Source organism: Eubacterium callanderi (genome assembly GCF_900142645.1).
Lineage (GTDB): Bacteria > Bacillota > Clostridia > Eubacteriales > Eubacteriaceae > Eubacterium > Eubacterium callanderi.
In genome coordinates this window covers 1-115,343 of sequence record NZ_FRBP01000005.1, presented here as the reverse complement: position 1 = coordinate 115,343, position 115,343 = coordinate 1, and the positions used below count along the sequence as shown (strand labels likewise).

General features: G+C 50.7%; 110 protein-coding genes and 1 tRNA gene (1 of these 111 running past the window's edge). 28 read left to right on the top strand and 83 right to left on the bottom strand.

The genetic code is table 11. The features are described 5' to 3' along the window. Together BUC22_RS07650 and BUC22_RS07645 are read right to left on the bottom strand one after the other, a co-directional pair. On the bottom strand, positions 1-344 hold the 5' portion of the coding sequence (locus BUC22_RS07650) for an enoyl-CoA hydratase-related protein (RefSeq protein ID WP_013378876.1). It extends 433 nt beyond the left edge of the window; the window shows 344 of its 777 coding nt (coding positions 1-344); it begins with the start codon at positions 342-344; its stop codon lies off the left edge, out of view. Positions 345-371: 27 nt separating this feature from the next. After that, positions 372-1,553 (bottom strand): acetyl-CoA C-acetyltransferase, encoded by a 1,182-nt coding sequence (locus tag BUC22_RS07645; protein WP_013378875.1) that lies wholly within the window; start codon positions 1,551-1,553, stop codon positions 372-374. A gap of 377 nt (positions 1,554-1,930) precedes the next feature. Between BUC22_RS07645 and BUC22_RS07640 the strand changes: the two genes are divergently transcribed. Next, positions 1,931-3,829 carry an ABC-F family ATP-binding cassette domain-containing protein gene (locus BUC22_RS07640; RefSeq protein WP_013378874.1) on the top strand — a complete coding sequence of 633 codons (1,899 nt, stop codon included), beginning with the start codon at positions 1,931-1,933 and terminating at the stop codon, positions 3,827-3,829. Between the two features lie 100 nt (positions 3,830-3,929). Here BUC22_RS07640 and BUC22_RS07635 read toward each other — a convergent pair whose 3' ends face one another. Then, positions 3,930-5,120, bottom strand: a complete 1,191-nt coding sequence (locus tag BUC22_RS07635) for an MSCRAMM family protein (RefSeq protein ID WP_013378873.1) — start codon at positions 5,118-5,120, stop codon at positions 3,930-3,932. Positions 5,121-5,380: 260 nt separating this feature from the next. Between BUC22_RS07635 and BUC22_RS07630 the strand changes: the two genes are divergently transcribed. Then, positions 5,381-6,070, top strand: coding sequence for a CatB-related O-acetyltransferase (locus BUC22_RS07630; RefSeq protein WP_013378872.1), 690 nt, complete (start codon positions 5,381-5,383; stop codon positions 6,068-6,070). 101 nt (positions 6,071-6,171) lie between these two features. Here the strand turns inward: BUC22_RS07630 and BUC22_RS07625 are convergent, their stop codons facing one another. The 8 genes from BUC22_RS07625 to BUC22_RS07590 form a co-directional block, all read right to left on the bottom strand. Then, positions 6,172-10,155 (bottom strand): collagen binding domain-containing protein, encoded by a 3,984-nt coding sequence (locus BUC22_RS07625; RefSeq protein ID WP_041689808.1) that lies wholly within the window; start codon positions 10,153-10,155, stop codon positions 6,172-6,174. Positions 10,156-10,288: 133 nt separating this feature from the next. Beyond that, positions 10,289-10,951 carry a class II aldolase/adducin family protein gene (locus tag BUC22_RS07620; protein ID WP_013378870.1) on the bottom strand — a complete coding sequence of 221 codons (663 nt, stop codon included), beginning with the start codon at positions 10,949-10,951 and terminating at the stop codon, positions 10,289-10,291. 172 nt (positions 10,952-11,123) lie between these two features. Beyond that, positions 11,124-11,777, bottom strand: a complete 654-nt coding sequence (locus BUC22_RS07615) for a class II aldolase/adducin family protein (RefSeq protein WP_013378869.1) — start codon at positions 11,775-11,777, stop codon at positions 11,124-11,126. 113 nt (positions 11,778-11,890) lie between these two features. Continuing rightward, positions 11,891-12,553, bottom strand: coding sequence for an L-fuculose-phosphate aldolase (locus BUC22_RS07610; RefSeq protein WP_013378868.1), 663 nt, complete (start codon positions 12,551-12,553; stop codon positions 11,891-11,893). A gap of 54 nt (positions 12,554-12,607) precedes the next feature. After that, positions 12,608-13,642, bottom strand: a complete 1,035-nt coding sequence (locus tag BUC22_RS07605; RefSeq protein ID WP_013378867.1) for a 2-hydroxyacid dehydrogenase — start codon at positions 13,640-13,642, stop codon at positions 12,608-12,610. 22 nt (positions 13,643-13,664) lie between these two features. Further along, on the bottom strand, positions 13,665-15,197 hold the full coding sequence (locus tag BUC22_RS07600; protein ID WP_013378866.1) for an FGGY-family carbohydrate kinase: 1,533 nt from the start codon (positions 15,195-15,197) through the stop codon (positions 13,665-13,667). 107 nt (positions 15,198-15,304) lie between these two features. Then, on the bottom strand, positions 15,305-16,246 hold the full coding sequence (locus BUC22_RS07595) for a sugar-binding transcriptional regulator (RefSeq protein ID WP_013378865.1): 942 nt from the start codon (positions 16,244-16,246) through the stop codon (positions 15,305-15,307). A gap of 290 nt (positions 16,247-16,536) precedes the next feature. Then, on the bottom strand, positions 16,537-18,036 hold the full coding sequence (locus tag BUC22_RS07590) for an FGGY-family carbohydrate kinase (protein ID WP_073382658.1): 1,500 nt from the start codon (positions 18,034-18,036) through the stop codon (positions 16,537-16,539). Between the two features lie 105 nt (positions 18,037-18,141). On the opposite strand from BUC22_RS07590, the gene BUC22_RS07585 reads away from it, so the two are divergent. Continuing rightward, the gene (locus BUC22_RS07585; protein ID WP_013378863.1) at positions 18,142-18,906 is read left to right on the top strand and encodes an exodeoxyribonuclease III; all 765 of its coding nucleotides are present in this window, start codon (positions 18,142-18,144) and stop codon (positions 18,904-18,906) included. Between the two features lie 228 nt (positions 18,907-19,134). Here the strand turns inward: BUC22_RS07585 and BUC22_RS07580 are convergent, their stop codons facing one another. Together BUC22_RS07580 and BUC22_RS07575 are read right to left on the bottom strand one after the other, a co-directional pair. Further along, complete coding sequence (locus tag BUC22_RS07580; RefSeq protein WP_013378861.1) at positions 19,135-21,624, bottom strand: FAD-dependent oxidoreductase; 2,490 nt, start codon at positions 21,622-21,624, stop codon at positions 19,135-19,137. Next, positions 21,621-21,914, bottom strand: coding sequence for an ArsR/SmtB family transcription factor (locus BUC22_RS07575; protein ID WP_013378860.1), 294 nt, complete (start codon positions 21,912-21,914; stop codon positions 21,621-21,623). The genes BUC22_RS07580 and BUC22_RS07575 overlap by 4 nt, the downstream gene beginning before the upstream one ends. A 251-nt stretch (positions 21,915-22,165) precedes the next feature. Here BUC22_RS07575 and BUC22_RS07570 point away from each other — a divergent pair, with 251 nt between their 5' ends. Then, positions 22,166-23,428 (top strand): MFS transporter, encoded by a 1,263-nt coding sequence (locus tag BUC22_RS07570; protein ID WP_073382656.1) that lies wholly within the window; start codon positions 22,166-22,168, stop codon positions 23,426-23,428. A 106-nt stretch (positions 23,429-23,534) separates the two neighbouring features. On the opposite strand, the gene BUC22_RS07565 is transcribed toward BUC22_RS07570, so the two are convergent. The 6 genes from BUC22_RS07565 to BUC22_RS07545 all read right to left on the bottom strand — a co-directional run bounded on the left by BUC22_RS07565 (position 23,535) and on the right by BUC22_RS07545 (position 30,572). Beyond that, the gene (locus BUC22_RS07565) at positions 23,535-24,923 is read right to left on the bottom strand and encodes an RsmF rRNA methyltransferase first C-terminal domain-containing protein (protein WP_013378858.1); all 1,389 of its coding nucleotides are present in this window, start codon (positions 24,921-24,923) and stop codon (positions 23,535-23,537) included. Beyond that, positions 24,878-25,018: a hypothetical protein gene (locus BUC22_RS21765; RefSeq protein ID WP_159435620.1), complete on the bottom strand. Its 141-nt coding sequence runs from the start codon at positions 25,016-25,018 to the stop codon at positions 24,878-24,880. Before BUC22_RS21765 ends, BUC22_RS07565 begins: the two co-directional genes overlap by 46 nt. A gap of 72 nt (positions 25,019-25,090) precedes the next feature. Beyond that, the gene (locus tag BUC22_RS07560; RefSeq protein WP_013378857.1) at positions 25,091-26,197 is read right to left on the bottom strand and encodes a PIN/TRAM domain-containing protein; all 1,107 of its coding nucleotides are present in this window, start codon (positions 26,195-26,197) and stop codon (positions 25,091-25,093) included. Between the two features lie 147 nt (positions 26,198-26,344). Next, positions 26,345-26,818, bottom strand: a complete 474-nt coding sequence (locus BUC22_RS07555; RefSeq protein WP_013378856.1) for a CarD family transcriptional regulator — start codon at positions 26,816-26,818, stop codon at positions 26,345-26,347. Positions 26,819-26,904: 86 nt separating this feature from the next. Further along, positions 26,905-28,245, bottom strand: coding sequence for an MATE family efflux transporter (locus BUC22_RS07550; RefSeq protein WP_013378855.1), 1,341 nt, complete (start codon positions 28,243-28,245; stop codon positions 26,905-26,907). Between the two features lie 176 nt (positions 28,246-28,421). Next, positions 28,422-30,572 carry a Tex family protein gene (locus BUC22_RS07545; RefSeq protein ID WP_013378854.1) on the bottom strand — a complete coding sequence of 717 codons (2,151 nt, stop codon included), beginning with the start codon at positions 30,570-30,572 and terminating at the stop codon, positions 28,422-28,424. 173 nt (positions 30,573-30,745) lie between these two features. Between BUC22_RS07545 and BUC22_RS07540 the strand changes: the two genes are divergently transcribed. Further along, positions 30,746-31,636, top strand: coding sequence for a DegV family protein (locus tag BUC22_RS07540; protein ID WP_013378844.1), 891 nt, complete (start codon positions 30,746-30,748; stop codon positions 31,634-31,636). A gap of 74 nt (positions 31,637-31,710) precedes the next feature. Next, positions 31,711-31,983: a TfoX/Sxy family protein gene (locus BUC22_RS07535; RefSeq protein WP_013378843.1), complete on the top strand. Its 273-nt coding sequence runs from the start codon at positions 31,711-31,713 to the stop codon at positions 31,981-31,983. Positions 31,984-32,061: 78 nt separating this feature from the next. Here BUC22_RS07535 and BUC22_RS07530 read toward each other — a convergent pair whose 3' ends face one another. Next, complete coding sequence (locus BUC22_RS07530; protein ID WP_013378842.1) at positions 32,062-33,447, bottom strand: ABC transporter permease family protein; 1,386 nt, start codon at positions 33,445-33,447, stop codon at positions 32,062-32,064. Beyond that, on the bottom strand, positions 33,434-34,186 hold the full coding sequence (locus tag BUC22_RS07525) for an ABC transporter ATP-binding protein (protein ID WP_041689807.1): 753 nt from the start codon (positions 34,184-34,186) through the stop codon (positions 33,434-33,436). The genes BUC22_RS07530 and BUC22_RS07525 overlap by 14 nt, the downstream gene beginning before the upstream one ends. 133 nt (positions 34,187-34,319) lie before the next feature. On the opposite strand from BUC22_RS07525, the gene BUC22_RS07520 reads away from it, so the two are divergent. Both BUC22_RS07520 and BUC22_RS07515 read left to right on the top strand, forming a co-directional pair. Next, complete coding sequence (locus BUC22_RS07520; RefSeq protein WP_013378840.1) at positions 34,320-34,526, top strand: helix-turn-helix transcriptional regulator; 207 nt, start codon at positions 34,320-34,322, stop codon at positions 34,524-34,526. A gap of 6 nt (positions 34,527-34,532) precedes the next feature. Continuing rightward, the gene (locus BUC22_RS07515) at positions 34,533-34,973 is read left to right on the top strand and encodes a DUF2178 domain-containing protein (protein ID WP_013378839.1); all 441 of its coding nucleotides are present in this window, start codon (positions 34,533-34,535) and stop codon (positions 34,971-34,973) included. Between the two features lie 99 nt (positions 34,974-35,072). Here BUC22_RS07515 and BUC22_RS07510 read toward each other — a convergent pair whose 3' ends face one another. The 3 genes from BUC22_RS07510 to BUC22_RS07500 all read right to left on the bottom strand — a co-directional run bounded on the left by BUC22_RS07510 (position 35,073) and on the right by BUC22_RS07500 (position 39,603). Then, complete coding sequence (locus tag BUC22_RS07510) at positions 35,073-35,657, bottom strand: GrpB family protein (protein WP_041689806.1); 585 nt, start codon at positions 35,655-35,657, stop codon at positions 35,073-35,075. Between the two features lie 100 nt (positions 35,658-35,757). After that, positions 35,758-36,204, bottom strand: coding sequence for a GNAT family N-acetyltransferase (locus tag BUC22_RS07505; protein WP_013378836.1), 447 nt, complete (start codon positions 36,202-36,204; stop codon positions 35,758-35,760). 78 nt (positions 36,205-36,282) lie between these two features. Further along, a complete protein-coding gene (locus BUC22_RS07500; RefSeq protein WP_070081133.1) occupies positions 36,283-39,603 on the bottom strand; it encodes an ABC transporter permease in 3,321 nt (1,106 codons plus the stop codon). Positions 39,604-39,751: 148 nt separating this feature from the next. On the opposite strand from BUC22_RS07500, the gene BUC22_RS07495 reads away from it, so the two are divergent. The 3 genes from BUC22_RS07495 (at position 39,752) to BUC22_RS07485 (ending at position 44,722) form a co-directional block, all read left to right on the top strand. Next, entirely contained in the window at positions 39,752-40,198 is a 447-nt protein-coding gene (locus BUC22_RS07495) for an RrF2 family transcriptional regulator (protein WP_013378833.1), read from the top strand. A gap of 340 nt (positions 40,199-40,538) precedes the next feature. Further along, the gene (locus BUC22_RS07490) at positions 40,539-42,968 is read left to right on the top strand and encodes an HAD-IC family P-type ATPase (RefSeq protein ID WP_073382653.1); all 2,430 of its coding nucleotides are present in this window, start codon (positions 40,539-40,541) and stop codon (positions 42,966-42,968) included. Positions 42,969-43,069: 101 nt separating this feature from the next. Continuing rightward, the gene (locus BUC22_RS07485) at positions 43,070-44,722 is read left to right on the top strand and encodes a GGDEF domain-containing protein (RefSeq protein WP_013378830.1); all 1,653 of its coding nucleotides are present in this window, start codon (positions 43,070-43,072) and stop codon (positions 44,720-44,722) included. A gap of 32 nt (positions 44,723-44,754) precedes the next feature. Here BUC22_RS07485 and BUC22_RS07480 read toward each other — a convergent pair whose 3' ends face one another. Next, entirely contained in the window at positions 44,755-45,558 is an 804-nt protein-coding gene (locus BUC22_RS07480) for a hypothetical protein (RefSeq protein ID WP_013378829.1), read from the bottom strand. Between the two features lie 100 nt (positions 45,559-45,658). Next, on the bottom strand, positions 45,659-47,140 hold the full coding sequence (locus BUC22_RS07475) for a UDP-N-acetylmuramoyl-L-alanyl-D-glutamate--2,6-diaminopimelate ligase (RefSeq protein ID WP_041690009.1): 1,482 nt from the start codon (positions 47,138-47,140) through the stop codon (positions 45,659-45,661). A gap of 206 nt (positions 47,141-47,346) precedes the next feature. On the opposite strand from BUC22_RS07475, the gene BUC22_RS07470 reads away from it, so the two are divergent. After that, positions 47,347-48,009 (top strand): histidine phosphatase family protein, encoded by a 663-nt coding sequence (locus tag BUC22_RS07470; RefSeq protein WP_013378827.1) that lies wholly within the window; start codon positions 47,347-47,349, stop codon positions 48,007-48,009. A 27-nt stretch (positions 48,010-48,036) separates the two neighbouring features. Here the strand turns inward: BUC22_RS07470 and BUC22_RS07465 are convergent, their stop codons facing one another. The 12 genes from BUC22_RS07465 to BUC22_RS07410 all read right to left on the bottom strand — a co-directional run bounded on the left by BUC22_RS07465 (position 48,037) and on the right by BUC22_RS07410 (position 60,953). Further along, positions 48,037-48,693: an HAD family hydrolase gene (locus BUC22_RS07465; protein ID WP_041689805.1), complete on the bottom strand. Its 657-nt coding sequence runs from the start codon at positions 48,691-48,693 to the stop codon at positions 48,037-48,039. 262 nt (positions 48,694-48,955) lie between these two features. Further along, positions 48,956-49,750: a dihydropteroate synthase gene (locus tag BUC22_RS07460; protein WP_013378825.1), complete on the bottom strand. Its 795-nt coding sequence runs from the start codon at positions 49,748-49,750 to the stop codon at positions 48,956-48,958. A gap of 5 nt (positions 49,751-49,755) precedes the next feature. Beyond that, positions 49,756-51,177: a trimethylamine methyltransferase family protein gene (locus BUC22_RS07455; protein ID WP_013378824.1), complete on the bottom strand. Its 1,422-nt coding sequence runs from the start codon at positions 51,175-51,177 to the stop codon at positions 49,756-49,758. 3 nt (positions 51,178-51,180) lie between these two features. After that, positions 51,181-52,413, bottom strand: a complete 1,233-nt coding sequence (locus BUC22_RS07450; protein WP_123876023.1) for an MFS transporter — start codon at positions 52,411-52,413, stop codon at positions 51,181-51,183. Positions 52,414-52,427: 14 nt separating this feature from the next. Next, positions 52,428-53,051, bottom strand: coding sequence for a corrinoid protein (locus BUC22_RS07445; protein WP_013378822.1), 624 nt, complete (start codon positions 53,049-53,051; stop codon positions 52,428-52,430). 12 nt (positions 53,052-53,063) lie between these two features. Next, entirely contained in the window at positions 53,064-54,500 is a 1,437-nt protein-coding gene (locus BUC22_RS07440; RefSeq protein WP_013378821.1) for a trimethylamine methyltransferase family protein, read from the bottom strand. Further along, positions 54,497-55,774 carry an MFS transporter gene (locus BUC22_RS07435; RefSeq protein WP_013378820.1) on the bottom strand — a complete coding sequence of 426 codons (1,278 nt, stop codon included), beginning with the start codon at positions 55,772-55,774 and terminating at the stop codon, positions 54,497-54,499. The genes BUC22_RS07440 and BUC22_RS07435 overlap by 4 nt, the downstream gene beginning before the upstream one ends. 226 nt (positions 55,775-56,000) lie before the next feature. Next, positions 56,001-56,708, bottom strand: a complete 708-nt coding sequence (locus tag BUC22_RS07430) for a GntR family transcriptional regulator (RefSeq protein WP_013378819.1) — start codon at positions 56,706-56,708, stop codon at positions 56,001-56,003. Next, the gene (locus BUC22_RS07425) at positions 56,702-57,412 is read right to left on the bottom strand and encodes a GntR family transcriptional regulator (protein WP_013378818.1); all 711 of its coding nucleotides are present in this window, start codon (positions 57,410-57,412) and stop codon (positions 56,702-56,704) included. The genes BUC22_RS07430 and BUC22_RS07425 overlap by 7 nt, the downstream gene beginning before the upstream one ends. After that, complete coding sequence (locus tag BUC22_RS07420; protein WP_013378817.1) at positions 57,396-58,046, bottom strand: cobalamin B12-binding domain-containing protein; 651 nt, start codon at positions 58,044-58,046, stop codon at positions 57,396-57,398. Before BUC22_RS07420 ends, BUC22_RS07425 begins: the two co-directional genes overlap by 17 nt. A 171-nt stretch (positions 58,047-58,217) precedes the next feature. After that, positions 58,218-60,044 carry a glutamine--fructose-6-phosphate transaminase (isomerizing) gene (glmS, locus tag BUC22_RS07415; RefSeq protein ID WP_013378816.1) on the bottom strand — a complete coding sequence of 609 codons (1,827 nt, stop codon included), beginning with the start codon at positions 60,042-60,044 and terminating at the stop codon, positions 58,218-58,220. 369 nt (positions 60,045-60,413) lie between these two features. Beyond that, a complete protein-coding gene (locus BUC22_RS07410) occupies positions 60,414-60,953 on the bottom strand; it encodes a DUF2284 domain-containing protein (RefSeq protein WP_013378815.1) in 540 nt (179 codons plus the stop codon). A gap of 232 nt (positions 60,954-61,185) precedes the next feature. On the opposite strand from BUC22_RS07410, the gene BUC22_RS07405 reads away from it, so the two are divergent. Continuing rightward, on the top strand, positions 61,186-62,595 hold the full coding sequence (locus tag BUC22_RS07405) for an MATE family efflux transporter (protein WP_050814034.1): 1,410 nt from the start codon (positions 61,186-61,188) through the stop codon (positions 62,593-62,595). Between the two features lie 102 nt (positions 62,596-62,697). Here the strand turns inward: BUC22_RS07405 and BUC22_RS22610 are convergent, their stop codons facing one another. Together BUC22_RS22610 and BUC22_RS21760 are read right to left on the bottom strand one after the other, a co-directional pair. Then, on the bottom strand, positions 62,698-62,940 hold the full coding sequence (locus BUC22_RS22610; protein ID WP_256263675.1) for an IS3 family transposase: 243 nt from the start codon (positions 62,938-62,940) through the stop codon (positions 62,698-62,700). A 16-nt stretch (positions 62,941-62,956) separates the two neighbouring features. Further along, complete coding sequence (locus tag BUC22_RS21760) at positions 62,957-63,121, bottom strand: hypothetical protein (protein ID WP_158308576.1); 165 nt, start codon at positions 63,119-63,121, stop codon at positions 62,957-62,959. A 243-nt stretch (positions 63,122-63,364) separates the two neighbouring features. Here BUC22_RS21760 and BUC22_RS07395 point away from each other — a divergent pair, with 243 nt between their 5' ends. Beyond that, complete coding sequence (locus tag BUC22_RS07395) at positions 63,365-64,960, top strand: carboxylesterase/lipase family protein (RefSeq protein ID WP_013378811.1); 1,596 nt, start codon at positions 63,365-63,367, stop codon at positions 64,958-64,960. Positions 64,961-65,029: 69 nt separating this feature from the next. Here BUC22_RS07395 and BUC22_RS07390 read toward each other — a convergent pair whose 3' ends face one another. From BUC22_RS07390 to BUC22_RS07370, 5 genes are all read right to left on the bottom strand, one after another. Continuing rightward, positions 65,030-65,836 carry a hypothetical protein gene (locus BUC22_RS07390; protein ID WP_013378810.1) on the bottom strand — a complete coding sequence of 269 codons (807 nt, stop codon included), beginning with the start codon at positions 65,834-65,836 and terminating at the stop codon, positions 65,030-65,032. Next, positions 65,830-66,528 carry an ABC transporter ATP-binding protein gene (locus BUC22_RS07385; RefSeq protein ID WP_013378809.1) on the bottom strand — a complete coding sequence of 233 codons (699 nt, stop codon included), beginning with the start codon at positions 66,526-66,528 and terminating at the stop codon, positions 65,830-65,832. Before BUC22_RS07385 ends, BUC22_RS07390 begins: the two co-directional genes overlap by 7 nt. After that, positions 66,528-66,896 carry a GntR family transcriptional regulator gene (locus BUC22_RS07380; protein WP_013378808.1) on the bottom strand — a complete coding sequence of 123 codons (369 nt, stop codon included), beginning with the start codon at positions 66,894-66,896 and terminating at the stop codon, positions 66,528-66,530. Before BUC22_RS07380 ends, BUC22_RS07385 begins: the two co-directional genes overlap by 1 nt. 199 nt (positions 66,897-67,095) lie before the next feature. Continuing rightward, positions 67,096-67,308 (bottom strand): hypothetical protein, encoded by a 213-nt coding sequence (locus tag BUC22_RS07375; RefSeq protein ID WP_073382651.1) that lies wholly within the window; start codon positions 67,306-67,308, stop codon positions 67,096-67,098. 114 nt (positions 67,309-67,422) lie between these two features. Beyond that, positions 67,423-68,007 carry a sugar O-acetyltransferase gene (locus BUC22_RS07370; protein ID WP_013378806.1) on the bottom strand — a complete coding sequence of 195 codons (585 nt, stop codon included), beginning with the start codon at positions 68,005-68,007 and terminating at the stop codon, positions 67,423-67,425. A 210-nt stretch (positions 68,008-68,217) separates the two neighbouring features. On the opposite strand from BUC22_RS07370, the gene BUC22_RS07365 reads away from it, so the two are divergent. Beyond that, entirely contained in the window at positions 68,218-68,700 is a 483-nt protein-coding gene (locus tag BUC22_RS07365) for a TspO/MBR family protein (protein WP_013378805.1), read from the top strand. A 148-nt stretch (positions 68,701-68,848) separates the two neighbouring features. On the opposite strand, the gene BUC22_RS07360 is transcribed toward BUC22_RS07365, so the two are convergent. The 3 genes from BUC22_RS07360 to BUC22_RS07350 are packed head-to-tail and all read right to left on the bottom strand — an operon-like array spanning position 68,849 to position 71,535. Further along, positions 68,849-69,859: a DUF3089 domain-containing protein gene (locus BUC22_RS07360; RefSeq protein ID WP_073382648.1), complete on the bottom strand. Its 1,011-nt coding sequence runs from the start codon at positions 69,857-69,859 to the stop codon at positions 68,849-68,851. Positions 69,860-69,915: 56 nt separating this feature from the next. Then, on the bottom strand, positions 69,916-71,340 hold the full coding sequence (locus BUC22_RS07355; RefSeq protein ID WP_013378803.1) for a carbon starvation CstA family protein: 1,425 nt from the start codon (positions 71,338-71,340) through the stop codon (positions 69,916-69,918). Continuing rightward, the gene (locus tag BUC22_RS07350) at positions 71,341-71,535 is read right to left on the bottom strand and encodes a DUF6485 family protein (protein ID WP_013378802.1); all 195 of its coding nucleotides are present in this window, start codon (positions 71,533-71,535) and stop codon (positions 71,341-71,343) included. A gap of 223 nt (positions 71,536-71,758) precedes the next feature. On the opposite strand from BUC22_RS07350, the gene BUC22_RS07345 reads away from it, so the two are divergent. Both BUC22_RS07345 and BUC22_RS07340 read left to right on the top strand, forming a co-directional pair. Further along, a complete protein-coding gene (locus BUC22_RS07345; RefSeq protein WP_013378801.1) occupies positions 71,759-72,343 on the top strand; it encodes an HdeD family acid-resistance protein in 585 nt (194 codons plus the stop codon). Between the two features lie 123 nt (positions 72,344-72,466). Then, positions 72,467-73,768: a hypothetical protein gene (locus BUC22_RS07340; RefSeq protein ID WP_013378799.1), complete on the top strand. Its 1,302-nt coding sequence runs from the start codon at positions 72,467-72,469 to the stop codon at positions 73,766-73,768. Positions 73,769-73,781: 13 nt separating this feature from the next. Here the strand turns inward: BUC22_RS07340 and BUC22_RS07335 are convergent, their stop codons facing one another. Both BUC22_RS07335 and BUC22_RS07330 read right to left on the bottom strand, forming a co-directional pair. Then, the gene (locus tag BUC22_RS07335; RefSeq protein ID WP_013378798.1) at positions 73,782-75,095 is read right to left on the bottom strand and encodes a sensor histidine kinase; all 1,314 of its coding nucleotides are present in this window, start codon (positions 75,093-75,095) and stop codon (positions 73,782-73,784) included. After that, positions 75,092-75,775, bottom strand: a complete 684-nt coding sequence (locus BUC22_RS07330) for a response regulator transcription factor (RefSeq protein WP_013378797.1) — start codon at positions 75,773-75,775, stop codon at positions 75,092-75,094. The genes BUC22_RS07335 and BUC22_RS07330 overlap by 4 nt, the downstream gene beginning before the upstream one ends. A 161-nt stretch (positions 75,776-75,936) precedes the next feature. Between BUC22_RS07330 and BUC22_RS07325 the strand changes: the two genes are divergently transcribed. The 4 genes from BUC22_RS07325 to BUC22_RS07310 are packed head-to-tail and all read left to right on the top strand — an operon-like array spanning position 75,937 to position 78,886. Further along, a complete protein-coding gene (locus tag BUC22_RS07325) occupies positions 75,937-76,122 on the top strand; it encodes a hypothetical protein (RefSeq protein WP_013378796.1) in 186 nt (61 codons plus the stop codon). Positions 76,123-76,143: 21 nt separating this feature from the next. Further along, on the top strand, positions 76,144-77,037 hold the full coding sequence (locus BUC22_RS07320) for an efflux RND transporter periplasmic adaptor subunit (protein ID WP_013378795.1): 894 nt from the start codon (positions 76,144-76,146) through the stop codon (positions 77,035-77,037). After that, complete coding sequence (locus BUC22_RS07315) at positions 77,037-77,738, top strand: ABC transporter ATP-binding protein (protein WP_013378794.1); 702 nt, start codon at positions 77,037-77,039, stop codon at positions 77,736-77,738. The genes BUC22_RS07320 and BUC22_RS07315 overlap by 1 nt, the downstream gene beginning before the upstream one ends. After that, a complete protein-coding gene (locus BUC22_RS07310) occupies positions 77,717-78,886 on the top strand; it encodes an ABC transporter permease (protein ID WP_013378793.1) in 1,170 nt (389 codons plus the stop codon). Before BUC22_RS07315 ends, BUC22_RS07310 begins: the two co-directional genes overlap by 22 nt. Before the next feature lie 35 nt (positions 78,887-78,921). On the opposite strand, the gene BUC22_RS07305 is transcribed toward BUC22_RS07310, so the two are convergent. The 15 genes from BUC22_RS07305 to BUC22_RS07235 all read right to left on the bottom strand — a co-directional run bounded on the left by BUC22_RS07305 (position 78,922) and on the right by BUC22_RS07235 (position 91,197). Beyond that, the gene (locus BUC22_RS07305) at positions 78,922-80,583 is read right to left on the bottom strand and encodes an ABC1 kinase family protein (RefSeq protein ID WP_013378792.1); all 1,662 of its coding nucleotides are present in this window, start codon (positions 80,581-80,583) and stop codon (positions 78,922-78,924) included. After that, the gene (locus tag BUC22_RS07300; protein WP_013378791.1) at positions 80,549-80,896 is read right to left on the bottom strand and encodes a phasin family protein; all 348 of its coding nucleotides are present in this window, start codon (positions 80,894-80,896) and stop codon (positions 80,549-80,551) included. Before BUC22_RS07300 ends, BUC22_RS07305 begins: the two co-directional genes overlap by 35 nt. Before the next feature lie 145 nt (positions 80,897-81,041). Further along, a complete protein-coding gene (gene larC, locus BUC22_RS07295) occupies positions 81,042-82,196 on the bottom strand; it encodes a nickel pincer cofactor biosynthesis protein LarC (RefSeq protein ID WP_013378790.1) in 1,155 nt (384 codons plus the stop codon). Positions 82,197-82,204: 8 nt separating this feature from the next. Next, positions 82,205-82,957 (bottom strand): nickel pincer cofactor biosynthesis protein LarB, encoded by a 753-nt coding sequence (gene larB / locus BUC22_RS07290; protein ID WP_013378789.1) that lies wholly within the window; start codon positions 82,955-82,957, stop codon positions 82,205-82,207. Next, positions 82,954-83,769, bottom strand: coding sequence for an ATP-dependent sacrificial sulfur transferase LarE (gene larE / locus BUC22_RS07285; protein ID WP_013378788.1), 816 nt, complete (start codon positions 83,767-83,769; stop codon positions 82,954-82,956). Before larE ends, larB begins: the two co-directional genes overlap by 4 nt. A 289-nt stretch (positions 83,770-84,058) precedes the next feature. After that, positions 84,059-84,133, bottom strand: a tRNA-Gln gene (locus tag BUC22_RS07280). 177 nt (positions 84,134-84,310) lie between these two features. Continuing rightward, positions 84,311-84,673 carry an ArsR/SmtB family transcription factor gene (locus BUC22_RS07275; protein WP_013378785.1) on the bottom strand — a complete coding sequence of 121 codons (363 nt, stop codon included), beginning with the start codon at positions 84,671-84,673 and terminating at the stop codon, positions 84,311-84,313. Positions 84,674-84,743: 70 nt separating this feature from the next. Beyond that, positions 84,744-85,811 (bottom strand): type IV pilus twitching motility protein PilT, encoded by a 1,068-nt coding sequence (locus tag BUC22_RS07270; RefSeq protein ID WP_013378784.1) that lies wholly within the window; start codon positions 85,809-85,811, stop codon positions 84,744-84,746. After that, positions 85,812-86,255 (bottom strand): hypothetical protein, encoded by a 444-nt coding sequence (locus BUC22_RS07265; RefSeq protein WP_013378783.1) that lies wholly within the window; start codon positions 86,253-86,255, stop codon positions 85,812-85,814. Then, positions 86,255-86,692 (bottom strand): hypothetical protein, encoded by a 438-nt coding sequence (locus BUC22_RS07260; protein WP_013378782.1) that lies wholly within the window; start codon positions 86,690-86,692, stop codon positions 86,255-86,257. Before BUC22_RS07260 ends, BUC22_RS07265 begins: the two co-directional genes overlap by 1 nt. Beyond that, complete coding sequence (locus tag BUC22_RS07255; protein ID WP_013378781.1) at positions 86,689-87,204, bottom strand: DUF4860 domain-containing protein; 516 nt, start codon at positions 87,202-87,204, stop codon at positions 86,689-86,691. Before BUC22_RS07255 ends, BUC22_RS07260 begins: the two co-directional genes overlap by 4 nt. A gap of 14 nt (positions 87,205-87,218) precedes the next feature. Next, a complete protein-coding gene (locus BUC22_RS07250; protein ID WP_013378780.1) occupies positions 87,219-87,524 on the bottom strand; it encodes a hypothetical protein in 306 nt (101 codons plus the stop codon). Between the two features lie 30 nt (positions 87,525-87,554). Beyond that, positions 87,555-88,607 carry a type II secretion system F family protein gene (locus BUC22_RS07245; RefSeq protein ID WP_013378779.1) on the bottom strand — a complete coding sequence of 351 codons (1,053 nt, stop codon included), beginning with the start codon at positions 88,605-88,607 and terminating at the stop codon, positions 87,555-87,557. Positions 88,608-88,618: 11 nt separating this feature from the next. Then, complete coding sequence (locus tag BUC22_RS07240) at positions 88,619-89,545, bottom strand: transglutaminase-like domain-containing protein (RefSeq protein ID WP_159435619.1); 927 nt, start codon at positions 89,543-89,545, stop codon at positions 88,619-88,621. Between the two features lie 866 nt (positions 89,546-90,411). After that, positions 90,412-91,197 carry an HAD-IIB family hydrolase gene (locus BUC22_RS07235; RefSeq protein WP_013378775.1) on the bottom strand — a complete coding sequence of 262 codons (786 nt, stop codon included), beginning with the start codon at positions 91,195-91,197 and terminating at the stop codon, positions 90,412-90,414. A 159-nt stretch (positions 91,198-91,356) separates the two neighbouring features. On the opposite strand from BUC22_RS07235, the gene BUC22_RS07230 reads away from it, so the two are divergent. The 4 genes from BUC22_RS07230 (at position 91,357) to BUC22_RS07215 (ending at position 95,984) form a co-directional block, all read left to right on the top strand. Continuing rightward, the gene (locus tag BUC22_RS07230; RefSeq protein WP_013378774.1) at positions 91,357-92,307 is read left to right on the top strand and encodes a sugar-binding transcriptional regulator; all 951 of its coding nucleotides are present in this window, start codon (positions 91,357-91,359) and stop codon (positions 92,305-92,307) included. A gap of 154 nt (positions 92,308-92,461) precedes the next feature. Then, complete coding sequence (locus BUC22_RS07225) at positions 92,462-93,502, top strand: 2-hydroxyacid dehydrogenase (protein WP_013378773.1); 1,041 nt, start codon at positions 92,462-92,464, stop codon at positions 93,500-93,502. A 41-nt stretch (positions 93,503-93,543) separates the two neighbouring features. Then, the gene (locus tag BUC22_RS07220) at positions 93,544-94,434 is read left to right on the top strand and encodes a class II fructose-bisphosphate aldolase (RefSeq protein WP_013378772.1); all 891 of its coding nucleotides are present in this window, start codon (positions 93,544-93,546) and stop codon (positions 94,432-94,434) included. 38 nt (positions 94,435-94,472) lie between these two features. Beyond that, entirely contained in the window at positions 94,473-95,984 is a 1,512-nt protein-coding gene (locus BUC22_RS07215; RefSeq protein WP_013378771.1) for an FGGY-family carbohydrate kinase, read from the top strand. Between the two features lie 78 nt (positions 95,985-96,062). Here the strand turns inward: BUC22_RS07215 and BUC22_RS07210 are convergent, their stop codons facing one another. Beyond that, a complete protein-coding gene (locus tag BUC22_RS07210) occupies positions 96,063-96,425 on the bottom strand; it encodes a hypothetical protein (protein ID WP_013378769.1) in 363 nt (120 codons plus the stop codon). 65 nt (positions 96,426-96,490) lie between these two features. Then, a complete protein-coding gene (locus BUC22_RS07205; protein ID WP_013378768.1) occupies positions 96,491-97,258 on the bottom strand; it encodes a DeoR/GlpR family DNA-binding transcription regulator in 768 nt (255 codons plus the stop codon). 187 nt (positions 97,259-97,445) lie between these two features. Here BUC22_RS07205 and BUC22_RS07200 point away from each other — a divergent pair, with 187 nt between their 5' ends. From BUC22_RS07200 to BUC22_RS07190, 3 genes are all read left to right on the top strand, one after another. Continuing rightward, entirely contained in the window at positions 97,446-98,717 is a 1,272-nt protein-coding gene (locus BUC22_RS07200) for a zinc-binding dehydrogenase (protein ID WP_013378767.1), read from the top strand. 74 nt (positions 98,718-98,791) lie between these two features. Further along, positions 98,792-100,663 (top strand): PTS mannitol transporter subunit IICBA, encoded by a 1,872-nt coding sequence (locus tag BUC22_RS07195; protein WP_013378766.1) that lies wholly within the window; start codon positions 98,792-98,794, stop codon positions 100,661-100,663. 168 nt (positions 100,664-100,831) lie between these two features. Further along, the gene (locus tag BUC22_RS07190) at positions 100,832-101,308 is read left to right on the top strand and encodes a flavodoxin (RefSeq protein WP_013378765.1); all 477 of its coding nucleotides are present in this window, start codon (positions 100,832-100,834) and stop codon (positions 101,306-101,308) included. Positions 101,309-101,444: 136 nt separating this feature from the next. Here the strand turns inward: BUC22_RS07190 and BUC22_RS07185 are convergent, their stop codons facing one another. The 16 genes from BUC22_RS07185 to BUC22_RS07110 all read right to left on the bottom strand — a co-directional run. Next, entirely contained in the window at positions 101,445-101,801 is a 357-nt protein-coding gene (locus tag BUC22_RS07185) for a hypothetical protein (protein ID WP_123876022.1), read from the bottom strand. Positions 101,802-101,931: 130 nt separating this feature from the next. Beyond that, entirely contained in the window at positions 101,932-102,432 is a 501-nt protein-coding gene (locus BUC22_RS07180; RefSeq protein WP_013378763.1) for a carboxypeptidase-like regulatory domain-containing protein, read from the bottom strand. Positions 102,433-102,441: 9 nt separating this feature from the next. Continuing rightward, positions 102,442-102,984: a hypothetical protein gene (locus BUC22_RS07175; RefSeq protein WP_013378762.1), complete on the bottom strand. Its 543-nt coding sequence runs from the start codon at positions 102,982-102,984 to the stop codon at positions 102,442-102,444. 46 nt (positions 102,985-103,030) lie between these two features. Then, complete coding sequence (locus BUC22_RS07170; RefSeq protein ID WP_013378761.1) at positions 103,031-103,666, bottom strand: hypothetical protein; 636 nt, start codon at positions 103,664-103,666, stop codon at positions 103,031-103,033. 40 nt (positions 103,667-103,706) lie between these two features. After that, complete coding sequence (locus BUC22_RS07165; RefSeq protein WP_013378760.1) at positions 103,707-104,240, bottom strand: hypothetical protein; 534 nt, start codon at positions 104,238-104,240, stop codon at positions 103,707-103,709. 91 nt (positions 104,241-104,331) lie between these two features. Next, entirely contained in the window at positions 104,332-104,823 is a 492-nt protein-coding gene (locus BUC22_RS07160) for a hypothetical protein (RefSeq protein WP_013378759.1), read from the bottom strand. Then, positions 104,820-109,991 carry an SdrD B-like domain-containing protein gene (locus BUC22_RS07155; protein WP_073382645.1) on the bottom strand — a complete coding sequence of 1,724 codons (5,172 nt, stop codon included), beginning with the start codon at positions 109,989-109,991 and terminating at the stop codon, positions 104,820-104,822. Before BUC22_RS07155 ends, BUC22_RS07160 begins: the two co-directional genes overlap by 4 nt. Positions 109,992-110,300: 309 nt before the next feature. Beyond that, complete coding sequence (locus BUC22_RS07150) at positions 110,301-111,104, bottom strand: recombinase family protein (RefSeq protein ID WP_013378755.1); 804 nt, start codon at positions 111,102-111,104, stop codon at positions 110,301-110,303. Between the two features lie 463 nt (positions 111,105-111,567). Continuing rightward, complete coding sequence (locus BUC22_RS07145) at positions 111,568-112,128, bottom strand: YcbK family protein (protein WP_013378753.1); 561 nt, start codon at positions 112,126-112,128, stop codon at positions 111,568-111,570. A gap of 50 nt (positions 112,129-112,178) precedes the next feature. After that, entirely contained in the window at positions 112,179-112,409 is a 231-nt protein-coding gene (locus BUC22_RS07140; RefSeq protein ID WP_013378752.1) for a DUF2922 domain-containing protein, read from the bottom strand. A gap of 32 nt (positions 112,410-112,441) precedes the next feature. Beyond that, the gene (locus BUC22_RS07135; protein ID WP_013378751.1) at positions 112,442-112,666 is read right to left on the bottom strand and encodes a DUF1659 domain-containing protein; all 225 of its coding nucleotides are present in this window, start codon (positions 112,664-112,666) and stop codon (positions 112,442-112,444) included. A 72-nt stretch (positions 112,667-112,738) separates the two neighbouring features. Continuing rightward, a complete protein-coding gene (locus tag BUC22_RS07130) occupies positions 112,739-113,374 on the bottom strand; it encodes a sigma-70 family RNA polymerase sigma factor (RefSeq protein ID WP_013378750.1) in 636 nt (211 codons plus the stop codon). Positions 113,375-113,383: 9 nt separating this feature from the next. Continuing rightward, positions 113,384-113,584: a hypothetical protein gene (locus BUC22_RS07125; RefSeq protein ID WP_013378749.1), complete on the bottom strand. Its 201-nt coding sequence runs from the start codon at positions 113,582-113,584 to the stop codon at positions 113,384-113,386. After that, positions 113,581-114,207, bottom strand: coding sequence for a hypothetical protein (locus BUC22_RS07120; RefSeq protein ID WP_013378748.1), 627 nt, complete (start codon positions 114,205-114,207; stop codon positions 113,581-113,583). The genes BUC22_RS07125 and BUC22_RS07120 overlap by 4 nt, the downstream gene beginning before the upstream one ends. 76 nt (positions 114,208-114,283) lie before the next feature. Beyond that, the gene (locus tag BUC22_RS07115) at positions 114,284-114,814 is read right to left on the bottom strand and encodes a toxin-antitoxin system (RefSeq protein WP_013378747.1); all 531 of its coding nucleotides are present in this window, start codon (positions 114,812-114,814) and stop codon (positions 114,284-114,286) included. 123 nt (positions 114,815-114,937) lie between these two features. Beyond that, the coding region (locus BUC22_RS07110) for a hypothetical protein (RefSeq protein ID WP_073382643.1) at positions 114,938-115,343 on the bottom strand (406 nt) is incomplete at its 5' end.

The following is a 115,343-nucleotide window of genomic DNA, read 5'->3' as shown; positions in this document are numbered from 1 at the left end:
GACATGGATAATTCGCAGCCGCCGCCAAGTGCAAAGCCGTTAACCGCAGCGATAACCGGAATTGGTAAAGTCTCGATCTTTCTGAAAACAGCGTTTCCTTTTTTACCAAAAGCTTCGCCTTCAGCCTGAGTCAGGCTGCTCATTTCACCGATGTCCGCACCGGCAACAAAAGATTTCTGACCGGCACCTGTAATAATCAGGCAGCGAATGGTCTCTAAATCAACACCGTCAATAACCTTGTCCAGATCTTCAAGCACTTCACTATTTAAAGCATTTAAAGCCTTTTCACGGTCGATGGTGATAACAGCCACTGCACCCTGTGGTTCATATTTAACAAAACCCATTGTAATTACCTTCTCTCCTTAGAAAAATTAGTCCATTTCTACGATGGTAGATACACCCATACCGCCGCCTACGCATAAGGTTGCAAGACCTTTTTTAGCACCGCGTTTCTGCATTTCGTGCAGTAAGGTTACCATGATACGGCAGCCAGAAGCACCAACCGGGTGACCCAGAGCGATCGCGCCGCCGTTTACATTTAATTTATCTTCAGGAATATTTAAAGTTTTGCCTACAGCACAGGACTGTGCTGCGAAAGCTTCGTTTGCTTCAACTAAATCCATATCGTCAATGGTTAAACCAGCTTTTTCTAAAGCTTTACGGCTTGAGAAGATTGGTCCAACACCCATGATGGATGGATCAACACCAGCGGAAGCGCCGACAACAAATTTAGCCATTGGCTTAACACCTAATTCTTTTGCTTTTTCAGCAGACATCACAACGATGGCAGCAGCGCCGTCATTGATACCAGAAGCATTTGCAGCGGTTACGGTACCGTCTTTTTTGAAAGCCGGACGCATTTTGCTGATGCCTTCAGCGGTTACGCCTTTTCTTGGGAATTCATCAACTTTGAATTCAACAATTTCTTTTTTAACTTTAACCGGAACCGGTACGATTTCATCATCAAAACGGCCAGCTGCCTGAGCGGCTTCACATTTCTGCTGGCTCTTAGCGGCGAAATCATCCTGATCTTCGCGGGTTACATCATACTGTTCTGCTACATTTTCAGCGGTGATACCCATGTGATAGTGATTGAAGGCATCGGTTAAACCGTCTTTGATCATGGTGTCGATGAACTGGCCATCGCCCATTCTGTAGCCATAGCGTCCCTTAGGAACAGCGTAAGCAGCGCCGGACATGCTTTCCATACCACCAGCAACAATAATATCTGCTTCTCCAGCCTGGATCATAGCAGCTGCAAGATTGATACATTTGAGACCAGAACCACATAAATTGTTAAGGGTTAAAGCAGGAACCTCAACAGGAATACCAGCATTTACAGCAGACTGACGGGCAACACTCTGTCCCTGAGCCGCCTGTAATACACACCCCATTAACACTTCATCAACGTCTTCCGGTTTAACGCCAGCACGGTTTAAAGCTTCTTTAATAACGATTGTTCCAAGATCGACTACCGGAACGTTTGCTAAAGAACCGCCAAAACTACCAATCGCTGTACGTACAGCACCAGCTAATACTACTTCTTTTGCCACTTAAATTTCCTCCATTAATTCTCACATTTCCATGTGAATATTTGAATCATTTATCTTATACTCCAACTGTCCATTTATAGAACAAAAGGAGTATCTGTTAAATATATAACAATATTACCACATATTTGGCGAATTTGCAATAGATTACAGGAAAATTCTGTTATTAAACGGTCTTTTTTTGTGAAATATGTATATACAGGTATATTGACCACCTACAATCACTTTAATCATCCATAAGTGGTGTTTTATTATATATTTATACTACTCAATAAAGCTTTAAATTAGCCTTATTTTTAGATTTCTTTTTTCTTGGCACAATCTGTGTTAAAATAACCCTTAAGCAAACCGCTAAAAGCTAAAAGAAAGAAAATAAAATCATGAACCTATTATCCGTCATCAACCTTAAAAAAACCTACGGTGTCAAAACCCTTTTTGAAAAAATCAACTTCAGTATTGAGGACAGCGACAAAATCGGCGTCATCGGTGTTAACGGCACCGGGAAATCCTCACTGCTGCGCATTGTGGCCGGGCAGGATACCCCCGACGCGGGAGAAGTCCGCGTCTACGGCAGCAAACGCATCGAGTACCTGGCCCAGACCCCCGAGCTCGACCCAAACATCACCGTCCTGGCCCAGGTCTTTCGGGCCGATACCCCGGAGATGAACACCCTGCGCGACTATGAACACACACTGGATCTTCTGATGCGTTATCCCGAGGACGAAAAGCTCCAGAGACACCTGCTGGCCCTGACCGATACCATTGACGCAGGCGGTCTGTGGAACCTGAAATCCCAGGTTGAAACCATCCTAACCCAGCTGGGCATCCGAGATTTCGACAAAACCATCGGCACCCTGTCCGGCGGTCAGCGCAAGCGTGTGGCCATGGCCTCTGTGCTTCTGACTCCCTGCGACCTCCTGATCCTAGACGAGCCCACCAACCACCTGGACAATGAGACCATTACCTGGCTCGAAAAATATTTGGAAAACCGCAAGGGCGCTCTCCTGATGGTCACCCACGACCGCTATTTCCTGGATCGGGTCGTGAACAAAACCATCGAGCTGGACGGCGGGGCTCTATACGAGTACACAGGCAATTACTCCGAGTTCGTCGAGAAAAAGGCCGCCCGCAGGGCGTTCGAGAGCGTCATGGAGCAGAAGCGCCAGAATCTGTACCGGCGTGAGCTGGCGTGGATAAGACGGGGCGCCCGTGCCCGGACAACCAAGCAAAAGGCCCGGATCCAGCGTTTTGAGGACATTAAGAACAGTGCCTCTGACCTGAGCGAGGACATTCTTGAGATCAACGTAGGATTTACCCGTCTGGGCAAAAAAGTGGTGGATCTGGACCATGTGTCCAAATCCTTTAAAAACCAGTGCGTAGTCAAAGACTTCATCTATATTTTGGGGCCCGATGAGCGCATTGGCATCATCGGAAAAAACGGCCGGGGAAAATCCACGCTGCTGAATCTGATTGCTGGGAAAATCCGTCCAGACAATGGGGCCATCGTCATCGGCGATACAGTCAAAATCGGCTATTTTTCTCAGGAATCCGAAGATATGGATTTAAACCTGCGGGCGATTGAATACATCCGCGAGGGTGCCGAAACCGTTGAGAACGCCCGGGGTGAGGTCATCACCGCGGCTCAGATGATGGAGCTGTTCCTCTTTGACCGGTACGCGCAGTGGGTGCGGATCTCCGAGTTGTCCGGCGGTGAGCGCAGACGTCTTTACCTGCTCCGTATCCTCATGTCTGCGCCCAATGTGCTGCTGCTTGACGAGCCCACCAACGACCTGGATATCGATACCCTCAAAATCCTGGAAAACTACCTTGACGATTTTCAGGGCAGTGTGCTCACCGTCTCCCATGACCGCTACTTCCTGGACCGGGTGTGCGATACTATCTTCTCCTTTACCGGCGGCGGTGAGATTCTGGTTCAGACCGGTAATTTCACCGACTACATGCAAAAGCACGCAGGCCGGGATCAGGACGCTGCTACCAATAAACCCAGTGAACAAAAAAGCGAGAAGCCACGGCAAAAGGCCGTGAAGCTGAGCTACCGCGAACAGCAGGAGTACGACCGCATCGACGCGGACATGGCGCAGATGGAGGCCCGCCTTGAGGCCATCGATACCGAGATGGCCGGCATCGCCACCGACTACACCCGCCTTCAGGCACTGACCGAGGAAAAAGACGCACTTGAAGATACATTGCTCGAAAAGATGGAGCGCAAAGAATACCTCGAAGACATTGTCCGTCAGTCAAAGAAAAACCAAATCTGATTAAAGGTTAAATTAGCCCTTAATATAAATAGGAAGAAAACGTGAATTTCACTCATAAAAAACCCGCCGGCACCATCCCATGCCGGCGGGTTTTTTCGATTTATTTGCGCTTGGTTTTCTGGTAAACCATCACCCCCGCACCAATGACCGCCGCAACAACAACAAACCCAAGGCCAAGGAAGTCCATACTGTCCACCCCTGTATCTGCGTTGGGAGACGCCGTGCCCGCGGAATACCTGAGCTTAGAGGAACGCCGGACATTGATGGCTTTGACCTCCATGGCTGCGGGCTCACCCTCTGCCTCAGAGGCCACCTCAAAGCTCACCGGGGTGGCGTCCAGATGATAGCCCGAGGGCGCTTCTGTCTCCATAACCTGATAGCGCCCGGGCGCCAGATTGCTGACCCAGATCCGGCCGTCCGAATCAGTGACGAGATCCTTCTGGAGAGTATAGCCGTTGGCGTCCAGAATTTTAAAGCGGGCTCCGGGAAGTGGGGTCCGCTCTTCGTCCATTTTCAGGATGGAGAGACGCCCCTGATAGCTTGTATGGATACCCGCATCCACCACGACGTGCTGGGTCTGGGCTGAATCCGAGACCGTGAAGTCCAGAATCTCAAGGTTTCGCAGAAAACCGTTTGGAGCCTGTGTCTCAACCACCCGGTAGGTTCCAGGTGCGAGGCCGTCACAGCGCACACTGCCGTCTGCGCCGGAAGTAACCGCAGCTACGATCCGGTTGTTTTCATCGGTTTTTAACAGCTCGAACCGCGCGCCCTCCAGGCCATTGCTGTTTTCATCCTGTTTTCGGAAAACAACACTGCCCTGGGGGCCTGTCTGGGTTCCAAGGGTCTGGACAACAGCCGGCTCAGCGCCCGCTGCCTCCAGCCGGTCCGCCACGGCGGCATCGCCGGCAGCTTCCTCGGTCAGAGAGATAATCACCACGCCGTCGGTACCCACATAAGCGGTGCCATAAAGCTTGCCATCCTTATCTGTCAGGGGCAGGGCCAGTTCCTCGGTGACGACAACGCTTTCCGGCAGCTTAAAAGTATAGTAATTTCCGGATTTCAGAACCGCAGCCTTTTCCGCGGATGCCGCACTGTCTGTTTCCGCTTTGTCTGCGGCTTCGCCGCTGTCTTTATCGGCAGGGTGCGGTTTGTCCACCTGCGCGGTGGTATCGGTCTTCGCAGGCGCAGTAGGCGCTGGTTTTGTATCTGCCCCCTGGGCCGCCCAAACGGGTGAAAATGAGAATAATAAAACCATGAGAAGGACTGTCAAAGTGCCCGTTATTTTTTTCATGCTGTTTCCTTTCTATCCTACAATGCGTAAAGCTTCTAAATTTATGTAATACATTAAAATATCCTATGTATTACTTACCCATAAAAAGGCTTTTCCCACATCTTAAGAGCACCATGCTTTTTCTTTTTTCCTGCGATTTAGGAAAAGGGCGTTGTCATTTCTTGCTCTCTGTCAGGAAAAATCGGGCAGATCCTGTCCAAAGCTTTGAGTTTTTGATATAATGGTATCGTAATATATTTTGAATTTACAGGAGCAAAAAAATGCGTAAGGACAATGATCAACGAATTTATTTAACCGATGATAACACTTCTGTGGTCTATCTGAAAAATGTCATCGACGATCCGGATATCCAGGTTGGGGAACACACCTACTACCACGATGAGCGAAACGACCCCCGGGATTTTGTCAAGAACAACATTCTGTACCATTATCCACAGTTTCACAGAGATACCATCATCATTGGAAAATACTGTTCGCTGGCCATGGGGACCACCTTCCTCTGTCCCATCGCCAACCACAATTTTGCCTCCATGGCCAATTATCCCTTTCCCATCGCAAACGACCACTGGGATCTGCCTGAAAGCTTTGGCGGCAAGGTTTCTACCCTCAAGGGCCCGACCATTGTCGGCAATGACGTGTGGTTTGGATATGAGAGTGTGATCATGCCCGGCGTACACATCGGCGACGGCGCCATCATTGGCACCCGCAGCGTGGTGACAAAAGACGTTCCGCCCTACACGGTGGTCGGCGGGGACCCGGCACGCTTTATCCGCAAGCGTTTTGACGATGACACCATCGCGAAGCTTATGGCCTTAAAATGGTGGGATCTCCCCGACGCGGAGATCCGCGATTTCCTGCCCGAGCTCATCAATGGACATATCGACGCTGCTCTTGAAGCAAAATGGCTGGGCGATACAGCCCGCAAGGTCATTGAACGCCTCGGGAAATAAGACTGAACGTAAAAAGGACTGCCCGCAGTGATCTTTTCATCACTGAGGCAGTCCTTAATGCTTTTTTGTAACCTTATCGGTCTCTCTGACCAAAAATGCCGCTAACGTTTTTCTTTTGGTTTGGTCCTCCTCCAAAGGATAATACCGGCAGCGACCAACAGCAGCAGGGATGTGCCGATGCCTCCGGGTCCTTGCAGGCCAGTTCCCGGACTTTTTTCCACTGCCTTACCAGGCGTCTGTCCAGGACTTTGCGCATCTGGCGGCACTTTCACAGTGACTTCCGTCGGTTTTTCCTTTTGGTTGACCAAGTATATCGCTACTGGTGCAGGCGCTCCTGCCGCACGCGCTTCAATCTCGAAACGCACTGGGGTGCTGTCAAGAGTGTACCCTTCTGGAGCGGAGGTTTCCACCAGTTCATAAACGCCGGGGGCCAGCCCATTGGCTTTGGCGGTACCGTCTTTTTCAGTAGTCAGCCCTTCTATCACCGTCACGTTGTCTTTTGTCAGCTTAAAAACTGCGCCTGCAAGTGGACGACCGTTCGCATCGGTTTTTGTGATTTCGAGGCCTCCCTGATAATTGACCACCGGATCCAGTGTCAATGCTGGGATCACGCCGTCTGCATTTTTGACCAGAGTGAATTCTATGGGCTGAGTGTTCAGAACATAGCCGTCCGGAGCCTGGATTTCCGTAAAGCGGTAAGTGCCTTCCTCCAATGCTTCCACGGTCAGATGCCCATCCTCGCCGGTTTTCAGCTCAGTTTCTTCCCGTATGGGTTTCCAGTTCTCGCCCTGTTTTATCTCAAGGGTGAAAACTGCACCCGCAAGAGGATCTCCGTTTTCGTCCTCCTTGGCCAGGGTAACTTGGACCGGATCATTCTGCAAATGCTGTATCTTTCCTGTCTGGCTGCTCTCTGCATTGACAGTAATGGTGATACCCTGTTTCAGAGCGCTGTCCAGGTTATAGCCATCCGGGGCTTTCAGCTCCTTCAAAATATAATTGCCATAAACCAGTTCTTTAAAAAGCACCTGACCGTCGCTCCCGGTGGTCACCGGGGCACCCAGGCTCACGCCGTTGCTGTCATAAAGCTGGAACACGGCTCCGGCCAGGGGATTATGCGTGGTGGCGCTGTCCTTTTCCAGCAGAATACTGCCTCTTTTACCCACAACGGTTCCGCCACCATCATTGACGATGACGCCCAGTTCCTGGTTGTCGCCGCCTTCGACTTCTTCCTCATTATTGCCCTTTATAATCACTTCATTGCTCACCTTCTGCTCACTGCCTTCCTCCAGCAGCACCTTAGTACGGTAAGTGATAAAGAAGGCTCGGTCAATTTCCTTCAGAAAGTTCACAGTCAACTCCTGCTGGCCTGTTTCCGGGTTTGTGACGTAGTCCACGGTATAATCGGTACCCAGAGCCAGAACAATATTCTCATCCAGGGTCAAGCCGCCCCCTTCATCTACCTGAGCGCCGTATACCCTCAGGGAGCTGAGGTCAATGATCTGGTTGTCCGAGGGGCGGTCAATGACCTGAACATCGGTGAGCGCAGACTGGCTGGGGTTCACGGTGATCTGCCATTTCACATAGCCGTCATCGTCCTGAATACCGGATTTGGCGGCCAGCTTACCGCCGTTAGTGATAGACACCTCGCCTTCCAGCAGATGGACCTCACGTCCATTGGTAAAGGTTGCGGTGTTTTTATAGGTCGCGCTGTCATGGATAACCTGACCATCCAGGGTGGTCTGAAACTCAATGAGATAACGGCCCTCCGCACTTTCTGGAAACAGTATCTTCAGGATGTTTTCCTGGCCATTCGGCTCCTGAATCCGAAACTGATCATACTCTTCAGGGGCAATTTCATCTCCCTTTACCGGCTCACCCTTGCTGCTCAGGGTATAGTGATAGATTTTAACGGAACCTGAGACATATACCTGATTGCCAGTGATGGGGTCCTCGATAGCCGTGGGCCGCCCAAGCAGGAGATCGTTGTAATTGACGCCTACCGTCCAGGTGATGGTTTTATTGACCGCGTTGTAGCTGCCATTTTTAAAACCATTGTAGGATGCGTCGTCATTTGGCCGGTAGTCCGCCTCATCCTTACTGCTGTGTTTTCCGCCCTGGGTATCTGTCCAGCTGGAGACAGCGTCGTTCTTAAAATAGACGTTGCCGTCCGGGAAAATCGTTGCGCCAGTATCATAGTCTGTGGTGTAGGTAATCTTAAAGCTGTCACTTGTGGGATTATAATCCCCTATCAGCACAATATCAAAATTGTTGCTGCTCTGCTCATAGTTCAAGGTATAATCCTTGTTTCGTTCCAGGGTTTTTCCATCCTGATTTTTAATCACCAGAGACGATTCGTCCAGAAAAAGGCCTGGGCTCAGGGTGTCTGTGAGGGACCAGTCTTTCATGGTATAGTTGTTCTTATTAACGCTAATAGACCAGTTAATCCGCCTGTTTTCCTGATCGGCGGATACAAATTTTTTGATGACGCCCTGTTGTTTAGCGCTGCCACTTGCGCTGTCCGTCTGTCCAGTACCAATCTCTACCTCATTTTTATATTTCTGATTTTCATCTAATATTCCGGAAACCTTGGTTTGATAAGTCATCTGGACCGCGTAGTCCACATCCCCTAAGAATTGAATTTTAAAGCCATCAGCAGTTTTATCGAGCTGGTAATCCACGCCTTCTTCAAGGGTGCGGACAATCTTTACACTGCCATCAGTATTAAAATACACTTCTTTAAGCACAAGACTGCCATCTACATAGTCCATGCCGCTGCCGATTTTATCAGTCACCACAGCCTGTTTTTGCGGGATTTTGCCCTCGCTGTAGTTGTACTTAATCTCCCAGCTAAAGGTCTGAGTCTGGGCGTCGTAGTTTTCCCGGCTTTTTTCCAGAATTTTGCCGTACTCGGCATCCACCGTGGCGCTCGCAGTAATCTCTGAAATGTTGTCCCCGCTCAGAGCTGCCTCATTCTTAAAGATAATGGTACCGCCGTCCGCAGGCTTCTTTTCCGGATCGATGCGGGTTGTGTACTCAATACGGTAGGCAGCGTGGATAGTGTTTTTAAAAGTGACTGTGCCGTCAGCCGCAACGGTATACTCGGACGGATCCACAGGTTTCTGGCTTCCCTCAACAACATTGCCGTCAAAGTCAACCTCAATCTGATAAACCGTTACGCTTTCCAGGGTGAGTCCAGCAGGCAGGGTATCGGTGACGGCCGCACCCGCAACTGTGTCCAGACTTTTGTTGATGTCTACATTCCAGATGACTTTTTCGGGATTCATATTCCGGTCAAAATAGCCGTTTTTTTCAATGGCGCTTCCTGCACTTGGCCTGACCACCACCTCTGCAGGCGGCAGCTTTTCCTCATTGGGGATCTTGATAACCGTATTGCCTGGGCCGGTCATGCCGTCTTTGTCAAATCCACCCGAGAAATTGAGGTTTCCGCTGATGTCACTGTTTTTTGTCACTTCATCGGTAAAGGTGATTGTGACCGTGCCGTCTTTGCCCACCAGTGCGGTAGCATACTGGTTTCCCGCCGCGTCGATGAGGGGAATACTGGTATTATTGGCGATTTTGATATTGTCCGGCAGTTCAAACTGGTAGTAATCACCGGCCTGCATCTGGGCCCGAACATCCTCTGGAAGCGCAAAGGTGATATCAAACCGAACTGTGTCGTCAATGGTAGGCTCTGCTACGGGTTTTCCAGCCACATCCTGATAGGTCACGGTCATTCCTGTCAAAATGGTGCTGTCTGCCTCGCTATATCCCAGCGACTGAAAAATTTCTTTAATGTCCCGGCCACCAGCTTTGGGCTGGTTTTCTGCCGCGGGTTGAACTAAAACCTTCTCTGAAGCTTCGGGCAGTATGGCAGCGGGTTCTGTGACCTTCTTGAGCTGCCCCTCGGTGGCTGCTGCCTGTTCAGGCTGCTCTGGCTCAGCGTTCTTCTCCACTGTCTGATCCACCGCAGCCGGTGCTACTGTCTCGTTTACCACACTGCCATTTTCCTGAGCAAATGCTGCCTGCGGCAGTGAAAACTGTAAAATCATCAACAGTGATATGACTGCACTCACGATTTTCTTCATTGTTTTTTCCTTTCTTAATTCAGATACTTTTGCTTTTTTATACCCAACGGGCAAGATAATAATTAAATGACAGCGAAAACTTTTAAACTTTCCTGATTGAAAACACAAAAAAAAGCCCCGAAGGGCTTTAATCCTATTCCTCACATCCCTCATGCCCGTACCGGTTCAGGTAGCGTTCGCGCTCAGCATCGACCATTTCGTCGGGGATGACGGCCACATCGACGCCACCTTTGAGGGCCAGGTAGGATTTTGCGGCTTTCTCGGTTACCTTACAGCAGGTGAGGGCCTCAGTCATGTCGCGGCCAAAGCACATGGGGGCGTGGTTCCGAATCAGGATAGCGTTCTTCTGGCCTATGGTTTGGATGACAGCCTCTGCCAGTCTTCGGTGCTGTCCGGCGTTAATGTATTCAGGCGTTACCGGAATTCCGCCGCCGATGAGCTGACTCATTTCTTCAAAAATCGGCGGAATTCCCTGCTGAGAGGCGCACATGGCAGAGGCGTAAGTGGGATAGCACTGGATAATGGCATTGACATCCCCGCGTCTGGCGTAGATCAGACGATGAATATGAACCTCAGAGCTCGGATACCACACGCCCTCAACCTTACAGCCCTCGGTGTCCACAACCACCAGATCTTCAGGGTAAATATCCGTAAAAGCCACCCGGCTCGGCGTCACCAGCAGCTTTCCCCCATCCAGGCGCGCGCTCACATTGCCCCAAGTGCCAATGACCATCTCGTTGGCCTCCAGCCACCGGCAGGCTTCCACAATGGCTTTTCTCTCTTTTGCGTATTCCATCAAATTCTCCTTTCACACATTAAAAGTAAGATAACCTTTTCATTCCGGATTCAGGAAAACCCGGAGACAGGACTGCATCTCCGGGGAAGGTTTGTTTAAATACTATTATACTCTTTTAGGGAGAATCTATCAACTGAGCTTTTTAGATTCTTAAGGCCGACGGTACCGTCGCTTACTGCTCATGACCATAGCTGTAAAGGAACCTATGGCGCTCGGCCTTGACCATAGCCTCCGGGATGGTGGTGATCTCCACACCGCCTCTGAGCGCCAGATAGCACTTGGCAGCTTTCTCGGTCACCTGTGAACAAGTCAGGGCTTCCTTAAGATCACGGCCCACGCAGACCGGGGCGTGATTGCGGATCAGGACGGCATTTTTATCGCCCAGTGCCTCGGCGGTTACCTCTCCCAGACGTACATGCTGTCCAGCATTCACATACTCGGCCGTGATGGGGATCTCCCCCCCGATCATCTGGCTCATTTCCTCAAAGATAACCGGAATGCCGTGTTCGGCCGCACACATGGCTGAGGCGTAAACCGGGTGGCAGTGAACCACTGCTCCCACATCGGGTCGGGCCGCGTAAATGAGCCGGTGCACATGCATCTCGGAGGTAGGTTTGTGTTCGCCCTCTACCTTGTTCCCCGCCATATCCACGATCACCATATCTGCAGGCGTCAAGTCCGCATATTCTATCCGGCTCGGAGTTACCATAATCGTTTCTTCGTCCAGGCGCACGCTCACATTTCCCCAGGTACCAATGACCATACCCGTGTCCTGAAGCCACAGGCAGGCGTCGATGATGGCTTGCCTTTCTTCCGTATACTTCATGTCATTCTTCCTTTCTTTCTCAGCTTCCAAAATGGGAAAACCCGGAGGCCGAATCACTGCCTCCGGGTTTTGATGGGGTTTACTCATTTAAGAAAATAGTCACAGGGTAATTCTTATAAGTCCTTTTTTGCTTTACGCTGACCGTAAGAGTTGTTGAAACTGTCAATCATGCGGGTCATTTCGTCGTGGTCTAAAAGTACGGGTGTGCCGATGGCTCTGGCTTTAACATAAACTTCTGCACATTGTTCGATCTGTTCCACAATGTTAAAGGCATTGAGAATATCACTGCCCCCGGCGATAAGGCCATGGTTTGCCATAAAAGCGGCGTTGCGTTCTTTCATCGCTTCAAAGGTGTTTTTAGCCAATTCCATTGATCCGTAAGAGGCGTATTCGGCGCAGCGGACATCGTAACCAGAAAATGCGACCAGATAGCTGGAAGCCGGCAGGCCTTCTCTCAGAGTTGCCAGAACGGTGCTGTAAACAGAGTGTGTGTGTACGACAGCGGCGATGTCGTCGCGGTCGGTATAGAAAATGCGGTGAAGTTCATGTTCGCTGGAGGGTTTACGATCCCCATCCACAATCTCACCTTTCAGATTCATGACAACAATATCCTCTGGCTCGGTTTCAAAATAGTCGATACCACTTGGGCTGATGGCAAACAAGCCCTCTTCCCGGTTTAAAATGCTGATGTTTCCGCCGGTTCCCTTGGTTAAACCGTGGGTGATCAGCATCTGGCAGTATTTTACAACGTCTTCTCTTTCTTTTTGCAGTAACATCTTTAATCTCCTCTTTATTCTATATATTTTTTATTCAGGTTTATCTACTTGGCTTTAACGGTATTCGTACAGCATTCTGCGGCCTTCTGCGAAGCGTTTTACGTCAGCGACGATCTGTTTGGTATGGTTCACAAGGACATCGTCAGTGGCTCCGGCAATATGCGGTGTGATGACGACATTGTCAAGTTCAGTGATATATGGATGGTTGCTGGCAATGGGCTCTTTAGCGTAGACGTCAAAGGCAGCGCCAGCGATCCGTTTTTCGCGGAGCGCGTCGATCAGGGCTTCCTCGTCAAGGATCGCACCTCTCGAGCTGTTGATAAAATAGGCGGTTGGTTTCATAAGAGCAATCATTTCACGGCTGATAATGCCCGTAGTTTCCGGGGTGATCTTCATATGACAGGTGATGAAATCCGCGTTTTTCATCAGGTCTTCCAGTTTTTCTGCTTTTTTAACGCCAACTTCCTCTAAGTCGATGGGACATAGGAACGGGTCATAAATCAACAGTTCCATGCCAAAGGCACGGGCAATTTTGCCCACGCGGCGGCCAATGCTGCCATAACCTACGATCCCCAGCGTCTTACCATGAAGCTGAGTCCCCTTAAACACCATATAAGGTGAGCCGGGTTCCATATCCCAGACCATATCGACCTTCAGACCTTCCTTGGTTACCTTCTGTGCGTTAGGATCAGCGGTAAATTTTCCTTCCTTTAAAGCCTTGTAGGCCATCGGGATCTTTCTGGCGATGGAGAGCATGAGTCCTACGGTCATCTCAGCAGTAGTGTCGGAATTACGTCCCGGTGTATAGATAACAGGAATACCACGTTCTTTTGCTGCGGCCATATCAACGTTAACCGGAGTGGCGCGGGTACAGGCGATGAGCTTGAGGTTTGGGGCATTTTCAATGACTGCCCGGGTAATATCGTCGTAGCTTGTAATGATGATGTCCGCGTCTGCGGATTTTTCCATGAGCTCCTCCTCCTGCATTTTGGGCAGGCCAATGGCCCAGCCATCTTTTACCACTTCACCCATTTCGTATAATGGCTTTAACTGTTCTTCATCATATTCTGCAGTAAAAAAAATTTTCATTGTGTTATCCTTCTTTCTGTCTCTAGTTTTCTCGGGTACGTTTACTGATAGTTTTCATCACATCTGCACGGGCTGTCCATAGGCTCTCGCAGGCGATACGGATGCCTTTATACAGTGTGTAGATGTCTTCGTAAATCGCGTTCTGATCTGGTCTCGGACGGTAAATGCGTTCAGATTTGCAGGTTCTGCGGGCCGCGTCGGTATAGCTCTCATATTCGCCCACCGCAAGACCCACCATCATGGCAACTCCTTTGGCACCGAATTCATTTCCGGCAGACACAACAACCTCCATACCGGTAACGTCTGAGATCATCTGCGCCCAGATCGAGCTCTTGGCTCCGCCGCCGGCAATAAAAATTTTGCTGTTTCTATCCGCGCCCTGCAGGCAGTCTTTAATGGAAAGGGTAATGCCTTCGTAAACCGCATGAACTAAGTCTGCACGCTTGGTGTTCGCACTGATACCAAAGAAATTCGCCTTGGCATGCGGATGGTAAAATGGAGCGCGTTCCCCCGCTGCACTGATGTAAGGATGGTAAATCACGCCGCCACTGCCGGCCGGAACATCCTTGATCATGATATCGACCTTAGAAAAATCCTTAGTCAGGGCAATTTCGTTGAGTACCCAGTCGATGTTCGGTGTTCCGTTCATGGTTGGCATCAGATTGACAAACAGATCCCCCACCGCATGCTTTTCAAGACGTGTTCCCTCCTTGCCAAATTCGCAGTCTTCCTTTTTCATGAAGATTTCATTGGCGCAGGTAGTGCCTAAAATAACGCAGATATCCTTGTCTTCTACGGCTCCGATACCCACCGCAGCGGCGACAACGTCAATGGCGCCTGCCACGACAGGTGTTCCCGGGTTAAGGCCGAGATCCTTTGCAACTCGGTCAAGTACATTCCCGACAATTTTGTTGGAGATAACCACCGGAGCGATAAGGTCCACATATTCGCCTAAATCCAGTGCTTTTAACAGATCCACTGCTACTTCGCCCTTTTCTGCGTCCATTAAAGAAGTTCCTGTGTCACTCATATCGCCATTGATGGTACCGGTCAGTTTATAGCGCACCCAGTCCTTACAGAAGAACATGGTTTTCGCTTTGTCCAGTACTTCCTTGCGGTTGTTTTTCATCCACTTCAGCAGCATCAACTGTGTTCCTGTGAGCGGCGGCGTCCCGGTTGTTTTGAAAATCATTTCACCGAGCTTTGGATCATCCTCTGTCACCTTGGCGACTTCATCGGCGGCGCGACCGTCACACCACAGAATCGCATCCTGTACAGGTTCGCCGTTTTCATCCATAAGCCAGATGCCCTCGCCCTGGCCAGTGACGCCAATGCCCAGAATATCGTCTGCCTTTGCCGGTCCGTTTTCCATGATCATCTTGATACAAAGGGCAACCTTTTCCCACAAAATGTTCATGTTCTGCTCCACGTCTGTATCGCCGATATAAATGGGCTCATTTTCTAAAACTTCGACTAAAATTTCATTGCCATCCACATCAAACAAAACTGCCTTTACATTTGATGTCCCCGCATCAATGCCGATAATATACTTCATGTTTTCCCTCCGAGAATCATAGTTTTTTCAGACAACGGCGTCCCCCTTGCTGTCACAATGCAGCCGCTGCCCTATCTATTTAAACCACAAGGTGGTTCAAACCAGTCCTATAAACCAAGAGTTCTCACAATGCGTTCTGCTGTCATATCAGTGGTGATAAGCGTATCGATGACCCCGGAGGCCAGACAGCCGATAATGGCTTCCGTTTTATCCTCCCCGCCGGCAATAGCCACAACATTCGGAATGTTTTTCAGAATCTCCATGTTCGCGCTGATAACGCGGTCACGGATAAAACAATCCTGCCAGCGGCCATCAATGGTTACGGGGTTCACACAGACATCCCCGATAAAGCCGTCCTGCCTCAGCCGGTCAATATCCTCGACCTTCAGCAGACCACGCTTACACATGGTAGATTCACGGCTCACCTGCCCGATCCCAAAAAGCGCCACATCACAGCGCCTCATGAGCTCATAGGACTTTTGAATGGTCCGCTCTTCCATCAGCATTCTCTTTGTCTCCGCGTGATCGACAACAACTGGCGCGTAGAGTATATAACACACACTGTCCAGCTTATCTGCCAGCGACCGGGCGATTTCATCCGACTTTAACATATCCATGTCAATGTTCTGCGCTCCGACCATCTGCACCACCGTACACTCACTCCGCCTTTTAAAAGAAAGATTCGAAATGGTAGCTGCAAGTGTTTCCCCCCAGGATACCCCGATGCTCATACCAGGCTGAAGGTAATCCTCCAGATACTGGGAGGCCGTGTTTGCAAGCGACGGCATGTAGTTGCTCTCACCATCATACGATTCCGCAATGATTACTCTTTTTAAACCAAAATGCTCCTCGATCGCCCCTTCATATGCCACATTTCCCTGGGCGTAGCCGTTAACCTTTATGGTAACAATACCCATATCCCTCAGAGAGCTGATGATCCGGTTCACACGCTGTCTTGTAAAAGACAGCCGCTTCGCGATCTCATCCTGCGTCATACCCAAGGTATAGTACCAGTGCGCGATCTTGATATACAGATTTTTATCTTCCATGGCAACCTCCAAATAAGTGTCCATATTTTTTTCATTATTACATATGTCTACCTATTTTTCAATTGCGTTACATTTGTATTTTTATTTTACAAATGTATTTCTTGACTATAATTTACACCGTTTTCTTACATTTGTCAAGTAATATTACATTTTCTCATTAAATTATTTAAGATAATAGTTCCGATTTTATCTTTTTAGCCCCAAATAGCGCAAAATAAAAAGTCCAATGCACAAAAACGCACATCAGACTTTTTATTCATAAAAATTGCTTTTCTTTATTGAATTTACTTTTATTTCTCAAAAATCTCTGCCCGACGCTCCCACAACGGCCCGAAAGCAGCTCTGAGCTCACGGTAGAAGGTATAGCACTTTTCGTACATCGCGTTTTGGCGTGGCTTGTAAATCTTTTTAAGACGGCAGCATTTAACGGCGGCGTTTCCTATGCTGTCAAAGAGGCCAACGGCCACTCCGGCGGTCATAGCAGCCCCCAGGGCGCCAAACTCCGCGCCCCTGGACACCACTACGGACTGCCCAGTCACGTCGGCGATCATCTGTGACAAGGTCTCGCTTCCTGCGCCGCCGCCGGAAAGCAGCAGGCGTCCCCGGTAACCGCCGCCTTCCAGGCAGTCACGGACTGAGAAGGCCAGCCCCTCATACACCGCGCGCATAAGGTCGCCCTTGGTCGTTCCTGAGTTCACCCCAAAAAAACTGGCGCTGGCATCCCGGTGCTGGAAAGGAGCCCGCTCACCGGCCGCCGACAGATAAGGGTGGTAAACAACCCCGCCGCTGCCCGGACGGGTATCCTCGATAAGTCCCTCCACCACCCGATAATTGCCGCTCCTGGCAATCTCACGCATCATCCACTCCACGTTTTCCATACCGTTGATGGTGGAGGACAAATCAATGGCCAGATCCGCCTGCACATGGTGCAGGTAGTGCCTGCGGCAGCGTGTCACATCGCAATCGCGGAGACGCAGTACCTGCTCCACGGCGCAGGTGGTGCCCAGCACCACCGCGGCGTCACCCACGCCCACCGCGCCAGTTCCCACCGCTGAAGCCACCACGTCCATGGCCCCGGTAACCACCGGGATTCCAGCCCGCAGGCCCATTTTTTCCGCAGCTGCCGCTGTCAATTGGCCGGCAATGGTGTCGGAGGGCAGTACCTCGGGAATGCCGCTTTCCGCCTCAGAAAGACTGAGCACGGTCAGGGCCTGTACCGCTGGCGCGCCATCGATGAGCCGCAGATAGGCGGCGCCTCCGTCGGTGGGGTCTGTGGCGATTTTATCCGTCATACAGTAGCGCAGCCAGTCCTTTGCGAAGAACACTGTCTGAATCTGGCGGTACACATCCGGACGGTTATCCTTGGTCCACCGCAGCAAAAGAAGGGCGCTCCCGGCCCCGGCCGGCGTGCCCAGGTTCCGGTGTACCAGCTTGCCAATCCCAGGAGTCTTCTCATTGACGGCCCAGTTTTCCTCGTGGGCGCGTCCGTCATTCCACAAAATGGCGCGGCTCACCGGCCGGTTGTTTTTATCCAGAGCCCACAAGCCCTCGCCCTGTCCTGTCACGCCGACAGCCAGGATCTCCTCAGGCGTCGCAGGCCCCTTCTCCATCAGCAGGCGCACGCAGGCCGCTGTCTTTTCCCAGAAAAAATCCATGTCCAGTTCTTTGCGCACACCGTCTTCCAGAATATCGCTGGGGGCCGCCACTGTTTCGATCTCGTGGCCTGTAGTGTCGAAAAGGACTGCCTTTATTTTGGTGGTTCCGCCGTCAATCCCGATGATATAGTTCATTTTTTCATCTCCCGTACATTTCTTGGCTCAGTGCTCATGATTCTGTGTTATAATAAATCATATTATACCAAAAAAACAATAAAAAATCGATAAAGGAGCATTGATATGAAATTATATTCCTGGAACGTCAACGGCATCCGCGCGGTGGCACAAAAGGGCTTTACCGAATGGGTTGAAGCCGCCCAGCCCGATATCTTATGCCTTCAGGAGGTCAAAGCCGCAGAGGATCAGATCAGCGAGGACATCCGTTGTATTCCCGGTTACCACAGCTTTTTCCACGCTGCCGAGCGCAAGGGCTACAGCGGTACTGCTGTCTACTATAAAGAAGAACCCATCTCGATCACCACCGGTCTGTCTGAGGACCGCTTCAACCACGAGGGCCGCACCATTATCATGGAATACCCGGAATTCACCCTCTTTAATATTTACTTCCCCAACGGTCAGAAGGACGATGAACGCCTCCAGTTCAAAATGGATTTTTATGACTGCTTTTTAAAGGATGTCAACGCCCTGGTGGCCCAGGGTAAAAAGGTCATTATCTGCGGTGACGTCAATACCGCGCACACCGAGATGGACCTGAAAAATCCCAAATCCAACGCTAAACGCTCTGGCTTCCTGCCCATGGAGCGTGAGTGGCTCGACCATTTCTTTGAAAACGGCTATGTGGATACTTACCGCCATCTGCATCCGGATACCGTCGAGTACTCCTGGTGGTCCTACCGTTTTAACGCCCGGGCCAACAACGCCGGTTGGCGCATTGACTACTTCTTCGTGTCTGACAACGCCATCGACATGGTCAAAGACGCGGCCATTCACACAGAGGTCACCGGTTCTGATCACTGTCCGGTTTCCATTGAGATTAAGATTTAAAAGAAAGACCTGGCACACGTACTGTGCCGGGTCTTTACATATTTTTTAAAAATAATTTATTTTGAGTTTCCCTTCTCTCTTTCCAGCATGTAAGCTTTCCAGGAAGAGGGGTGTATCCATATACCGAAAAATCAGCTTTTTTATTTTGCTCTTAACCACCTTCTCCTGGTTTCGTCAACGTCAAAAAGCCACTGCAAAATCCGCAGTGGCTTTTTGTACGTGGCGATGTTAAATAAATAAAGTCGTTCCGACATTTTCATTGCTGGCGATGTAGGTGCCGACGCCCGCATATTCGATACCGTCAATGAGTTCTTCCTTCTTAATCCCCATGAGCTCCATGCTCATGGTACAGGCAATAAAGCGTACCCCGGCATCCTGAGCCTTGTGGATCATGGTTTCGATGTCGTCCACATTTTTCTTTTTCATAATGCTCTTGATCATGGCAGGCCCAATGCCAAACATATTCATCTTTGATAGGGGCAGCCGTCTGGCACCCTTTGGCATCATCAGGCCGAACATTTTTTCAATCCGGTTTTTCTTCACCTTCGGCGCTTTCGGTTTACGCAGTACGTTCAGGCCCCAGAAGGTAAAAAACAGGGTGACATCCTTGCCCTGGGCCGCTGCGCCCTGGGCGATGATCATGGCTGCGATGGCCTTGTCCAGTTCACCGTCAAACACGACCATGGTGGCGTTTTTCTGAACTGCCGGATCTGCCGCAGCCAGCCCGCAGGCAGAGGCGCCGCCGCCCTTTCGGATGGTGGCAATGTATTTATTTCCTCTGGTTTCCTGTGAAATCAGGGTATGGCCGTTAGTTTTACACCAGCACTCCACATCCTGCACAAAACCAAAATCGGTGGCAATGGTCTGTACCAGCTCGCCCTCCTTTACCTCACTCACAGCCTTGTAGGTTGCCATCAGCGGGCCAGGACACTGGAGCCCGGTCACGTCCACTGTCTTAACAGGGTTTACGTCTGCTTTCGCCCCCTCGGGGGCTTCTGGCTCCCCCAGCTTTGAACCCTCCACGTCAAAGTTCGGTTCTGCCAGCTTGTAATGGCCGGCTTTATAGGTATTATAGCCGCCAGCCAGGTTGTAAAGGTTGGTGAAGCCGTGATCCTCCAGGATCCGGATAGCCAGGTACCCTCTCAGACCCACCTGACAGGTAATATACAGAGGTTCGTCCTTGCCCACTGGAATTTCGTCGATATGGTCTCTCAGGGTGTCCAGCTCCAGATTGTGGGAACCTTCCACATGGCCTGCGCCAAATTCGACCGGTGTGCGGACATCCAGCAGGTAACCGCCGCCTGCGATAATGTCGTCAATTTCATCCCACTCGACGGTTTTATAGACGCCTTCATCAATATTCTGGGCAATGTAGCCTAAAATATTGACCGGGTCCTTGGCAGCTGAAAACGGCGGCGCGTAGGACAGTTCCATGTCCTGTAAATCATAGATGGTGCCGCCCATTTTCATCACAGAGGCAATGACGTCAATGCGCTTTTCAGTCCCCTCCTGTCCTACTGCCTGGGCACCCAGAACCTTCAGGGTCTTAGGGTCATAGATGAGCTTCAGCGCAATATTCGTGGAGTCTGGATAGTACCCCGCGTGATTGCCGCGGTGGGCGTGAATCTGCTGGAAGGGAAGTCCCTTTGCCCGCAGCTGGCCCACGTTGTTGCCAGTGGTGGCAAAAACCTTGTTAAAGACTTTGGCCACAGATGTTCCCTGAATGCCGTGGTTTTTAAAGGGAATACCGTTGATGTGGTCCGCCACGGTACGTCCCTGGCGGTTTGCCGGCCACGCAAGCGGTACAGCAGTCTGGGACCCATCCACAAAATCACGGACCTCAATGGCGTCTCCGATGGCGTAAATATTTTTAATGACCTCGCCGTTCGCGCCGTCCATGACTTCATAGGTTTCAGTGGTGACAATGTGCCCTCTTGTCCCCAGCTTTAATCCTGCGTCCTTTGCCAGCTTGTTTTCCGGCGCCACACCAATGGCCAGGATGACCATGTCAGCGTCCAGCTTCATGCCACTTTCCAGCACGACTTTTTTGCCAGCGTCCTCAAAATGATCGACGCCGTCACCCAGGATCACATTGACACCGTGGGCGTTCAGCTCCTGATGAATGATCTGTGCCATTTCGTAGTCAAGGGGTTTTAATACCTGGTTCAGCTTTTCGACCAGTGTCACGTTGATGCCCAGTTCCCGCAGGTTTTCGACCATTTCGATGCCGATAAAACCGCCGCCGACCACCACAGCGCGTTTGGGGCTGCGCTCGGTCACCTCAGCCTTGATCTTATCCGTATCAGCCACATTGCGCAGTGTAAAGATGCTGTCCGCCTCGGCCAGACCCGGAATCGGCGGAGCGATGGGTTTGGCACCCGGTGACAGGATCAGGTGATCAAAGGTTTCGGTGTAGGTCTCACCGGTTTTGGTGTTTTTAACCTCCACAGTGCTGCCCGCACGGTCAATGGAAACCACTTCACTGAAATTGCGGATATCCAAGTTAAAACGCTTGGACATTCCGGCCACGGTCTGCACCAGCAGCTTGCTGCGGTCCTTGATTACATCCCCAATATAGTAGGGCAGACCACAGTTTGCAAAAGAAATATACTCGTCGCGTTCAAAGAGAATGATTTCGTCCTCTTCACTCAAACGTCTCAAACGTGCCGCAGCGGTTGCGCCGCCGGCTACACCACCGACAATCAGAATTTTTTTCATTGTTGTTCCTCCTTGAATAGAACTTCTACAATTTCTTTAACCTGTTCATTACAGAGCTCGTAGTAAATTTCATTTCCCTCACGGGTTCCCCGCACGATCCCGGCTGCCTTGAGCTTGGACAAATGCTGAGAGATCCCGGACTGGGACACATCCAGACAGGACTCCATGTAGGAGACGTTGTTCCGCCCTCTCTCCATGAGCCCCCGCACCATACACAGCCGCACCGGGTGGGCCAGCGCCTTTAAAATTCCGGCGGCCTGCTCATTTTCCTGCTGCCTTTTCCTATCCATTGATCGACTTCCTTTATCCTTATATTCAAATTTTATAATATTATTATATTATGTTTTTCTAATATTGTCAATAAAGTTTTTTCAAATAAATAAAGCTTAAAAGACACGGCCTTTTACCCAGAAATGAGAAGGCTCCGCCGCGGACGTTTAGGTTTTGTTGGTAAATCAAACATACTTTTAACTTAATAAAGATAGCTTTTTTTAATATTATTCTTTATAATAAAATAAAGAACACTAAAAAGGGGATTCTTATGAAATTTTCTAAAATCGAAAAGTCCTGGATTCTGTACGACGTTGGAAACTCAGCTTTTGTTATGTTGGTCTCGACCATCATTCCCATTTACTTTAAAAATATTGCCTCGAGTGCCGGAGTGTCGATGGCGGACTCCACCGCCTACTTTGGGTACGCCACCTCCATTTCTACCCTGATTGTTGCAATACTGGGGCCCATTCTCGGCACCATCGGGGACACCAGCGGCTACCGGAAGCGCCTGTTCCTTCTCTCACTGGGCGTGGGGGCTGTGGGCTGTGTGGCCCTGGGGATTCCCATGGGCTGGTTACTCTTTCTCGTCATGTTTGTGGTCGCTAAAATCGGCTATAATGGCAGTCTTATTTTCTGTGACTCCATGCTCACGGATGTCACCACCGATGACCGCATGGACGAGGTCTCCAGCGTGGGCTACGCCTTTGGCTACATCGGCAGCTGTATTCCCTTCGCGGCCTGTATGCTCCTGGTGCTCTTTTCCGGAAGCATCGGCATCAGCACCCAGCTGGCAACGTCCATTTCTTTTGTCATCACCGCAGTGTGGTGGGTGCTCATGACTGTGCCACTGCTCAGAGGCTACCGGCAGAAATTTTCTGTGGGGCATGTATCTAACCCGGTTAAGGAAGGCTTTGTACGCCTGGGCCACACCATTAAAAATATCCGTCAGAATAAAAACATTGTGCTGTTCCTGGTAGCGTTTTTCTTCTATATCGACGGTGTTTACACCATCATCGAGATGGCGACCTCTTACGGCAAGGACGTGGGCGTAGGCGATAATGACCTGTTGATGGCGCTGTTACTCACCCAGATCGTCGCTTTCCCTTTCGCACTCCTGTTTGGCTGGCTGTCCAAAAGAGTGAAAACCGAAAAGCTGATTTACGTTGGAATCATCGGCTATTTTTTCATCGCCCTCTTTGCCATTCAACTGGATAGGGCCTGGGAATTCTGGTTTCTGGCGGTCTGTGTCGCCATCTTCCAGGGCGGCATTCAGGCTCTGTCCCGGTCTTACTTTGCCAAGATCATCCCCAAGGAGAAATCCGCCGAGTACTTTGGCTTTTACGACATTTTCGGCAAAGGCGCGGCCTTTACCGGCACACTGCTGGTCAGCGTGGTCACCCAGCTCACCGGCCACTCCCGCTATGGCATTATCTCCATCTCCTTTTTGTTTGTCATCGGCTTTGTGCTGTTTGTGATTGCAGTGAGAAGGATCAATCATGAAAAAAGCAGTGGGACACATGCGGGGCTTTAAGCTGCGTCCAAATTTTATTTTCCTTTGTCTCCCATACTCAAAAGGCTCAAAACCACCAACAAATGGCGTTTTGAGCCTTTTGAGCATGTCTTTCTAAGGGCTTTTTCTATTTTTTCCGAATACGCAGCCCCTTGGGGAAGTGGTTTTTAATCATACCTTGGCTGGCTTTTCCAAAACCCAAGGGCCATTTTTCAAAGCAGACCAGCACCCAGCCTTTAAGGTCTGCCCCGGTAATGGGTTCGCCTTTGAGATAGGTGTACGCCTCCTCGTCATCCTTCACGGTATAGACGGTTTTAAAGTCCTCAGGCTTCAGCACCATGGCGAGTGTATGAGACGGTTCAAAGCGGTTTTTCTTGAGTGTGCCCAAGTGTATGCCGGGGCGCAGTACCTTCAGTCCCTCAATGTCCTTCAGGGTGATGCCTTCGGGCAGGCTGTAGAGCTGATCTCCCTGCAGATGCAGGTTGTTGAACCTCCGGTTCAGATATTCTTCGGCAAAGACCTCATAATCACCAAGCTCTCTGCGCCCGGCAGGCTTTAGCCGGGACTTTCTCTTGAGCCTGAGGGCCTCTTCCTCAGGAGGACACTCCGCTGTTTTTCGGAGTTTGGCGATAAAATGACCCTCACCCCGGACATGGAAGGGCATGACATGAAGGGTCTTTGTAAGCGCTGGTGTCCCCTTTTCAGACCATTCGGGCCGGCCGCGGTCATTAAGCCCCCCGAGATCAATGTCCATCAGCTCATAGCGGTCATTTCCCAGGAAATCTTCAATGACCTGTTCGTTTTCTTCGGGCGAGAAGGTACAGGTCGAATAAACCATAACGCCCCCGGGCTTCAGCAGCTTGTCCACGCTCTCCAGAATCTTGATCTGACGTTTCGCACAGTGCAGCACCCGTTCCGGGTTCCACTCCTCAGCAGCACCGTTGTCCTTTCGGAACATGCCCTCTCCCGAGCAGGGAGCGTCCACCAGGATTTTATCAAAGCGCTCGCGAAACCGTGCGGCCAGACGTTCCGGGAACTCGTTAAACAGCAGCGCATTGGGTACTCCCATACGCTCCACGTTGCTGGCAAGAATCTCAGCCCGGTTGTTGACCAGTTCATTGGCAACCAGCAGCCCTTGTCCCCCAAGCATACAGGCCAGCTGGGTCGATTTTCCGCCTGGCGCGGCACAGAGGTCCAACACCCAGTCCCCCGGCTCTGGTGCAAGGGCCTCGGCGGAGGTCATGGCTGTGGGCTCCTGTACATAATACAGTCCCGCGTAGTAGGCAGGATTTTTCCCTGGACGGATATCACTGTCAATATAGTATCCTGTCGGACACCAGTCCACTGGCTCCAGCTCAAAGGGCGTCTTCCGGGCCATTTCCTCCGGGGTACACTTCAGAGTATTGGTCCGGATGCCCTTGTTCACGGTCCCATCGTAAGAAGACATGAGCTTTTCATAATCCTCATCGTTTAAAAGTCCCCGCATTTTTTCTTTAAAGGCCTCTGGTATCTGCATGATTCATCTCCATTGTAATAAATTGAAAATGGAAAATTCAGGAACAAATCCGCAGAGCGGATTTGTTCCTTCATTCTCCATTCTTCATCTTCCATTCGTAACTTCTGTTATGTCGGTATATCCGACGCTTTCGTTTTCCGAAAATACAAGGCAAAGCCGCCATTATCTCACTTTCTTGGCTTCGCAAAGATCATCCGTCCCGCGGCGGTCTGCAGGATACTGGTGACGATCACGGTAATGTTATCGCCGATGTACTTCCTGCCGTTTTCCACAACAATCATGGTGCCGTCGTCCAGGTAGGCAACGGCCTGACCGGATTCCTTTCCGGCTTTGACCAGCAGCACCTTCATCTCTTCACCGGGCAGCACCACGGGCTTCACGGCGTTGGCCAGCTCGTTGATGTTTAAAACCTCAGCACCCTGGACCGTTGCCACCTTGTTCAGGTTGTAGTCATTGGTCAGAATCTTACACTTGGTTTCCTTGGCCATCCGCACCAGTTTGGCGTCAACCTCCTGAATATCGTCATAGTCCTCCTCAGATATCTGTACCGGGACGTCCAGATCATTCTGCATCTTATTGATGATATCCAGGCCCCGCCGTCCGCGGTTGCGCTTGAGATCATCCGAGGAATCCGCGATGAGCTGAAGCTCATTCAGGACAAAGACCGGGACGATAAGCGGCCCCTCCATAAACCCGACCTTGCAGATATCGTAAATACGGCCGTCGATAACCACGCTGGTATCCAGCACCTTGGCCGCGGCATTGTTCTTTTTCTTTGAGATCTTCCGGGTGGAGGCGCTGCCGTCGCGTTCCTTTTTGCCTGCCTGAATGGCAGCCACAATGTCATCTCTTTTCTTAACCGGCAGCGTAAAGCCCAGGTACCCCAGGACGATATAGATCACTGCGGTCAGAAGGCTGCTGACCCATGGAAACGGGATCTGATAAAAGGCAAAGCTGATCAGCATCGCGATGATCAGGCCGATTACCAGGCCGCCAACCCCCAGAGCAATGTCGACGAGCCGGACATCTTCCATACTGGCTTCCACCATTTTGGTAAGATTTTTGACCCCCTTTAATATCAGAGGGAAGAAAATAAAAAAGATAAGTCCACATAAAACCATAATAACAATATAAGTTCCCAGCTCGATTTCTGGTGTAAATTGGATGTGCAGGGTCGCCTGAATCCACTCATTAATGATCACCATCTGTGCCAGAGCGCTCCCCAGCAGAATGCCCAAAATCGAAAAACATACTCTTAAAAATTTTTGCAGCATTTCATGTTCACCTCCTTTCCATTCATAATATTTTTATTATATCACGATTAGCCTTAAAAATCTGTTAAACCAAAAGCATCATATAAAGAAAGAGCTGTCATAAATGACAACTCTTTTTTAATCATCGCCTTACACGCCCAAATCGCGTTAAATTTTTTCTTCAATCACCTGAAGCGATTCCTCTTTGCTTCTGCCCTGTACCAGCACCATCTCACTGATGAGAAAGTTTCTGGCGGAGGTAAGCATCTTTTTCTCTCCGGTTGAAAGTCCCTTTTTCCGGTCCAGCAGCGTCAGGTTTTTCACGACCTTGGCAACGTCAAAAATATCGCCGCTTTTCAGGATATCCATATTATCCTGGTACCGCTTGCTCCAATTGCCGTTCATCTGGTCACTCGGCTCCTCAAGGCTGTCGAGCATTTTTTCAATGACATCGGATGTTACTATATCACGTACACCAACCTCGTCCGCTTTGTCTACAGGAATCAGGATTTCCATTCCCTCAGATACAATTTCCATTAAATAGTACATCTGGGTGGTGTCAAAAATTTCTTTTTCCTCGATGTCTTTGACCACACCTGCACCATGCATTGGATATACAATTTTATCGCCGATTTCGTACATTATATACACCTCAATCATAATTGCTGGTTTCATTATACCATAAAAAAAACACAAATGTAATATTTTATAAGAAATTTAATGCTTTGTCAATGAATTTTTTCACTTTTCAGCCCTTTTGCGCGATATAAAAGGATACCTGAAACGAAAAGCGTGGTCAGCTCCGCGGCCGGAATGGTCAGCCACACACCATCCATGCCCAGAGCAGGCGGCAGAATAAGCAGAAAGATGACCACAGCGGCCAGTCCCCGCAGAATAGACACTGCAAAGGACGGCCCCGGGCGGTTGATGGAGGCAAAGAGTGAGGTGGTCACAATATTGGCGCCCATAAACAGAAACGCCAGGAAATATAAGTGGATACCTGACGAGGCAATCCGGTCCATCTCCACATTTCCTTCCCAGTTAAATATGCCCACGATACCGTCTGCCTCCAGAAGCCCCAGCGCCAGAAACAACAGCCCCAGAACTGCGCCCAGCAGAAGCGCCGCCGCGTAGGTCCGCCACACACGTCCTGTCCTCCCTGCGCCGTAGTTAACGCTGACAATGGGCTGTATGCCCTGGGCGATCCCGGTAAAGACCGCCACAGCGATCAGGGCAATGTTGGAGATTACCCCGTAGGCGGCCACCCCGGTGGTGCCGGTCAACCGCAGGATGGTAAAGTTAAACAGCAGGATAATCACCCCAGATGAAAACTCCGTGACAAAGGAGGGCAGCCCTGTTGTCAGGATCTCCCGCACAATCCTTCTCTGCGGTGTGCAGGCTGCTGGTCGGAAGTGGTTCCTCCGCCGTAGAAAATGCAGAGACAGCACCAGTATGCTGAATACAGGCGCCAGCCCTGTAGCCAGCGCCGCCCCAAACATTCCCAGTCCCATTGGAAAAATGAAGCTGTAATCCAGCACGATATTACTGAAGCTTCCTGCCAGCATGGCGGCCATGGACAGCTGAGGGCTTCCATCATTACGGATAAAGCAGACCAGAATGTTATTGACGATAAAGGCGCAGGAAAAGAGCAGGATCGTCCTCAGGTATTGGACTGAGAGCGAAAGGGTCTCTCCCTCTGCCCCCAGCAGTCCGGCCAGGGCTGGCGTAAAGAAAATGCCAATCAATGTCAGCAGGCAGCCCAGGGCTGCCCCCATCGCCAGGGTCATGGTAAAGACGCCATCCGCCGCCGTATCCCGCCCCTCACCTCTCAGAACCGCATACCGGGTCGCCCCGCCCATTCCAAGCATGAGGCCCGCACCGTTAATAAAGCTGTAGGCCGGCAGCACCAGATTCAGGGCCGCCAGACCGCTGTTGCCCACACCTCCTGCCACAAACACCGTATCTGCCAAAATATAGCAGGACAGCCCAATCATACTGAGGACATTGAGCGACACATAGTGTACAAATATTTTTGACAGGCTGCCCGTAATCATTTCTGTTTTTTCCATGTTTTCCTCCTGAAAAATAAAAGCGCTGATTCCTCACACCCCATGGCCTACGGCGTGAGAAATCAGCGCTTTACATCGGGCCCCTGTCCGGCGACAGGGGCACCAAGCGTTTAATCTTTAATTCAGTATAATTTACCACATTCCCGCGAATGTGGCAAGTCTTTCTTAAAGCTTTGTTAAACGAGCATGGAGAGCCCGATACGTTTGCGTTCCACATCCACAGACAGCACCTTGACGGTGACCACGTCGCCGACGGATAGAACATCGGTGGGATGGGAGATATAGCGGTCACTGATCTGTGAGATGTGGACCAATCCGTCCTGGTGCACCCCAATATCCACGAAAGCGCCGAAATCGATGACGTTGCGCACTGTGCCTACCAGCTCCATGTCTGGCTTCAAGTCCTCAATGCTCAGAACATCGGACTTAAGGTGCGGCTTTGGTGCAGAGTCACGGGGGTCACGTCCCGGCTTTTTCAGCTCCTTGATAATATCCCGCAGCGTCGGCTCGCCGATTTCCAGCATGGCCGCTGTGGCTTTTACGTCCAGAGCGTTGAGCCGGGTGACCGTTTCAGCCAGCTTATCGGCCTCCAGGTCCGCAGTAGTCAGACCCATGCTTTTCAGCAGGTTCTGGACTGCCTTGTAGGATTCGGGATGGACGCCGGTGTTGTCCAGGATATTGTCCCCGTCATCGATCCGCAGAAAGCCCGCGCATTGTTCAAAGGCCTTTGCTCCCAAGCCCTTAACCTTTTTAATCTCCTTACGGCTTCCGAATTTACCATTCTGTTCACGGTAGTCAATGATGTTTTTGGCAATGGTTTTGTTGACGCCTGCCACATGCTTTAAGAGGGACACAGACGCGCGGTTGATGTTGACGCCGACGTTGTTGACCGCGTCCTCCACGGTATCGTCCAGAACCTTTTCAAGCTCCTTCTGATTGACATCATGCTGGTACTGGCCAACTCCGATGTGCTTGGGGTCGATTTTCACCAGATCGGACAGAGGGTCCTGCAGGCGGCCCGCAATGGAGATAGCCCCTCTCAGGGAAACGTTGATGTCCGGGTACTCCTCAGCGCCCAGCTCAGAGGCCGAGTACACTGAGGCTCCCGCCTCATTGACCACAATGTACTGCACCGGTCGGTCGGTTTTCTTGAGCATCTCGGCCACAAACTGCTCAGATTCCCGGGAGGCGGTGCCGTTGCCGATGGAGATGATGTCCACCTTGTATTTTTCAATCAAACCCAGCAAAATCTTTTCGGATTTTGCCACCTCATTTTTCGGCTCCGTTGGGTAAACTGTGGCGGTATCCAAAAGCTTGCCCATGGGGTCCAGAACTGCGATCTTACACCCGGTACGGAAGGCCGGGTCAAAGCCCATGGTCGTCTTATCCTTAAAGGGCGGCTGAAGCAGCAGCTTTTTCAGGTTGAGTGCAAACATCTTAATGGCGGATTCCTCAGCCTTTTCTTTGAGCTCAGTACGGATCTCACGCTCAATCGACGGGAAAATCAGGCGCTTGTAGCTGTCCTCAATGGCGCTCACCAGATAGCCGCTGGCCTTGTCCCGAAGAATGGATTTCTTCAGGTAAGTTCGAATTTCTTCTGCCGGGTCTATGATCTTCACAGCCAGCACCTTGCGTTTTTCGCCCCGGTTGAGGGCCAGCACACGGTGGTTAGCGATCTTTTTAACCGGCTCGCCATAGTCGTAATAATTTTCAAACTCTGTCTTTTCCTCTGCAAAGGCCTTGGTGACTGTGGACTTAACCGCGCCCTTTTCGGTCACCATACGGCGGATTTTCTTGCGGTAATCCGCGTTGTCCGAGATGGTTTCAGCGATGATGTCCATGGCCCCCTGTAAGGCATCCTCGGCGGTTTCCACGCCCTTCTCAGGATTGATGTAGTTTTTGGCATCCTCAGCCAGATCCGCCTCAGTATCGAGCTGTAAATAGATCTTATTGGCAAGGGGCTCCAAGCCCTTTTCCTTTGCCACCGATGCCCGGGTTTTCTTTTTCTGTTTGTAGGGCAGGTACAGATCCTCGGCCTCCTGCAGTGTAGCAGCCTTATCAATGGCGGCCGCAAGCTCAGGTGTCAGCTTACCCTGTTCCTCGATACTGCCCGCAATCTCTTCCTTGCGCTTCTGCAGCTTTCTGAGATAGGTCAGTCGGGCGTCCAGATCACGCAGCAGAACATCGCTCAGATTGCCGGTAACTTCCTTGCGGTAACGGGCGATAAAGGGGATCGTGTTGCCCGCGTCTATGAGCTCCACGGTGTCCTGCACCTGTTTAGGCTGTATATTAAATTCCTGTGCCAGTTTATCAATTAAATATTCCACGTTGTTGACTCCTCTGTAAATTACAATTTCTCATCGGTTCATTTTACCATTATAAGCCGTCAGCCGCAAGGAAACCTTTTATTTAAGATGCTTTTAAGCCTGAAAACCCCCAATTGTCAAAGGCGGCGCGCCATGTTAAAATGGTAGAAGAAATTTGAAAAAGGAGGGGTACCATGGGAAATAAGTTTATTGTGGATTCAATGTGTGACATCAGTGAAGAGATTCTGCGCCGTTATGAGTTTGAATCCCTGCCGATTCCGGTCACCCTTGATGATAAAACCTATTACGACGGTATTGATATTACCCCGGAAATGGTCATCAATTTTGTTAAAAACAATCCATCCAGCTTTCCGAAAACTTCACAGGTCCAGGCCCTCGCCTACCAGGAAACCTTTGAAAAGCACTTAAAAAACGGCGACGACGTCATCTATCTGGCCCTGTCCTCCGGACTTTCCGGAACCTACCAGACGGCCTGCCTCATCGCCTCCGAGCTTCTGGAAAAATATCCGGGGCGCAAAATCAGCATTGTGGACTCCAAATGCGCCACCACGGGCATGATGATGATCCTGCACCAGGGACTCAAGCTCGACAAGCTGCATAAGCCCCACGAAGAAATCGTGGCAAGCATGCGCTTTCTGGCCGAACATATCCAGATATTCTTCATGGTGGGCGATATCCGGTGGCTGGCTCAGGGCGGCCGTATCAGCAAGAATGTGGCCCTCATCGGTGAGATGCTCAAAATCGTTCCGATTCTTTACTTTAAGGACGGACAGATTCTGGCTTTCGACAAGGTCCGCGGACAGAAAAAGGCTCTGAAAAAAATGATGGCCTCCGTCGACGAGCGTATGGCCGATAAGGACCAGATTGTGGGCATGATCAACAGCACCGCACCTGAGCTCCAGGAAAAAGTCAAAAAATACATGACCAAGGAATTCGGCACCAAAAATTTCCTGATCCCGGAAGCCGGAGCCGGCAGCGCTCTAACGGTTCACATCGGCGTTGACTGCCTGGGTATCATGTTCTTTGATGCCCTGCCAGACAATTACGTGCGCGTTTACCCGTAACTCTTTGAAAACACACGCCAGACCGCGCTGTTTTCCACTCTGTCTGGTAACACAAATCTATACCAGCGGAAGGAATGAAAGGATGTGATTTTGTGGCCGAACTGACCTCTATGCGAAACATTGGAAGAGAAATTGAAAAGAAGCTTAAGGCTGTTGGTATCTGCTCTGCCGAGGAACTGTCACAGCTCGGGAGCAAAGAAGCGTTTCTACGCTTGAAGACGCGTTTTTCAAACGTCTGCCTGGTACATTTGTACACGCTTCAGGGTGCCATTGACCATATTGAATACAACCAGCTGCCCGATGAAGTCAAGCGTGATTTAAAAAGCTTCAGTGACGAATTAAAATAAGGACATTTCCTTTTTGGCTGACCGCCTATATCCCATATCCCAAAAGAGGTGGGGTGCATTCTGCACCCCACCTCTTTTTTAAATACACCGCATCAGCTGCTCCCGGCTGATCTTTCTGTGGATAAATACGGCCAGCAGCAGATCCGCTGTCAGCAGCAAAATCAGGCTGCCCAAAGCCCAGAGCATCGGACTCCCGGGCAGGAGCCAGACCGCCAGGGCCGGAGCAGCAGCCAGAAAGCTCAGCACCGCCGCCACATAAAGCCCCTGCCGCGGCTTTTTCATCAGCATAGTCGACAGCCCGGTGACGTAGGTCATCAGAAGACTGAACAACAGCCCCGCCGTCAGAACCAGCCACTGATCCGGCGATAACAGGGCTGTTCCGCCGATAAATACAGAAACCACCAGCACCAGCAGAACCGCCAGGACGCTGATGATCAGTGAAAACAGAAGGGCCAGCAGCCCCTTTCCCAGAAACAGGGCGCCTGTGCCAATGGGCGTGGACAGCAGGGACTCAAAGGTTTTGTAGGCCCGTTCGCCGCCAATGGTGTACGCCGTCAGATTCACTGTAATCCGGGCCGTTCCGAGGCTCAGTACTGCCAGAGCCGTATAAAGGTTGACCCCGCCAAAGAAGTAGTCCCAGAGCACCATAAAAATGGCCGGTGCCAGCGTAAACATCAGCAGGCTGAGCTTAAAACGCCCCAGCGCTTTAAAATACCGCCATTCATGGCCAAGAACTATCAGGCTCTGGCTTCGGATATCCCGCTGATATCCACTCCCCGCCACAGGGTTTTTTCCGCCATCTGCTAAAAGGCCGCCCCTGTTCAGCCGTTTCAGCCGCCAGAGCACCCAGCCAGAGACCAGGGCCGTCAGCACCAGAAAAACAGCGCTCAGCAGTACCGCTGCCTCATCCTGCCTCTGAGATACCAGTGTCAGCAGCACCACCAGACAAAAGCCAATGGGGATAAAAAACCGCTGACCACGGCTCCCGGCCTCCTGTACATCCGCGGAGACCGCCGAGGTGTACAGTCCGGTCAGGGTCAGACACACTGCGCCAAGGATAAAAAGTCCAGCCACAGCAAGCAGCATCTCCCCGCTGACGTCAGGCAGAGCACCCACTGCCTCCTTTAAAATAAGCACCGGCGCCAAGCTCAGGCAAAAGCAAGCGCATGAAGCCTCCAGACAGAAAGCCCCCTTTCCAAACAGTAGCTGCTTCTTTTCCACACTTGTGGACAGAAGGCTCTCAAGGGTCCGCGTTTCCTTTTCCGCCGCAAAGGCCTCAGAAGCCCACTGCCCCAGCAGAAACAGCGGATACAGCACCATGGCGTTCAGCACAAAGGGTCCGGCGGGCCGCCACAGGGACAGCCCGCCAATGGCAAGAGCCCCGCAGGCGTAAAACGCCAGGGTGCCGCTGTCCTTAAGGGCCAGACGCCACTGCTGGGTACAGACTGCTCTAATTCCGTCCATATTTTTCCGCCTGCCCTTCAATTTTCATATACAGTCTTTCCAGATCAAAGCCATCTTCATTGGTTTCCTGTCTCAGGGCGTCCAAGCTGTTGGTAAAAATGTTTCTGCCGTGGCGCAGAATAGCGATCTGGTCTGCCATCCGTTCGACCTCATTCAGGTTGTGGGTGGTCAGGATAATGGTGGCGCCACTTTCCTCAGCCAGCTCCCTGAGCATGGAGCGCAGATGCTCGATGCTCACCGGGTCCAGCCCGTTTGTGGGCTCATCTAAAAGCAGCAGCCGCGGACGGTGCAGCAGAGCACGAATCAGCGCCACCTTTTTCTTCATCCCTGTAGAGAAGCCCTTGACTGCCAGATTTTTTTTATCCAGAATATCAAAGTGCGCGAGCAATGTGTCAATCCGCGCGTCATAATCCTGGCGTTTCATGCCATAAAGCCGCGCAAAATAGCTCAGGTTGTCATAGACGCTCAGTGGCTCGTACAGGCCCGTGTCCTCAGACAGTACACCGCAGAACCGGCGGACAGCATCCCCTTCCGCCTCCGGGTCCAGGCCGCCGACTGCGATCTCCCCGCTGTCCGGCGACAGGAGCCCCAGAATCAGACGAAGCGTGGTGGTTTTTCCCGCGCCGTTGTGTCCCAGAAGCGCACAGATCGATCCCTGCGAGACGCTGAGTGCCAGCTGGTTCAAAGCCCGCACACTCCCAAAGCTTTTGCTCACCTGTTTTATTTCAATAAATGCCATTCTCATCCCTCTCTTTCCGAAAATAGTATAGCACACTATACAATATTTGTATAGTGTGCTATACTATTCTGCGTTGATACTTGTCGTTTTCCTGTTTTTATATTATGATTAGAAAAAAAGCAGGAGCTTCGGAATGAAAACACGTATCCGCGAATTGAGAAAACAAAGGCATATTTCCCAGGCAGAGCTGGCAAAGGCCGTCCGGGTCACCCGGCTGACCATCACGTCCATCGAGAACGAAAAGTACACAGCCTCACTGGCCCTCGCGTACAAAATCTCAAAATATTTTGGCCTGACCATTGAGGAGGTCTTTGATTTTTCAGAAATTGAGGAGGAATAAAAAGCCATGGATCCCTTTAGAAAAACCATCGTCCGGCGTTTAAGGCTCAGCCTGCTCGTCGCTGTCATCGGCGCTCTGGCCGCCATTGCAGGTATTCTGTACAGTCTTCTGTCCGGGGGCCTGCCCGACACCTCTGTCCTCTCAAAAAGCATGGGCCTGTTCGCAGGCATTGAGGCTGTCAGTATTTTCCGAATCCTGCGGTATGCCCGCGCCCTCAAGACCCCCGATCAGCTTGAAGCTCTCGAAATCGCCGAGAAAGACGAACGCAACCAGTCCATTCAGCTGAGAACCTGCCGCAGCACCCTCTACCTGACCCTTGCCCTCCTGGGCTTCGGTGGCATTGTCTGCTCCTTTTTCAACCCGGCCCTGTTCCTCATCCTTGGGGCTATCCTGATTGCAGTCCTCGTGATTTTCCTGGCCTTCTGGCTTTACTACAGGCAGCATTAAAAAAAGGCGGGGTGTTAAATGCACCCCACCTTCAACTGACCGCCTGTCAAAAGACAGAGTCTCTGAATACGCTGCAGTTTGAAAGGCCAGAGCCTTTGCTTACCGCTCGGGCAAATATTTGTTGTTAAATTCTATTTTTGCGATATCCGAATACCGCTTGATAAAATCCGTTTTAGCTTCTGTGTATCCATCCCGGTCGTATTCATACTGCTTCCAGAGCTTCAGCTTCAAGCGCTCGTACTCCCCTGCCACATCGGGATGCGCTTTCAGAAAATCCCTGAAATAAAGCTCAGGCCAATTTCCAAAATATCTCACATGAAGATGGTAGACCCTGTCCGCAAACCCCTGCGGCGTGTAGCCCTTGTTAAAGGACAGCTTTACCGGGTCGTTCTCCCGTGACATCAGTCCCCAGCCAAGGTTTTCCAGCGCCTCAGTGGCCTCGGAAACACTGCAGGCTCCGTCAATTTCCAGCAAAATATCAACAGTCGGTTTTGCGGCCAGCCCCTCAACAGCCGTACTCCCAATGTGGCTGATCCGGACAATATTTTCTGGTTTTACATGGCGGATAATCCGCTGCTTTTCTTCTTCGTACCAGTCTTTATAATTTGGATTATGCTTCTTCAAAATGATGGGAAACAATGTCCAAAGCTCCTCCAATGATAATTCCGTTAAATCTGCTTTCACCAGAAATTCTCCATTCTGCAGTCTCAGTTAAAACCGTCTCTTGTTTCATCTTTTCCGATTCCTTCAGACTTTGGCTGCTGTCTCAGGAACCAGTATTCATTTATAAGTCTTTCTTTAAATAAACCATATCAACCAGCTGAACACCGTCCTCAAACATCGGGTGGTCGTAGTTGTCTGTAAAAAAGTTTCTGATTCTGTGGGATACTTTAAAACCACTTTTCTTATAAAACCGCATGATCCAGGGGACATTGCCAGTTCCCACAAGCATTGTTGCATGCTTATCTTTATAATACGAAAATATGTGATCCAGAAGTTTGCTTCCATACCCTTCACCGTGCCATTTTTCATAAGTAGCTATATTTTTCAGTTCACAGATGCAGTCGCTTTCCTGCGTAACGACGCAGACGCTTTTTAAGTCGTCATCATATAAGGCAAATAATTCTCCTCGATATAAGTATTTCTCGATCATCTTCCAATCTTCATCGGCAAGGAGCAGAAGCTCCATAAAATTCACTTTTTCGCTGTTTTCAATGGTTTTTATAATCATTCTGTCTCCGCCATTTTACTTATCCTTACTTCCGTATAACACGACATCATTATTTTATTGAAGGGGTCCTATCAAACGCTACTCAATACTCTTGAGCGACTCAACCATGTCCACTTTTTTGATCACCGGCGCCATGAAGAGATTGACAATCAGGGTAAAGGCCATGGTGAACAGGCAGGCAAAGATATAGCTGCTGGGGTCGATGCCCCGGCCAAACATGACGATGTCGGTCTCGACAGTGGTGATGATAAAGTTGTTTAAGATCACGCCCAGTCCCAGACCGATGAGCATCCCGATAAAGGAAAGAATAATATTTTCCCTGAAAATATAGTTATTTGTCTCCCGGTCATAGAAGCCCAGAACGCGGATGGTTGCAATCTCACGCACCCGCTCCGACACATTGATATTGGTCAGGTTGTAAAGCACCACGAAGGCCAGGGCTCCGGCAGCCACCAGCATGACCAGCACCACCATGTTCAGGCTGCTCAGGCTGTCCGTGGAGGATTTGACAATGCTGCCTGTAAAGCTCACAGACACCACATCGCTGTTCTCCAGCCATTTTTCCCCAAAGGTGTTCTCGGCATCTGTGCCAGTATCCTTCAGGTTAAAATAGGCAATATTGTATTTGACCGGCTCACCTGAAGCGCTCTCATAGGCCTTTGGTGATACATACACATAGTTTTCAATATAATTTTCCGTAATATCCGCGACCTCTATCTTAAATTCCTTATCGTCTGAGTACAGCCGTATGGTGTCGCCCACCTTAATGCCCAGGTCATTCGCGAGCTTTTCGGTGATGATGGCGCCGCTGTCATCCAGATCCAGCTTTTGATCCGGCTCCTTCCGGTGGCGCAGATTGATGAAGTGATTCATATCGCCGGGTGTTTCTGGCACATAGAGGTAAGCGTCCTTCGAATGACCACCATCCGCTAAAGAGACGCTCATCTTCAGCTGTTTGGCCAGCATGGCGTCCTCAACCTGAGGATCAGCCCTCAGTTCAGATTCCAGGGGCGCCTTTGCCTCCAGGGTATCCTCGTTTTTAAAGGCCATCATACCGTCGTATACGGATATCTCCTCAAACTGCTTGGGGATGATGGAGAAAATGGAGTCCTGCAGACCAAAGCCCGCCAGAATTAAGGCGGTACAGCCAGAGATCCCGATAACAGTCATGAAGAAGCGGGCCTTATAGCGCAGGATGTTCCGGGCGGTAACCTTGGAGATAAAGCCCATGCGCTTCCAGATAAACGGAATTTTTTCAAGGAAGATGCGCTTGCCGATCTTCGGTGCCTTTGGCCGCATCAGCTCAGAGGGTTCTTCCCTCAGCTCCACAGAGCAGATAAGGATCGCCGCCCCTACAGTACACAGGATGGTAATAATACAGCTGATGATAATCGCGCCCCAGGGCACTGAAAGCGACAGCTCTGGCACCTGGTACAGCAGGCTGTAAGCGCCTACGATCAGCCTGGGCAGCGTATTAATACCGCTGACCACACCGATGGCGCAGCCCACCACAGCCGCCAGGGCTGCGTAAATCACAAACTTGGACGCGATACTGGCCGGACTGTAGCCCAGGGCTTTCAGAGTCCCGAGTTCCATGCGCTGTTCCTCAACCATGCGGGTCATGGTCGTAAAGGCCACCAGCGCAGCCACCAGCAGGAAGAACACCGGAAAAATGCCGGCCACATTGTCGATACGGTTGGCGTCCTCGCCGTAACCGCTGTAACCTGGGTTATCGTCACGGTTAAACACGTACCACTTGCCAAAGTCTACGTCTTTCAGTTCCTTTTCGCTGTCCGCAATTTTCTGCCGGGCGTCATCCAGCTTCTGCTGTCCCTCGGCGCGTTTTGTTTCCAGCTCAGCGCGTCCCTCAGCCAGCTGGCGTCTTGCGTCGTCCAGTTTCTGCCGCCCTTCTGCGAGCTGCTGCTCTGCCTGAGCCTTTCCCTGCTCAAGCTGCTGCCAGCCCTGAGCAATGGCGGTCTTTCCCTGCTCAATCTGGGCCGCCGCGCTGTCCAGCGCGGCCTTTGACTGATCCAGCTGGGCTTTTGCGGCTGCCAGCTGACTCTCGGCGTCCTTTAGCTGCTGTATAGCTGCGTCCAGTGCCTCTGTCCCCTGGTCATAAACCGGCTGAAGAGTTTGCAGCTGGGCCTTTAACTGGATCAGCGCCTGCTTCTGTTCTTCCGTCCGCTTTTCTTCTGGAATGGCCTCGATGACTGCGATCTGGCTCTTGATGCTGCCGATCATGCCCCCAAGCTGATCCAGCTCGGCTTTTTTATCAGCAATCTGCTTCTCGGCCTCAGGCTTTCCAGCGTCAAAGGCGGCCTTATTCTGCTCATACTGGCTCTGTCCATCTGTATACTGCTGCTGTCCGGTGTTCCACTGGGTTTCTGCGTTCTGCAGCTCGGCCTGCTTCTCATTCAGAGTCCTTGTGGTGGAGACCACCATCTCGTCATAGCTTCTCTGTCCCTCGGCCAGCTCGGCCTCGCCGTCCGCGATCTGCTGTTCGGCTTCCCGCAGCTGCTGCTCGGCCTTTGTGATCTCGTTGTCAAAGGTGGTCTGGGCGTCCAGAAGCTCCCGTTTAGCCTTGTCAATCTCCTGTGTGCCAGTGGTCATAATATCGTCGTAGTTGATCTGAAGGCGGTCGTACCCCACGGTTTCCAGACGTTTTTCCAAATCTGAAACGGCGTCCTTGTACTCGGCGCTGTAGGCTGAGACACCGTCTGCGCTGGCAGTGGAATAGACATAGGCGTCGGTGTAGCGCTCTGACTTAAAGACCTCGGGCTTCACCATCATATAAAAGGAAACATCCCCGCTGCCCACCGATGTGGACCCCCGCTCGATGGAGATGTACTGTGGCGAACGGATATAGCCCACCACTGTGTACTCGCTCTGGGACAGGGTATCCTCCAGCTTTTTTTCGCCTACCTCGGGCGACATCCTGATGGTGCTTCCGATGCTGTAGGCGTTCCTGCCTGTGTGAGGGCCAGTAGTGTCCGGCATCTCGATCACGCACTCGTTATCCTTTTCCGGCATACGCCCCTCTAACAGCAGCGGCTGATTCAAGCCGTCCTTAGCCGGTACGGCCAGCACCTTGAACACCGGGCGCTTTTCGCCGTTTTCCACGATCACATCGGTCGAGTAGGCTGGCGTCACTGCTGCCACGCCCTCCACCTTTTTCAACGCGGCCACATCGTCGTCGGTAAAGCCGTAGGTGGATACCAGATGGATATCTGCCAGCTTCTGCGCTTCAAAATACTGGTTGGCCGTATATTTCATGCTGGGGCTGGTGCTCTTGACGCCCCCAAAAAAACAGATTCCCAGAGCAATGATTGCCACGATAGACAAAAAACGGCTCAGGGACTTCCGTATTTCCCGCACTGTGTCTTTTCTTAATGCTTTCATACTTCCCTCATTTTCTCATACTGGTTTTATTCTAACACATTAATCTGAAATGTTTAACCATAATTTAAGCGATTAACTTGACGCGTTCGCCATTTCGGGATATAATCGAATTAAACATATTAACTTACTATGAATTGGAGGTATCACGATGCGTATATCCGCAAAGGGGCGCTATGGTCTGGCGGCTATGATCGCCATTGCCCAGGGAGATTTTGAGGGAGACTATGTTCCGGTCATCGTAATTGCGGAAAAGCTGGGGCTCTCTAAAATATATCTTGAACAGGTTTTTTCCCTTCTGAAGCGCGCCGGACTGGTCAATTCCGTCAAGGGCGCCCAGGGCGGCTACCGGCTGACAAGGGAGCCGGACCAGATCAACGCCCACGAAATTCTGACCGCGCTGGAACAGATTCTTTTTGAAAACACTGAGACCAGTGTAGAAGAGGCTTCACCCGCCATCGAGCACACCATGCAGAAATGTGTCTTCACCCCGCTGGACCGGGCAGTGCAGGAGCACCTTGAAAAAATCACACTGGACGAGCTGGTTGCCGAAGCCGGCCGGTACAAGGGAAACAATCACTTCATGTTTTTTATCTGAAACGGACAAAAGCTGCCGTCCATGGCCATTACCCCATGGACGGCAGCTTTTGCTTTGTAAAAATAAGGAAAAGAAATGAAAAAGTATATGTTAACCCACCACATCATGGTGAGGGATTGTCCGATGCTGTCGTGCTTTGTTATATCAGTATAATACCCTCGAAATGTGACGATAACATGAACGCTGTGTGAAAACTGTTTAAATTAAGCCCTCTTTAAGACTTTTTCCTGTCACTCTAAAAACAATAATCTTAAAAAAATAGTAAGAATTTTGACGACCCGGCAGTAAGATTTTCCTGATAGAATAAGACTACAGCAAAACGAAAGGACAGGAAAAAGCCATGAAAAAGCATTCCGCTGCCGGACGGCAGCCCATCACACGCCTGACCCCCGACCCCGAGCTGGGGCTGACCAGCGAGCAGGCCCAGCACCGCATGAGAGCAGGCTGGCATAACCTGACAAAGGAGCAGCTCTCCAAAACCGAAGGACAGATTATCCGGGACAATATCTTTACCTTTTTCAACTTTCTGTTCTTTGCTCTGGCCTTCTGCCTCTTTATGGTAAAAGCCTACACCGATATGCTGTTTCTCGGCATTGTCATCGTCAACGTACTCATCGGCATTGTCCAGGCGCTCAAGGTTAAGCGGACCCTGGACAAAATCTCCCTTCTCTCCGGCCAGAATGCACATGTGGTCCGGGACGGCGCGGTTCAGACCCTGCCCACGGACCATCTGGTGCTGGACGACATTGTGCACTTTACAGCCGGCAGCTCCATCTGTGCCGACGCTATCTTGTGCGGGGGCACTGTGGAGGTCAACGAAGCTTTGCTGACCGGTGAGGCTGACATCATTGTCAAGCACCCGGGCGACCAGCTGCTCTCCGGAAGCTTTATCGTCTCTGGAAACTGTTCCGCCCGCCTGGACAGGGTGGGCAGCGACTCCTACGCGGCCAGTATTACCCATGAGGCCAAACGCCGTAAAAAACATCGCTCCCAAATGATGCGTGATCTTGACCGGCTGTTAAAGTTCATCGGTATTGGTATTATCCCTCTTGGGCTCATCATGTTTTTTAAACAGAGCGCCCTCCTGAACACAGGCGTTCCCTATGCGGTCAGCTCCACAGTGGCCGCCATGGTGGGCATGATTCCGGAGGGACTGTACCTGTTAGTCAACATCGCCCTGGCTGTCAGCGTCATCAACCTGGCGCGCCGCAGAACCCTGGTGCATGAGCTGTCCTGCATTGAGAACCTGGCCCGGGTGGATACCCTCTGCCTGGATAAAACGGGCACCCTGACTGAGGGCGTCATGGAAGTCACAGGCACCATTCCCCTCGCCGGCCTTACACAAGAGGCCCTTGAAAGACAGCTTGCCGCTTTTTTACAGGCCTCTGCCTCGGAAAACGCTACGGCCAAGGCCCTCAAAAGCCACTTTCAGCAGATCGCTCCCCCCCTTTCTGTAAAAAAAGAGATTCCATTTTCCTCTGAACGCAAGTGGAACGCCCTTATCCTGAGCGACGGCTCCGCCTGCTTTCTGGGTGCACCCGAGCGGCTTCTGGGCAAGAACTATAGCCGCTACACCCCACAGCTAAAGCCCATCCTGTCCTCTGGAAAAAGAGCCCTCCTGTTGGCCCGCGGCACAGCCGAGGACACCGAATCTCCGGAAAACAGCTGTCTGACACCCCTTGGATTCATTCTTCTCTCGGATAAGCTGCGGGACGACGTCCAGGAAACCCTTGCCTATTTTAAGGAGCAGGGCGTGACCATCAAGGTGATCTCTGGCGACAACGCCGAAACGGTCTCCGAAATCGCCCGGCGCGCAGGTGTGAACGGCGCCAGTGCTTTCATCGACGCCAGCACTTTTAGCGATGACGCGGATATGGCCGCAGCCGCTGAAAACCACAGCGTCTTTGGCCGGGTAACGCCTGAGCAGAAACGCCGGCTGATCTGCGGACTAAAGGAAAACGGCCACACAGTTGCCATGATCGGCGATGGGGTCAACGATGTTCTGGCTCTCAAGGACGCGGATTGCAGTATCGCCATGGCAGCTGGCAGCGACGCGGCCCAGCACGTGTCTCAAATGGTGCTGCTCGACTCAGACTTTTCCGTGATGCCCCAGATTGTCCGGGAGGGCCGCCGGGTCATCAACAATATTGAGCGTTCAGCCGCCCTGTTTCTGGTCAAGAATATCTTTTCCTTTATTCTGTCCCTGATCCTGCTGTTTGCGGCCATCCCTTATCCCTTCCTGCCTATCCACATTACCCTGATCAGTGGCCTGATGATTGGTATTCCCTCCTTTGCCCTGACTTTTGAACCCAATTACCGGCAGGTACACGGACATTTTCTGAGAAATGTGCTGTCAAGCGCGCTGCCGGGCGGTTTGGTCAATGCCTTTAACCTGCTGGCAGTCCTGATTGCCGGCACCCTTCTCGGGATACCCATGGATCAAATCTCTACCATCTGCACGCTTCTGGTCGGTGTGACCGGGCTGCTGGTACTTCTCCGACTCTGCCAGCCGTTGAACCTGCCGCGGGCAGGCCTTGTCGCTGTCATGGGCGTTGGCTTTTTCGGAGCGGCATTCCTGTTTGGCCCCTTGTTCAGCCTGAGCTCTCTTACACTTGAGAGCTGGACGGTGTTTGGTGCCTTTACAGCTCTGTCACCTCTGCTGATGGCCGGATTGACCGCTCTGCTGCAGCATCTTACGTTATGGCCAGCAAAAACTAAAACCTTAAAAGCATCAAAGTCTCTGAGCCTGCGCGAAACCGACAGGCCATAGCTTTGCGGTGGGGTGTGAAACGCACCCCGCCTTTTTTGTTTTCTTTTTCCAAAAGTATGCTACAATATAACTATACTACTTATGATTAAGGAGATGCATCTGTGACAATAAAGGAAAAGAAATGTAAGTTTATTCCTGCCCTGTTCATGATTTTGCTGGCTATGGGCACCTCTGTCCTTTTATTCCTGTCAAACCTGCTTCCCCACGCCAATAACCGCTTTGAGGCAGGTCCTGTCACCATGCTCGACACCCACTGGACCATTACCGGAGATGGGCTGACCCGTTCCGGCATTACCCTGCCGGCATCTCTCCCCGCCACCCAGGCTGCTCTGACGAACACGCTTCCCGTCACACTTCCTGAGGACGCTGTTCTTGGAATTCCGACAGCTTTCCAGTCTCTGACGGTAAGCATCGACGGCACCGAGGTTTACAGCCTTCCGGCTGACAGCGCTTTTGGCAGCCTTACCCATCTGGTTTCCATTCCAAAGGGCTCCGAGGGCAGAACCGTCACCCTGACTTTTGAGTCGGTTTACCCCACTGCCAATATGTCTGTGGGGAATATCATCCTTGGCAGCCGCACCGCTGTGCTGTTCGGACAGCTTGACAAAGATACCGGGAGCCTCCTCGTGTCGCTGATCATGCTGATCATCGGGATTCTTCTTCTGGCGGTCTCAGGCTTTCTCGCCGGGCCAAAAACCGGGCGATACCGCTTTGTCTGCCTTGGCACCTTCTCAATTTTGGCCTCTCTTTGGATTCTGACAGATTCCAATTTTTTGCAGTTTCTTCCATTCAACAGCACGATGGGTGTTCTCCTGTCCTTTTACAGCTTTACGCTGATGGGTGCTCCCATCATTCAATTCATCAAGCTGAGCAGCCACAAGCGTTATCACAAAGCCTATGACATCGTCACGCTGCTGATGCTGTCCAATTTTCTGCTCAACCTCTGCGTTTCCATGGTCAGCGTCCTGTATCTGCCCAAACTGCTGATCATCACACACGCTCTGCTCATCAGCGCGATCCTTCTGTTCTTGTGGACCCTTGTGCACAGCTGGGTCAAATGTCACGAAAAGCGATTCAGCACACTGTTTGCCGCCTTTTTTCTGCTGTGTGCCGCAGGCATCATCGACCTGATCCGCTTTTATGACAATCCTGTGGACAATGACAACAGTCTGTTCTTTAAAATCGGACTTTTGGTGTTTATCGGGATTCTCGGCCTCTCAAGCATCAAAGACAGTCTCAACCTTTTCCGGGACGCTGTCCATGTCGAGATTTATAAAAAGTTGGCTTACACTGATCCCACCACCCATCTGGCCAACAGGACCGCCTACGAGCGCGACCTCCAGAATACCCGAAACGCCCTGCCCATTGAGAGCCTGACCATTATTTCCTTTGACCTGAACAACCTGAAGCTCACCAATGATACTCTGGGCCACAGTGTGGGCGACACCCTGATCATCGACAGCGGCGCCTGTATCCACTCCAGCTTTAAAGACTGTGGCGCCTGTTACCGGATCGGCGGCGATGAATTCTGTGTCATTGCTGAAAATCTGGACGCTGCAGTTCTTGAAAACTGCCTTGAGGTATTCGACTCCTCCATTTTGGACTACAATCGGGCACACTCGCCAAAGCTGGATATTGCCCGCGGCTACAGCCAGGGCATGGTCCGCACACCAGAGGATCTCGACGCGCTCATCCGTCGGGCTGATCATGCCATGTACACCTGTAAAGCCCATAGTCATTTATCTGAAATCTAAAAGAGGCGGGGTGCATTTCGCACCCCACCTCTTTATTCTTCCCGGAACGGCTTTCCAAAGGCACAGGGCACGCCCACCAGACACTTGCCGCAGACCTCGCTGCCAGTATCCATGATCACGCCCTCGGCATCGGCCGCGTAGGAATTGCCGAAGTCGTTGTAGACCGCGGCGTTCTCAGAGCAGACGCCAAAGCATTTTTTCCGGTCATAGCCCTCTGTGGTCAGGGCGCCTGAAAAACAGTGGCGTACACATACTCCGCACTTTCCCTCGCGCTTATACAGACAGTTTTCCGTGGTGAGCGGCGCGCCCGGTGTCACATCCAAATTGGTGACCACAGAGCTGAAACGCCCACAGCAGCCTGCATCTGTGATGATCATGTTATTAAGCCCAAAGGTTCCCATTCCGGCGAGCCAGGCCATATGGCGCTGAGACCACCGGCTCATAAGCACCTCCCGGTCAAAGGTTGTGGCCTCTGGCGATACCGCAGCCCGGTATCCTCTGGCCTCCAGCTGCTCAATGAGATGGGCGTTCAGCCTGGTAAACAGCGCGTTGGTATCCTCGTAGGCCCTGGCCCATTCCGGCGACGCGTGCCCATCCCCGATGTTGGACTTGGCTGTTTCCCGCGTGAAGGGCAGAAAATAGCAGACCACGATGGCAGCGTCCTCAAGAACCTTCTGCGGCATGACATGGTTTTTATCCGCCACCACCCGAAGTTCCGGGAGCATCGGGTGCGCCGCGTCGGCGAATCCAACCAGTGGCCTCCCCCACTTTGTCGCACTTGTTTTCTCATATTCCCGGACATAGTTTTCGATTATCGCAGTAACATAAGCCTTCAACCTTACTCCTCCTTACTTTCACAATCATATCACACGTTATCTAAAAAAGTACTCCTCCCGTTAAAAAAGCGCCGGGACATCCGCTCCGGCGCTTTTTCTTTTATTTTCCAGCTTTCAGCCGTCTCACGGCTTCCTCAGCGGTTTCCCATTCGTTATAATACAGGTTTTCATCCTTCATGGTCTCCTGTTTTTCGTGGCCCTTTCCAGCCAGTACCAGCACATCACCCGCTTTTGGCAGGGTAGCGGCATAGTAGATGGCATCCCAGCGACGCAGCACGGTCTCGCAGGCATCGGTTTTTTCCGCCACAGCTGCAGCCACAGTGTCGATAATGGACTGTGGGTCCTCGCTGGCCGGATTGTCTGAGGTCACGATGACATGGTCGGCAAACTCGCCGGCGATCCGGCCCATGATGGGGCGTTTTTCCTTATCGCGGTCCCCATTACAGCCAAAGACCAGATAAACCTTGCCGTCGTACATGGTCTTCACAGATTTCAGCAGGCGTTCCAGAGAGTCCGGTGAGTGGGCATAATCGATGATGATATCAAATTCAGTGTCCAGATCCAGACGCTCCATCCGGCCCTCTACGCCGCTCATGGAAGCCAGGGCTTCCTTGATGACTTCGATGGAAATACCTTCCAGCAGTGCGTTGATAATGGCGGCCATACTATTGTAAACCATGACCTCGCCTGGGATGGAAATAAAAATTTCTTCCTCGCCGTCCTTGGTCACCAGCGTGTAGCGGGTGCCCTCGATGCTGTACTTCATATCTCTTGCGTAAAAATCACATTCTGGGTTCAGCCCGTAGGAGTATACAGCAACACCCTTCTTTTGAGCGCAGCGGTCATACAGCTTTTTACCCCACACATCGTCACAGTTGATGATGTTGGCCTTGGAAGTATAGGTAAACAGCTTGGCCTTAGCTTCAAAATAATTTTCAAAGGTTTTGTGGTAATCCAGGTGGTCCTGGGTCAGGTTGGAAAAAATGCCGTAATCAAAGGCCACACCGTTGACGCGGTCAAGATCCAGCGCGTGAGACGAGACCTCCATCACCAGGTTTTGGCAGCCAGCTTCTACCATTTCCGAGATGATCTCCTGTACCTCCAGCGAATCTGGCGTGGTACGGCCGGCATTGTCGATAATTTCATCCCCGATCTGGTTGTTGATGGTGCCGATCAGGCCGCATTTGCGTCCGTCCTTTTGAAAAATGCTCTTGAGCATATGGGTAATCGTGGTTTTTCCATTGGTGCCAGTCACGCCGGTAATAGAGAGCGCTTCTGACGGATGGCCGTAAAAACGGCTGGACATAGTGCCCAGCATATGGCGGGCGTTTTTTACCTTGACATACATGATATCATCCTGGTATTCATCCAGATCGTGTTCATAGATTACCAGGATGGCGCCCCGGCTGATGGCGTCGCCAATGTATTTGTGTCCATCGGTTTTCAGTCCTCTGATAGCCACAAACATGCTGTTCGGGACTACCTTCTGGGAATTATAGGCAATATGTTCAATATCAATCTCGGGATTATTGTTCCGTACTTCTACAATCTCTGGATCTTCCAAAATACAATTTAGTTTCATGGGTACCTCAATCAATTTGTTCTCTTTTTCGATTAACTTATTAATTATACAGTTCTTCTATGGAATTGTCCAGAAAAAGGCCGTTTTGATACAAAAATAATACACTTAAGTTACATTTGTGCTTTTTTCTCACGCCGCCCAAGCTGACCTTTTTTCACAGATATGTTATAATAAACAGTGACAAAACAACAACGAGGTGAACAAAATTGACAACCCTTTATCTGATTCGTCACGGTACCACCGACGCCAACGCCAATGGTATTTTTCAGGGCGTTCTGGACCTTCCCCTGAACGATCTCGGCCTGAAACAGGCCCGGGCCCTTGGCGAACGTTTTAAAGACATTGACGTTGATGTCTTATACTGCACGCCCCTGCAGCGCACCCGCCAGACCGCCGAGGGCCTCCGGGGTGATAAAGACCTCCCAATCCTGGTGGAGCCGGGGATCGTGGAGGTGGACGGCGGCCTCATGGAGGCCAAGAAGATTTCTGTCATCGACGAGGCGTTTCCCGGACTCATGGAAACATTCAAAACCGACCTCCCCAATTTTCAGGCCCCTGGCGGCGAAAGCACCCGCGACGTTTACGACCGGGTTACCAGCGCACTCACACGCATTGTGGCTGAAAACGCCGGCAAGACCATCGCCTGTATTTCCCACGGTTTCGCTATTCAGACCTTTCTATGGTATGCAAAGGGCCTGCCCTTTGAGGAGATGGAACAGCAGATTCTGCGCAACACTGCGGTGTGCAAATTTATCTTTGACTCGGACAATCAGCTTGAGATCGCGTATATCAATGATGACCGCCACCTGAGCGAGGATCTGAAATGCGAGCAGCCGCCAGAATTCAGAGTCACCAACGAAAAAAGCTGAGGACTGGGTGTGTTTCACACCCTGCCTTCAGCTTTCTTTTATAAGCAGCTCAATCCCCTCGTCCAGGGTTTTTAGCTTAGCGTACAGCCGCTCCTCTGTGACGGCGTCCGCCGGCACCTTATCCGGCACCATCACAGGCTTCATACCTGCCCGCCAGGCCGATTCGATACCTGCCAGAGAGTCCTCAAAGACCATGCAGCATTCCGGCGCTGTCCCCAGCTTCTGAGCTGCCTTCAGGTAAATATCCGGCGCAGGTTTTCCGTTTATGATCTCGTCGCCGCCCACGATCTGGTCGGTAAAATAGTGGCCGATCTCAGCGCGCTCCAGGTACATCTTAATCATCGGGCGCTGTGTGGATGAGGCGATGGTAAACCAATACCCCCGCTCCTTTAAAAAATCCAGCAGCGTGATCAGCCCCGGTTTCAGCGGCACGCCGTTTTCCCGCACATAGTCCTCCATATAATCGAGATGGAGCTTCATAGCCGCACCACAGTCAAAACTGTCCCCGAAATGCTCTTTCCAGTAGGCATTCACCGCCACCGGATTCATGCCGAACAACTCAAAAATCATGGCTTCTGTAATGGGGTAACCCAGAATTTCGCCTGCCTTTACCCAGCTGGGAATGGATATGGTCTCGGTATCAAACATGAGGCCGTCCATATCAAAAATGATTGCTTCTGTCATGCGTTTTCCCTTCCATTGTAAAATATCCTTCCAAACTCCACCATTATAACGTGAACCCGCCGCCAGTTCAATTGCCTGAACGCTTTTCCGGCCTTTAAACCGTTTCAGGTTTTCACCCCCATGACCCGCCTGCTTCCTTTTTGTCCCCACCCACAGTGCCGACAGGTGTTCAGGCCATTATTCTGGCGTTAGGTAAATTCACGATCTCGCCGAAGGCAGACCAGAAAAGAGGTACGGTCTGAAACAGACCGCACCTCTTTAATTATTCGATTCTTCCTTTTTTATAGGCTTTAATGTATCTTTTGCAAAACCGGTCTTTATCAAGAAGCGCCTCCGCCGCAAGTGTGGTTCCAATAAAAGATTTATCCCGGACATCTGCAATAAAAGCGTTAGCGCCATTTTGGATGCACATGGCCGCAAAAGTATCGTTTATCCGCTTTCTTTTCGGTATTCCAAATCCAATATTCGATATCGGTAAAATAATATTGACCTCCGGGTATGCTTCGTGTATCCTCTTTATGGTGTCCAGCGTCACCTTTCCAGCTCCTGTATTGGTGGACAGACTCATGATAATCGGATCAATATAAATATCACAATCTTTGACATTTGCATTTCTGAGTCTCTTGATAATTTTGTCTGCAAAAACAAAGCGCAATTCAGCATTGTCCGGAATCCCGTCTTCCCCATGTGCTAAAGCGATTACGCTGCATTCCTGCTCCGAAATAGCCGGAGCCATTATGTCCAGCTTTTTTCCATCGCAAACCGAGTTAAACATCGGTTTACCGCGATAATTTTCATATGTTTCCATTAATATCTCTGGCTCAGAGCTGTCTAAACAGAGAGGGCACTCCACATTATCCTGAAGCAGTTCAATAAGCCACTTCAAATCATCACGTTCATTGCCAATCCCACCAGTTCCCGCATTAACATCCAGATAATCGGCGCCACATTCTACCTGCGTCGCAGCCAGCTTGAGAATAAAATCGGCGTCATGTTTCAGTATTGCCTGATTTACTGCCGGTATGGTTCCATTAATGGATTCACCTATATACAACATATACTTTATCTCCTATCATGTTTCGCGATATATGTTTCCAATTCTTTGACAATTGATGGATCTCTGTCCGGAGACACATATTGATCTAAAAGCGCTTTCGCTTTGTTTTCTGCACTTTGCGCAGCCTCCAGTTTTCCCTCCTTTTCCCATTTTTCAAAGGTTGTCCGTCTGAATACTTTCGGATTATAAAAATTTTTTTTATAATTCTTCAGCGTATGTTTTTCTGTAAGATAGGTACTTCGAGCTCCTAATTTTTTGATCAGGTCAAGGGCTGTTTTTTCCTCAGTAATCTCCAGCGGCTGCATAATACGAAGAACAGATTCGATGATTTCTGCATCCAAAACTAATTTAGCCTTTGACGCCTGCATCCAGTTCCCCATAAAACCCATGTTGGTAATAAGATGCACGCCACTTCGCACACTGCTGTAAAATCCCATTGCACTCTCCGCTCCTGCCTGAAAATCCATTGCAACCGCATCTGGAGATCCCGGAGCGCCTCTTGACGGAATATTATAATAACGGGCCATCTGTGCCCCGGCTGCTTCAATAATACGCATTTCCGGCGCCGCGGCCGTTGCGCTGCCCTTTTTCATATCACCGACAGAGCCAATACAGCCGTAAAAGACAGGTGCCTTAGGATTGATCAGACTGCTGAATACAATTGCTGCCACATTTTCGCAATTTTGGATTAAGATGGTTCCCTCAACAGTAGCAGGCGCGGATATGCCGCCAATCGGCATGGGCGCAATAATATTTGGAACCCCGTACTCTGCCTGAAACCTGATCGTATCGGTTGCTGCGCTGCTAAGTTCAAGCGGTGATACGGGATTGGATGTGGAATAACCATAATGAATGCCATTTTCAGCATCTTTTTTCATTTTTTCAGGTGTAATGCCGTAAATGATGCAAATCATTTCCAGTGTTTCACGACGAAGCTGATAAATCTTATTATTGTATTTAAAATCAGCCAGTGTAATGTACAAAAACTTTTTCATAGGATCAACATCTGATGGATGAACTGCTGGCCGGTTAAGACCAATAACATCTAAGCATTGTACTAATTTACTGAAGTCATTCACATCTTCCATCGTTGGAGCCCGCCTGATATTGTCGCTTTCACAGATGGTGACCGCACCGCCGGCCGGCGCAAAAATGGACGCCTCTACGCCAAAAGTCTTTGAGTTTCTGGGCTCAATCGCACAAATTCTGAATTCAGACGGCGCATTTTCAAGGGCCGTCTGAATTACTTTTTCATTTAGAAAAACCTTCTCGTTCTCTATTCTGCAACCATTTTTTTTGAAAATATCGCGCGCTTCGTTATCCTCTACCCATATTCCTGTATTGGTTAAAACATCAACAGTATATTCATGTATTTTCTCAACATCATCAATTGACATCGCCTGATAGCGATCATAGTTTATATCCATTTTCTACTCCTTATCCTCTATTCTCTGTTTATTATATTTTCTGAAAATCAAAAGCATTATTACCGCGAAACAGCTCGACACAACCCCCATTCCAAAAATATAGGTATATCCCTTATCTGCCGGAAAGTGGTCCAGCAGCCTTCCTGCTAAAAATGGCACAAACACATCGCCTAGCATTCCGATGGTTGTTGCGAAGCCAATGACCGTCCCTGTCAAATGCCATTCAATGCCCGCTTCGTTTAAGTCCGCAAAATAGAGTCCCCTTAATAACCCAAGAAGAAGAAATATAATGACTGTATTAACGACCAAGAGCCAAAATAATTGACTGTTCCCTGGAATCAAGGCAAAAACACCAACCGATGCTGCCAGCAAGACAGACCCGATCAATAAAATCTTTGAAACACCAAACCGGTCTGCCAGTATACCGCCGCCGATTCCGGCGAGAGGCTTCACCCATTGCTTGGACTGGGAGAGCAATGAACCGATGAGAACGGATGTACCGAATGCATTCGTTGCAAAGGGTGCAATATACTGCGAGATTGCGTGAACCGTATAAATGCCCATAACGATAAACGCAATGAGCCAGGTATTGGGATTTCTAAGACTGCGCAGAAACCCATGAAACACATTAGTCGCCTGATGATCGGCATCTTTTTCATCAAAAACCAAAAGTGTCATCACTGCTACTAAAATAGTCACCGCACCAAAAACAACGATCAAAATTCTAAGTCCAACCCACGCATTGCCGATCTTGGTGAATAAGACGGACGAGGCTGCAAAAATAATGGTTGCTGCCAGGCCCCTTCCGCCTTCCAGACTTCCAAACGCTTTCCCCTGGTTTTTATCTTTTCCAAACTGGCGTGTAAGCTTAAGCAGAGATGCCCAAAAGGTTAATGTGCTGCTGATTCCAACTAAAATGAATATCCACAAAGCGACTTCATAAGGTGGATACAACGCCATAACAAGCGTTAATAAGCCTGTCACAATATAAGAACCTGCCAATAATTTTCTGGCTGAATATTTATCTGCAAGCCAGCCGCCTGGCAGATATGTAACAATTGTCATAATTCCATACCAGCCTGCCAGGTTTCCAATCTGTGTATTGGTGTACCCAAAAACCTCCTGCATCGGAACATAGAAAAGAGACCGCAAATGGATGGGCACAAAATAGATAACGGTTGCACCAACCGAAAGACAAATCAATTGAAGGAACCGTTTCATCTTACCTTCCTTCATGAACAATCCTTTTTTTAAATCAATTGCTTTACAACAGAAACACATTCTGAAGCGTCGTCCGCATAGGCGTCTGCTCCAATTTTATCAGCAAATTCCTGCGTAACTGGAGCGCCGCCAATGAGAACCTTCGTATGAATCTCTTCCATTTTAAACTGGTCAACCACTTTCTGCATGGCTGGCATTGTCGCGCTCAAAAGCGCTGACAAACATAAAACCTGTGGTTTTTCCTTTTTTGTTGCTTCTAAAATTTCTGTTAACGCTACATCAATGCCTAAATCCTGCACTTCAAATCCTGCTCCCTCAAGCATAACAATGCATAGATTTTTACCAATATCATGGATATCGCCTTCGACCGTTGCAAAAAGCACTTTTCCTGTGGACTGTTTTTCTTCTTCACTTAGAAGCGGCTTTATTTTTTTTACGCTTTCTTTCATTGCCAAGGCTGCGGCAAGCATTTCCGGAATAAACAGCTCTTCCTTTTCAAACTCCTGACCTACGATATCCATCCCTGGGATTAAACCATTTTGAAGAATTTCTGCTGCCGGGACTCCTCGATTTAACAAAGTTTCTATTTCGACAACAATCTCTTCATCGTCACCATCCAGAAGTAATTCAACCAACTTCGTATAATCTGCCATTTTCTTTCCTCCTTAAATTCTATCCCTATATTGCGCCGGCAGGTACTGACGGATCAAATCATCCTGCTCTTTGGTAATCTGCGGCATCCTATAGCTCTCAATCCTTTTTAAAACATCTTCATGTGTCGCTTCCAGTACCGACTTGCTGCCATTGTTCTGCCACTGGTTTGCATCTACTTTATTAAAATATTTGGACATTGTGAACTCTTCCTTAAACATCTTCGGTGTTCTGCCATTGAGACAGCTTCCCCTTGGTCCGATTTTTTTAATCATCTCGTAACACAGTTTTTCATCAGAGCAGTCAATTCCTTTTAACATCCGATTAATCAGCATAATAATTTCTTCGTCGACCAGAATTTTTTCAAAGCTGACCAGATTAAAAGAGCCAAGTACCCCAATGGCGTGCAATACCATGTCTGGGTTACAATCCAAGGTTGCCATACCAAGCATTGTAGATTCCGAACCAGCCTGAACGTCAAGCTCTTTAGCATCACTTAAAAGTCCGCCTGTTCTAAAGGGCAGATGATAGTAGTCTGCCAACGCTGCTGTCGCATAAATCATTAACGCCGTTTCCGGTGAACCCAGACTCATCTGAAGAGTGCGCATATCGGTGGAGGTTGAGGTATTCCCATAAACCACAGGGATACCGGGTTTTAACAATTGTGTCAGAACAATTCCTGCCAAAATCTCTGCGTTTGTCATCGCCATAATTGAAGCGACTGATGTAGGACCGCTTAAAATCGGCATTGCTGCTGAGATAATCCAAAGCGGCTGATTCTCTTCGCAGGCTCCAATGATCTTTTCAAGCGGATCGTGATCATAACATAATGGCGAAATCGGATTAATAGAAGAAATCTTAACATACGCTTCGTCCAGCCCTTCAAAACGTTTGACTAATTTTAATCCCTTCTGGAAAGATTCGCGGACTTTATCCTTTTCCCTGATCGGAAATGTATTAATTTTTGTATGGATCGACGGCTTGTTGGAATATTTCAAAACGAAAGCAACCGGTCCATAAATTCTTTCATCCAAGGTCTGATTCTGCTCATCCAGAAAAATGTTTACATGCCCGCAGGAAATAACCGGACTGGTGTCGTAGAGCTTAAACTGATTAATATTGTCTTCGTTTGTCATTGAGCGTATGCTCTCTCCATCCTGAATATAGACATTACCTCCAGCCGGTAAAAACACTTTGCTGCCATTACCAATATGAACGTCGCCCTTTCCCGAACGTATCGTAAACTCCGAGGGAACCGTCTGCATGGCCGCTTCAAAAAGTTTATGATCAATATAAACAATATCGCCATCTATTCTGGCGCCATGTTCTTTAAATACCTCTAAAATAGATTCATCCTCAAATTTAACCCCAACATTTTCAAGAATATCCATTGATATCTTATGAATTTTCTCGACATTTTCTTTTTTGATATATTTTTCATATGGTTTCATTCTGCTGCATTTTCCTCTACTTTCTGATGTCCAAGCTTTTCAAGCTTAATCGCGTCAATTGTTTTCGCATTACGTTTTTTAAATACTTGAAGTAATACGAAAGATATTACACAAAAGAGCGCTCCGATCCCAAACATCATGCGATATCCGAGTCCTCCTGGGTAAGCGTCCAATAATCTGCCTGAGATCACCGGAATAAAAACATCCGCCGTAAATCCAATGGTTGAAGCAAAACCGATAACGGTCCCTGTCAATCTTAACGGGATACCCGCTTCGTTCATATTCGCAAAATATAAGCCCCTTAAACCTGCAACGATGGTAAACATAATTAAGGTATTGATGATCAAAAGAATCAGCAAACTCGGATTTCCAGGCACAAGTGCAAAGACGCCCGTTGATATTACTAATAATACAACGCCAATAGAAAGCATATTGGTAATCCCAATTTTGTCGGCAAAAAATCCTCCGATAAAGCCCCCAACAGGCTTCATCCACTGTTTTGACAGCGATAGAATCGATCCAAATACAACGGTTGCGGCAAATACCTCATTTGCAAAGGGGGCGATATATTGTGATACAGAATGGACTGTATATATCCCCAAAACAATGAAAGAAATCAACCATACATTTGGATTTTTTGCACACTCCACAATGCCAGCAAAGGGATTCTCTCCTGTTTTTTTCTCTTCTTTAATTTCATCAAAAACAATTAATGTAAAAATCCCTGTCAAAATATTTAGAATTCCAAAAATCGAAATAATAATCATCATCGATGTTGGATTTCCGCCCATCATCCCATAAATCAGGGTAGCCCCCATGAGAATCACCGTCGCAGCTAGACCACGTCCGCCTTCCAATCCTCCGAAAGCCTTTCCCTGTCCATCATTTTTCCCAAAATCACGCGTGATTTTAAGCAAAGCTGCCCAAAAGGTCAGCGTTGTTGTCACACCACACAATGCAAAAATAACCATCATCATTGAATAACCTGGCTTTAGAAGCAGGAAAAACGTCAGTATTCCCGTCCCAAAATAAGAAAGAGCCAACATTTTTCTGGGTGAAAACTTGTCTGCAAGCCAACCGCCGGGCAAATATGTAAAAATAGTCATCGTACCGTACAGCCCAGCCAAATCACCGATCTGCGTATTTGTCAGCGAAAAAACTTCCTGCATCGGCACATAAAATGTCGCTCTTAAATGTACCGGAATAAAATAAATAACTGTTGCACCTACACATAAACATAATAATTGAATAAATCTTTTTACCCTTATACTCATTTTTTATTACGCAAAATAATTTTGCGCCCCCTTTTTATAAAATTTCATGTTTCACAGCGTTTATCCTCCTTTCTATCTGTATGAAACATGACATACACAATAAAATGATAAAAACAGATAATATAGGTTTATATATTTTTTTCAGAGTAAATAGAAAATTTCTTCCTCATTTGATTGTTACTTGATATACACAATATAACATTATTTTTCAGAGAAGTCAATCTTTTTACAAACATTTTAAGGAAATATTGTCGCCACCAATGTAAGTTTTAGATAAACCAATAAATTTACCAGAACGGGTAAAAAACTCCTTAACAAATCGGAACATCCCGATTCTCTCCGGCAGAAGAAGATTTTTACGAATATCTGTACGACTGTTTTCTACTTCAATATACAATTTTTTTGCAACATCGTAATTATCCAACACATCTTCAATAGTAGTGAGCAGTGTTTCTTTTTCTTTATTCTCAAATACGAGCTTCGCGTTATTCACAATATATTTTTCATCATAAAAAACAGGAAAAGCTTCATTGTAGCCAATCGTAGCGATTTTCACGCAGCGCACTGTCTCATTTTTCAACCCGATATAATGATTGAAATCGGCAGTCGCAATGTTTCCAAATTCAATGATTTCTCGATGGTTTACCGATTCAATAATATTGGTAACTTCATGAAACTTCAGAAAAAAATATTTTTTTTCGCCGCCAGACACATAAACACCAGCCCGTTCTTTCGAGTACACATAATGATTTTGTTTTAAAAGTTCGATGCTTTTTCGGATGGTAATATCACTGGTGTTATATACTTCACACAGTTTTCTGACAGAATCGAGTTTATCGCCCGGATTCAATTCACCATGATCAATTTTATTCTTGATATCTTTATAAATCGCATCGTAAGTTGTCGTCTCAATTTTTTTCTTTTTTTCTAACATTGAAATTCCGCCTTTAATGTACAGTAATCACTTCTAATATAATTCAAACTCCACCCGACCGGGTTATTCTCACGGTCATAGATAAATTTATTTAAAAGAATGACCGCTTCATTAGAATCAAAATTCATCCCCAGATACCGGCATATCTTATCATTTGGACATACACATTCAATGGCTATTTCTTCCTGTAAATCCCTTAAATTAAATTTTGAGGATAGAATACGCGAAAGACTCGAATATTTCAAGTCGATCTCACCAATAGGCAGCGCAGGAAAAAAAGGAATGTATTTTATATCATAGACCACAGGATTATTTTCGATACTCAAAAGCCATTCAATACTGATGACTTTTTCCTTAGGCGCAATCTGAAGATGATAGACCATATCAATGTCTGGGTTAATGATTTTAGAGCCAATAAGCGTTTCCCCATCATAAGGAGATTTCAGGATACTTTCCAGTGACAGAGGAATCCGGTAAGTATTTTTGTTAAAATAGTCAACAAAGGTTCCCTTTCCAGGCACAGAGAAAAGATAACCCTCATCAATCAGCCGCATCAAAGCCTTTCGGATGGTCACCCGGCTGACATTATACTCTGCCGCCAACTGATTTTCAGATGAAAGCATCTCGTTGGGCTTAAGGATACCTGATAAAATTTTGTTTTTAATTTCATCCGAAATTTGGATATATTTAATACTTTTTTCCATCGCCGTTTACCATTCTCAGACAAATATTTACACCGTTCAAGACATTATTACTGTATGCATCTGCACCGATAAATTGGGCAATTTTCAGATTTGTCGCAACACCTCCAATAATAATATCCAAATCCGCCCCTACCTTTTCTCTGATTTTCTCTACAGTTCGCTTTGCGTTATTAATGGCTTCTGTCATAATAATACTGATACCAACAATATCGGGGGCATGTTCCTCAATAGCCTGCACAAAAACTTCTGGCGGTACATCCACACCCAGATCAATAACATCAAAGCCCGACATGGAGACCGCGTTTTTAAAAATGGATTTTCCTATATCATGTACATCCCCTTCAATGGTGCCAATCACCATCAGCCCCTTCTTTTCCTCAGATTTCAAGTTCTCAGCAAGGCTCAGCTCTTCCAGACTCATTACTTCCTCATAGAGGATTCCAGACATCATGAGATCATACATCACATACTCGCCCTTTGAATATTTTTCACCGACCTTATCCAAACCTTCACTCAAAGCAGCAATAATATCAATTTTAGGAATTTCTGCAACAATCGCCCTTTTGACGATTTTGATCACCTTTTCCTCATCTAACTCAACGATACCCTCTGTTATCATATCCAGCAAATCCATGTCGTTCTCACCGCCTTTACCAATAGAAAAATTCTGTATTATTACTATTATACCATATTTTCAATGGTTTACTGACAAGATTTTTGATTCAAAATTTTATTTTTAAAAAACAATAAAGAGGTACGGTCTGAAACAGACCGTACCTCTTTATTTATTTTCGCAATTTCTTTTTTATTCAACCGTGACGGATTTTGCCAGGTTCTTTGGCTTGTCGACGTCACAGCCTCTGGCGACGGACAGGTAATAGGCCAGGAGCTGGAGATAAACAACCGTTGGGATCGGGGTGATCTCATCATCCATCTGTGGGATGAAGAAAACCTGATCCACTTCGGGGATGATCTCTTCATGACCTTCTTTGGCAATGGCCATAACGTTGGCGCCGCGGGCCTTTACCTCTTTGATAGCATTGAGCATTTTATCAAAGACGTTCCCCTGAGTGCAGACCGCAATGACGACAGTTCCCACATCAACCAGAGCGATGGGACCGTGCTTCAGCTCGCCGGCCGCATAAGCGTCGGAATGAATATAGGAAATTTCCTTGGCTTTCAGGGAGCCCTCCAGACAGGTGTAGTAGTCCAGTCCGCGCCCGATAAAATACATATCGTCAACCTTAAAATGTTCGTAGGCGTATTCCCTGATCTTGTCATGGTCTCCCAAAGCTTTTTCAATAAGGGCTGAGGTATCCTTCAGGCCATTGGTAACACGCTTCATGGTGCCTTCGTCTACCTGGCCGTTTAACAGACCGAAATGCAGGGCCAGCAAAATCATACAGCCCACCTGAGTCACGTAAGCCTTAGTGGAGGCCACAGCGATTTCGGGACCGGCGTTGGTGTACAGCACATCGTCTGCCTCGCGGGCGATAGAGCTGCCCACCACATTGGTAATGGCCAGGACGCGGGCGCCTTTTTCTTTGGCCAGACGGATAGCGGCTAAGGTGTCGGCGGTTTCGCCGGACTGGCTGATGACAATGAGCAGGGTGTGCGCATCGACCAGCGGGTCTTTATAACGGTACTCGGAGGCCGGTTCGGTTTCGACGGCCACGCGGGCAAATTTTTCAATCAGGTATTTTCCAACCATTCCGGCGTGGTAGGCGGTTCCGCAGGCTACAATCTGGATACGGTTGATACTCTTCATGGTTTCGGCGTCAAGGTTGACGTCGTCCAGCACGATTTTATCCGGGAAGCAACGTCCGGTCAGGGTATCGGCCATCGCCTTTGGCTGTTCATGGATTTCCTTGAGCATAAAATGGTCGTAACCGCCCTTTTCGGCATCGCCTGGATCCCAATCCACGTTAAAGACCTGCTTGCCGGCTTCACGGCCGGATTCGTCCAGCACGGTGACGCTGTCACGGGTCAGGATGGCGATCTCGTCGTTATCCAGCAGATAGACCTTACGGGTGTATCTCAGGATAGCAGGGATGTCGGAAGCGATGTAGTTTTCGCCTTCGCCCAGGCCCACGATCAGCGGGCTGTCCTTACGAACGGCGATAATACGGTCGGGTTCTTCATTGCAGAGGATGCCCAGCGCGTAAGAGCCTTTGATTTTGTCAATGGCCAGGCGCAGGGTTTCAACCATGTCCCCGGTGTACAGAGAATTAAGCAGATGGGCAATGACCTCAGTATCGGTATCGGACACAAAAAGGTGTCCCTTTTTGATCAGCTCTTCCTTGAGCTCGATGTAGTTTTCAATGATCCCATTGTGGACGACCGCGATGCGGTTATCGATGCTGCAATGGGGATGGGAGTTGATATCAGAAGGTTCGCCGTGGGTCGCCCAGCGGGTATGGCCAATGCCAGCTGTACCCGTCAGAGCTTCTTTTTCAAGCTCATCCTCTAAATTTTTCAGACGGCCCTTGCGTTTTTTGACTTTAATCGCATTGTCCTTGTCCAGCACTGCAATGCCGGCTGAGTCATAACCGCGGTACTCTAACTTTGAGAGACCATCAATCAATACTTTCTGGGCCTGATTCAGACCAATATAACCAACGATTCCACACATAATAAATGCACCTCATTCAAGTAGATTTTGGTGTCTGCTCTGTGCAGCGGATCACTCCGCTGTTTTAACAGTCCACCTTCCAGGGCATCCGCCGAATTTTCGATACTCCCTGTCCTCGTCAACTCAAATATTACGGGCTCACGTATGAGTTCTGGCGCTTTTGTTCCATTGATGCAAAGTGGTTTGAGCCATTCCCCTCCTTATAACAGAATTACTTTACATGAACGTACAATGAGGATATTATAACATAATTTCAAGTAAAAACAAGTGTGTCTGCCGCCTTTTCTAACCGCTCACGTTTTCATGACCTGTCACGCGCATTAAAACCGCAAAAAAACAGCCTTCACAAGGCTGTCTTTTCTTAAGCTTTTATTCGTTGTATAAAATCAGGCCGATGATGGTCATGGTTTTGGGCCCGTTATTGTAGACCAGTCCGGTATCCTTTGTGAGCTGAACCACGTCGATGCCGGACGCCTCCAGTGAGGGCATGGCCTCGTCGGGGAAGCGGCAGGGATCATCGGTCAGAATGCCGCATTCCTTACAGATGGTGCAGCAGCCCGCTGAAAAAACCGTTCCCTCCATATCGGATTTGCGGATAGCACGGTGCAGCTTTTCCACTGTTTTTTCAAATCCAGCCATGATCTCATTCATTCGGCGGTAATCCTGCCGGTTTTTAAACCGGTATACCTGTGAAAACAACAACCCGTTTGTGTAGCTGTTTACCACCTCACGGTAGTGGTCCAGATCACCGACGGCCGGGGGACACATATAATTCTGGCCATAATGGCCACAGTCGTTTTTGGCGCAGGCGTCCCGGACGTCCTGGGTGATGTGAATCTGTCTGGGGTCGACGGCTACGGTTTCCTCAAAATCGCAGGCCTCTACCATCGCTCGCAATGCTTCGTTCATAATTTTCCTCTTCCTTTATGCTTCATTTCTGAGTTTTCTCTGTTATTGTATCATGTTTTTCTTAAACGTATTCACATTTTGCAAACGGCAACAGCCTGTCCTTCATTCATTGACATTAAAGCCGGCAATTATTATAATAATAACAGGCAGTGTGACATCTCAGTTTTTCAGGGATGGGCACTGCTATTCATTTTGTGAAAAATTAATTCATATTCAAAAAGGAGTGATCTTTATGCGTCAAGAGTCCTACCCGGCCGGGGAGAACAAAATGGGCGTCATGCCGGTCAACCGCCTGCTGATCACTATGGCCCTGCCCATGATGATTTCCATGCTGGTTCAGGCGCTCTATAACATTGTGGACAGCATGTTTGTGTCCATGATCAGCGAGAACGCGCTGACTGCCGTATCGCTGGCCTTCCCGGTACAGAACCTGATGATCGCCATCGCCACAGGCACAGGCGTGGGGATCAACGCTCTGCTGTCTAAGAGCCTGGGCGAAAAAAATTTTACAGAGGCCAACCGGGCTGCCAACAACGGAGTTTTCCTGGCTGTCCTCAGCTCTCTGGCTTTCGTTATCTTCGGGCTTTTCTTTACCCGCTTTTTCTTCGAGACCCAGACAAACATTGGGGAAATCGTGGATTACGGCACCCAGTATCTGGCGATCTGCTCTGTGGTTTCCTTTGGCATTTTCGGGCAGATTACCTTTGAACGCCTGCTTCAGGCCACGGGCAAGACGCTGCTCACCATGTGCACCCAGACCACCGGAGCCATCATCAACCTGATTCTGGACCCCATCATGATCTTCGGGCTTTTTGGCTTCCCAAAAATGGGGGTAGCCGGCGCAGCCGCCGCGACGGTAATCGGCCAGGTCGTGGCCATGCTGTTTGCCTGTATTCTGAACCTTAGGAAAAACCATGAGCTCACCCTGAAGCTCCGGGGCTTCAGGCCAAACGGCGGCACCATCCGGCGTATTTATGCGGTGGGCGTGCCATCCATTATCATGGCGTCCATCACCTCAGTTATGACCTTTGGCATGAACAAAATTCTGCTGGCCTTTACCTCTACGGCCACAGCGGTTTTCGGAGTTTACTTCAAACTCCAGAGCTTTATCTTTATGCCGGTCATGGGCCTGAACAATGGCATGGTGCCCATCATTGCCTACAATTACGGCGCTCAGAAAAAGGACCGGCTCGTCAAAACCATCAAGCTGAGCATGCTGTACGCCGTGGGGCTCATGATCCTTGGCTTTCTTGTATTCCAGCTCTTCCCGGGAGTGCTTCTTTCCATTTTTAACGCCTCGCCGGATATGCTGGCCATCGGCACAGTGGCGCTGCGGATCATCAGCCTGAGTTTTCTGTTCGCGGGCTTCTGTATCATCTCGCTGTCCGTGTTCCAGGCCCTTGGCAACGCGGTGCTGAGCCTGATCGTCTCAGTGGCCCGCCAGCTGGTGGTGCTGCTGCCCGCGGCCTATCTGCTGTCCCTCACCGGCAATCTGGACGCCATCTGGTGGTCCTTCCCCATTGCCGAGATCGCTTCGGTTCTCTTCAGTGCGGCTTTTTTAAGACGCATCTATCATCAGAAGATCCTTCCCATTTCCGACGCAGTCCCTGTTCCGGGGACTCAGACGGAGACTGTGGAGTAAAACCAAGAACCCCCGGTATGGTCTATATAAACCGTACCGGCCAAAGAGAAGTCACCCTATGATGTGTACCCAGATTTCTGGACACATATCGAATAGAAATTATTATGTGGATGCTTGTCTGTAAATCACAGGCGGCATCCATTTTGTTTTAGCCTGAATTCTTTTATTATTATAGTCGTATATATATTCTTTAACTGCTACTGAGAACACTTCAAAAGATTTATATTCTGATTCATGGTCATAGTATATTTCTGTTTTCAGTCTTCCAAAGAAAGTTTCCATGATACAATTATCATAACAATTGCCTTTTCTGGACATAGATTGGATAATCCCATGTTTTTTCAAAGTCTTCCGGTAAAATTCATGTTGATACTGCCAATCTTGATCTGAATGAAAAATCAGGTGCCCATTCTTTAGATTGATCAGAATGTTTTAACACCTGCGAACCACACGAGTCTGCAATTCGACACCATTGTCTGATTTTATCTCCGAAGAATTTTATTTTAACATTTTCTGGTGTTTCCATCTGGCTCCCTTCTTTATACAATTCTACACATCTTAATTTAAATTCATAACTGTAACGCATAAGAAAAATCCCCCTCTACTGTTTTGTCCAGTAAAAGGGGGACACATCACCTGCCTGACTTCTCTTTTTTATTCTTAAGAAACCATCTTGTTTATGCGGTCAGACCTGTCTTTTAAGTGGAACGATTGAAGCCTGCGCTCTATGCCGTTATAATAAAAGTACTAAAAACATGGAGGGCTTGCAATGAAAACATGTAAACGGCAATTTTTAGTTCTATTTTTGTTGATTTTGGGCCTGCTTTTAACAGCGGCAGGCTGCTCATCCACGGGTGGACGAGCTGTGGACTCGGACGTTCAATCTATTTATACGGCGACAACTCTTGGCCGCGTGCAAGGACTCGAGCAGGACGGCGTGTCTGTTTACAAAGGCATTCCCTATGCAAAACCGCCGGTGGGCAGTCTGCGCTTCCTGGCGCCCGAACCAGCAGAGCCCTGGAGTGACACCCTGGACTGTACTGAGTTTGGCTCATCGGCACTCCAGCCCACTGCAGATGATATTCCCACACCAGATGAGGACTGTCTGAACCTGAACGTATGGACCAGCGCCCAGGAGGGCGAAAAACAGCCGGTTTATGTTTTTATCCACGGCGGCGCCTATTTCCAGGGCTCTGGGGCAAAAAGCATGTATGACTGTACAAATTTTGCCAAAGACGGCGTGGTGGGCGTCACCATCAATTACCGGCTGGGCGCTCTTGGCTTTCTGGGGCTTGAGGCTTCAAAAGCTGAGGACGGCACAACAGGCAACTTTGGCACACTGGACCAGATACAGGCTCTTAAATGGGTGAAGGAAAACATCAGCGCCTTTGGCGGTGATCCCGAAAACATCACCGTCGGCGGTGAATCGGCTGGTTCCTTCAGCGTTTCAGCCCTGATCATGAGCCCCCTGGCCAAAGGGCTTTTTAATCAGGCCATTATGGAGAGCGGCTGTATTCTGGATGCTTCGGCAGTCTCGCCCTACTCAGGAGGCGACGCGTCTGCGTCTGCCGCTGTCTCCGGTGCTTTTGCCCGTAGCTTTGGGGCGGACGACAGTCTGGAGGGGCTTAATCGCCTGCGCCAGATCGACGGCCACGCCCTCACAGCCATGTCCCAATTTAACATGGATATGACTCTGCCCAACGCCCTGAGCTTCTGGCCAGTCAACGATGGCGTGGTGCTGCCCGTCGACCCCCAGAAGGCACTGGCTAATGGGGATTATAACCCGGTTCGCCTGTTAGTCGGAAATAACAGGGATGAGGGTCTGATTTTTATTCCAGATGGTCTGGAGGCCGGAGATTATGCCGCCTACGCCTACCGTATTCTGGGGGCTGAAGCTGCGGAGCAAGCCCTTGCACGCTGGCCGGTCGACGCCGAACACACAGCCTCTGATAGAGCGCGGCAGCTGCTGACGCTGGCCGGTTTCCGCCTGGGTGCCACCACATTTGCCGACACCCTTAGCCAAAACGGGCATCCGGTTTACTATTATGAATTTAACTACAGCACCCCGGATAACCCTGCAGCCTACCACGCCTCCGAGCTACCGCTTGTATTCGGCAATGAGCTTGACAGCCTGAAGCTCGACAAGGCCGGAAAACAAACCGCCGTCGACATGCACACCGCCTGGGTAAACTTCATTAAAACCGGCAATCCCAACCAGGGCACCGCCCTTGCATCCGGCGTCGTCTGGGAGCCGTACACCTCCCAGAGTAAGCGCGTCATGATGATTGACGACCAATGGTCCTCGAACGAGATGTCCCAAACCGATGATCTAGATTTCTTAAGAAAAACCGTGTACGGTAAGTGAGCAAGAACCTAAAAACCCCCGGTACGGTCTGAAGCAGACCGTGCCGGGGGTTTAAAATTTCCGTCTGGATTATTCCAGGTTGAGTTTATTTTTCAGGATATAGTTCGTCACTGCAAAGTAGATCGCTGACAGGATCAGGTTACCCAGGGTTCCAATGTTCAGCATCCAGTTGACTGCGGTCACAGGGTCCATATTGTTAAAAAACGCGTTGAGCATACTGGTATCTGAGGTTAAGGCAAAGCTGACGGTCATCACTGTAAAAATGATCTGCAGAATGATGTTGATGGCAATGTAGGTCACAAAAGCGCCGATGACCTTATGCTTGCCGAAGAGCTGTCCCACTGAGATGGAGGTGTACACCTGAAGAACATTGCAGCAAACGCCAACGATCATCAGGATAAACAGCTCGATCAGAATCAGAGCAGCCTGTCCGCCCTCTGGTGAGTTGAAGGCACGCCCCAGTTCCTGGAAGAACTCACCCATATACTGCAGGCTGGCGCCGTCGATGGCCAGGATCATAATGGACAGCATGATAACAATACCGCATACAAAGGTCCACATCAGGGCAATGACCAGCTTGGAGACAATCTGCTGCCAGGTAGGCACAGGGAGCGTAAACATCAGATAGCCCTCGTCGGTCATCAGGTTTTTATAAAAACGCTGAATGATGACAATAAAGGTCATAACCACCAGAGCAATGATGATACAGACATAGAGCGCCATACTGATACCGGTTGTCATGATGAAGCCCGTGGCCTCTGAGTTGATGGACAGGAATATTTTATTAATCAGGGTCATGGCCAGCAGCGCCGCGTAGACGGGCAGCAGCAGACGGGCCGTTCCCTTGATTTCATATTTCATGAGTTTTCCTAACATTTGAACACCTCTCTAAACAGCTCATCCACGGATTTATGCTGTTTTTCTCTGATTTCATCCACGCTGGCATTCATGACGATGCGTCCCTGGTTGATGAACACCACCTCGTCCAGCACCTTTTCAATATCGGCGATCAGATGGGTCGAGATGACCACAGTCGCGTTTTCGTTATAATTGGTAATGATGGTTCCCAGGATGTAATCCCGCGCGGCCGGGTCGACCCCGCCGATGGGCTCATCTAAAAGATACAGCTCTGCGTCGCGGCTCATGACCAGGATCAGCTGGACCTTTTCCTTGGTCCCCTTGGACATGGTCTTGATGCGGTCCTTAGTGTCGATGCCCAGGTCGCTGATCATATTGTAGGCCTTCACGCTGTTAAAATCTTCGTAGAAATCGTCAAAGAAGGCGATGAGCTGGGTGACGGTCATCCAGTCGCTTAAATAGGTGCGGTCTGGCAGGTAGGACACAATCTTCTTGGTCTCGACCGAGGGGGCCATGCCAGCCACCAGAAGCTGTCCGGACGTGGGGGTCAGAAGCCCGGTCGCTGTCTTGATAAGTGTGGTCTTGCCGCTGCCGTTGGGACCTAAAAGCCCAATGATACGGCCTCTTGGAAGCTGACAGTTCACTTCGGACAAGGCTTCCTTGGTGCCGAACTTCTTTGTCAGGTCAATGCATTCTAAAATTGGGTTCATTATTTTCCCTCCTTATCCTCACGTTCCATCAGTGTGATGATATCTTCTTTCTTAAATCCGAGCTTTTCCATTTTTTCCAGGAAGTTTTCAATTTCCTTGATCGCTAAATTTTCTTTTGTTTCCTGTATCATTTTATTATCCTCCGTTATGAATCTGCCGCTTGTCCGCTGCGCATACACAAGGCCTGTCCGCTCCAGCTCCGAAAGTGCTTTCTGCATAGTGTTCGGATTGACTGAAGCCTCTGCCGCCATTTCTCTGACCGATGGCAATTTATCGCCTGGGGCGAAAAGACCGGAAACGATCCGGAGTTCTATCTGCTCGATGAGCTGTTTGTATACCGGCCGGTCGGAATCAATGATCCATTCCATAATGTCCTCCTTTGTATTACTGTATTGTTGTACTAAGAACTTAATACAATAATACATTCATCTAGACGAATTGTCAATACACTTAAGAAATTCTTCATAAATAAAAAAGAGCCCGCCAAAATCGCAATGATTTCAGCAGACCCTTTTTGGTATCGCTGCCCTTTGGCAGCGCCGGAAGTTTCCAGAAATATTATTCTTTTTATAAAACACCACGCTTTTCGCCTCCCGAGCGCGTTTCCTCTGCGAGGCTGACGATCTGCCCCTGGGGCAGACTACCTGAGCGCAGCATCTGATCCTTTATGGAGCGGCCGATCAGGCCCACCATTAAAATCATGACTGCCAGCAGGAGCGTTACCAGCAGCGCTGCCAGGAGCGGGCTGAAATTCTTCTTAATGGTTTTCCGCAGTTTCATTTTCTGTTCCTCCTTCACGGGTATTCTTTCCTCTATGATACCGTAGGGAGTACAGCAGAAGTACAACCAATTAAAACTGCTCTGTCCTCAGCTTCAGTCAGAACGGTTCCACGCTCATGTATTCTCCCGGACAGCCCGGCAGGGGCTTCCGATCGCAACCTTATCTGATGGAATATCCTTTGTCACCACACTGCCCGCGCCGATGACCACATTATCGCCAATGGTGACACCGGGCAGAATAATGGCTCCGCCGCCAATCCAGACATTATCGCCGATGATAACTGGCGCGGTCTGGGTCTTGCAGAAAGCAAAGCTCCCGTCCTCTCTGGGCGGTCCGAAACGGTCCGCCGCGCTGGCCGGATGAAATGCCGTGTATATCTGGACATTGGGCGCGATGAGGGCATTGTCCCCGATGACGATTTTATTATCGTCCAAAAATGTGCAGTTCATGTTGACCTCGCAGTTCTCACCAAAGCAGATGTTGACGCCATAATCCACATAAAACGGCGGTGTTATCCACAGGTTTGCACCACGCTTTCCCAAAAGGGCCCCCAAAATCCGGTCTTTCTCATCCAAATTTTCTGAAGCTGTCTGGTTATAGGCCCGCACCAGGTTTTTGGCTTTGTGCCACTGCGCCAGCAGCTCCGGATCGCTGCAGTCGTACAGCTCACCCGCCAGCATTTTTTCTCTTTCAGTCATTTGGTTCACCTCATATTCTTTTTTCTACTGCAGCAGGTAACCCCACAGCGATCCGAACATCGCCGTAAAGCAGCCTCTGTTATTCTTATCTTAGCACACCCGGGCGCAAATGAATACGGTGATCCGTGTTGTCTGCAGGCTGTTTTTTGTTTCACAAGCCCGATTCTGGATAAATATGATTAAAACAAAAGCCTTAAAGGAGGTAATATCATGACTAAAAATAAATTAATACCTATTCTTCAGTTAATCCTCGCCGTGGTGGTGGTGGAGCTGGTGGGCTTCTGCTCCTCACTTCTGGCCGGCGACATTGCCGGTAAATACGCCATGCTAAACAAGGCGCCCCTGTCGCCGCCGGGCTCGGTGTTCGGGCCGGTCTGGATCGTGCTCTACCTGCTCATGGGCATTGCCATTTTTCTGGTTTTACGGACGAACACAGACGAAAAGCTCAAACGCTCAGCTGCCGGGCTTTTTGTCATTCAGCTGCTCCTCAACTTTTTGTGGAGTATCCTCTTTTTTGGCGGCAGCTCCTTCTGGCTGGCAGCCGTGGTTATCCTGCTCCTGGACGCGGCGGTCATCGCCTGTATTGTGTGGTTTAAAAAGATCTCCACTCTGGCTGCGGGCCTCATGGTGCCCTACCTCCTCTGGATTCTGTTCGCTACCTATCTGAACATCGCTTTTGCCATTCTCAATTGAGGTGGCACTTAAAAAGAAACTGAAAACGTCAGGTTTTCAGTTTCTTTTTAATAGATGGGGTCGCATATTTCAGTCGATTATTTTTCCGGGGTTGATCAATACGATTATCGCATTGTTCTCCTCCGGCCCGCATGGGATTGGTAATCGGCTACCGCCTCGCTAAATAAGCCTCGATCCGCTGCCCTGCGTTCTCGCGGAGGTTGTAGTAATAGAAGGCATAGTCGTACCCGTGGTAAACGCCCTCTGGAAAGACAGCGTTTCCGGGAGCTAGAGCATCGGTGTCCTGGTTGTCACAGATTAGGACGCCGCGGACTTTATCGATACGGGCGTCAGCGGAGGGGAGGCTCTTGACAGACGGGTCCTCTCTGCTGGCAGAGCCGAGGCTCTGCTCTGCTGGCGCGAGGGTCTCATCCCGGGTCCAGCTGATGGGGTTGATGACCTTTGCGCCGGGCAGCAGTACAGGGTTATCCGCTGTGACACCTGGCGCTTCGGTATTGTAGGAGATGATCACACCCGTATCATCGGCCGCCTCTGCAAACCGGAGATGTGGGTTCTGGGCGAGGTAGTCCCCAGTAACAGAATAACCAATCACGTAGGCGGCCACCATACGCGCATACACCTCGGGATTTTTTTCCATGTACTCATCCAGCAGGTAGAGCAGCATGTTGGAGCCCTGGGAATGACCGGCCAGGATAAAAGGGCGGCCGTTGTTTTCGTGCTCAAGATAGTAGTCGAAGGCTGCGAACACGTCTGTCTTGGGCACGCCGTTCAGCAGAGCGTATTCCTCGTCATGGGACAGGCCCAGGCAGTAAGCCGCGTCGGCCTGCCGGTAATAGGGCGCGTAGACATTGGCCACAGGCTCAAAGACGCTGGCCTGCTGTCTCAGCATTTCGGGCGCGGTCTCGCGCAGGGTGGCGTTGTCAACAGTGCAGATGTTAGGCTCCTCCGCGCTTTCCTTATGCCAGGCCGTAGGATACAGGTAAAAGACATCCACAGGCTTATCGGGCGTATCGGGCATCGCCAGCCAGTTCGCCGCCACAGCGTAATCGGTCGGGGCTTCTTTATTTTCTGCCTGCCGGGCGACACAGCCAGGCAGCAGGATACTCATCAGCAAAAGGGCTGCCAGCAGCAGTCCCCGGGCACTCCGTCTTGTTTTCATGGGTTCTCCTCTCGTTTAAAAAACGGTACGGTCTAAAACACGCCGTACCTCATTCCTTACATTTTCTCGGGCCTGAGCGCCTGCGGAGGGCGCACCGCCTTAAAATAAAACACCACCGCGCAGGCTGCGGCAAAGATAACCCCCGCCGGGTAGGCAAAGGCGACGGGCAGGCGCAGGCCCTCCTCTGCCATGAGGATATAGGTAGCGCTGACGGCCGACATAAAGGTGGCCGGAACCGCGGCGATCCAGAAATTCTTCTGGTTTCTGCACAGGTATACCGCCCCGGCCCACAGCGCGATCATGGCCAGCGTCTGGTTGCTCCAGGAAAAATACCGCCACACAATATCAAAATCAATCTGGGATAAAAGCAGGCCCACCAGCAGCAGCGGGACGGTGATATACAGGCGGGTGCGCATCTTGTCCTGGGAGATGTCAAACCAGTCCGCAATGGTGAGGCGCGCGCTCCTGAAGGCTGTGTCGCCCGAGGAGATAGGGCAGGCAATAACGCCGATCATGGCCAGCACCATGCCCGCTGGTCCCAGCAGGGTATTGCAGATCTCATAGACCACGCCGCCCTGTCCCCCATAGGCGGCAAGGGCTTCCTGAAGCCCGCCGGTGGACTGATAAAAAGCTACGCCCGCCGCGGCCCAGATCAGGGCGATGACGCCCTCGGCCACCATAGCGCCGTAAAAGATGGAGCGCCCCTGCTTTTCACTGGTTATGCACCGCGCCATCATAGGCGACTGGGTAGCATGAAAGCCGGAAATCGCGCCGCAGGCCACGGTCACAAACATCAGCGGCCAGACAGGCAGCTCCTTGGGGTGCAGATTCTGCAGGGTCAGCTCTGGAATGGTGTAGCCCTGGATGATGATGCCGCCGGCCACGCCCAGCGCCATGATGATCAGACAAATACCGAAAAAGGGATAGATTTTCCCGATAACCTTGTCAATGGGCAGCAGAGTTGCCGCGAAATAATAAATCAAAACCACAATGAGCCAGAAGCCAGCATCCAGCGCATCGGGCGTAAGCATGGCCAGAAGCGCCGCAGGTCCTGTGGCAAAAACAGTGCCCACCAGTACCAGCAGCACCACGGAAAAGACGCGCATAACGGTCTTCATACCCTTTCCAAGATAAATTCCCACAATCTCAGAAATACTGTTGCCCCTGTGGCGGATGGAGATCATCCCAGACAGGAAATCGTGGACGCCGCCGGCAAAAATGGTGCCGAAAACAATCCATAAAAAAACAACGGGTCCCCACAGTGCGCCGGAGATGGCGCCAAAGATGGGCCCCAGGCCAGCAATGTTGAGCAGCTGGATCAGAAAGATCTTCCACTGTTTCATGGGCACATAGTCCACGCCGTCGGTCATGGTAGTGGCTGGCGTGGGCCGGTCATCAGGCCCGAATATCCGCTCGACCACTTTGCTGTACGTAAAATATCCGGCGATTAAAATCGCCAGCGCAGCAAAAAAGGTAATCATTTAGTTGTTTTCTCTGTCCTTCATTAAGGCTTCAAAGCTCCTATCCCACAAAGCTTCACCTTCTTTTGTGAAAAAACAGCCTGGAAAGCCTCCCTCGGTATCACGATGGTGGGCCACACATTCACAGCATTTCCCATGACGAGGACAGCCCGGATAGGTACAGGCACAGTCCAGTTTGTTATGACATTCAGCCATTTGTTACTCCTCCTCTTTAAACATTTTATTCATTATAGCACAGTCCTCAGCCTTTTTGTCTTCGGCCGCACAAATGGCTCGTCTGACCGCCTAAATGCTTTCTCTAAAGCTGCATTCAGGCGGTTAAACCTGCTATTTGTGCGGTTTTATTGCGCGGCCCTCTTCCATCCGATATAATAAAACCAATCGTTTTTCAACCACTATTTTATGAAAGGAGTTTGATATGAATAAAGAATCGTTTGAAAATTTTGAGGAGGAGCTTACAGGTGCCATCAAACACTGGTGGGTTTTTCTGATTCTTGGTATCCTCGCCATCGGCCTTGGTGTCTGGCTGTTTTTTACGCCAGCCAATGGATTTGCTGCCCTTGCCATTGTTTTTGCCATCACATTTCTGATCTCCGGACTCGCCTCCACTGCGGTTACCCTGATCAACCGCAAAAGCATTCCTGCATGGGGCTGGAATCTGGTATCCGGGATTCTGATGCTCGTTCTCGGCATTATCATGATTGCCAACATGGGCATTACCGCAGATGTGCTGGTCTTTTACGTTGCCTTTGCCATTCTATTCGGCGGCTTTAACACCATCGGCTTTGCCTTTACGGCCAAATCAAAGGGCGATAAGGCATGGGGCTGGACACTGGCCCTGGGCATTGTGGTTGTCATTCTTTCCATAGTGCTCTTGTTCCACCCTGTCTTTGCCGCCTTCACCATTGTGATCTGGGCTGGCATTGCCTTTTTATCAATGGGCATCTCTTTCTGTACCCTGGCCTACCGTTTATCCAAAACCAATGGCAGGATGAAAAAATAAACAGTCTTTTTAAAAAACAGCACGCCTGGGCGCTGCTGTTTTTTAATCGTTGTCCACCATATTTTTTTGTGATAAACTGTAATCAGCAAAGCTTTACAACCTCGTTTGACAGGAGTGTAACTTATGATATTCTATTTTTTCAGGGCGCTGCTCGGCTTCCTGATGCAGACCGTACCGCCTGCTTTTCTGTGCATTTACCCCTTCTGGGCCAGACAGACCTGGGAGCGGAAGCGCCCGGTACTCTTCTTTGTATTTGGCGGTTTCCTGATCCTCGGAATCTTTATCGCCATGGTTTTTATGGATACCATCCGCGCCGGAAAACCCGCTTCCAACGTAAATCTCATCAATCTGCTCATGTTTCTGGAGCAGGGCTGCTGCTTTCTCATTTACCTGTTTGTAATCCGCGCGCCTTTTTTTAAAAAGCTCTATTGCCTGACCTTTATCTCCAGCTTTTACGCTGGTATCGCGCTGGTGGCGTCTTTTCTCAACCGGCTGCTGTTTCCAGAGCTGTCGGTGGGTCCTTTTGTACAGGACGGCTATCTCTGGCCCCTGTCGGGTCTCTGCCTTTACGTGGTGCTGGTGGCCGCCACCTATCCGTTTTTATTCAGACTTATGCGCCGCATGTCCAGCCACCTCCTGACACCAACCCGGACGGGGTTCTGGCCCAGCCTCTGCGTCCCGCCGGTGCTGTTCTATCTTTGGATCTTCCTGACGCCCAACGATCTGTTCTACGGCTGGATCATCACCTCTGCCACTGCCCTCATGCTGGTGCTTTTGCTCTGCGTCGCTTTTTTCAGCCTCCAGAACCTGACCTGGGTGGCGGAGCTGGAGGAAAAGACCACGCCGCCAGATCCCCAGAAAGCCCTGAGCCGGGAAGCCTGCGCAGTCTTTAACGAAAAGCTGCAGTCCTCTGAAATGCTGCTTCATGATTTCAGGCACCATCTGCTTGTCCTCAAAAAGCTTTTAGATGATGACGATCTCGGCCCTGCCAATCATCTGCTGCAAAACCTGCTGGATGAGACTGAGACAGCAGAGCCTATTCTCACTAGCGGCAATTACCTGATCGACACCCTTGTGAATGGCAGGCTGGGCGCCCTGTCCGAAAAAGGCGTGGCTGTCAGTGCCCAGGCCAGCGTGCCGGATATCCTGCCCCTGGACTACAATACTCTCTACCCCACTCTGCTCGCTGTGCTGAACACAGCCGCCGCTGCCTGCGAGGCGGCTTCTCCCTGCTCTGAATCCGAGCTTACGCTGAGCCTTGACTACTCCCGTCAGTGCCTGAGAGTTGTCTGTACCTTCCCGGGCACACAGCCTCTGGACACTCTCTCCCCAGACCTCCAGGCCCTGTCAGTGTCTGGAAAATGCCGTTTTGAATGCGAACGCTGCGCGGACGGCAGGACGCAGCTGTCTCTGTGGCTCTCCTGACACGGGCTGCCTGCTAAGCGGGCAGCTTTACAATTACCTCTACGCCCTTTGGCGTATGATGCCGCATCTGGATACTGCCGCCGTGCAGCAGGGCAATATTCTCGGCAATGGTCAGTCCCAGACCGCTGCCGCCAGTCTGGCGGGATCTTGCCTTGTCGGCGCGGTAAAAGCGTTCAAAGACATGGCGCATATCCTCATCGCTGATACCGATGCCGGTATCGCTGATCCTTAAAACCACTTTTCCATCTTTCTCCTCAGTGCTCATGGCAATGCTGTCGCCGGGTTCGGTATACTTAAAGCTGTTATCCAGCAGAATGACCGCGAGCTGGCGGAGCTTGTCCGAATCTGCCTCAATATTTCCCTTAAACCGAAAATCCATTCTCATTTTCTTGCCCTCCAGCCCCGCGATCTCACAGTAGGCCTCGCCCACGCCACTCAGCAAATGTTCAAGGGACACTGGCTCTTTCTGCAGTTTTGTCTGGCTTGTGTCGGTCATTGCCAGCAGGATCAGGTCCTCTGTCATTTTTGTCAGCCGCCGTGTCTCGTCGATGGTGCGGTTAATGGCCTCAAACTTGTCAATGATCCGGCTTTCCGGGTCGCTGAGGAGCAGCTCCTGGGTGGTCCGGATAATGGTCAGCGGTGTCCTCAGCTCATGGGAGGCGTTCTGGACAAACTCAGTCTGTTTCTGGTATGCCTCAGTCACTGGCTTCAAAATGCGCCGGGACAGCAGCCAGCCCACGCCGGCGGACAGAAAGACCGCCGCGCCCAGCGAGACAGCCAGTCCCGCTACCACATTGCGCAGGATCTCATCCTCGGCGTCAACGTTGATGAGTATCTGCAGGTATTCCTTCTGTCCATCGGCTTTTTCGATCATCCGGTTGATGGCCCGGTAATGGTAGCGCCCGCCCAGCGTCATGAAATACAGGGTGTCCAGCTCATTGGAATTAAAGGTGAAGCCTTTGTATAGCTCCTCATAAAGATCGCCGTTTATATCCGAATAATAGAGCGGGCTGCCATCCCTGTCTCTCGCAATATACAGCACTCTCGGGTTAATCTCGGGAAGGTCGCCGATCAGCTCGGCCTGATCGGCGGCAACATCGCCGCTCTCCGGCTCCTCGGCCTCAAGCACACTTCCCTCCTCCATCATCAACGCCGCGTAGGTTGTTCCCTGGTCGGCCAGCAGTATCTCGTCCACTGACGCGTACAGGTTGGTTCGCACAATACCATAGATGAGCAGGCCCAGCACTGAATAGATACACGAAAAGGCCAAGATAAAAAGCAGCAGGCTCCGTATAAATTCCCGGCGAATCCATTTTTTCTCATTCAATGCGCCTTCTCCCCACTGGTCAGCATATAGCCGACACCTCGAATGGTTTTCAGACAGCTATCATATCCGCAGCCCGACAGAATCCTGCGCAGTGCACTTACGTACACCTCCACCACGTTGGAGCTTGTATCTGTGGTAAATCCCCATATTTTGTCAAAAATCTGGGCCTTGGTCACAAGCTGCTCCTGGTGGCTGACCAGATATTCGAGAATGTCGTACTGCTTGCCGCGCAGGTCAAGGGCTTCGCCGGCAACGGTGACGGTTCGCGTCATTGTCTCGACCCGTAGTTCTTTAAAGCAGAGGGCCGCAATGTCGTAATGCCCTGTGCTGCGGCGCAGAATCGCCTCGATGCGCAGCAAAAGCTCGTCTCTGTCAAAGGGCTTGACCAGATAATCATCCGCGCCGGTACGAAACCCCTTTGTCTTGTCGGTCATGGTCCCTCTGGCTGTCAGGATGAGCACCGGTGTGTAAATTTTCTGCTCCCGCAGCTGCCGGAGCACCTCATAGCCATCAATAAGGGGCAGCATCAGGTCCAGCAGAATCAGGTCATAGATATTCTGGCTGGCGTAATAGAGCCCCTCCTCGCCGTCAAAGGCCTGCTCGGTCTGGTAAAAAGGCGCCACACACTGCCTGATCACATCGGACAGGTTTGGGTCATCTTCGATAATCAAAAGCTTCATCAGCAACCTCCTTTTTGTTCCAGTTTACCACAGGCTGCCTTAAAAAACAGTGAAACAGATCTGCTTAAAGCCATCTTAATTTTTTACGCTGCCTTTATTTCACGATTTTTTAAGTTTGCTTTTGCTAGAATGCAGACAGAAAAGCAAACGGAGGTAAACATATGAACATCAAAGTATTTAAAGCCATCATCGCTCTGCTGACGGTTGTCATCCTGATCCTGGGCGGACTGCTGATGGCCCAGAAAACAGAAATGACTAAAAAAATAGAACCCCTGCCCGACATTGACACTTCTGTCTCGGCACAGCAGCGCAAGGCCACTGCCAAAGCTTTCAGCACCACCGGATAACCGGGCAGAAAGGAACATCAGATGAAACACGCAAAACAAATTCTGATCATCGCCATCCTGCTTTCAGTCATCGGCGTGATGGCCTATGCCTATCTCAGGTCAAACACCGCCGCACAGGCCAAGGCTTTCGAAAACAGCCAGGTCATGACAGCGAACGCGGTTAAAAAAAACATTGTCCAGACCTTCACGTCCTCCGGAGAGATCAAAACCCGCCGGACCCAGAGCCTGAAGCCCAATACGGATTATAAATTCAAGGCCCTGTGCGCCTCAGTCGGGCAGACCGTCTCGGAGGGCTACCCGGTCGTAGAGTACACCAATGGCAAAACCCTTAACGCCCCCTTTGATCTGGTTATCACAGGCACTGCCCTGCCCGCAAAGGGCGAGGCTTTGACCGCCGAACACGCGGTTGAGGTCTCCGACGTCCACAATCTGCAGGTGCAGATGAGTGTTTTTGAGAATGACCTGGCCAGCCTGCATGAGGATCAGCCTGTCAGCATTACCGTGGCTGCCCTTGGCAACAAAGCCTTTGCCGGAAAGCTGTCGTCCATCAACCAGATTGGCAAATATGACACATCCGGTTCAAAATTCACGGTTTCGGCAGATTTTGAAAATGACGGAAGTCTGAAGCTTGGCATGTCTGCCAGCTGCAGCATTAACGTCCGGTCCGCCGACAATGTGCTGAGTGTGCCTGTCGCAGCCATCCAGAGCGGCGAGGACGGCAAATATGTCACGGTGAAAGCTGGGGACGCAGAGGAACAGCGCAAAGTCGAAACCGGCATATCTGACGGCCAGGACGTTGAGATCACAAGCGGTCTCAACGAAGGCGATACCGTCATTCTCCCATCTGCGGGTGAGCCGTCAGACGCGGAAACCTCTGGCGGGGAGATGAACATGACTGAGCAGGAGGTTCTGTAATGATACGGCTCTCGCATATTGAAAAAAGTTACTGTCTGGGCAGTGAGGCTGTCCAGGCACTCTCCGACATCAGTCTGCATGTCAGGCCAGGCGAGTTTGTCTCTATTGTCGGGCCCTCCGGCTCTGGAAAGTCCACTCTCATGAATATTCTCGGGCTGCTGGACATCCCGGATTCCGGCGCCTATTATCTGGATGGCCAGGAGGTCAGCACCCTGTCGGACAACGGACTGGCAGCACTGCGCAACCAGAAGATCGGCTTTGTTTTTCAAAATTTCAATCTTCTGAGTAAGCTGAGCGCCCTGGAAAACGTGAAGCTCCCACTGAGTCTTCGGGGCATCCGTCAAAAAGAAATGACTGCTGCCGCCCATGACTACCTGCAGCGCGTTGGTCTCGGGGGGCGTGAAAGGCACATCCCCTCGCAGCTCTCAGGCGGTCAGCAGCAGCGCGTCGCCATCGCCCGGGCCCTCATCGGACAGCCGGAGATCATTCTGGCCGACGAGCCGACCGGCGCGTTGGATTCAAAGACCAGCATTGAAATCATGTCCCTGTTCCAGCGGCTCAACCAGCAGGGGCAGACCATTGTTCTCATCACCCACAATCTTGGCCTGGCCCGGGAAACCGGCCGGGTGCTCCAGATCTTTGACGGCAGGCTCTGCGAGGACACGTCAGGAGGTGCGCCATGCGGCTGTCCACAATCCTGAAATACGCGTCCGCAAGTCTGCTCTCCAACAAGCTCAGGAGTCTGCTGACCATGCTTGGCCTCATTATCGGCATCGCCTCGGTCATTCTTCTGGTAGGCATTGGACAGGGCGCCAACCAGTCCGTCAGCCAGAAGATGGACGCTCTTGGCGGCGATATTCTGACGGCCAGTGTCTACGCCGAAAACCCAAACGACGGGCTGAAATCCCCGGATCTGGGCGAGCTGAAAAAGCTGCCCGGCATTCAGACCCTCGCGCCTTTTAAATTTCTCTCGGCTAAAGCCTACTTTGAAAAAAACACCTCGAAGCGCAGTATCCTGGCCGGAACCGATGACCAGTACCTGGGCCTGCGCAATTTAAAATTGCAGTCTGGCCGGAATTTGTCCATCATTGATCTGGAGGAAAAAAGCAAGGTCTGCGTCATCGGCGCAGGCATTGCCCTTGACCTGTTCCACACCACCAGAGTGGCGGGCAGCCGTCTGAAGCTTGGCGGCGACGATTATAAAATCGTCGGTGTTCTGGAGCGCCAGGGCGAATCTCTTGGCGTCAACACAGACAACCTGATTCTGGTTCCCCTGACCACTTCACGGTATTTTGACCTGGGCGATGACGTTGGCAGCTTCTATGTCAAGGCAGAGAACAAGGAACAGATCAGCAAGGTAAAATCCGCTGTATCGGCTTACCTCACCATTAAAAAAGGGCTGCCGCCCACCATGTACAGTGTCTCCTCACAGGATGAAATGCTGAGCGCAGGATCTGACATCAGCGGCAGCCTGTCCCAGCTTCTGGCCGGGATCGCAGGAATTTCACTGATTGTGGGGGGCATTGGGGTCATGAATGTCATGCTGGTGTCTGTGAGTGAGCGGGTCCAGGAAATCGGTATCCGCAAGGCGCTGGGCACCAAACGGCGCGATATCCTCGCCCAGTTTCTGGCAGAGGCGCTGTCCATGAGCCTGCTGGGCGGCGTCTTCGGCGTCGGCGCCGGCATCGCTGCCGGCTTCCTGTCCACGCTTCTGGGCTTCCAGTTTGCCGTTCCGGCTCTCATGGTGCTCGTATCCTTTGGAGCCAGCACCCTCATCGGCCTGGCCTTCGGGATTTTTCCCGCCTACCGCGCCTCTAACCTCAACCCCATTGAAGCGCTCAGGCGTTAAGCCAAAATAAGGCAGGGTCTGCTTCAGACCCTGCCTTATTTATTGATCTCTTTTTTCTTTTTATGAATGCTGTAAATCAGATTCGCGCCCAGAATCAGGGCCACGATATAGCCGATGGTGCCTAGCGCCGGTATGCCCAGCAGCTTTGGCTCCATGTTGGTGGTGCTGATAAAGCTGGAGCCGATGAGCAGCGCAGCGGCGATGATGCACTTCACAATCTTGTTGACCATCTGGTCAATGGTGTTCAGCGGTTCCTCGGAGCCGGTGATCTCAAGATTGATCTTTGTCTGTCCCTTGACCGTCATGCGCAGCAGATCCAGCGCCTGACCGGGCAGGCTCAGGGTGCTCTTGGCCGCGCCGTAGAGCTCGCGCCCCAGCTCCAGCGCTTCCCGTTTGGGGTCCAGGTTCTCAAGGCGTTCGGCGGACATGTGGTTGATCATGATCTGCACCACATTGGTCTGGGGCGCCAGCATGCTCAGCACACCCTCGATGGTCAGCGAGCCGCGGGCCAGCATGGTCACGCCCTTTGGCATGGCGATATGATGGTTGTTGGACAGCTGGAGCAGATCCTCCATCATGGTACCGATGTTCATGGTACCCAGATCCATGGTGCCGTACTCGTCCATCATGTTGTCGATGTCTGAATACAGCTTGGCGTGGTTGATCCGTCCGGTGTGCACGCCGAGGGACAGCACCACGTTCTTCATGCCGTCTACGTCACCGGTAGCCATGGCCTCCACAGCCTGCTTGAACAGGTCCTTGTCCTTTGAGGAAAGGGTTCCCATCATCCCCAGGTCGATCCAGACAATCTGGCCGTCACGGATACGGATATTGCCCGGGTGCGGGTCGGCGTGGAAAAAGCCGTCATCGATGACCTGCTTGATATAGTTCTCCGAAAGCTTAAGGGCAACCTCATCCAGATCATAGCCCAGCTCTCTGAGCCGGTCGGTCTGGTCGATCTCCTCGCCTGCGATGTACTCCATAACCAGCACCTTGGAGGTGGTGTGCTTATGGTAGATAATGGGGCTGGTCACGTAGACAATGTCCTTATTAAGCTCGTAGAACTCGTCGGCGTTGTGAGCCTCGATCAAAAAGTCCATTTCCTGCTGGGCTGTAAACCACATCTCGTCCAGCACCATTTTAAAGTCGATGGCGTTCCCGGTGCCGCCGGCAATCTTTAGCAGTGTGGCTGCCCTTTCCAGCAGCGCGATATCCCGCGCCATGGTGTCCTTAATACCGGGGCGCTGCACCTTGACCACCACGGAACTGCCGTCCTTCAGCTCTGCCCGGTGCACCTGGGCGATGGAGGCCGAGCCCAGAGGCGTCCGGTCCAGAAAGGTAAAGATCTCGTTCAGGGGCTTTCCATACTCCTCCTCGATGACCGTCACCACTTCTTCAAAGTCCATGGGACGCACCTCGGTTCTGAGCTTTGTCAGTTCATGACAGTACTCAGCCGGAAGGATGTCCTGGCGCATGGAAAGCACCTGTCCAAGCTTGACAAAGGTCGGCCCCAGATCCTCGATGATGAGCCGCAGCTTGACAGGTGTAATGCCTTTGACAATATCGTATTTGGCCAATATCGCCATGATTTCCCTCAGGCGCTGCCGATTGTATTCCTTGGTGTCATGGGCGCCTGAGGGTTCATTTTCATGGTTTAATGGATTATTCTGCGTCTTTGACCTCTGCGTCTTCTGCATTTTCACGCTCCATTCGGGCCAGCTTATCCTTGATGGCCTGTAATTCTTCCGGGCTCATTTTGTCCATGGTTTCAACAACCTTGTCCACAGACGGTTCGTCGTCCTTGACGACAACGGTCACGTTTTCCTTAACCTTGTCCCGGATGTTGCGCTTCAGCTCTTCATTCATGACTTTGCCCTGTTCCACAGTCAGCTCGCCTTTTTCAACCAGCTGATTGATGAGTTCCTGGGATTTTTCAGCAGTGGTCGCCACTGCGCCTACACCCGCCAACAGTACTTTTCTCAGCTCTTCGCCTAAGTTAAAACTTGCCATTTTAATTCTCCTTTACATTTGGAAATCCTGAAAAAGGCAATGTTTTTTAATCACAATGCACTTCATAAATCACTGCCTTTTTCTGCCGTTTGCTGTTACTTCATTATAACACAGAGTTCTTTAAATTCAGTTTAATTTTACCCTTTTAGAGATATTTATAAACAGCAGCCTCGATTTCCATAAAGGATTTTCCTGTTTCGCCGGCAATGCGCTTCAAATCCTCGTATTCCGGGCTGCGCTTGACAATGCCGCCGTAGGTGCACACTTTAACCCGAACCGGACCAAAGGGCGTGTCCACAGTCTCGATCTCCCGGTTCATGACCGCGCGGTCGACCTGATATTTGCGCAGGCCGATGCTGCTGGTCTGGGCAAAGATATAACGGGTGACCGTCTCCTCCTTTCCGGCGTCGCAGATCACGGTCAGCTTGACGGCCGGCCGGTTTTTCTTCATATAAATGGGCGTGTAAAAAGCATCGCGCACGCCCTGCTCAAAGAGGCCCTCCAGCACATAGCCGGCAGTCTCGCCGGTCATATCGTCGATGTTAGTCTCCATGACCAGGATACCGCAGTCCTCCGAATCGGTATGGCCCACAAAAAGGCGCAGGCCATTCAGGATCTCAAACTCACGGTCGCCAAAGCCATAGCCGATGGTATCCACTGCCATCTGCGGAAAGCCTGCCGAATAGCTGGCCAGCTCTGCGAGGATTGCCATGCCCGTCGGTGTGGCGGATTCTCCATCCACCCCCTTCGCGTAGATGGGAAAATCGGTTTTTCCGATGATCTCCGCTGTGGCAGGCGCCGGCACTGGCAGCAGGCCGTGGGCGCACTTCACAAAGCCCTGGCCTGCGTTCACTGCTGAGCCGTACACCACGTCAGGCGCAATGTCGTGGAAGCAGATGGCCGCGCCCACAATATCGACAATGGAATCCACTGCGCCCACCTCGTGGAAGTGCACCTGCTCCATGGGCACGCCGTGCACCTTTCCCTCGGCCTCGGCCACACGCCTGAAGATGGCAATGGCGGTTTTCTTGACCGCCTCGTCCAGGCCGCTGCCCTCAATGATGTCCACAATATCGCTAAAATGGCGGTGGGCATGCTCGTGGCCGTCCATGACCACGCGGCACTTAGTCCCGGTGATGCCGCGCTTCTGGGTTTTATCGATCTCAAGATGAAAGCCCGGCACGCCAAGCTTAGCCAGCTCTCGCTCCAGATGCGCAGGGTCTGCGCCGATGTCCAGAAAGGCGCCCAGCGTCATATCGCCGCTGATGCCTGCAAAACAGTCAAAATATAATACTTTCATGGTCCCTCCTACTGCAGTTGATTAATTTTTGAAGCCAGACAGGCTGCTCCAAAGCCGTTGTCGATATTGACCACACCAATGCCTCCGGCACAGGAGGTCAGCATGCCCAAAAGAGCTGAAACGCCGCCAAAATTGGCGCCGTAGCCGATGCTGGTGGGCACTGCGACCACTGGTTTATCGGTCAGGCCGCCCACCACGCTCGCCAGAGCGCCCTCCATGCCGGCCACCACGATGATGACTCGGGCATGGTTGATGACGTCCACGTTGTCAAGGAGCCGGTGTATCCCAGCCACACCCACGTCGTACAGGCGATTCACCCGGTTTCCCATAACCTCGGCCGTCACAGCGGCCTCCTCTGCCACAGGAATATCCGAAGTCCCTGCGGACACCACCGCAATGGTGCCCTCCGATACGCGGTAGGGCTCACGCTTCACCACCACAGACCGGGCTTCCTTATAATAGACCGCGTCCGGCGTCAGCTCGCGGATGGCCTCATAGACTTCCTCACTGGCACGGGAGGCCAGAATATTGCCGGTGGTGCGGGCCAGCATATCCGTCACAATGCCGCGGATCTGGCCAAGGCTCTTGCCCGGGCTGTAAATAACCTCAGGAAAGCCGTTGCGCAGCTCCCTGTGGTAATCGACCTTGGCGTATTCAAGGTCGTGGTAGGGCAGCTCCCTGAGCTGCTCCAAAGCGTCCTCGACGCTCGTATCGTCGTTTTTAACCTGCGTCAGCAGGGCTTTCAGTTGTTCTGCGTTCATTTTTTCACCTCATTCATACTGCCGCACTGGTACCCCGAAAGGTCAAGGGTAACGGTCTTGAAGCCAATGGCTTTCAAATTGCTCACCAGCTCCTGCCGCCTGTCCATAAGCAGCTCAAAATCTTCCTCGGCGCACTCGATCTTCGCCATGCTGCCGATATAGCGCAGCCGGTACTGGCGCAGGCCAAGCACCTTCAGGCATTCCTCGCCCTGCTCCACCATCAGCAGCTTTTTCCGCGTGATCGGCTCGCCCCCCGGAATACGGGTCGCCAGACAAGCCATGGCGGGCTTGTCGGCTGTTGGCAGCCCGTAAAAGGCAGACAGGCCGCGGATATCCTGCTTGGTGAGCCCTGCCTTTATAAAGGGGCTCACAACCATCATTTCCTCCAGCGCCAGCAGGCCCGGGCGGTAATCGTCCAGATCGTCCAGATTGGAGCCGTCAAAAATAACGTCGCAGCCCAGCTCCTGGGCGTGGCCTTTTATCTGGGTAAAGATATTCTTTTTGCAGTAATAGCAGCGCTGTGACCCGTTTTCCACGAATTCGGGCACTGAAAACACGTCCACGTCCAGCACACACAGCGAGGCACCCATGCTCTGGGCCAGCGCTTTAGCATCTCCGAACTCAGACCGCGGCATCATGCTGCCGTTAACCGTCATGGGCACCGCCGCCGCGCCCCGTGTTTCCACAGCCACCCGGAGCAGTAAAGTGCTGTCCACGCCGCCGGAAAAGGCGATACACGGCTTCTCATAGCCCCGGATCACATCCCTCAGGCTGTCCAGCTTGCCGGCCAGCGCTTTATTTAAAGTGTTCATTATTCTCTCTCCTGATTTTCATAATACCCTTATTATACGCTTTCCTGACCATAAAAAAAAGACCAGCTTTAAGCTGATCTTACATCTGCCCATTTCTTTCGCTCACCCCCAGTCAGAGCCGGATAACAGCTGGTCTGGAGCCACAGCCTTTCCGTTTCCATAGAATGGCCATATTATACGCCTGATCACGCGGAAAGAAAAGCCTGTTCCAATATTTCTCACGGCCAAATGTTGACACGGGTGTGCAAAAAAAGAAAAAAGACCAGCATTGCTGATCCGATAAACAAAATGGCAAGGGTGGCAGGATTCGAACCTGCGAATGATGGAGTCAGAGTCCATTGCCTTACCGCTTGGCGACACCCCTACAGTGTACTCCGTTCTGAGCACGATACTTATTTTAGCTTTTTTTACAGGATTTGTCAAGAAAATATTTCCGATTTTTTCAAAAAGATTTTACCCAGTTAAAAGGCAGCCGGCTCGCCAGGTATAACACCCACGCTTCTCCATTAAAAAGCGGTACGGTCTGTTCCAGACCGTACCCTCATTCCATTATATGCTCCATTCCCTGGTTAAAAATGGCGCGGACGTGCTCGTCGGCCAGCGAATAGAAAATCGTTTTTCCCTCCCGCCGGTTCTTGACCAGCTTGGACTGCTTGAGCACCCGGAGCTGGTGGGAGATGGCGGACTGGCTCATGCTCAGAAGCTCGGCGATATCGCAGACACACATCTCAGCCTCAAAGAGGACACAGAGAATCTTAACCCGTGTGGAGTCCCCAAAAACCTTGAACAGCTCCGCCAGGTCGTATAAGGTCTCCTCGTCGGGCATCCGGTCCATGACCGTTCTTACAATATCTTCATGCGCATGGGCAAAATCACAGCGCTCAATGCCGTTTTTATCAATCATGGATTTTTCCTTTCATATGAATGATCATTCATATATATTGTAACGAACCCCAGCTGAAAAGTAAAGTTTTTTATTTGGCCGCCTTAAGCTTCTGGGCCAGCGATTCGTGATTCTGGCTGTACATGAGGGCTGTCTGCTCGGTAATACGGCCCTGGCGGTACAGCTCCAGAAGGCTGGTATCCATTGTGCACATGCCGTCCTTGGTGCCTGAGAAAATGGCCGAGTCGATCTGGTGCACCTTACCGTCCCGGATCATATTGCGGATGGCCGGCGTGACCAGCATGATCTCAAAGGCTGGCGTCAGGCTGCCGTCCACTGTGGGCACCAGCTGCTGGGACACCACTGCCTGCAGAATCATGGAAAGCTGGGTGCGTATCTGGTGCTGCTGGTTCGCGGAAAACACGTCAATGATCCGGTCGATGGTGTTGGCGGTGCCGGTGGTGTGCAGGGTCGAAAAGACCAGCTGGCCGGTCTCAGCCGCTGTCATGGCGATCTCGATGGTCTCAAGGTCTCTGAGCTCACCCAGAAGAATGACGTCTGGCGACTGGCGCAGGACTGCCTTTAAGGCCGTCACATAGCTCTGGGAATCGTGGGGGATTTCACGCTGGGTCACAATGCACTGGTTGTGCCGGTGGATGTACTCAATGGGGTCCTCCATTGTCACGATGTGCCCGCTCTTCTCATGGTTGATCTTGTCAATAATGCAGGCCAGCGTCGTGGATTTCCCGCTGCCCGCAGGCCCGGTCACCAGCACCAGCCCGTTCTTCTTCTTGCTGAGCTCCAGTACCGTCTGCGGAATCGACAGCGACGCCGGGTCCGGCAGACCAAAGGATACCACCCGGATCACGGCTGCCAGCGTCCCACGCTGGCGGTACACATTGGCTCTGAAACGGCCGATGCCCTTCAGGGCAAAAGAGAAGTCATCATCGCCGTTTTCCTCAAATTTCTCAATGGAGCGGCCGCCGGTCAGGTCGTAGATCTCACGGATCAAGCGCTCGGTCTCCTGGGGCGTGAACACCTCGCCCTCACCCCTGACGATCCTGCCGTCGATGCGGTAGGAGCAGGGAAAATTGGTGATGATGAAAACATCCGATGCCTTCCGGGCCACTGATTCTTCCAGATAATCCAGTAATTCCATTTACGAGGCCCCTCCCTTCCATAAATTCTTAGTGTCGCTGTCCGTCTGCCACTCGCCGTCCGTTACGGTCTGCCACCGGGTCACCAACACGCTGTTTCCCTCGACACGCAGCTCGCTTTTCAGGGTGGCAGTGCTGCTGACCTTTGTGTCAAAAGCGATCACACCCGTTTCCGGGTCATAAACGACGTCCCGCCCCAGGGCTTCGAGGGCGCCTGGGTCCGCGCCGCCGCTTCTCAGCACGCCGTCTACCTGGGCCAGGGTTTCCTGGGCTCTGGCGTCAGCTTCATAGTAGGCGCTCTGCATGGCCAGGGATTTGTCCGCCATGCGCGCGTTGGCCGACGCGGTGGTCAGGCTCAGGACCGCCAGACTCACCAGCAGAAAGACCACAAAAATCATAATAAGCGATACGACGCCCACGCTCATGCCCTGCTTGTTTTTACGCATCACTGCACCTCCGCTGGTTCTTCAAAATACTGGGCGCCGGACATGGTGTAGAGGGGCGTTGTGCCCTTGAGGGCTTCAAAACGCATTTTCTCCAGGCTCCCCGCGGTCTGGGCCACAGCCTCAGTGGTCACAGTAACACTGAACACCGCAGCATCCCTTGTTGTCATTTTCCAGTTCCTGTCGTAGAAAACCCGGATACTGCTGCCGGATTTTTCATAGCAGCCGTCCTCCAGCACACTGTCCAGACTGCCGGTCCCCTTGATGGTCTCGCACAGCGTCTGACACTGGGCTGCCGCGCCCCGCTTGTCAAACGCCTCGCTGCTTATGAGTCCGGCCTTTGCAAAAAGCTGCACAATAATACAGCAGGCAATGGCAAAAAAGACAATGGTAATGATGAGCTCCACAAAAAAGCCCGATGATCTGAAGCGCTGTTTCACTGTGCATCACCTGCTTCCTGGCTGTCCGCTCCCACGACGCTCTGCGAAAAGGTGTGCACCGTGCCATTCTTGCCTGTCACCTCAAAATTCAGGAGTCTGCTTCCCTCTGCGCGCACACGCAGAGCGTCCAGATCCGCGACGCGCATGGCGTTGGCTTCCAGGCCGCCCGGCTGTCCGTCCGAAAAGGTGCTCTCATACAGGGCGCCGTCCTGGCAGTAGATAACGGTCCGGTACGCCTTATCCCCAATGTTCTCCAGTATTTCCAGACGGTCGCCGTCCGCCCTGTGAACCACTGTAATGGCGTTTTCCCGGTTGTTCTGGCGCACCTTAGTGCTCAGGTAGGAGACCGCCACCGTCGCCTCGGAGGTGTCATCATAGTTGGCCTTGATATGCTTGTAACTCTCCGAGCCCAGAAAGGTGAGCACCAGAGCCGACAAAGCGAAAAGGCAGACCAGCGAAATAGGCAGGACAAAGGTTGACAGCATGCTCTCGTTTTGTTTGTTATGAAACATTTCCCGCTCCTTTCCTATTTCGGCACCACGCGGATGTCTGGCATTATGTTGGACGCAAAGACATCATAGTGGACAATGTAGTGCTCCTGATCCACCACCACGCCGTAGTTGTCGGCCAGGTAGTCTAAGCTCGGCGGATAAAAGCCCTCCAGGGAATAGCACAGTACCGCAGAGTTTTCAAGGGCTGTCTCCAGCGTCTGTCCGCCGTCCGTATCCATGCTGGCAGACGCCCGGCTGAACAGCAGCCACACCAGAAGCACGATGACCGCAAAGATGATAACCGAGGGCAGAAAATGTATTTTATTCTTTTTCGTTTCCATTAAAATTCCCTCTTTTCACAGCGCTGCCTTTCAACCGATACCTGCCATAATACCGATGAGCGGCAGCAGAATTGCGACCAAAATGGCGCCAATGGCAATGGACAAAAGCGAGACCAGCGCCGGCTCGATGACTGCGATCAGCCCGTCGATCTTATCCTCGGCCTCCTCAAAATAAATTTTTGAGATGTGCGCGGCCGCCCGGTCCAGAGAACCGCTTTTGCTGCCGCCCATGAGCACCTTGGCGTAAACGCCCCTCAGCAGCCCGGTTTTTAATACGGCTTCCTCAAAGGGCTCGCCCTGCTCAACCGAAGCCCGACAGGCGTCGATCTTCTCGCCAAAGGCCTGGCTCGACACGGTCTGCCTGGCCAGGCCCAGAGCCTGCTCCATGGCAATACCGCTGGTCATGAGGATGGACAGTGCCCCCATAAAGCGTGCCGCGTCCAGCCGGTAAAAGATGTCCCGCGTGGCACCAAAGCGCTCTGCCAGTCCGTTAAAGAACTGCCTGCCCGCCGGGCTGAACACATAGAACAGCACACAGCAAAGCAGCAGCACAAGCACAACGCCCACCACGATCATAATGACATTTCCGGCCTGGAACGCCAGCGCGTTGCCCGAGGCGCCGTTCAGGTCCACCCCCAGCTGGCGGAACACATCCTTGAACACCGGCATGATGGCGTAGACCAGAAACAGCACGACCACTGCCATCATGGCGATGAGTAAAAGCGGGCTCAGAACCGCGCTCTTGGCCTGTTTCTTGATACCGTCCTCCTGCAGATAGTAATCGCCCAGAGAAGCGAGCACCTCTGCCAGGCGGCCGGAGGTCTCGCCGACCTCGATCATGCCCAGTGCGTATTCCGGAAAACCGCCGGTTTTTTCCATGGCTTTATAAAGGAAGTATTCCTCCAGCAAATTTTTCTCGACCGATTCCAGGACACGCTTAAAGCGGCTGTCCTCCGCGTCCTGTACCATCATTGACAGGCAGTCGTTCACAGTGACCCCTGAATCCAGCACCATCGACATGCTGGTAAACAGCGCGGACAGCTCCGCAGAGCTCATGGCCTGCTTCTTACTTACTCTTCCCATTCTGTACCTCCCTAATAGGTATATTGCGTTTCATAGGTATTCTCATTGCCGTCGCCGATAAAGCCTGACAGGTCGCTTTTCGAGGAGCCTGCCGCAAAGGTCAGGTCCAGCAGCGTCCAGGTATTCGCGTCAATCTTAAAGCCCACCTCAATCCAGCCTGAGTCCTTCACGTAGACCTCATTCCAGGCATGGTAGATGCCCGACGGCGATATGTAGCCGGTCTCCACCTTGGTCGGGATGCCGCAGGACCGCAGCATGGCTGCCGCCAACGAGGCGTAATCAAAGCAGATACCCGTATTGGTTAAAAAGGTGTCGTCCACTGAGGGGATGTAGCCCACCGGCGGCGACTGGGCCTTGGCGACATCGTAGGTCACATGATCCTTGATGTAGGCGTAAACCGCCTTGACCACGTCCGCGTCCGAGCTCATGCCGGCAGCCTGCTCTCTGGCAAAGGCCACACAGGCGCTGTCCGCGTTGTAGTCCACAATCTGGTTCGGCACCACAAAGGGCGCGAACTCACTTGAGAGAGAGGCATCCACATCCTCCTCCAGAACAGCCGTGTACCGGTTATCGCCTACCCCCACCAGCAATCGTATGGAATAGGTACCGTTTCCCATCTGAAGCGGGAAAATCGTGTACTCGCCCGTGGCGGGTATATCGTAATTGTATTTCACGCCGTCCTTGACCACCTGAAGCTTGGCCGGCACGTCCCCCGTGTAGCTCGCCATCACATAGCCGCTGTCCGCGCCGGTGGTGTCGAAGCCTCCCACATCACAACTGGAGGTGTCTGCGCCAGAATAAGCTGGGATCACCAGCTCCGGCAGCGTGTAGGTGCCGCTTCCTGAGGCCTCCGAGCCGCCGCAGCCCACACCGGCCAGACCCATCAGAAGGCATAAAAAAACAGTCAGAACATATTTAATTTTCTTTATGGGGCTCACCATCCCTCTCCGCCGCGCCGGGCACGCGCCACTGCGCAGATATAACGTATTTTTAGTTATTTTTTGATTTCATTATAGCATATTTTATACTGATTAATAAACACTCTTAAAGTAAATTGCCTATAAACTGGAAAAAATTCGTTTTTAATGCCGTTTTTTTGCTTATTTTACAAAATTCCATTTGAGGCCGCCCCTGCCGCTTTGTAAAAAAGGCAACAAAAAGCACCGCTTTTCTCCAAAATCTCTCAATAAGCATAGCTTTATTATTTTATTTGTCCAGTTAAAGATAACCTTTATACTCTGAAAATAACTTTAATAATCATAAAAACCCACTATTTTTTGCTAAAATCCCCTTAATTTTTTGGCCGGTTTAGCATGTTCTTTTATATTTTTACAAGCGAAAAACACACCCTTAACGCTATTTTTGCTTGATAAACATTTATCAAACAAAGTCCGGCCGGTTTTGGCGACAAAAAGAAGGACTTTTTGGTTTTAAATTCGTAATCAATTACAGTTTTATCGTTGACAAATACAGGCAATTATTATAATATTAATTCAATTAAATATGATGCCATCAAGAAAATATCCTGATAAAGTTTTTTTACCTTTTTCGGATGGTTTTTTTCATAAACCGAAACAGTACTCCTCTGTTTGATCGCGGGCAGGCGATTTCCCCAATCCTCTGCCCACACCTAACTCTATGTTCTATCCATAACAGCATCCGAATTCATTCTCCAAAGAAACAGGACCATCGTATTTAATTGCCAATTTTGCTCATCTCAAAAACAGGCAATCCTCTGCTCAAACCGCCTGTATCTTTGAGATTCCTACCCAAAGCCCGAAAGGGCTTTTACCTTTTTTTGACGCTAGATCAGGCCGAAATGACAACAGGCATTGTAAATACCGTCCTCGTCCACACTGTCGGTTACATAGGTGGCGGTCTGCTTCAGCGCCTCGATGGCGTTTCCCATTGCCACTGTGTAGTCCACTGCGCCGAACATCTCCAGATCATTCTCCTCATCGCCAAAGGCAATGGCCTGTGAGCGGTCAAACCCCAGCAGGCCGAGCATCCGCTCGATGGCAGACGCTTTGGACACCGCCTCCGGGAGAATGTCCAGCACCAGCGGCGCTACCACCCGCGCTTTCAGTCCCTCCTGCGCTGTCCGTACACGGCCCTTCAGCCCATCACCGATAATGGCCAGCTGGTACACACCGTACTCGCAGGCCCGTTCGAGGGCGCCCTCAATACTCACGTCAAAATCGACCGTGTAGGGGCTTTCATTCCAGCACAGCACGTTGCCGGCAGTGCTCTCCAGCACAACCGCCACATCTCGGACCTCTCTGAGTTCACACAGCAGCGCTGCGACCACCTCCGGCGCAAGGAGCTGCCGCCAGACCTCCACGCCGCCGTGGGTCAGGCTCAGCCCGTTGGCCGCAATATAGGTGTCCATCTCCAGATCCGCAACAAACTGGCGGATCACACTGGGCTCACGGCCTGTCACAATGACGGGCTGTATGCCGTTCTCCCTGAGCGCGCACAGGGCCCGGCGCGCCGAGGCCGGCACCCGGTCCAGAAAATTGCTGCTCTCCACCTTGTGGCTGGCCAGCGTACCGTCAATATCAAAAAAAGCGACGCGAATGGTTTCCTTCATGTGTTTTCCTCTTTCGTTTGGATTGTTTTCTTTATTATAGCACGGCTGGGGTCTAAAACAAAAATGCTGTGCGGCAGCACAGTTTAAAATAAAATTGTCCCCTCTGTCAAACTGTGATAGAATGGTCTAAAATGAATCGCCAAACGGGAGAAAACATCAATGAATGACACCGAGTACTTACAAAAGCTGGTCCAGGTCGCCCGGCTCTACTACGAAGAAAACATGACACAGCAGGCCATTTCAAAAAAACTTGGTACGACAAGACAGAGCATATCAAAAATGCTGAGCGAGGCCCGCGAACGCAGCATCGTCGAAATTAAGATCAATGATGTCGAGACCAACCTCAGCAAAGCCGCCCAAATGATAAAGGAAATTTTCCCAATACAAAATGTCACCATTGTTCCCGGCCATTTTAACGATGACGCGCTGGCCCGGAAGATGCTTGCGCAGCGGGCAGCCCTTTATTTTGACGATCTCTGCCGCGAAGGGCTGCATAAAATCGGTATTTCATGGGGCCGTTCTGTCTACAGCTTTGTCGAGCAGTGCAGCGAGAGCAGCCTCTTACAGCGGGCAGATATTTTCCCGCTGGTCGGCGCCAGCAGCCAGGCTGCCGCCTATTTTATGATCAACGAGATGGTGCGGATGCTTTCCGAAAAAACGGGCGGTACAGCCCATTTTATCAACCTTCCCCTGGGTCCCCTGTCGCCAGAGGACTATGAGCTTTTTACCAGGACCCAGGCCTACGCCGAAATATTGGACCAATGGCAGGAAATTGATCTCGCGGTGATCGGTATCGGTGCCATCGGCAACCTGAAGCACCGCTCGTATTACCCGGGTGAGAGCGAGCTCCTCGCCGAGGACTGTGCCAATATCATCGGCGATATCTGTACCCACTACTTTGACCTCCAGGGCCGGATCACTGAGACCATCGGCGCTGCCTCCATGATTCGTATTCCCTTTGAAAATCTGGCAAAGGTTAAACGCGTTTTGGCGCTTGTAAACGGCAACGAAAAAATCGACGCGGTAACCGGAGCACTAAAGCTGGGCATTGTAACAGACATCATCATCGATGAAGCCCTGGCGGAGGGCATCATCGCAAGGCTTTCCTGACAGGCCGCCTGCCTGTTTTCTCTTATTTAACTATTTTCTGCATGAGACTGGCTTTCCAGTCTTTTTTTGCGCCGCCGCGTATAACATTTGTAATTGACAAATGTTATACGCGGTGATATGATGGAGATAACTTTTACATGAAGGGGTGAAAAAAATGAAAATCGCAGGTATTGGAGATGTCTGGATATCTGGAGAGGATATCAAAAGGGGCTTTGCTGCCTTTGCCGAAAGAGGCGAAACCATTGAAACCGTTGAATGGCAGTGCGGCAGCTATGATGCGCTGCAGGCTATCAACCTCGCTGTAGAGACAGGTGGCAGCGAGGCTTATGAGCCGCCCGAGGCCATCAAAAGAGCCGTCGAGGACGCGGATATTATCATCACACAATTCTGTACGGTTACCCGAGACATGATCGACCGCTGTCCCCACCTGAAAGCCATCGGCGTTCTGCGCGGCGGCTATGACAATGTCAACGTCGCCTATGCCACCCAGAAGGGCATCGCGGTTTACAACACACCGGGCAGGAACGCCAACTCTGTGGCAGACTACACGGTTGGGCTGATGATCGCCGAGTGCAGAAATATCGCAAAGGCACACATGAACTTAAAGCTTGGAAACTGGGTACGGGACTATACCAACAAGGAGACAATGCCCGACCTTTCGGGAAAAACTGCCGGTATTGTAGGGTTTGGAGCCATCGGAAAAAAAGTGGCCCAGCGCCTGAAGGGTTTTGAGATGGAGCTGCTGGTCTATGACCCTTACTTTAAACCGACAGCGGAAACCAAAGGCATCGAATTGGTCTCGTTGGAGACACTTCTGCAGCGCTCTGATTTTGTCACCCTTCACTGCCGTCTTACACAGGAAACGGAGAGGCTTTTCGACGCACATATGCTAAGCCTCATGAAGCCCACCGCTTACTTTATCAACACTTCCCGATCGGGTCTTGTCGACGAAAAGGCTTTGTGGCAGGCTCTAAAAGACCATAAAATCATGGGCGCAGCGCTGGATGTATACGACAGGGAGCCGCCAGGAAAAGACTACCCGCTGGTCACGCTTGACAACGTGACCCTGAGCCCTCACATGGCCGGCGGCAGCCGTGACGCTTTTACCCAGTCGCCTGGAATGCTGGCCCGTGAGATGCTGTCTTTTCCGAAGGATAAGACCTCCCGCTTTCTGGTCAATCCCGACGTTCTGTAAACCCTGTTATCAAAAAATACACCACAGAAAGAGGAATAAAAATGGCACTCGTAACCTTATCTAAAATTTTGAAGCCCGCGAGGGATAACCACTACTGTGTCGCTGCCTTTGACACCAGCAATAATGACATGACCCTCGCTATTTTAGAGACAGCGGAAGCGCTGCGCTCTCCTGTTATTCTCATGGCCTTATGTGTCGACATCGAGGGGGACAAAATGGAATACTGGCTTGATGGCGCCCGTAAAATGGCCAGCCGCGCCTCTGTCCCTGTCTGCCTGCACCTCGACCACGCCACCGACACAGCGTTTATCAAGAAGGCTGTTGACAGCGGATTTACCTCTGTCATGTACGATGGATCTGTTCTGCCCTTTGCAGAAAATGTTAAAAACACAAAGAAGGTAACCGAGTACGCCCACGCCCACGGCGTATCGGTCGAGGCTGAGCTGGGCCATGTCGGCGATGGGATTGTCGGTCGTTCAGAAACTGACGTGAAAAAAAACAGGGACGGCGCCTACGACAATCCGGATGACTCACTGACCAATCCGGATGAAATGAGCGCTTTCATCGAAGAGACTAGTGTGGACGCACTGGCGGTTGCTGTAGGTACAGCCCACGGCGTCTATGTCCACGAGCCAAGGCTGCATTTTGACCGGCTCGCGCAGCTGAACAAACTCTCGTCGGTTCCTCTGGTTATGCACGGCGGCTCTGGAACCCCCGACGAACAGGTACGGGAAGCCGTTCGCCTTGGTATCTGCAAGCTCAATGTTTTTTCGGAAATCATTGACGCCTACTACCGCGAGATGAAAAAGCAGCTCAACGAAATGGAAAACATGGCCATTTGGCCTTCAACCGCCAATCTTCGTCCGCTTAACGCGCTAAAAGAAGCCGTAAGCAAAAAAATCATGTTATTGGGTTCAGACAACCGCGCTTAGCACTGATCTTTTGATTATCAAAACAGGGGGGAATCACTATGGAAAGCTATTTAATTGGAATCGACGGCGGAAGCACCTCGATTAAAACCGTATTGTTTGACCAGCGTGGAAAAGAAATTGCCAGCGCGTCTAACCCGACGATGCGTCTGGAATCGCACACACCCGGCTTTGAGACGTTTGACGTCGACCGGCTCTGGGCGTCTACCTCAGCCAGCATCAAATCCATGCTTGCTAAAGCCGCCGTCGACCCTTCGAGAATTGCCGGTATTGGCATGTGCTCTTTTGGCAACGGGCTGATCATTTTAGACCGAGACGGAAAATCCATCGCGCCCGGCGTTTTTTCCCAGGATTACCGGGCCAACACCATTGTCGAGGGCTACAAGCGCGAAGGCTCCTTTGACCGGATCAACGATATTATTAAGGGAACCCTCTACGCGGGGGAACCTGGGCCGATCCTGCGATGGTTTAAAGACCAGAAGCCTGAAGTCTATGAAAAAATAGGCGGAATTCTCTTATTCAAGGATTATCTGATGTATCGTCTGACCGGCGTATTCGCAACCGACGCCAATATTTTTGGCGGCTCGGCCATGCTGGATTTGACAACCACCGACTACTCCACAGAGCTCCTGAACCTGTACGGTATCCCAGAAATTGAGCCTTTTTTACCTGAGCTCGCAACCGAATCCTCACAGATTGTCGGCAGGGTTACCAAAAGGGCCGCAGACGAAACCGGCCTGAAGCCAGGCACGCCAGTGGTTGCCGGTATGATGGATGTCCTGGCCTGCCTGGTGGGGGCTGGAGCCACAGCAGACGGTATTGTAACTGCCGTCGCAGGGACCTGGTGTATCAATGAGACCCATTCCACGCGGATCATCCCAGGCGCTTCGGCAAATATGCCCTACCTCACAAAAGGGGAATATCTGAACTGCGCCTTCACAGGTGCCTCCGGCTCAAATTATGAATGGTTCTGCAAAGCTATGGGCGGGGAAGCAAAATACATTGCCGAAAAGCAGGGTGGCTCTTACTACGAGGTTTTAAACGAGCTGATCGCATCGGTCCCCATTGAGACCTCCAAGGTTATGTACCTGCCTTTTGTCGCGCAGCCGAGCGTCCACCCAAATGCAAAGGCTGAATTTTTCAACATCGACCAGAACACCACCTATGCCGAGCTGGCCTACGCTCTGGCCGAGGGCGTTGCTTTTATGCACCGCTACCACATACGGTTTCTGCGGGACTCGGGCTGTAAAGCGGATGTGGTGCGTCTGACTGGCGGCATCGCCAAAAGTCAGGTATGGGCAAGGATTTTTGCCGACATTATCGAGCTTCCCATCGAGACCGTAGACTGCAATGAAGTAGGTGCACTGGGCTGCGCCATCACCGCAGGGGTTGGCACTGGTCTGTACAAAAGCTACGAGGAAGCTTTTGAGCAGGCCGTTAAGATCAACCCGCCGGTCACATCGCACTCTGAAAACTTCGAGCTCTATGAAAAGCGCTACCAGAACTGGTCACGCCTGATTGAGATCATGAATATTTACTGGAACGAACAATAAAAATTCACACTAAAGACAAAGCCACCATCCTGCACATGCCGCAGGATGGTGGCTTTCTTTGCTTTCTTCAGGCTGATTCTACTTCTTCCGGACCTCATAATACCCGTAGCGCTCAACCGAATCGTCCAGGCCGGCCAGCTTTTCGAGCTGGACCTTCAGGTTGGCGGTTTTGACGTTGTGGGCCACAGCCAGGCCGCCTTTAAAGCTGACGATCACCGCTGCCGCGTAAACGGTCTGGTGGTCTGCCGTAATCTTGAGCAGGGTACCAAAATCCTTCAGCTCCTCGGTGGCAACGCTGCGGATATTCCGCAGCTCAAGCCGCTGCCCCTTGTCATAGGCAATGATGGTGGGCACCCGGTCAATGTCGAGGATGCAGGCCTTTTTAAAATCTGCCAGCGAGGTGAAGCCCTCGCCCTCAAAATAAATAATCTTGTGGTTCATAACGTATACCGCCTTTTTATGAATGTCCGCTGGGGACTCCTGAAATCAAACGCAGGCCGCCAGGGTCAGTTTTTTGCCAGAATCAGCTTTGTCTCTCTGGAAATGTCTTCCGCGGCACTTTCCTGTATGTTCTGGTCGATGATCAGCCCAGTCACGTCCTTCCAGCCGGCGTAGGCAAACAGCCCGGCGCTCTGGCATTTGCTGCTGTCACACACCGTGTAGGTGGCTGTGCTGGCAGCAATGACCTTTTTCTTGAACTCGGCCTCCTCGTAGGACAGCGTGGACGGGCCTGCCAGTCCCTTGAAGCCGTCAGAGCCCAAAAACGCAATGTCGGCGTGCACGGCTGCCAGCGCGCCAGTGGCCCAGTCGCCGACCGCGGCTTTGCTGCTGCTGCGCACCAAACCACCAAACAGGTATACCGCATTGTCAGATTCTGCCAGCATGGCTGCAATGGTCACTGAGTTGGTAAAAATGGTCAGCCCTTCTTTCAGGAGCAGCTGTCTGGCGATGGCGCCAGTGGTGCTTCCCGTGTCCAGTATCACAGCAGCGCCGGGCTGGATAAGCCGGATGGCGGCTGTGGCGATGGCGGCCTTGGCGTCGGCGTGCTCGGATTCCTTAACATTGAGCGGGCGCTCCACAAAATCGCTTTTCGCGATGGCGCCTCCGTGGCTCTTGGTAGCAATGCCCTCCTCCTCCAGATAGATGATATCCTTTCGGATGGTTTCGGTAGAAACGCCAAAGCGCTCGGACAGGTTTCCAACCTTGATGCTGCCTTCCTTCATGAGGATCTGGGCAATGCGGTTCCGCCGGTCTGCTGTCAGTGATTTGCTCATAGGTGTGCCTCCCTTTTCTTTTTTACTATTTTAACACATTTTTCCAACTAATCACAACTAAATAAATGTGATTTATTTTGATTTTTTGCTTGACAGCAATAAATCGCAATGTTATACTTTGGATAAGTTGTGAAACAAGTTTATTTCTATAGCGAATTATTGTGATTTTAAGAAGTGAGGTATAAACATGAAAGCGAAAGCAGTCCGTCTTTACGGAAAAGATGATTTACGGCTGGAAGAATTTGAATTGCCAGAGATCCGGGAGGATGAAATCCTGGTTAAGGTCATGAGCGACAGCATCTGCATGTCGACCTACAAGCTTGTGGACCAGGGCAAGGCCCATAAGCGCTGCCCACAGAACGTGGACACCAACCCGGTCATCATCGGCCATGAGTTTGCCGGCGTGATTGTGGAGGTTGGTGAAAAATGGAAGGATCAGTTTAAGCCGGGCCAGAAATTCGCGCAGCAGCCAGCCCTGAACTACAAGGGAAGACTTGATTCTCCGGGCTACTCCTACGAATGGTGCGGCGGCGCCACTACCTACTGCATCATGCCGCACGAGGTCATGGAGCTGGGCTGCCTGATGCCCTATGAGGGAAAAAGCTTTTACAAGGCGTCTCTGGGCGAACCCATGAGCTGCATTATCGGCGGGTACCACTCAAACTACCACACCAACAAGCGCGACCACAGCCACGCCATGGGCACCAAGGCAGGCGGCAATATTCTCATCATGGGCGGCTGTGGGCCTATGGGGCTGGGCGCAGTGGAATACGGCCTCAACTTTGAGAACAAGCCAAAACGCATTGTGGTGACTGACATCGACGACGCCCGCATCGAACGGGCCAGAACGGTGATCTCACCGGAAAGCGCAGCGCAGAAGGGCATCGAGCTGGTCTATGTGAATACCACCGCTCTGGAGGACGCTTACGATGGCCTGATGACCATCTCGGAGGGACACGGCTACGACGATGTTTTTGTGTACGCGCCGATCCGTCAGGTCGCTGAGCTGGGCGACCAGCTGCTGGCCTTTGACGGCTGCATGAACTTCTTTGCCGGCCCCACCAACAAGGACTTTATGGCCGATATTAACCTGTACAACGTCCATTACACCAGCAGCCACATCATGGGCACCACCGGCGGTGACAACAATGACCTCATTGAGGCCAACGCTCTGGCCGCCAGAGGCGTCATTGACCCGTCGGTGATGGTCACCCACATCGGCGGCATTGACAGCATCGCGGAGGCGACTCTGGGCCTGCCCAAAATTCCGGGCGGCAAAAAGCTCACCTACACTCAGTTCAATATGCCTTTGACGGCCATTGAAGATTTTGCTAAACTGGGGGAAACAGATCCGCTGTTTAAAAAGCTGGCAGACTGCTGCGACGCCCATAACGGATTGTGGAATGACGACGCTGAGGCCATCCTTTTCAGACATTTCGGCATTTGCGCCGAAGCCTGAGCGCACAGAGCCGCTGACATCACCGAGCCGACACCGTTTTTAAATGATTTTGTAAATTTTGAAGGAGAAGTATCATGAAAGAGAAAGTTCAGGTTTTCGGCCGTTTTTTAAGCAGCATGGTTATGCCCAATATCGGCGCCTTTATCGCCTGGGGGCTGATCGCTGCCCTCTTTATCAAAACCGGGTGGCTGCCCAACGAACAGCTTGCACAGCTGGTGGACCCCATGAGCCAGTATCTGCTGCCGCTGCTCATTGCCTACACAGGCGGTAAGCTCACAGGCGGCTCCCGCGGCGGCGTTATGGCTGCCATTGCCACGATGGGTGTCGTTGTCGCCACGGATGTGCCGATGTTTTTAGGCGCCATGATTATGGGGCCCTTTGCCGGCTGGGTCATTAAAAAATTTGACGCCCTGGTCGAAGGGCACATCAAGGCCGGGTTTGAGATGCTGATCAACAATTTCTCGGTTGGCATTCTCGGCGGCATCCTCGCCATTCTGTCCTACTATGTCTTTGCGCCGGCCATGCTGGCTGCCACTGGCGCTATGGCTGCCGGCGTCCAGTTCTTTGTGAACCACAGCATCCTGCCCCTTGCCAGTCTCTTTATCGAACCGGCCAAGGTGCTGTTCCTGAACAACGCCATCAACCACGGTATTCTGACCCCACTCGGTTTACAGCAGGTTCAGGAAGCCGGAAAATCCATCTTTTTTCTCATGGAATCCAACCCGGGTCCTGGTCTTGGTATTCTGCTGGCCTACTGCCTCGCCGGGAAGGGCAGCGCCAGGGATACGGCGCCGGGCGCCATTATCATCCATTTCTTTGGCGGTATCCACGAGATTTATTTTCCCTATGTGCTCATGAACCCCGTCCTGCTTCTGGCGGTCATGGGCGGCGGCGCTGCGGGTGTCTTTACCTTTAACCTGCTGGGCGCTGGCCTGGTCGGCCCGGCCTCACCGGGTTCCATTCTCGCCATTATGGCCATGGTTCCCAAAAGCGGCGGCTACCTGGGCGTGCTGGCCGGTGTGGCCGTGGCAGCGGTCGTCTCCTTTGCCATTGCCCTGCCACTGCTCAAAATCTTTGGCAAAGACGAAAACCTCGAGGACGCCATCGCCAAAAAGGACGCCATGAAAGCCGCCGCCAAGGGCGAGACCGCCCCAGTCCTGAGCCCGGATACCGACGTTTCTGCCATCCGCCACATCGTTTTTGCCTGTGACGCGGGTATGGGCTCCTCAGCCATGGGCGCCACGGTTCTCAGCAAGAAGCTGAATGCGGCCGGCCGAGACGACATCTGCGTAGAGCACGCCTCTGTCTCCGATATTCCGTCCCACGCCCAGATTGTCGTGACCCATCAGGACCTGCGCGAAAGGGCCGCTCACAGTGCCCCTCAGGCAGAGCTTGTGCTGATCACCAACTTCATGAACGCGCCAGAGTACGATGTGCTGGCCGCACGCCTGTCCCAGATTGACACCCCAGCCGACCGCGAAGCGGCCAGCATCTGTCCTGAGACCAAAGCGGCCCATAACGCCTCCGAAATCCTGCCCCTTAACAGCATTCAGACCGGCTGCGCCCCCGATGACAAGGAGGCTGTGATCCGCCGGGCCGGCCAGATGCTTGTGGACAGCGGCTGCGTGGACGCAGACTACATCCCGGCCATGATCAAGCGCGAGGAATCCTTCGCGACCCATATCGGAAACGGTATCGCCATCCCCCACGGCGTTGAGGAGGCAAAGGCTAAAATCAAGCGAACCGGCCTGTCTGTCCAGCTCTTCCCAGACGGCACTCCCTGGGGCGACGTCACTGTAAAGGTCGTGATCGGCATTGCAGGAGCGGGCGATGACCACCTGGACATCTTAGCCAATATCGCCACCAAGCTGGCCGCGCCGGAGGCCGTTGACGCGCTCATGGATAAAACGCCAGAGGCGCTCCAGATATTTTTTACCCAGGCGTAAGGCGCCATCCTGTATGGCGATAGCCAATCGCAGAAATAGGAAGCCTCACAGACCTCTTTGAAAAAATTTTAATTAACGCTTGACTTAAAGTTAACTTCAAGTTGTATCATTAACTTGAGTCGATTATAAGAAACAAGTCAATCAAAACATACAAGGAGGATTTTTTAAATGAGTAAAGTATTCGTTGCATATTTCAGCGCAAGCGGTGTGACAAAGACTGTGGCCGAAAAACTGGCGCAGGAAATCAAGGCGGATTTGTTTGAGATCCAGCCGGAAACGCCCTACACAAGCGCAGACCTCAACTGGCAGAACGCCAAAAGCCGAAGCTCTGTTGAGATGAACGACAGAAGCAGCCGTCCGGCAATCCGTTCACGGGTGGCAGATATGGGGGCGTATGATGTGGTGTTCGTTGGATTTCCAGTGTGGTGGTACCGTGAGCCCTCCATTATCGACACGTTCATGGAGGACTATGATTTTTCAGGAAAGACGGTCGTTCCCTTTGCTACGTCTGGCGGCAGTCCCATTGGCAGCTCCGGCAAAAATCTGGAGGCTCTGGCCCCAGGCGCAAAAGTCGAAAGCGGAAAACGGTTCGCGGCCAATACGCCCGGCAGCGAGCTTGCCGCCTGGGCCGCGCAGTGGCTGTGATGTCGTTGAGAGTAGCTGGGCTCATGCACTGATAAAGCTCCAGGCCCTTTTCTGTTTTTAGTTTGTTATCCTAAAAAGAACCCTGATTTTTCATCAGGGTTCTTTTTATGGTTAACAATAATTATATGACTTGATTTCATTTGAGTTCTTCTTGTGCGCTGCCAACGCATTTTTTCAAGTAGTTTTGGAACTCCTCATAGTAACTTACACGTTTTACAATGGTGCAGCGTTTATCATAAATGCCCTTTTCCAGGGCGCTAAATAAAAGAGGTTTTTCACAATGCACTTTGTCTTTCAAAAATTTGAGAATAACGATACCATTGAGTGTACCCTGAGTCAGCGCAAAATAATCTGGGCTTGTTGCTTCCCATATAACTTGGGTAAAATAAAGTTTTTGGTCACCTGCTTTTAAAACGAACACGAATGTATTCAACTCCTTTGATGATGCCGCCATGGCAGCTGTAAGCTGCCACGGCGGTTCTTTTAAAGTCATATAAAAATCATTTTGGCGCGGATTTTTATATGAGATAAAGGAAAGATATATATTAATCAGGCATTGCCTGTTAATACCTTAAATGTTTTACCAAAACGTTTAGACATACACTTGATAAGAACTTCAAAAATTACTCTTTTTTTCTGAAAAGCATGATAAAACAAAGCAGCAGAAAAATTCCAAGCAATAAGATAATATCTGCATGGGATGTTAAAATGCCCGTATAAACATTTTTATCCGCGCTCTGCGTGCCGCCGCCATTCGATGACTTTTTCCGAAGGACCACCTTTTCTTCATCTTTTGGTGTTACCAGTGATTGCTCCACTGTTTCATACCCGGTTTTGTGCACTCGATAGGCGTAGGTATGCCCCGCGGGAAACTTTGTTTCGTAGCGCCCGTCACTTTGAGTTACGCCTAAAAGCTGATACCCCAGGACGCTGTTAGCCCAAACATCAATGGTTGCGCCGCAAACGGGCTCACCTGTTTCCTCTACCACCAAAAAATGCATGCTCTGGCCGGGAATACTGGCGATATCAATATATACATCTGTGCTTCCCTGCGCCGCAGAAACGACCATTGGAAAAAAACACAGGATGGTCATTATAAAAAGAGTCCTTTTGATTTTTTTCATGCAAATCCCCTAATTTTTAACGGTGATGTTTATTTTTACAACAGCGGCACCGATAGGTGCTTCATCAGGGTTTTGATAAGCAAGAAAGCGGGCCGTTGCCGGGTATTCACCTGCGCTCAGGTTTTTACTCAGCTTTGCCTCATTGATATAGTACCCGGGCTCCAACAAACCGGATTGGTAAATTTCTTCTCCGTTATCATCTTTTGTGATGGTAACGGTATAAGAATAATGATTTTTTTCGATATTTTCGATTCTTAAATCTCCCTGCGCGCTGCCGTTTTCAAAAACCGGATTGGGGTTCATGCTCACATTCATCATTCCCTCGGCAACGGTAGCGTTGAGCCTGTCTTGTATCTGGTCTTCTGTCATACCTGGCAGGATGCCGATTTCGGCATTGCGGTCTTTATAAATCTCATGGGGCGTTCTAAAGACTGTCCACCACAAAATAATTCCAGCGGCTAAAAGCAGCAGAAGCATAAAAAACAGTATAATGCGGCGCCGCTTTTTACTCTTTGTCTGCGCTTTCCCGTTGATGGCATTTTGTTCCTTCATACTTCTGCTCCTTTTGATAACAGCCTGCCCTCAAGCCAGCCTGAGCCTACGCTTGACTTTTTTTCTGGATGTTCCATTCAATCACGAAGGAACGGGCCGATTGTTCAACGGACGTATAATCGCTGGGTCCGCCGCCGGCTTTAACCGCTGCGCTCATATGGGCAATGCTGTTGGCCGGCACATCAAATCCTCCGGAAAAGCTAATGGTGCTGTTCTGATCCGGCCCAATGGTCCCAGCCTTAACGTTATTTAAAGTCAATGACATGGTCTTCGCATCGCCCGTAGCCGTAGTGACGTCATCCTTAATCGTCCAGCCACTTCTGGCAAGGTTGACCACTTTGGCGCTTGTAATCTGAGCGGCCTTGTCTCCGGTATTCTGGAAGGTGACACGCTGGGCATTAGGCTGCGTTACGGCGTCGCCGGAGTGGGTTACCGTGCCAGCGGCATCTACCATATAGTCCCCCAAAAGGGTGGTAAGGCTTGATGACCCGTCACTCACGACAGCAATGGCCAGGCTGGTAGGGACTGTGACACTCAGGTTTTCGGGCGCAGTTTGTGTTACCCCGACATAAACATCGGAATTACCGCCGGCCGGATTGTCATTTGCCGCAAATGCGCTTCCGCCACATCCCATTAATAAACCTGCTGTCAGCACAACTGCTGCCAATTTCTTTTTAATCATTTTTCTCTCTCCTTTTTACGCTTTTATTTTTGAATATTTTTTAATTTTGAACCGTAATGGTCAACTGAATGTTGACTAAACCAATTTCTTTCATGGTTTCCGGGTCTGTTATCCGAAAAACCGCAGTACACGGATATTCTCCTTTGGGCAACGCCTTATCCAGCTTTGCTTTTTCAATGTTCTGATTGGGCTTAATGCCTTTACTTGAAAAAATGGTTTCTCCGTTGTCATTTCTTATAATAGTCACTGTTGTATAGTAATGATTGGCCTGAATGTTTTCAATCCAAAGATCCCCTTCCGCGTTTCCATCCGAAAAAACAGGATTGGGATTGATGGACGCGTTAAACATTCCCTTACTTACAACCGTATCCAGTATTTTTTGTACATCCTCTTTTGTATGGGCATCGATCAGGCCGTCACGCGCCTGTTTATCAAACAAATAGTCGTCTGGCGGACGGTTCAACCACCAGATCAGACCTCCAGCCACGCAAAGCGCCGCAAAGACCAGAATTGCGATTAAAACGCTTCGCTTTCGTTTCTTTACCTTTGCTGCCTTCTCTCTTTCCTCATCCATTACCGTTACCACCTCCTTGTTGAACCTTGTAGTAGTTTTTAGAGCCCCTCTCCAAGGGCCGGCGCGCAAGTCTTCTGCGCTTTAAAAAGGCTTATTGACCGGGTTTAACCTCCAGGGTGACAGGGTATTCTAACGTGCTGACTACCTTACTGTCTTTCAGGATATAAAACCGGGCGGTACACGCTTGAACGCCTGCCTCAAGGGGGCCTGTAAGCACAGCCTTATCCACGCCTTCGCCAGGCTTTAAATCCTCTGAGGTATAAAGAAGCCTGCCCGTTTTATCGGACACCAGCAGCATTCGGGTATCAAATTTGTTTTCCTGAGGATTTCTGAGATAGAGCTCCGCTTCGGACTCTGGTGTTTCCAGCACGATCCAGCTGTTAATGCGCACCGTGAACTGGCTGGCGTCGGCGTTTTGCTGAACCTGTTTTTTTAACTGCTCCAAATCGGCTGTGGGTACTTTCCCAACTCTGGGGTCCAGATCAAAAATTTTATGGAGGGGTGACCACAGCAAAAGAACCGCGGCCACCACAAGGAGCAGGACCCCGCCCACAGCGCGGCGCTTTGTTTTTTTTATGTTCATGGCTTTGCTTCGACAAATCTGAAGTGCATCGCAAAACGGTTTTCCTGAATGTCTGTCTGCAAAATATTCGCGTTATAGGCGCCGCCAAAGGTAAACTGCCCCCAGTTTTGATTCTCTGGGGCAATTGCTGAATCCATCTTACCCAGATAAACCAGCTTACTGCCATCAATACTGGCGATGTCGGTTTCAGCCATTCCTTTAAAGGCGTTGCCTGCACGCTGGCTTGCCTTGACGGTTAAACTGATTTCATTTGCGCCATAACTCCCCGCTGCATTCTGGCGAACAAGGTTCAGCCTTTTTGTGGTGCCCGTATTGGTTGTATCCATTTTTTCGATATACGCGTCCACCGCAAAGGGATTGTAATTTGAGATGGTCAAATCCGGTGCGATTATCTCATTTGTTTTGCCCTGTACCGCAAAAATTTCGACATTGGTTGGCACACTCACATTCGCAACCGAAGCGGGCTGAACATGAACCTGAACCGTTTTCGTCAGAACCTGGCCCGGGTTTGGCGGGTCGGGAATGGTGAGGGTAACTGTACCGTCGCCTTCTGCGACGCCCGTAAGGGTGCCGTTTTCCGGGTTTAGTGTAAAATGTGTGCCGCCGTCTTCTGAGGTGATTGTTGGTTTTATCCTGAAGTTTTCCTCGCTCATAAGGTAGTCTGGCGTTATCTGGTAGGGTATGTCCAGGGTGCTGTTAACCGACAGGTAAAAATCGGTCGGGGCTTCCAGGCTGCGCTCATCAATCAGACCGCCGTTTTCATCCTGCAGGCTTCGATCATCCAGTAAAAAATAGTCGGTTTCTGCATCTCCTGCTCCGTTTTCTTTAAAAACCGAGCTTTCATAGGGCAGATCCCCTTTGCCTGCCAGGGTCAGCTTTTGCCCGCTTGGAATTTTAAATTTCAGCTTATAGTTTCCATGATAGCCTACGAGCATGCTGTAAGATCCGTCGGCCCCGGTGGTGGCGGACGCAACACATTTCGGCGCGGCCGGAGGCTTCTCCCCGTGGGGGTCGACGCCGTCATCCCAAAGCTCAACCTCTATCCCCGCGATACCGGGCTCAAAGGGATCCTTCACCGAGTCGGCCTTTTTATCGTTCCATATGCTTCCCGCCACTGTGTAGGGAAGCATGTTAAAGGTCATGAGCGGCGTATAGAGCTTTTGACCGCGCGTACCGCTGCTGTCGGTGTACCGGTAAATACCGCTGAAATAATCCACCAGGTTATTAACATTGTTCTGGTCTGGCGGGCGGTGTCCGATTTTTAAACGGGTACTCGTTAAAATCGTTTTTTTCGACTCCACCTGGGGCGCCTGAATTTTGACCATGGTCACATGGCTGAGAGCATCCTCGAGTGTGGGGTATGTACCGTCTGTCACCAGCGCTTCAATCTCTTCTTTTGTTTTATAGTTCGCCTTCTCCTGCGGAGTTTCCACACCGCCATCCTCTAACAGGCTCATTTTATTATGGTCATCGCCATCAACGTCTTCCGGATTGGCCGACAGGTAATAGGCAATCTGCATTTGGGATTCTGAAATGGGATTACCGTCTGAGGTAGCGGTAATAAAATCTCCCAGAGAGGTATCGAATTGCGACACAAATTCTTGTCTATTCCCATTTTCGTCGACATACTCAATGTGATGGTTTTTTTTGGGAATGTGGTAATAGCCGATAAAATCCGTCCCTCCAATCGGGTTTTGGTCCAGAATTTCCAGTATCTGCACAAAGCCTGCTGTTTGATGGGGGTAAAGCTTCGCATCCCTGCTCTCCAGACCGCTGATGGGATCGACCAAATAACCGTCTACCCTTGTTTTAGAAGCTTTTGTAATCTCAAGCGTTCCGTTTGCGGGCGCGGCGCTTTGATATACCAAGCTGACGGTGTCGCCATCGCCGTCAATATCATAGCTATCCTGGAAGCGGCTGGCTGCGTTCGCGTATTTTGGCAGAAGCTCTACTGGCGTCATGCCCTTTGTCTTGGACAGCTGCAAATAACCCTTTTCGTTTATAATTCCCTCCCAGTCCTTTACGTCAAGCTTTTTCCCAACCAGGTTTTTTTCCGCCCATTTGTCGGAGCGGTAAATGGCGGGAACCACCTCGGTTCTGCCAATTTCGGCTGTCATTTTTGCCTGTACCTTAAACTCCCACGTTTCTATGGGAGCCTTAGGCGAAAAACTGCCTCTTGTAACAGGATTAATGTTATAGCCTGTACTGCCAGTGCCTACAAACCGAAGCCGCAAAAGACCGTTTCCTTCTTTCTCCGTTCCTTTAAACTTTTCATAATTGGGCAGCCATTCCTCAATGACCTTATAATTCCTGCCGCCTGTCTGGACGTTTTTATAGGAGCCTGGAACGTAATTAAAATTCTTGTTGATTTCAATGGCGTAGGTGGGGTCATAGGCGAGATCTGCCAGGCTTAGCCGCAGCGTTTGGGTTGCCCCCTGTAAAAGGCTCTGCCCGCTGGCGTCCAGCTCCGGCGGAGCTACGGTTATTTTTCCCTTGCTGTCGTATTCTGGTAAACCAATGGTATCAAACATCAGCCCTACCTTTGGGTACAGAAATGTATTGCCAGTGCTATACTGGTTCTTCGGTTTTCCCCCAAGACTGCTGAAACGCAGCAGGGTCGAAAACGTAACCCTCGCATATTGATTCTCAGTTCCTGTATCAATATCCTGAAACTCGGTTCCGTCAGGCAGCACCCGGTTTTGTGTGCTGAGCTCATCGATGCTGAGCTCAGCCACTGCCATTTTAGGCATTGATGACAGGCTCATTTCATAGCTAAGGGCATACTCATTGTCCCCCAGCCCAAAATCGACCTGAGCTGTGGCTTTACCGTTGGCCACTTTAAACTGCCCAGGCGCGACGGTTTTGGTGACCACGTCGTTGTTTTGTTTTACACAGAGGACTGTTACTGTCGGCGGTGCGGTCAAATAATCCCCTCCGCTCAGGGTAATGGTAAAGGTACTTTTGTTGATCAGCTTATAAAACCAATTCCCGTCAGACGTCGTTTTGGCGCTATAGCTGACATCTTTCAGGTCCTGAAACGTCTGGCCCGGCCCTGGGTTTTTTTGTGTATTGGTGACTTTCATAAATCCCACATTCTCAAAAACCGTTTCCGGCATAAAGCCCACGCCGGAAATCATAGTATTGGGGGTCTCCGGGGGGTAATATGACACGTAATCGCCGCCGCTGTAAACAAGGCTGCTCAGTGGCCTGCCCGGCTGCAGCACCTGGTACATAAAATTTTTCGTGGATGGCATTTCGCCATACCACGATGTCTTGCCGTATCCACCAAAGTCATGATCAAAACCAATATTGAATTTTTCACCATCTGTCAGCGGTGTTCCATCCAGGTGCTTTGTCTGTAAATCTACTAATAAATTATGTTGAAACCCCGCCGCCGAGGGACTATAGAGCTCCACTTTCGTAATATAGGTGTTATCGGTATAGGGTTTTGGCTTAATGACTTGATCCACCATATCGCTCACTCCCTTTGTTTCTGATGTGTTATCACTCCAGGTAAAGGTAACGGCTATATCCTGCGGAAATTCCCCCTTCACTCCGATCACACGCGCGGCAGCGTCATCAGGTTCGATTGTATAAACCATGGTATCCGCAAGTCCGGGATTTGTGGGGCCGTTTCTTTCATAGGGAATCGCAGATTGATATGAACGGATGGGTTCAAGCGCCATATTGGACCCTGTCAGCTCGGTGTAGGTTTTGTACTCATTGGGTTTAAAGCTAAAGGGTCTGGCTTTATCCTTCCCAATGATTGGTGTACAGGGTATGCTGTCCGGAACCAGCGCCGAACGGTCATAAAAGGACTGGTCAATATGCTGTCCGTAAATAACGCCTTTAATATGCCACGGACGCCCTGTCTCATTCCGGTTTGTCAGGCTTGGGTCCACGTTGTTATCATAAAAATTATGCCATTTTCCAATGCTCAGCTGCTGACTGTTGGCGCCCACACCTGTAAAATCCAGTGTCATTCTAAATTTCAGTTCCGCCGGCACCTCATTCCCCCCGGTTCCGTCCAGGGTGTCACAGGTTAACGTCAGGTAATTGGCTGTACTGTCATAAGAAACCTTCACACCGCTTGTCTGTTCTGCCGGCAAACCCGTTACCTTCACGCCATTGGGCAATGGGATTTTCAGCTCGACGCCTTTCATATAGCGGTCTGTAATTTCTTCTTTGTAATTGGGGTCCATTCCTCCATCTGTCCTGGTTGTCGCATTGGCACGTTTGACTGTATACTCGGTTTCCTGGGTTTTCCACGCTCCTGTGTTAAGATCGGTTATGCCCTCGGCCTTAACCGCCAGCACCATCCCGCTGTTACCAAAAAGATTATCCGGCGAGCGGGGAAAGCTCGTATCTGTTATTGTGTTTTGCCGCGTGTAAATGGTACTCTCCATATTTTTCGCGGTCACTTTAAAATCCGATTTGGCCTTTATTCCCACCGCGGTTTCGCTGCCAAGCTTTTCGGTGGCTTCAAGCCCGGTAATCCAGCTGTCCGCAGGGTCAATACGCAGCGTGTCCATAAACTGCTTCTCATCGCTGACTTTCATTGAAAACTGAAAAGCCACATCATCCGCTGTTGTTACCGTATCGGCAATATAAACGCGCATGCCTTTGTCTCCGGATTTTTCCAAATACCCGGCACTTGCCACTATATCACCATCCGCTACCGGCAGCGCAGTGATTTCAAGACCGCTTGGCGTAAAGCCAAGAATGTCTATGTATTTTCCCGCCTCATCTCCTGTTGGCCGGTAGTTTACACTAATCACGCCCGCGTCGGGCGCCATATATGTTGTTTCTCCATTTCCTGGCGTCAAATTTATGTAGGCATTCTCCGTACCGGATTGCAGCAGATTGGCTTCCTTTTCTTTTGGCAGCTTCTTATTTTCAAGAGGCGGCAAACTGTCTGTTTTATTTTCCGGCGCTGCTGACGGCGCCGGGGATTCCATTGCGTCCTTCTCCGGGGACTGTCTCTGGCTTTCTGTGTTTTCCGGCTTTTGAGGACCCGCGCTGTTGTTACTATAAGAAGAACTTCCGCCGCCGCTCTGGTCCAGCGCTTTCTCTGCCAATACGGTATTTGTAAATTCTGAAGTGATCGGCAAAAGCATACAGAGCGCCAGAAGGACACACAGCATCCGTTTAATGGTTGTTTTCTTCATGACTCTCCTCCTTTGCTACTTCAAATACATCAAAAAATTTTTTAATAATTGCTTTCTTTTATATTAAATTACATATAAAAATCAATATAAAAAAACCAATCAAAAAGGTAGACCTTTTTAACCAGTTATGTTATACTTAGCAGAAAATATATTTATAAAATATTTTGGCGATTTGGCGCATATTCAAATGTTTTACTTCTTTATATACGTAAATATATGGAAATTTGATCAAAAAAAATTTGACCAAAAAGGTCTACCTTTTTCTTCGTTTTTTTCGATTTTGCTTAAATTAAACAATATTTTATCTTTTTATAATGAATTCTTTTTACATTCTTTTTTATTGCTTTCGATTTCTTTAGCGTCTTCCTCATGTGCCCATTTTAAAAAGGTTGGCGGGCTTACACGAAGTACTTTAGCTGCATCCTTGGTTTTTATCTCCTTTCTTTTCCATTTTTCATAAACAGCCGCAAAGTGCTCGCTTTTGAGTTTCCTGCCGTTCCTCATTCGCAACGGTATCGGGTATTGGCCGCTTTGTGTCACCCACCGTTTAAAGGTGCCTCCGCTGACGCCAAGCAATGCCGCCGCTTTGTTCTGGCTGATCTCCCCCTTCAGCCATCTCTGGCAGACAGGCTCAAAGCCTTCGGGAATGGTCAGGGGTTTTCGTCCCAGGTGTTTTCCCTGTTTTTTTGCTACCGCGATGCCCTCGGCCTGGCGTTCCTTAATATTGTTTCGTTCTACCTCTGCCACATAAGATAAAAGCTGCAGCACAATATCCGCAATGAGGGTTCCTGTTAAGTCTTTGTGCTTTCTGGTGTCCAGCAGGGGCATATCCAGCACAATAATGTCCACCCCCATTTCCTGCGTCAGCATCCGCCACTGCTCCTTAATTTCGGTATAGTTTCTTCCAATCCGGTCGATGGATTTGACAAACAAGCTGTCGCCCCGGTGTAATTTTTTTAGTAATTTTTGGTACTGCGGCCGTTCAAAGTCGGCGCCGCTCTGTTTGTCCATCAATAACTGTTTTGTCTTGATTCCCGCACGCTTCATTGCTTCGAACTGGCGCGCTTCATTTTGTTCTTTTGTCGAAACACGTATATAACCATATTCTTTCATGTGCATTTTCCTCCAGTCTTCTTTTTTTATACCCAACTTTGGCCCCACCTGTCCTTTTTGCTTTTTGGGCTCTTTTTTAGACTTCGGTTATCTGAGCCGTTTTCATCTTTTTCTTTAAAAACAAAAATCCTTTTGCATCTGGGACTGGTTTCAGGAAACCACTCCCTCTTATTATATTATATTATATTATACTTTTACAAAAGGGCTAAAAAACAGATGCGGTTAGAGACAGGCTGCCCCATACCCTGGATACGTCAACTGCTTTTACGATTATTCTTTTAATACAGCGCGAAAAAGCCCTTTGACGATCTAAAACCGCCAAAGGGCCAAGCCTATTTTTTATTCATTTCTTCTCCATCGACCGGCCGTGCCATTGATTACGCTGACGCTTTGCCTGTCTATGCCCATATCCTATTATAAACGGGCCGCCCGTGTCATCCTTTTTTGAAAAGGATGATGCCTTCTAACGCCAGATCTCCACATGGTCGAACTGGCGGTCTGGATACTCGATAACCCCAAGCCCCAGCGCCCGGGCCGCTGCGGCCACCTCGTCACAGGGCACCCCCGGGCAGTACAGGTCGGCCGCGTGGCCGGACAGGTGCCAGGAGTTCTCGATACCGCCCACCTCGGCGTTGCGTCTTTCACAGCGAACACCGGAGGTAATGATGATGGGCTGGTCAAACACACACCGCAGCTCCTCCACCTTTCCCAGCAGCTCCGGGTCCATTTCCGCGGGCCAGCCGTCACAGTAGCCCGCGCAGTCGCAGGCGTATTCAGACATAAGGAAGTGCTCCGATGCCCAGGGGCCCTTGGTGAGGATGGGGTCCTCAGGCAGGGGGTGGTCGATGACGGCTCCGTCCTGCGGGGTTTCGGGCGGTGGCGACGGCGCTGATACCGACGGTTCTGCCTGGGGCACAGGCACCTCCTCCGGCGCTATGCTCAGGCCAGTGAGAAAAACGCAGGAAATCAGGATCAGGATTGATAAGATTAATCTTCGACTGATGGTTTTGTAGAAATTTTTCATTTGGGTCTCCCTTCAACCTTCCACATAAAAAAGGGGCTTTCGCCCCATTTTTACTCTACGGCCACGTCGGTGGTGGTGGTGTCTACGCGCTTGGCGCCAGAGAGTTTGGCGAGGGGGAAGCCTTCGGGCTTGAAGATATTATCGGTTACGATGCCGTCTGCGCCAGTTTTGACTTCCTCGTCGGTGAGCCCCTCCTTATAGTGCGGGATGGTCATCCTGAATTCCTTGCCGTCGGTGCGTTCAAAATACATTACCAGTTCTTTTTTCTGTTCGACTGCCATGTTTTATCTCCTTTCAAATTTGAATGTGCTGCTTACACGATCTCGGTGATGTCGCTGGTAGTGACACGCTCGCATCCTTCGCCGATGGGCTCCTGCATGCCGGTGATGTGCTTGTAGGCGCTTCTCATCTGCTCCTTGGTGGCTTCGTGGTCTACGTCGCCGTAAGATTTGCTGGAGCGTTCGATTTTCCCCAGTTTTTCACCGTGGTTGACGGTTACCTTGAGCTTGGTGTCCTTTTTGGTTTCTTCGACTGCCATGTGTATTTCTCCTTTTCGGTTTGTATTTTGTATGGCGCTTTGCCTTACACTCTATACATACTTTTTTGAAGGTCAAAATGGGACCCCCTTTAAGGATTTTTTTAAATTTTTCAGCCCTTTGTCTCTTAATTTTCGGACGGCTTTGTGGGTTACGCCCATTTCCTTACAGATCTGCACAAGGCTTTTACTTTCATGAAAACTCTGGTAAAGGACCTTTCCCTGCCTGGCGGACAAGGCGTGCACACTTTGCCAGAGCCGCTGTTGGTCCTCTCTCTCGATATAGCAGCCTTCCAGGTCGATGGCTTCATCGGCAATCACTTCCTCCAGTGTTAACCCATCGCTGCTGCCCGCGGGCGCTGACAGCAGTTTCTCTGCTGTGACAGAATGGTTGAACTGTCCGCTCTGCCACTTTCGGTAATAGAGCTGTAAATGGGTCTTGATAAAAGCGTTAAAGCGGCCGCCCTTGGTTTCGTCATATTTTTTCATGCCTTCCATAAACGCCACTACGCCGTCCTGGTATGCGTCCTCATAGTCTGCCGGGCCGATGCCGGTCATGCACTGCATGGTGCTTAAAATCAGGGGTTTAAAGGTTATGACGAGCCTCTGGCCCGCCACTCGGCTGCTTTCTCTTTCGGGGCTGTTATCCGGGGATTCCTGCCCGTGTTTATAGGTTGCGACTAAATCGTCAATCGCTTTGTAGTTGCTCAAATATCCCTCCTATGCGTCCTCATAGACGTCTGTAATCTCAAGCACAAGGCCGGGAAACTGGTCTTCGACGGCGGCGCTGAGCTCGTTAAAGTCGTCTTCGGCCTCCTCGGCGCTGCGGGCGTAAAAGCCGGCCTGCATCCGGCACTCGGCCTCGACCATGTAGGCCCGGCGGCAGCGTATGATGGCCGGGTCTTTTCCATATCGATTCATGTTGTTACCTCCAATTTCAATGCTTCTTTTTGCTTCTCCTCTCTGGCGGCCCAGATGGCGTTAAAGGCGGCAACCTCGTCACCGGGGTACTGTGCCCGGATGGCAGCTTTCTCCTCCTCGGTGATCTGGGGCAGCAGATTGAACCGGGGAATAAACGGCGCGTCCTCCTGATTAGAATACAATAGAGAAGCCTGTTTATGATTTATATTTATGAACGGGGACACTCCGGTCACAGGGGGCGGGACAGCTTGTGTCCAGATTTGTGTCACACTGTCCCCTGTCTCTGCCCTGAGGGCTGCCATGCCCAGCCCCCTGTCAAAGGGTACCAGGCGGTAGGTACCTGCCCGCTGGCCTTTGTCCTTTTGGTACGTCACCCGTTTGTGGTCTATGAGGTACCCTCTCTGTCGCAGCAGTACGCGCCGGTCTTTGACACCTAAAAGGGGCATGAGCACTGTGTTGGGTACCTTGAAGTCCACGGGCCAGTGCCAGCTGCCGTCCTCTGCCCGGACGGCGGCTTTGTTGTTGTAATACATGAGCAGGTGCCAGTAGGCCTGAAGCAGCGGGCTCATGGGGTGGGTCTCCAGCCATTTGTAAAAGGCCAATATTTCGGTCAGGTAATTCATCGGGTAGAAAAGAGCAGGCCGAATATGCCGCCGGCATCCACACATGTCATTTTTCTCAGACTCAGGATATCGTGGCTCACAGGCGCACCGCCTTTGGGTCCATGCCATGCTCCTCAAAGAGCATTTTAGCGAACAGGAGCTGGCCAAAGAGTGTGATCCTGATCCTGTCCTCATCAAGCATGATGATTTCGTCCAGTGCTTTTTGGGTTGGCACCTGGGTAAGCTTCCGGTTTTTCTGGTAACGGATATAGCCCTTTTTCCGCAGCCAGGCATAAAACGCGTGCAGGCCGATGTCCAGCCCCTGAGCCTGAAGCTTTTTGACCAGATGCTCCACGCTGCATTCCAGCTCCTCCTCCATCAGCCGGTTCTCTGACGGGGGCGTCGGCTCTGTCTCCCTCAGATAGATCCGGGCCTTCTCCTCATAGACCTGCTGCAGAGCGTCCAGCTGTTTTTCCAGAAAGCACAGCTCAATACGTTTGTCAATGGCGGGCAGGGTCTCAAAACTGCCTAAAATACGGTCCTCCTGTTTCAGGGCGCACGAACCACACCATGGCTTGAATGCTTTTTTGTCCGTTCCGGTGCTTGGGGTTGTTTGTTTACAGTTCATTGTAAACCTCCTGTAAAATAGAATAATTTGATTTCAGCGGTGCTCTTTTTTTCTTGCTCCTGCTGATGGTTCTATCTTACAGGAATTTGTGGTTTTAACGGATGCAAGAACGTGTTTTTATTATCATAAATCAAAAATTATTTTTATTCTCTGCCGCCAGCGGTACACGGTGCTCAGTTCTCCGTAAAAGGGCATGGTGAGCACCGGGCGGCCCCGGCGGGGCTTTAGGGGCTTTTCGTCCAGTTCATCGTTTTCAAACACATGTAAAAGGGTATGGGCAACGGTAAACAGGGTATGGCGCAGCCAGCGCCCCGCGAAAACGGGCAGCACACGCTGGCGTCTGGCGCAATGCCTGCACTCGCAGCTGCATACCCACAGCACGTACAAATTGCCGTCGGCGTCCTCCACCTCCTTGGACAGGCCGTTGACTACATGGTTTCTGCCGTTTCTTTTCACCAGGCGCAGGGTTTTCTTTTTGAGCGCGCGCTGGCAGTAGCGGCAGACGTGGCGGCTGTGGCCGTGGTAGATG

Excerpts from the sequence above, each read along its gene's own strand:
- BUC22_RS07640 (WP_013378874.1), top strand. The coding sequence starts at position 1,931 with ATGAACCTATTATCCGTCATCAACCTTAAAAAAACCTACGGTGTCAAA.
- BUC22_RS07635 (WP_013378873.1), bottom strand. The coding sequence starts at position 5,120 with ATGAAAAAAATAACGGGCACTTTGACAGTCCTTCTCATGGTTTTATTA.
- BUC22_RS07630 (WP_013378872.1), top strand. The coding sequence starts at position 5,381 with ATGCGTAAGGACAATGATCAACGAATTTATTTAACCGATGATAACACT.
- BUC22_RS07625 (WP_041689808.1), bottom strand. The coding sequence starts at position 10,155 with ATGAAGAAAATCGTGAGTGCAGTCATATCACTGTTGATGATTTTACAG.
- BUC22_RS07620 (WP_013378870.1), bottom strand. The coding sequence starts at position 10,951 with ATGGAATACGCAAAAGAGAGAAAAGCCATTGTGGAAGCCTGCCGGTGG.
- BUC22_RS07615 (WP_013378869.1), bottom strand. The coding sequence starts at position 11,777 with ATGAAGTATACGGAAGAAAGGCAAGCCATCATCGACGCCTGCCTGTGG.
- BUC22_RS07610 (WP_013378868.1), bottom strand. The coding sequence starts at position 12,553 with ATGTTACTGCAAAAAGAAAGAGAAGACGTTGTAAAATACTGCCAGATG.
- BUC22_RS07605 (WP_013378867.1), bottom strand. The coding sequence starts at position 13,642 with ATGAAAATTTTTTTTACTGCAGAATATGATGAAGAACAGTTAAAGCCA.
- BUC22_RS07600 (WP_013378866.1), bottom strand. The coding sequence starts at position 15,197 with ATGAAGTATATTATCGGCATTGATGCGGGGACATCAAATGTAAAGGCA.
- BUC22_RS07595 (WP_013378865.1), bottom strand. The coding sequence starts at position 16,246 with ATGGAAGATAAAAATCTGTATATCAAGATCGCGCACTGGTACTATACC.
- BUC22_RS07590 (WP_073382658.1), bottom strand. The coding sequence starts at position 18,036 with ATGAACTATATCATCGGGATTGACGGCGGAACCACCAAAATAAAGGCA.
- BUC22_RS07585 (WP_013378863.1), top strand. The coding sequence starts at position 18,142 with ATGAAATTATATTCCTGGAACGTCAACGGCATCCGCGCGGTGGCACAA.
- BUC22_RS07580 (WP_013378861.1), bottom strand. The coding sequence starts at position 21,624 with ATGAAAAAAATTCTGATTGTCGGTGGTGTAGCCGGCGGCGCAACCGCT.
- BUC22_RS07575 (WP_013378860.1), bottom strand. The coding sequence starts at position 21,914 with ATGGATAGGAAAAGGCAGCAGGAAAATGAGCAGGCCGCCGGAATTTTA.
- BUC22_RS07570 (WP_073382656.1), top strand. The coding sequence starts at position 22,166 with ATGAAATTTTCTAAAATCGAAAAGTCCTGGATTCTGTACGACGTTGGA.
- BUC22_RS07565 (WP_013378858.1), bottom strand. The coding sequence starts at position 24,923 with ATGCAGATACCAGAGGCCTTTAAAGAAAAAATGCGGGGACTTTTAAAC.
- BUC22_RS21765 (WP_159435620.1), bottom strand. The coding sequence starts at position 25,018 with ATGGAAGATGAAGAATGGAGAATGAAGGAACAAATCCGCTCTGCGGAT.
- BUC22_RS07560 (WP_013378857.1), bottom strand. The coding sequence starts at position 26,197 with ATGCTGCAAAAATTTTTAAGAGTATGTTTTTCGATTTTGGGCATTCTG.
- BUC22_RS07555 (WP_013378856.1), bottom strand. The coding sequence starts at position 26,818 with ATGTACGAAATCGGCGATAAAATTGTATATCCAATGCATGGTGCAGGT.
- BUC22_RS07550 (WP_013378855.1), bottom strand. The coding sequence starts at position 28,245 with ATGGAAAAAACAGAAATGATTACGGGCAGCCTGTCAAAAATATTTGTA.
- BUC22_RS07540 (WP_013378844.1), top strand. The coding sequence starts at position 30,746 with ATGGGAAATAAGTTTATTGTGGATTCAATGTGTGACATCAGTGAAGAG.
- BUC22_RS07535 (WP_013378843.1), top strand. The coding sequence starts at position 31,711 with ATGAAAGGATGTGATTTTGTGGCCGAACTGACCTCTATGCGAAACATT.
- BUC22_RS07530 (WP_013378842.1), bottom strand. The coding sequence starts at position 33,447 with ATGGACGGAATTAGAGCAGTCTGTACCCAGCAGTGGCGTCTGGCCCTT.
- BUC22_RS07525 (WP_041689807.1), bottom strand. The coding sequence starts at position 34,186 with ATGGCATTTATTGAAATAAAACAGGTGAGCAAAAGCTTTGGGAGTGTG.
- BUC22_RS07520 (WP_013378840.1), top strand. The coding sequence starts at position 34,320 with ATGAAAACACGTATCCGCGAATTGAGAAAACAAAGGCATATTTCCCAG.
- BUC22_RS07515 (WP_013378839.1), top strand. The coding sequence starts at position 34,533 with ATGGATCCCTTTAGAAAAACCATCGTCCGGCGTTTAAGGCTCAGCCTG.
- BUC22_RS07505 (WP_013378836.1), bottom strand. The coding sequence starts at position 36,204 with ATGATTATAAAAACCATTGAAAACAGCGAAAAAGTGAATTTTATGGAG.
- BUC22_RS07500 (WP_070081133.1), bottom strand. The coding sequence starts at position 39,603 with ATGAAAGCATTAAGAAAAGACACAGTGCGGGAAATACGGAAGTCCCTG.
- BUC22_RS07495 (WP_013378833.1), top strand. The coding sequence starts at position 39,752 with ATGCGTATATCCGCAAAGGGGCGCTATGGTCTGGCGGCTATGATCGCC.
- BUC22_RS07490 (WP_073382653.1), top strand. The coding sequence starts at position 40,539 with ATGAAAAAGCATTCCGCTGCCGGACGGCAGCCCATCACACGCCTGACC.
- BUC22_RS07475 (WP_041690009.1), bottom strand. The coding sequence starts at position 47,140 with ATGAAACTAAATTGTATTTTGGAAGATCCAGAGATTGTAGAAGTACGG.
- BUC22_RS07465 (WP_041689805.1), bottom strand. The coding sequence starts at position 48,693 with ATGACAGAAGCAATCATTTTTGATATGGACGGCCTCATGTTTGATACC.
- BUC22_RS07460 (WP_013378825.1), bottom strand. The coding sequence starts at position 49,750 with ATGTTGTATATAGGTGAATCCATTAATGGAACCATACCGGCAGTAAAT.
- BUC22_RS07455 (WP_013378824.1), bottom strand. The coding sequence starts at position 51,177 with ATGGATATAAACTATGATCGCTATCAGGCGATGTCAATTGATGATGTT.
- BUC22_RS07450 (WP_123876023.1), bottom strand. The coding sequence starts at position 52,413 with ATGAAGGAAGGTAAGATGAAACGGTTCCTTCAATTGATTTGTCTTTCG.
- BUC22_RS07445 (WP_013378822.1), bottom strand. The coding sequence starts at position 53,051 with ATGGCAGATTATACGAAGTTGGTTGAATTACTTCTGGATGGTGACGAT.
- BUC22_RS07440 (WP_013378821.1), bottom strand. The coding sequence starts at position 54,500 with ATGAAACCATATGAAAAATATATCAAAAAAGAAAATGTCGAGAAAATT.
- BUC22_RS07435 (WP_013378820.1), bottom strand. The coding sequence starts at position 55,774 with ATGAGTATAAGGGTAAAAAGATTTATTCAATTATTATGTTTATGTGTA.
- BUC22_RS07430 (WP_013378819.1), bottom strand. The coding sequence starts at position 56,708 with ATGTTAGAAAAAAAGAAAAAAATTGAGACGACAACTTACGATGCGATT.
- BUC22_RS07425 (WP_013378818.1), bottom strand. The coding sequence starts at position 57,412 with ATGGAAAAAAGTATTAAATATATCCAAATTTCGGATGAAATTAAAAAC.
- BUC22_RS07420 (WP_013378817.1), bottom strand. The coding sequence starts at position 58,046 with ATGGATTTGCTGGATATGATAACAGAGGGTATCGTTGAGTTAGATGAG.
- glmS (WP_013378816.1), bottom strand. The coding sequence starts at position 60,044 with ATGTGTGGAATCGTTGGTTATATTGGTCTGAATCAGGCCCAGAAAGTA.
- BUC22_RS07410 (WP_013378815.1), bottom strand. The coding sequence starts at position 60,953 with ATGAACGAAGCATTGCGAGCGATGGTAGAGGCCTGCGATTTTGAGGAA.
- BUC22_RS07405 (WP_050814034.1), top strand. The coding sequence starts at position 61,186 with ATGCGTCAAGAGTCCTACCCGGCCGGGGAGAACAAAATGGGCGTCATG.
- BUC22_RS21760 (WP_158308576.1), bottom strand. The coding sequence starts at position 63,121 with ATGGAAACACCAGAAAATGTTAAAATAAAATTCTTCGGAGATAAAATC.
- BUC22_RS07395 (WP_013378811.1), top strand. The coding sequence starts at position 63,365 with ATGAAAACATGTAAACGGCAATTTTTAGTTCTATTTTTGTTGATTTTG.
- BUC22_RS07390 (WP_013378810.1), bottom strand. The coding sequence starts at position 65,836 with ATGTTAGGAAAACTCATGAAATATGAAATCAAGGGAACGGCCCGTCTG.
- BUC22_RS07385 (WP_013378809.1), bottom strand. The coding sequence starts at position 66,528 with ATGAACCCAATTTTAGAATGCATTGACCTGACAAAGAAGTTCGGCACC.
- BUC22_RS07380 (WP_013378808.1), bottom strand. The coding sequence starts at position 66,896 with ATGGAATGGATCATTGATTCCGACCGGCCGGTATACAAACAGCTCATC.
- BUC22_RS07375 (WP_073382651.1), bottom strand. The coding sequence starts at position 67,308 with ATGAAACTGCGGAAAACCATTAAGAAGAATTTCAGCCCGCTCCTGGCA.
- BUC22_RS07370 (WP_013378806.1), bottom strand. The coding sequence starts at position 68,007 with ATGACTGAAAGAGAAAAAATGCTGGCGGGTGAGCTGTACGACTGCAGC.
- BUC22_RS07365 (WP_013378805.1), top strand. The coding sequence starts at position 68,218 with ATGACTAAAAATAAATTAATACCTATTCTTCAGTTAATCCTCGCCGTG.
- BUC22_RS07360 (WP_073382648.1), bottom strand. The coding sequence starts at position 69,859 with ATGAAAACAAGACGGAGTGCCCGGGGACTGCTGCTGGCAGCCCTTTTG.
- BUC22_RS07355 (WP_013378803.1), bottom strand. The coding sequence starts at position 71,340 with ATGATTACCTTTTTTGCTGCGCTGGCGATTTTAATCGCCGGATATTTT.
- BUC22_RS07350 (WP_013378802.1), bottom strand. The coding sequence starts at position 71,535 with ATGGCTGAATGTCATAACAAACTGGACTGTGCCTGTACCTATCCGGGC.
- BUC22_RS07345 (WP_013378801.1), top strand. The coding sequence starts at position 71,759 with ATGAATAAAGAATCGTTTGAAAATTTTGAGGAGGAGCTTACAGGTGCC.
- BUC22_RS07340 (WP_013378799.1), top strand. The coding sequence starts at position 72,467 with ATGATATTCTATTTTTTCAGGGCGCTGCTCGGCTTCCTGATGCAGACC.
- BUC22_RS07330 (WP_013378797.1), bottom strand. The coding sequence starts at position 75,775 with ATGAAGCTTTTGATTATCGAAGATGACCCAAACCTGTCCGATGTGATC.
- BUC22_RS07325 (WP_013378796.1), top strand. The coding sequence starts at position 75,937 with ATGAACATCAAAGTATTTAAAGCCATCATCGCTCTGCTGACGGTTGTC.
- BUC22_RS07320 (WP_013378795.1), top strand. The coding sequence starts at position 76,144 with ATGAAACACGCAAAACAAATTCTGATCATCGCCATCCTGCTTTCAGTC.
- BUC22_RS07315 (WP_013378794.1), top strand. The coding sequence starts at position 77,037 with ATGATACGGCTCTCGCATATTGAAAAAAGTTACTGTCTGGGCAGTGAG.
- BUC22_RS07310 (WP_013378793.1), top strand. The coding sequence starts at position 77,717 with ATGCGGCTGTCCACAATCCTGAAATACGCGTCCGCAAGTCTGCTCTCC.
- BUC22_RS07305 (WP_013378792.1), bottom strand. The coding sequence starts at position 80,583 with ATGCAGAAGACGCAGAGGTCAAAGACGCAGAATAATCCATTAAACCAT.
- BUC22_RS07300 (WP_013378791.1), bottom strand. The coding sequence starts at position 80,896 with ATGGCAAGTTTTAACTTAGGCGAAGAGCTGAGAAAAGTACTGTTGGCG.
- larC (WP_013378790.1), bottom strand. The coding sequence starts at position 82,196 with ATGAAAGTATTATATTTTGACTGTTTTGCAGGCATCAGCGGCGATATG.
- larB (WP_013378789.1), bottom strand. The coding sequence starts at position 82,957 with ATGAACGCAGAACAACTGAAAGCCCTGCTGACGCAGGTTAAAAACGAC.
- larE (WP_013378788.1), bottom strand. The coding sequence starts at position 83,769 with ATGAACACTTTAAATAAAGCGCTGGCCGGCAAGCTGGACAGCCTGAGG.
- BUC22_RS07275 (WP_013378785.1), bottom strand. The coding sequence starts at position 84,673 with ATGATTGATAAAAACGGCATTGAGCGCTGTGATTTTGCCCATGCGCAT.
- BUC22_RS07270 (WP_013378784.1), bottom strand. The coding sequence starts at position 85,811 with ATGGAATTACTGGATTATCTGGAAGAATCAGTGGCCCGGAAGGCATCG.
- BUC22_RS07265 (WP_013378783.1), bottom strand. The coding sequence starts at position 86,255 with ATGCGTAAAAACAAGCAGGGCATGAGCGTGGGCGTCGTATCGCTTATT.
- BUC22_RS07255 (WP_013378781.1), bottom strand. The coding sequence starts at position 87,204 with ATGTTTCATAACAAACAAAACGAGAGCATGCTGTCAACCTTTGTCCTG.
- BUC22_RS07250 (WP_013378780.1), bottom strand. The coding sequence starts at position 87,524 with ATGGAAACGAAAAAGAATAAAATACATTTTCTGCCCTCGGTTATCATC.
- BUC22_RS07245 (WP_013378779.1), bottom strand. The coding sequence starts at position 88,607 with ATGGGAAGAGTAAGTAAGAAGCAGGCCATGAGCTCTGCGGAGCTGTCC.
- BUC22_RS07235 (WP_013378775.1), bottom strand. The coding sequence starts at position 91,197 with ATGAAGGAAACCATTCGCGTCGCTTTTTTTGATATTGACGGTACGCTG.
- BUC22_RS07230 (WP_013378774.1), top strand. The coding sequence starts at position 91,357 with ATGAATGACACCGAGTACTTACAAAAGCTGGTCCAGGTCGCCCGGCTC.
- BUC22_RS07225 (WP_013378773.1), top strand. The coding sequence starts at position 92,462 with ATGAAAATCGCAGGTATTGGAGATGTCTGGATATCTGGAGAGGATATC.
- BUC22_RS07220 (WP_013378772.1), top strand. The coding sequence starts at position 93,544 with ATGGCACTCGTAACCTTATCTAAAATTTTGAAGCCCGCGAGGGATAAC.
- BUC22_RS07215 (WP_013378771.1), top strand. The coding sequence starts at position 94,473 with ATGGAAAGCTATTTAATTGGAATCGACGGCGGAAGCACCTCGATTAAA.
- BUC22_RS07210 (WP_013378769.1), bottom strand. The coding sequence starts at position 96,425 with ATGAACCACAAGATTATTTATTTTGAGGGCGAGGGCTTCACCTCGCTG.
- BUC22_RS07205 (WP_013378768.1), bottom strand. The coding sequence starts at position 97,258 with ATGAGCAAATCACTGACAGCAGACCGGCGGAACCGCATTGCCCAGATC.
- BUC22_RS07200 (WP_013378767.1), top strand. The coding sequence starts at position 97,446 with ATGAAAGCGAAAGCAGTCCGTCTTTACGGAAAAGATGATTTACGGCTG.
- BUC22_RS07195 (WP_013378766.1), top strand. The coding sequence starts at position 98,792 with ATGAAAGAGAAAGTTCAGGTTTTCGGCCGTTTTTTAAGCAGCATGGTT.
- BUC22_RS07190 (WP_013378765.1), top strand. The coding sequence starts at position 100,832 with ATGAGTAAAGTATTCGTTGCATATTTCAGCGCAAGCGGTGTGACAAAG.
- BUC22_RS07185 (WP_123876022.1), bottom strand. The coding sequence starts at position 101,801 with ATGACTTTAAAAGAACCGCCGTGGCAGCTTACAGCTGCCATGGCGGCA.
- BUC22_RS07180 (WP_013378763.1), bottom strand. The coding sequence starts at position 102,432 with ATGAAAAAAATCAAAAGGACTCTTTTTATAATGACCATCCTGTGTTTT.
- BUC22_RS07175 (WP_013378762.1), bottom strand. The coding sequence starts at position 102,984 with ATGAAGGAACAAAATGCCATCAACGGGAAAGCGCAGACAAAGAGTAAA.
- BUC22_RS07170 (WP_013378761.1), bottom strand. The coding sequence starts at position 103,666 with ATGATTAAAAAGAAATTGGCAGCAGTTGTGCTGACAGCAGGTTTATTA.
- BUC22_RS07165 (WP_013378760.1), bottom strand. The coding sequence starts at position 104,240 with ATGGATGAGGAAAGAGAGAAGGCAGCAAAGGTAAAGAAACGAAAGCGA.
- BUC22_RS07160 (WP_013378759.1), bottom strand. The coding sequence starts at position 104,823 with ATGAACATAAAAAAAACAAAGCGCCGCGCTGTGGGCGGGGTCCTGCTC.
- BUC22_RS07155 (WP_073382645.1), bottom strand. The coding sequence starts at position 109,991 with ATGAAGAAAACAACCATTAAACGGATGCTGTGTGTCCTTCTGGCGCTC.
- BUC22_RS07150 (WP_013378755.1), bottom strand. The coding sequence starts at position 111,104 with ATGAAAGAATATGGTTATATACGTGTTTCGACAAAAGAACAAAATGAA.
- BUC22_RS07145 (WP_013378753.1), bottom strand. The coding sequence starts at position 112,128 with ATGAAAAATTTCTACAAAACCATCAGTCGAAGATTAATCTTATCAATC.
- BUC22_RS07140 (WP_013378752.1), bottom strand. The coding sequence starts at position 112,409 with ATGGCAGTCGAACAGAAAAAAGAACTGGTAATGTATTTTGAACGCACC.
- BUC22_RS07135 (WP_013378751.1), bottom strand. The coding sequence starts at position 112,666 with ATGGCAGTCGAAGAAACCAAAAAGGACACCAAGCTCAAGGTAACCGTC.
- BUC22_RS07125 (WP_013378749.1), bottom strand. The coding sequence starts at position 113,584 with ATGAATCGATATGGAAAAGACCCGGCCATCATACGCTGCCGCCGGGCC.
- BUC22_RS07120 (WP_013378748.1), bottom strand. The coding sequence starts at position 114,207 with ATGAATTACCTGACCGAAATATTGGCCTTTTACAAATGGCTGGAGACC.
- BUC22_RS07115 (WP_013378747.1), bottom strand. The coding sequence starts at position 114,814 with ATGAACTGTAAACAAACAACCCCAAGCACCGGAACGGACAAAAAAGCA.